Raw genomic sequence first — 115,343 nt, forward strand, 5'->3', positions numbered from 1 at the left:
CTAACGCGCTGCGCTGGTGTGTCGGAGAAATGGAGCGTCGTTATAAGCTGATGTCGGTACTTGGTGTACGTAATATCAAAGGCTTTAACGATAAACTGCGTATGGCTGCTGAAGCCGGACATCCTATCTACGATCCTCTTTGGAAAGACGGGGATAGCATGGAGAGTGAGCCGCCACTATTAGAAAAACTGCCTTATATTGTGGTCGTGGTCGATGAATTTGCCGACCTGATGATGGTGGTGGGTAAAAAAGTCGAAGAGTTGATTGCGCGTTTGGCACAAAAAGCGCGTGCGGCGGGTATTCACTTGATTTTGGCTACGCAGCGCCCATCTGTGGATGTGATTACGGGTCTGATTAAAGCCAACATCCCGACCCGTGTTGCTTTTACTGTCTCCACGAAAACCGACTCTCGGACGATTTTGGATCAGAGCGGCGCAGAGTCGTTGCTCGGTATGGGGGATATGCTCTATTTACCTGCCGGTTCCAGTCATACGATTCGTGTACATGGTGCATTTGCCTCGGATGATGATGTGCATGCTGTGGTCAATAACTGGAAGGCAAGGGGCAAGCCGAATTACATCAGTGAGATTATCCAAGGCGATCACGGCCCAGAAGCCTTATTGCCCGGAGAGCAGTCTGAATCAGACGAAGAACTTGACCCACTGTTTGATCAAGTGGTTGAGCACGTTGTCGAAACGCGCCGAGGCTCAGTTTCTGGGGTTCAACGCCGTTTTAAAATTGGTTATAACCGCGCAGCACGTATTGTCGAGCAGCTTGAGGCTCAAGGCATTGTGAGTGCGCCAGGGCATAACGGTAATCGTGATGTATTGGCTCCTGCACCTATACGAGATTAAACAGCAGAAACAACAAAAGTAAAAAAGGCGCTTTAAGCGCCTTTTTTATCAACCGGATTGAGCGATGCGATTGGCTTAGCGTGAGGTTTTAGCCAGTTGTGCGACGACAAAAATCGCTAATGCGAGTAAGTTTGCCGCGAAGATAACGACAAGCCACTGCGGCATAGAGAGCGTCAAAAACTGCCATACCACCTTGCTACAGTCACCATACGCTTCAAACAGATTGGGAGCCCATTGGTTGAGCGGAGCCCAAGCCGGGAAGGTGACAAACAGATCGCAAGTAGCAAAAGGCGAAGGGTTAAACTGGTAGTTCACATGCTCGATCGCGAGCATCAAACCTTTGTAGCTGCTGGCACCCCAAGCTGCAAAACCGAGCCAACGTACGACAGGGTTTTGTGGTGCAATTGCGCCAATCAAGGCGGCGACACCAATCCCCAGCATAGCGATACGTTCATAGATACACATGACACAAGGTGCAAGTAGCATCACATGTTGAAAGTACATGGCACACAAGGTAAAGAAAACCACAAATGCCAGCAGCAACAGCCAAGATAATCGCGACTGAGAAAAGGTTTTAAGGGAGGATAATATACGCACAGATAGATCCTTGTTAAAAAGAAAAGCTCTGAATACTCAGAGCTTTGTATCTTGGATTAGTTTCAGTTTCAATTGAAATTTAGTGGCCACTTTGCAGTAGTGCATCTGCAGCTGGCGCGACATGATGGCTGATCCAACCTAGGCTATAGAACACTTCAGTCATTGGCTCAAGTAAGAACATGATGCCAATAAAACCAACCAGTGAAAGCGCCAGCGTATAAGGAAACGCCATGATGACCATACGACCGTAAGAGAGACGGATTAGTGGCGCCAAAGCCGAAGTGAGCAAGAATAAGAAGGCCGCTTGACCGTTCGGTGTGGCTACTGAAGGTAAGTTGGTGCCGGTATTGATGGCGACGGCCAACAAATCAAATTGGTCACGTGAAATCATGCCTTCCATCAGTGCGGTTTTTACTTCAGTGATGTAAACCGTCCCCACAAACACGTTGTCTGAAACCATGGAAAGTAGACCATTCGCCACATAGAAGAGTGCGAGCTGAGTGCCATGGTCTTCGACATTTAATACTGCATCAATCACGGGTTTGAACAGCTCTTGGTCGATAATAACCGCAACAATCGAGAAGAAAACAGCCAGCAATGCAGTAAACGGCAGCGCTTCTTCAAACGCTTTACCAAGCGAATGTTCTTCAATCACACCAGTAAACGCCGTTGCGAGAATAATCACCGACAAACCAATCAGACCAACGGCGGCTAAGTGAAGAGCCAAACCCACAATCAACCAAACCGCGATAGCACCTTGCACCCAGAGTTTGGCAACGTCTTGGTTTGTGCGGTTTTTGCGCTCTTCTGAGTCAAAATCGAGCAGAATTTGACGAACATTGGCAGGAAGACGAGCGCCATAGCCAAAAATGCGGAATTTCTCAACCAACATACAGGTCAGCATACCTGCAATAAACACGGGTACGGTAACGGGGGCCATGCGGAGTAGGAACTCACCAAATTGCCAGCCTGCTTGGTCAGCAATGATCAGGTTTTGTGGTTCACCCACCATGGTGGTGACACCACCCAGTGCTGTACCCACACCTGCGTGCATCAGCAGTGAACGTAAAAATGCACGATAGTTTTCTAAGTCATCACGAGTTAATTCTGAAATACCTTCATCATGGGTGTGATCGTGAGAAGAGTGAACACTTTGACCCGAAGCAACCTTGTGATAAATCGAGTAGAAACCCACCGCCACACTGATGATGACCGCAATCACTGTCAGCGCATCTAGGAAGGCAGAGAGAAACGCTGCCGTAACACTAAAGGCTATCGAAAGGAGAACTTTGGAGCGAATGCCAAGCAGAATTTTAGTGAAAATAAACAGCAGCAGTTGCTTCATAAAATAGATGCCTGCCACCATAAACACCAACAGTAGCAATACCTCGATATTGGCAACCAGTTCATGCTTAACTTGCCCCGGACTTGTCATCCCAATCGCAATCGCTTCAATCGCAAGTAAACCACCGGGTTGTAGAGGGTAGCATTTCAGTGCCATGGCCAGAGTAAAAATAAACTCAACCACTAATAACCAACCCGCGAGGAAGGGATTAATAAAGAAGAACACTATTGGGTTAATAATAAGAAAAGCAATGATGGCAACTTTGTACCAATCAGGCGCTTTACCAAGGAAATTCTTGATAAACGCGTTTCCGAGGGACATCGGCATGATGATTACTCTTTAACTGTTGTTATAGATAGACTTTGTGTCGTACCTGCTTTCACCAAAGCATGAGACTCAGTGTGTAGACAAAATCTTTTCAACAGTGATTTAGCAGGAAAATAAGGTTGTTTACCGATTCAATTCCAGCTAAGTCACTCCCTGAGAAAAACAAGCACTCCGTACTTCGACCGCAACTCTACTTGTCGTTACACAATAGTCAACAACAAATATCATGATGATAAAAAGTTACTAAACTTTCGTTAAAAAACGCGATCTAAGTGGTGTAAGCATAACACAAAGTTGACGAAAAATTCATTTAGAAGCCGTGAGTTAGGTGAAATTGAATTTAATACATCTTTACTCCAAAGAAATACCTCTTTCGAGTAAGTTTATTTTGCTAATTAGAAATAGGAGAGTGTGAGCTGTGTCCATTTAATTTCAGGTGTTTTATGTAGTCGATGAAAAGAAAAGTGTTTACCAGTCATCTTATAAGCAAAATGTTCACAATGATTCGCTCAAGTTAAATTAGAGTAATTGCACTATGTCTGCTTTGTGACAAGTTTATCGATGCTTGGTTTTCGACGTACACCAACTAGTGGTATGATGAGTGCCATTCGACCCAAATAAAACAAGTATTGGATTAGTCATTAATGGTCATTAAGGCAAAAAGCCCAGCCGGTTTCGCTGAGAAGTATATTATTGAAAGTATTTGGAACGGCCGCTTTCCGCCAGGTTCCATCTTACCTGCAGAGCGTGAGCTTTCTGAATTGATCGGTGTTACGCGTACCACACTACGTGAGGTGTTACAGCGTTTAGCGCGTGATGGTTGGCTCACGATTCAACACGGTAAACCCACCAAAGTGAATCAGTTTATGGAAACATCAGGTTTGCATATTCTTGATACCTTGATGACTCTTGATGCAGAGAATGCCACCAGCATTGTTGAAGACTTACTAGCTGCAAGAACCAATATCAGCCCCATTTTCATGCGTTACGCTTTTAAGCTAAATAAAGAGAGCGCAGAGCGGATCATGATCAATGTGATTGAGTCTTGTGAAGCCTTGGTTAACGCCCCTTCTTGGGATGCGTTTATCGCAGCTTCTCCCTATGCGGAAAAAATCCAGCAGCACGTGAAAGAAGACAGCGAAAAAGATGAGCTCAAAAGGCAGGAAATCTTGATCGCGAAAACATTTAATTTCTACGATTACATGTTATTCCAACGTCTCGCTTTCCATTCTGGTAACCAGATTTACGGTTTGATCTTTAACGGGTTGAAAAAGCTGTATGACCGTGTGGGAAGTTACTATTTTTCCAATCCTCAAGCGCGTGAATTGGCCATGGAATTCTACCGTCAGCTGTTAGCTGTGTGCCAAAGCGGCGAGCGTGAGCATTTGCCTCAGGTTATTCGTCAGTATGGTATTGCTAGCGGACACATCTGGAATCAGATGAAAATGACGCTGCCGTCCAATTTTACTGAAGACGATTGCTAATCTAGCACTGTTCGTTTTCCTTAAAGAAGCCCGCATTGTCACGCGGGCTTTTTACTATTGAAATTAATCCCAATCCCTTGAGTTTAGTGATGATGATTATCCCCTTTCTACTTGAAGCTGCAGGGGTGTTGGCTACGTTCGTTCACCCCAATCACATAGTCTCTCTATGCTCATGGGGATGAGCTCACTTGCCGCCTACCTGCAACTCCAAGTTGTTTGGGTATAGAGATTGACTTAATTTCCCCCCGCGGCTTTGAACCATTGGGTTAAATGGGTTTTCAAATCTTTCAATTCATCTGGACCAATCAAAGCCAGCCCCAAATCTTCGGCACGCGTAATATCGTTATGGCGGAGAGGGCGGAAGCTGACCAACATAGCTCGAGCCTGTAGGCCGCCGAGAAGGTCACGCAGTGATTCGAGTTTGTACAAAGTATCATCACCGTCATCACGCATCCCTTTGGTTTTACACTCAATAATGTGCAGTTTGTTGTTCACCACGGTCGCCACATCCAACTCGTTACGCACTTCTCTCTCTCCAAGCTGGCGATAGACTTGCACGTTCAGCGAGCGATCTTGAATGGTTGGCATGTCATCTTGGATCTGTTTTACAGTGCTGTGAACTAGGGTTTCTAACCACTCACCATTGGCAAAGCGACGAGCCTCTTCGTTTATGAACGTGAGAATACCGTTTTCATAACTGGCGATCTTGGCCTCAACCAGATCGCTGAGTAGCAAGTTTAATTCGCGATAGCCTTGCTGTTTGTCAGATAATTCCACATCCAGCTTCTGCTCTTTTCGGCAAGTGGTGGCGAGGTAATTGAGGGTGGCGAGGCCTGGGCCTAATTCCAATGCATTACTCGCCCAGCGCTCGCCAAGCTGATACAACTGCTGATCTAATTGTGGAGAGAGTTGATGCTCATTGAATTCGCCACGCGCACCAAAAATGGTGAGATAGTCGGCAATGGTGATGCGGTCTTGAACTTGAGTATCGTTATTGCCTTCGGGATACAGCCAGCATAAGCAGTCACTATTGGGTTCTACGACAAAAATTGGCCAGTGGTAGCTGCGAAACACTTCGTAAGCCGACAGCAAGCGGTGGCGTAACCCACAACTGGCGTTGAATTTGACCTCTTCACCACGCGCTTTAAGTGTTTCGGCAAGTTCTCGAATCGCACTTTTGATGGCAGAGGTGTTTGAGCCAGCGGGAATTTCAAAGAAGTCTGTTGAGATATTACGCTTGTTTAAAACGTCGCTAAGGCGTTGATAAATTACCGTTTGGGTATGGTCGCCAATAAAAATAATGTGGCGGCTAACGGTTCGATGATCGAGCAGCGGTGTCACTAAGCGAACCGGGTCCTGATCGATAATCCCTACGTGAATAGCCATAAAGTGTCCTCATGATTTGCTTGCATGAGTGGAGGGGAAAGTGGCGCAAGCTTGTTACTCATATAACGATGAGGTGTTGAAAAAACAAGAGCGACTCTGATGAAAAGTCGCTCTTTGTGGAAAAATTGACAGTAAGAGTATCTAGCAAGAGTGCTAGCCGTTCATCGGATTAGAGTTTAAACCTATGGACTAACTCACTCTGTTGGTTGGCGAGTGCGGTCAAATTCGCACTGGTTTGCGCAATTTGTGACATCGCTTGGTAGCTTTCATCCGAGATATGGTTGATATCTTCGATGCTGCGAGCGATCGAGGTGGTGGTTTCGTTTTGCTCACCGGCCGCTTGAGAGATATGCGTACTCATATGGCTGATTTCGATGATCAATGCTTGAATTTCTTCCATGGCACTGTTGGCATGGGAAGCTTGTTCGACGGAGAGCTCCATATCTTGCATACAGCTCTCAATAACCTTACTGGCTAATGAAGAGCTGGATTGCAGATTGCTGATCATCGATTCGATTTCTGACGTCGATTGCGTTGTGCGCTGCGCAAGAACGCGAACTTCATCCGCCACCACCGCAAAGCCGCGGCCTTGTTCTCCTGCACGCGCCGCTTCAATCGCAGCATTGAGCGCCAAAAGGTTGGTCTGCTCAGCAATATTGCGGATGACATCCAAGATAGAGCCGATTTGGCTGCTCATCTTGCGTAAGTCGCCGACCGCCTCGACTGACTCGATTAAGCGTGTTTCAAGTTGACGGATTGTGCTGATGTTGGTGCTCATGATCTGGCGGCCTGACTCCGATGCGGTTTCGACTTGTTGCACCATCGCCAGTGAATTTTGCGCACTATTGGCGACTTCTTGCACCGAGTGAGCCATTTCCGTCATTGCGGCTGCGACGCTAGAGGTCTGTTCACGTTGACTGTTGAGCTTGTTTTGTGCACTCAGTGAGGTCGTTTGGTTTGTCGATGCTGTCGCGGTCAAATCATCGGAGGCACTGTTGAGTTTGACTAAAATGTCGTGCAGGTTATCGGCAAGACTATTGATGTGACGGCTCAGGCGGCTGAATTCGTTGTTGTAGCGAATCTCAATTCGTTGCGTCATATTGCCTTGGGTGAGGCTTTCTAAGGTTTTGAGGATCCGAGTTACGGGTTCACGCACACTGTGCGCAATGTGGTAACCAATCGCAGTTGCCAATAGAACGACGGCAATACCAATCACTACCGCTTTAATCGCACCTTGTTGGTAAACGGAGCCGGCTTCAGCAAGGGATTGGTTCAGGTCATCGGTCGCCGTTTGGTTAAACGCGCCTAAAATGGTCATCGCTTTGTCCACTTCATTGGCGAGGTTGGCAATATTGTTATAGAGCGCAGCGCGAGCTTGCAGATATTCATTGTGTTGATCCAGTACGCCGCCTTTTTGGCCGATGTCTTGGGTAAATTTCGCGACTGGCTCATCAAAGCGCTCTTTCAACTGTGGCATCTGCGTGGTGAGGCCACGGTACGCGTAGTTTAGGTGGGTAACCGCTTTTTTGTTTTGATTGACCGCTTTTTCCACAAAGGCGACATCTGAACTGGCTAAGGCATCAGAAGTGATCACTTCGGCATCTTTTAATTTGATGAAGTAGCTTTTGGCCATCACTTTGACCGAAATGCTGTCGTTGTCATCGACAAACTCTTTCATCCCGACACTCAGTTCTGAATGAAGACGTTGGAACTCACGAGTCGACTTTTGCACGGAAGCTTGAGCGGCAAACATGGCTTGATAGTTATCCATGGCGAGGTCAGCTTCACTAAAATAGCGGGTTTCGAGCTGCTTTAATTCCGTGATTGGCTGTGCCAGTTCGGGATGATTCACACTGGCTTGACTCAGTTCCGCCAAAACAGATTGAAAGCGCTGTTTAGACTGAGCAAACTCTTGACGCATACCGTCCATGAGCGAAGTATCTTGCGTAGTTAGAAAGTCTTTAAACGATTTATCGGCAGACAAGAGTTGAACACTCGTCTGATTAGAGAGAGAGACGAGAGGCAATGCAGCGGTTGAAACACTTTCAAAATTGCTGTGAATTTGATTCATGCCACGAAGCATGATGGCGACAGTCACCACAAACATGATGATGATCAGCGCAAAACCGGCATACATACGCCGAATAACGGAACCCTGCATAATTTCTCTCCCTCGAAAATCACTCATTGTTATTAGAATTCATCAAAGACAAATTTGTCTTAAAAAAGTAACAAAACAGTCATTATTGTATTGAGGTTGGGAAACGCGTTTTATGACCAATACAGCAAAAAAAACCTTTCACCAGTGAGCTTGCTCAGGTTCTTTTAACTGTACGGTGTTTTTTATTGAGCTTTACTATGCCTTGACGCATACTCAAGCCAGAAAAATTCTTAATCAAAACCTTTGTATGGAGTACGTCATGGCGGAAGAAACCATTTTCAGCAAAATCGTTCGTAGAGAGATTCCCGCTGATATTCTTTATCAAGATGAGTTGGTCACTGCATTTCGAGACATTCATCCGCGCGCGCCAAGCCATATTTTGATCATCCCCAATAAGCTCATCCCAACGGTCAATGATGTTGAAGTTGAAGATGAATTAGCACTCGGTCGGCTGTTTACTGTCGCCAAAAAAATCGCTGAGCAAGAAGGGATCGCCGAAAATGGCTACCGCTTGATCATGAACTGTAATTCACACGGGGGTCAGGAAGTCTATCACATCCATATGCATTTGGTGGGTGGTCGTCCGCTTGGACCGCTTTTGATGGGCTAACTTCATTCTCCGATGTTGATGGTGACGAATCACGTGGTTCAATACATTAAACGACCTATACGTAGCCTCACTCTTACTTCACTACTGCTCGCGGGGTGTGCCAATCTCACTGCGGGCAATCTTTTTAGCCATTACAGTGCGCAAAACAGTGATTTATATCAGTCTGTTGCGGCAGGGCAATACCAACAAGCTACGCAGTTATTGCCCGATTATGTCGCCGGTGAAGTGTTAGACAACCTTGAAAAAGGGCGGGTTTATTTTCTTAGCCAGCAATACGCAGAAAGCCAGCAAAGTTTGGCTGCTGCAGATTTGGCGGTTAAACAGCAGCAAGATCGAGCGATCATCTCTGTGAGTAGTACAGCGACCAGTGTGGGTTCGCTGGCGGTCAACGATAACTTGAATGAGTATGAGCCTGCCGATTATGAATTGGGCTTTTTGCACCTGTACTTAGGGCTAAATTATGTGCGCAATAATGATCTGGATGGTGCATTAGTTGAAATGCGCCGCGCTAACCAAGTTCAGGAAGCCGCTAAAAAACGCCGTGAACAAGAGTTGTCTAGTGCGGAGCAAGAGATGCGCTCACAAGGATTATCCCCGAACTTAGGCAGTGTGCTTGCACAATATCCAGATGCCGGAAAAACCTTACAAGCGGTACAAAATGGTTATCTGTTGTATCTTTCGGCGTTGCTTTATGAAGCGGATAATGATTTGAACTCGGCTTATGTTGACTATCGCAGAGCACTGGCGGTTGCCCCCAATAATCCATCGGTTATTGATGGAACACTTCGAGTCGCGTCTCGGCTTGGCATGCAACAAGATCTCAAGCTTCTTAAACAGCAATATGGTGAGCCTAAACGCTTAACCTCTGCGCAAGGCCGAGTCATCGTCATAGAAGAGCAGGGCATAGTACAACCTAAGCAAGCGTGGCGACTCTCTTTACCTTTGTCTGACAGTCGTGGCAATACGGCGCTGTATTCTTTGGCTCTGCCTTATTATCCATCGTCGGTGGCGCAGAGTCGTGTACCGATCAGTCTAAATGGCGCTAGTTTGGCCTCTATGCCAGTTACTGATGTGGATTTGATGGCTAAGCAGGCATTAACGGAGCAAATGCCTGCGCTGGTACTGCGCCAAGCGCTGCGTGTGGTCGCCAAAGACCAATTACGCAAAGAGACGACTCAGGAAGAGGATGTCGCCAATTTAGTGTTTAATATTTGGAATACGTTAACGGAGCAGCCTGATACACGCAGCTGGTTAACCTTGCCCGCCACAGTCAATACGGCCACCCAAGTGGTGAAAGCGGGTGATCAAGTGCTGGATATTGCAGGGACTCACTATACCTTTCATGTTCCAGAAAATGGCACAGCGTTAGTTTGGCTATCTCACCAAGGTAACAATGTGACAATTTGGCATAAACAACTAGGGATACGGTAATGAGAACGTGGCTATTAGCAGTATTAACCGCTTTACTCTTAGTGGGATGCAGTGCTAACACTGCGGGTTTGCGAGTGGATGGCGCATCACAGCAAGTCTTATTTAACGACAGCGCTTTAAGCAAAAGCTTAAGTATTGAGGACATTTCAACCACGGAAGTGGATGGACATACTCGAGGCGTGGTTCGTTTGCAGAGTAACCAAAAAAGCGATGTGCATGTGCAGTACCGTTTTTATTGGTATGACAATGATGGGCTTGAAGTGAATACCAAGTTAAGCCCATGGAAAACCATCATTTTGCGAGGTATGGAAACAGTGTCACTGACTGAGGTTTCGGTGAACCCAAACGGTAAGCAGTTTCGCGTCCAGATCCGCGAAAGCGATCAATAAAAAAGCGGTCGAATAAGCGATCGATAAAAATACGTATTTAAGAGGAATCACGATGAAAAAAAGTGTCATTGCCCTGCTAGGTTTGGCGGTTATCTTAGGGGGATGTTCGAATAAAGTGAGCTATGGTGATGTGCAAGCGGTAGAAACCGTCAATGTTGACTTTGGTTCGACCGACCTGCAAAAAATTGCTGCAGAAATGGTGGATAGCATGATGATGTCAGGCTCGGTTTCTGCCATCACTCGCGATGGTCGCCCGATTGTGTTTGTTGAACGTATTAAGAACAAAACCAGTGAACATATTGATACCGAATCGATCACAGACACCATCAGCACCAAGATGCTCAATTCAGGCAAGTTCCGTTTCGTCGATATGGATCGTGTTGAAGCGGTTCGCGATCAGTTGAACTTCCAGAATAATGACGAACTCGTCAACCAAAGCACAGCGATCCAGTTTGGTAAGATGGTCGGCGCGCAATACATGCTGTACGGCAATCTATCGAGCATTGTGAAAAACGCGGGTAGTGATAAAGATGTCTACTACAAGATGACCATGCGTTTGATGGATCTACAAACAGGTTTAATCGAGTGGGCTGACGAAACCGAAATCCGTAAGCAACAGTCAAAGAGCTTACTCGGTTTGTAATCCACTAGCACAGGGAAGGAGTTGGTTATGGCAAAGATTGCATGGCGAGAAGCAAGCGCACTGGATCCATCGTTGTTGTCATTAAATCACTTTTTCTCTGTGCCGCCAGAATATGCGCAGACCTTGACCGGAGGTCTCACTAATCGTTGCTGGAAAATCGTTGCGGGCGATCGTGCTTTCGTGTGGCGTCCAGCAACGCCTATTACCAAAGCCTTTTCTATTTCTCGATTTCAAGAGTATCAAATCCTCAAAGCGATTGAGCATGATCATATCGGCCCGAAAGCCGAACTGGTTAATGAACACGGCTTGCTTGTGGAATGGATCGATGGCGAATCACTGCGTGATGGTGTCGCTTTTGACGTGGTACTGAAAACGCAAACGCGCATTCATGAGTTGGATATCCATCGTATTCCAGTAGCGCCTTTTAACTATCTTGGTCGAGTTGACCACTACTGGCTACAGATCCGAGATGACCTGAAAACCGATGAGGTTAAAGCGCTCTATGAGCAGTGGCGGTCTGTGCCCAATCTCACCGATGTGGGGCAAGTGCTTTGTCACTTTGATCTGGCTGGCTATAACATGGTGAAAACCGAGCAAGGACAAAGAGTCATCGATTGGGAATACGCCGCCTTGGCCGATCCGCGCATTGATTTAGCGCTGAGTATTGATGTCGCGGGTGAAAACGTACTTGATGCGGTATTCCGTTACTGCCAACGGCGCGAATTATCCGATATCGATGCTTGGGTCTCTGGTGTTCAAGCTTGGCGACCGCGTACCACTATGATGGCAATGCTCTGGTATCTATTGGCTTATCAACTTTGGGCTGACGAACTTTATCGAGATCAGGCGCAGCAACTTGCACAGACTTTGCAGTCGAACCAAGGCTAGCCAAAAGCATAACCAAGCATTACGTGATGAGCGGATGCTGCCGTCAGCGGTAACCTTGTTTGGAGAAATGCGGTTCAAATTCTCTTTACGGTGAAATTCTCTTTACTGATAGTCTACTAGGCTGTTTAAAACCATACTCTTCGTGGTAGATTAAAACCTCAAGGAACGGGGGAGACATTATGATTATTTACTTACACGGATTCGATTCAAATAGCCCGGGTAACCATGAAAAAGTGCTGCAATTGCAATTCATTGATAGCGATGTGCGTTTCATTAATTACAGCACCTTACATCCCAAACATGATATGCAACATCTACTGAAAGAGGTGCATAAGGCGATCGAGCAGTCTGGCGATCCAAATCCACTGATTTGCGGTGTCGGGCTCGGTGGTTATTGGTCTGAGCGGATTGGTTTTTTGTGTGGAATAAAGCAGGTTATCTTTAACCCTAACTTGCATCCTGAATTGACGATGCAGGGGCGCATTGATCGCCCAGAAGAGTACGAAGACATCTCCACCAAATGCGTTGAAAAATTCCGAGCCAAGAATCAAGGTCGTTGTCTGGTGATCCTGTCCCGTCAGGATGAAATTCACGATAACCAGAAAACCGCGCAAGAGCTGCAAGACTATTACGACATTGTTTGGGATGACACTCAAACGCATAAATTCAAAAAAATCTCTCATCATTTGCAAGCGATGAAAGCCTTCAAAGCGGCTTAGTTTCCCTAAGCGATGCGATCTTGAACAGCCTCTTTTAGAGGCTGTTTTTACTTATCCAAACCCACAAAAAATCTAATGAGAATGACTGAATCTGTGGTTGCGTGATGAAATCAGCCCTATATAATGACCAGCACTAAGATTTGTTGATAAATATCAAAATAAATTGAGAGCGAGTGGAAAACTTGCCGATTATTTGTGTTAGCGCAGCTTTTTGCTGCCGAGTAACGTGCCACTGAGAGTAACCAAACCTCACCCAAGTCTGCTGGATGTTAAACGCATCATGGCGATAACAGATTCCCTCAGCACGAGCAATCGGGCTGGATAATAATTATTCATCTTTATTTGAGGATTGTTGTTGTGACACGAATTATCGTTGTAGGTGGTGGCGCTGGCGGTTTAGAGCTGGTGACCAAACTGGGTCGCACACTCGGGCGCAAAGGTCGAGCCAATGTAACCTTGGTGGATCGCAATTCAAGTCATCTCTGGAAACCTTTGTTGCATGAAGTGGCAACAGGTTCATTGGATGAAGGCGTAGATGCGCTGAGTTACCGCGCACATGCGAAAAATCATAGCTTCGATTTCCAGCTGGGTAGCTTAGCGTCGATTGATCGTGAAAGTAAAACGATCACGCTCAGTGAACTGAAAGATGAGCATGGTGAGCTGCTGATGCCAAAGCGTGATTTAGAATACGATATTCTGGTATTAGCGATTGGCTCGACGTCTAATGATTTCAATACACCGGGCGTGAAGGAGCACTGTATTTTCCTAGATAGCCCAGAGCAAGCGAACCGTTTCCGTACGGAAATGAACAACGAGTTTTTGAAGCTGCACGCGAAAAACGGTCAAGGTTCTGTGGATATCGCTATCGTTGGAGCGGGCGCAACAGGTGTTGAGCTATCGGCTGAATTACATAATGCGGTCAAAGAGTTACGCACTTATGGATTTGGTGACCTCGATTCAAGCAAGCTGAACGTGAACTTGATAGAAGCGGGTGAGCGTATTTTGCCAGCACTGCCACCACGCATTTCGGCGGCAGCACACCAAGAGCTGACCAAGTTAGGCGTCAATGTACGCACGATGACCATGGTGACCAAAGCGGAGAAAGATGGCCTGACGACCAAAGATGGCGAAAAGATTTCTGCGCACATCATGGTTTGGGCTGCTGGGATCAAAGCACCTGATTTCATGAAAGACATCGCAGGCCTTGAAACGAACCGGATTAACCAATTGGTCGTGAAAGGCACACTGCAAACCACACGTGATGATGACATCTTTGTCATTGGCGACTTAGCCCAGTGCACACAGGCGGATGGCAAATTTGTACCACCTCGCGCACAGGCGGCGCACCAAATGGCTTCACTGGCATTTCGTAATATTGTGGCCAAAATGTATGGCCGCGAGCTCAAAGCTTACGTTTATAAAGATCATGGCTCACTGGTTTCCCTCAGCCGTTTCTCAACGGTCGGTAGCCTAATGGGTAACTTAACTCGTGGCTCTATGATGGTCGAAGGGCGTATTGCTCGCGTGGTGTACATCTCTTTATACCGTATGCACCAAATGGCGCTGCACGGCATGATTAAAACCGGTTTGATGATGTTGGTGGGGCGTATTAACCGCGTTCTGCGTCCAAACCTCAAGCTACACTAATCATGTTAGATAGAATCAAGCGGCACTCGTAGCCGCTTGATTTTTATCTATCCCCAAACGAAGGGGGGCCGTTAGGCGGCCAGTCAGTGTATGTCTATCAACATAGACAGGCTATGGAATTAAAGAGAACACAATGCCGGCTTTCGGCTCGCCAGCATACAAAAAGCGGTTGGGTGCTAACTGCTCTCGATTGGCGCCACAGCGCAGCGCTAATGCCTGACTGGGTACATTTTCCGGGTCACAAACGATCTCCAAACGTGTTAATTCCAAACGTTCAAAACAGAACAAAATCAGCGCAGTGAGCGCTTCCTTACCATAGCCTTGTCTTTGATAACGATCCCCAATCCAATACCCCAGACTGGCCATATTGAAAGTATGGTAAAACTCATTAATCGCCACCATCCCGACTAAGGTTTGCGTTTGTCGTTCAAATACGCCAAATCCATAAGCTTCGGCTTTAACCCAATTAAGTCGTGTGGCTTGAATAAACTGCTCTGCTTCTTGCTGGCTAAACAACGCATGGCACCAATCCACCCATTGATGAAGCGTTTGTGACTGACGAATACACTGTACCAACTCTTCGGTTTCATCAGCAGTGATGAGGCGAAGCTGCAAGCGCTGAGTGACGATTTGAAAATCCGGAGTCATGGTTTATCCCTTTATCTTTTTATGTATACCCAAACGACTTGGAGTTAGGAGGCAAGTGGGAGCATCCCCATGAACATAGAAAGTTCTATTATTGGGGAAATGAACCTAGCCAATACCACAGCGCTTCAAGTAGGAAAGGTATCATCCGATGCACTCGTCTCTTGATTATAAGCAACGAAGTAAGATTTGTGGAAAATCAGTGGCTTTGTGGCGTAAGAGTGGAAGAAGATGTGAGCATAGCGATAAAAAAGCCGCTCCGGATGGAGCGGCTGGCAGAAGTATCTTTACTTCAGCGGAACGCGAATGGTCGCTGAACGGAAGCTGTTGTGGGTTAACCAGCTTGGTTGTGCATCCGTTGGGATAGTACCGTTGGCGTTAATATCTGAGAAATTAAACGCGTACTGGTTCCAGATACGAGTCGCATTTCGCCAAGGCTTGCTTGGATTGGCGGACTCATACACAAACACACCGTGGTTGACTTGGCTTTCGCGATCGTAGTCATTGGCAACCATGATCAGTGAAGCGTTATTGTTGCCTTCTAAGTCTGCCACGACTGGGTATTCCCACAAGGTGCCAGAAGAGTTCGCAATAATGCCCATCACACGGCCCGTTTTGCCATCGAGAATACGCATTCTCAAACGATCTTGAACCAACACTTCATCAATACCATCACCGGTAAAGTCGTAAGCGGAGACACCAATTTTGCCGCTGTTCAGGTCATCGTTAGCCACAGACCACACTTTGTTGCCTTGCGCATCGTACATGTCAACCGCGTAGTAACCCGCGTACACAATGCCCATGTGTGATTGGTCAGCAGTCACTTTACCAACTAGGAACTGCACCGCATTGACTTGCTGTTTGTGTTTAAAGAGGTGTTTCTCTTTACTCCATACATTCATACCCAAGAGCTGTGAGCCTTGTGGAATGTCATAGCGTACTGTGGTCGATTTCGACAGTGTCACAGGAACGGCATAAGGGATGGTTTTCTCTTTCCATACTGGCGCTAAATAAGCCACTTGTTTAGTATGCCAGCCAAAGAACCAGTAAGAGACGGTTTTGGTACGCCACTCAACACCTAGATAAGGAACCGTTTTAGTTTTCCACTCTAATCCTAGATAAGTAAACGCAGAATCTTTTGATCCCACAGTGACTTTTGCGCCGTTATCGAGAGTAAAACTCATCTCGAGGACACCATACTTCCAGGTGTATTTGTTTTTACCGTAAGTCACATCAATGGCACGGACTTTACTGGTATCAATTGTGCTCAGTGAGCCACCGCTGCCGCCGATCATGTTTTGGCTATTAGCACCAATTGCATCGACTACAGCACCAGAACGAATCGCTAACTGATGATTTTCTGCGAGAACACGTTGTTGATGTGCCCAGTCGGTGTAGCCATAAACGGCAGACTGAGCATCAACAGTGGTTGCACTGGAGCTTGGTTTACCCAGAAAACTGGAGACGGCTTGTACGCTACCACCTGGGTTAGAGAGGTTGTTGACTCGCCATTTCACTGAGCCATCATGCTCAAGCACAGCGATTTCACTGTTCTCGGGTGTGCTCAAAGACGCTGGAACCGACACGACCAGTTCAGGCTTATCATCGCCATCAAGGTTTGCAACGGAAGAGAACCAAACGGTGTCATTGGCTTGGTATTGCCATAGGTAAGCGCCGTTGTTTTGATAGAGTGTACCGTTGGCAAAGACTTCACGTTGGCCATCGCCATTGCTATCAAACGCAATCGAACTTGGTGCCCAATCATGACTAAAGAGCAAGCCTGATTCGTAACTATAAACACCATCGGCAGCCAGAATTTCAATGTTGCCATCGCCATTAATGTCTGCCAGTGCAATATCACCTACAGAACGCCAGCCTGAAGCAGATTTCAGCAGTTGCTTTTTGATGTTGCCTTGGTGGTCTAGAATATTGATATAAGGTGTCAACGCGCTGGTGGAGACGATTTCAATCAGTCCGTCACCATCGAGATCCGCGGCTGCTGGTGCATAGCGAGCATCGGCAATCACGCCTCCATTGCTATAACTCCACAATTCAGAGCCATCCACACCGCTCAGGGCGCGGATATAACCACCATTCGCGTACTTATTACCTTCAAAGGTGACCACAATAATGTCAGCCACATCTTTCTCATCAATTTTGCCATCGCCATTATCGTCGTTGAGTTGTACGACAATTGGCGCGGCCATCACCTGATTGGACTCAGGATGAAAAACGCTGGTAGACCAAGACCATTTCAATTTGGTCTGTATATCACTGCTGCTTGACGCGAATGCGGTGCTTTGAGTCATTAAATGGCTCAACGCGAGAACGCTTATCGCGGTCAACGTTTTTGTCTGTTTCATGGCTTGACCTTCATCTCTCTTGACAGTTCGAGTGGGTTGTATAATGAGTTTCCTTACTCTCTCGTTAGATTGATGCGCAAATACGTGGAAGAGATGGTGGCATCAATAACGATATGCTGAGAGCGATAAGATTATCAGTGGCAAATACTAGAGGGTTCAACCCACTCAAAGGCTTATAAAGGCGAGTTCTTGTTTGATAGACAAATCCACTCATTAAATGTGAGAGAGTGGATCATTTTTGAAACAGACGGGAGGTGGCACTAACAACTCTGCTCTCTAGAAGGGGGTGAGTTTGAATCCGCTTAAAGCGCGTATTCAAACTCACGATCGAGTCTTACTCAGCAACGCGGCGGACTTGAATGATCACGCCCATGAGAGGGTGATCCAGATAGTGGGTTTCACCACTGCGCATACGGCGTTTCTGATCGAGACGATAGCTTTTCAGGAAGGTTTCTTCCTGAACTTTAGGTGAGACCGATTCAAGCATGCCGGCTTGTACCGTTGCGCCTTGTTCTTCATTAGTGCCCAATTCTAAAGGCGAGTCTTGCAATACGACTTCGCGTACCGAGGGCTTTTTCAAATCCAGCACGGCTTCAGCAAACAAAAAGTGCTGAACGTAAATTTGTAAAGTGCCATCAAGTTCATACAGCGGGTTGGCGATGCTCATTTCACTGACACCATCTACGGGGGCGGTGACTGTGCTGCCAACTGGGCTTCCATTGGCTTGAAACTGCCCAGAAAAATCTCGACCTGCTTGAATATGGAATACAGGAGCGGATTGGCGACCCTGATCATTTTGACGCCAAGCGGTATGCAGTAACACATTGAAGCCTGCGTGGTTGCGTAATTTCTGCGCTTCACTATTGAGTTGATAAGCGGAGCTTGGCAATAGTGTTACGCCTTTACTTTGGCGAAAGCTAACATCGGCAAAACTGCCTGCGCGATCAACATTGATGGCAGGTAAGCTGTTAGGCCAAGACTCACTCACTTTTTCCGCATCTACTGCTCGTTTAAAAATGATCACTTCAATATCAAACTGCCGAGCCGCCATGCTGGGCATTGCAATCAGCAACAGCAGCAGTGGGATCAATCTTTTCATTGTCACTCCATCGTTCAGTGTTTCACACTGGGTCATTACTGGTGATTTGTGCTATATCCCTTGCGAATGAATCCCGCGAAGGGATTGGCTTAGTTCATTCGCCCTAATCTTAGTGTTATCTCGCGATTAGAGGCGTAATGATTTGCCGCTTACCTGTCCTATCAATTTGAGAATCTTACCGAGCAGGTAGTACATTTTGCTGGAAATTCTTCAACATGTCAGCGACAAATTGAATGCGCGCACTGCGTTCAACCAAAGGCAAGGTAAATTTCAATTTGGTTGGTCCATCCATCGCCAATAATTTTGGTTGCGATTGCAGCAGTTTAACCAAAAACACCGGGTTAATGTCAGCATTGGGATAGAATTCTACGTATCCGCCACGTTCATGCGCCTCAATTTTACGCACTTTTAGTCGCATAGCATTGAGTTTCAGTTCAGCAATGGCGAGTAAGTTTAACGCGGCGTCCGGTAATTTACCAAAGCGATCAATCAATTCGACTTTGAGTTCAGCCAATTCGTCTTCACTCGCTACGCTGGCGATCTGTTTGTACATGGATAACCGCGTATTGATATCGGGGATGTACTCTTCCGGCAGCAAGGCTGGTAGGCGCATTTCGACTTCGGTCTGCTCACGCAGTAAATCATCCAGCGCAGGTTCTTTGCCTGATTTTAGGGCTTCGACCGCTTGTTCGAGCATTTCCATATACAGAGTAAAACCGACCGACTGAATCTGGCCACTTTGCTCTTCGCCTAACAATTCACCAGCCCCGCGAATTTCCAAGTCGTGCGTGGCGAGAGTAAAGCCGGCCCCCAAATCTTCTAAAGAGGCAATTGCCTCTAGGCGTTTGACCGCATCTTTGGTAATCGCTTTAGGCGGTGGCGTTAACAGGTAAGCATAGGCTTGGTGATGCGAACGACCGACGCGGCCACGTAACTGGTGCAATTGGGCTAAACCTAAGCTGTCTGCGCGATCCATGATGATGGTATTCGCGGTCGGAACGTCGATACCGGTTTCGATGATCGTGGTACACACCAGCAAATTGAAACGCTGGTGGTAGAAATCGTTCATCACTTTTTCCAGCTCACGTTCACGCATCTGCCCGTGAGCGACGGTAATCCGCGCTTCAGGCACCAGTTTTTCTAAATCTGCGGCCACTTTATCGATGGTTTCAACCTGATTATGCAGAAAGTACACCTGACCACCGCGCATAATTTCACGCAGTACCGCTTCACGGATCACACTATCTTCACTTTGACGAACAAAGGTTTTGATGGCTAAACGGCGCGCTGGAGGGGTGGCAATAATCGACAGGTCACGCATACCACTCATGGCCATGTTGAGTGTACGTGGGATTGGCGTGGCAGTGAGAGTCAGAATATCCACATCGGCACGCATCGCTTTGACTTTTTCTTTTTGGCGCACCCCGAAACGGTGTTCTTCGTCAACAATCAGCAAGCCAAGATCCGCAAAACGAATTTCGCTAGAGAGCAACTTATGGGTACCGACCAGAATGTCGACTTTGCCGTCCGCTACGTCTTGTAGGATTTGTTTTTGCTCTTTGGCTGATTTAAAGCGGGAGAGCACTTCGACGCGGATCGGCAAGTTAGCAAAGCGGTCGCGGAAATTTTCAAAATGCTGCTGCGCCAGTAGAGTTGTAGGGACTAACACGGCGACTTGCTTGCCATTATCGGTCGCGACAAACGCGGCGCGCATTGCTACTTCGGTTTTACCAAAGCCTACGTCACCACACACCAAACGATCCATGGCTTTGGCTTGACACATGTCGGATAGCACGGCGTTGATCGCCATCGCTTGGTCATCGGTTTCTTCAAACGGGAAGGTGGCTTTGAAGGTCGCGTATTGTTCACGGTCGAGATGGAATTTAAAGCCCGGTTTGATTTCACGCTTGGCATACACATCCAAAAGTTCTGCCGCGACATCGCGCACTTTTTCCGCCGCTTTGCGGCGCGCTTTGACCCACGCTTCACCCCCTAATTTATGCAATTGGGCGGCTTCTTCTGCGCCACCGGAGTAGCGGCTGATCAGGTTCAGTGACGAAACCGGTACATACAGCTTGGCTTCGTTTTGGTACTCCAGCATCACGTATTCGCTGACCATGCCACCCGCTTCAAGAGTTTGTAAGCCTAAGTAGCGGCCGATACCATGATCAATATGGACAACGGGTTGCCCCGGTTTGAGTTCGGCAAGGTTGCGGATCACCGCATCACTGTTGGTAACGTTTTTGCGATCTTTTTTGCGGCGACGTTGAATCACCCGATCGCCCAGTAAATCGCTCTCACAAATCAAGGCAACTTGGTTATCACCATAGATAAATCCGCGCTCTGCTGAGCCGAGCACCAGTGAGTATTTTTCCGTTTGTTGGCACGCAAGGCTGAAATCATTTTGGCTTTGCGGGCGCAGCTTGATGCGCTGTAACAACTCCAGTAGCGCTTCACGGCGACCTTCCGACTCGACTGAGAAAATGATTTTGCCGGTAAATTGTTCGCTAAATTGGCGCAGTGCCGCCAAAGGCTCTTTGTTTTGATGTTCAACGGCTAATACGGGTAGTGGTTGAACTTGCGCATTCATTCGACCGGCACGCAGCTCGATAGGTGAGCTTGTCAGTTGGACTTGCGGCAGAGTTTTAAAGTGGGCAAATAGCTCATCTTTACGCAGCCACAACTCATTGGGCGGCAGCAGTGGGCGCAGTGGGTCGATATTGCGTTGGTCGTAGCGATAATCGACATCGGTCAAGAACTGGTCGATGGCTTTTTCCAGCTCGCCAACCACCAAAAGCTGGCTGTTGGCGGGCAGGTAATCAAACAGGGTCTCGCTGTGCTCAAAAAAGAGTGGCTGCCAATACTCAATCCCTGCGGGCCAAGTGCCTTTAGAGACTTGGCTGTAAACCGATTCCGGCTCGCGGCGCGCTTCAAAACGCTGTCGCCAGCGGTTACGAAACTCTTCGATCGCCGCGGCCGTCGTCGGAAACTCATGGGCGGGCAGCAGGCGAATTTCATCCATTTCAGCGATTGAACGCTGATTGTCTGGATCAAAGGTGCGAATGGTGTCGATTTCATCATCAAAGAAATCGATCCGGAATGGGTCGCTACTGCCCATCGGGAAGAGATCAAGAATCGAACCGCGACTGGCGTATTCACCGGGGCCAAAGACCTGATCGACATGGCGATAGCCGCTGTTTTCTAACTGCAAGCGCAGTTTATCCAGTGAAAAGTGATCGCCACGTTTAACGATTAAGGTGTGCTGCAACAAAAAGTCACGTGGTGACTGGCGCTGAAGCAAGGTACTGACCGGGACAATCGTGATACCGCGCGTTAAGCTTGGGAGCTGATACAAACGCGAAATACGATCAGAAATGATGTCCTGATGGGGTGAAAAATTATCGTAGGGAAGCGTTTCCCAATCGGGGAAGAGCGCCACTTCGCTGTGGCTAAACTGTTCCACTTCGTGTAGCAATTTGAGCGCGGTTTGTGGATCGGGCACGGCGAGCAACGTATGGCTCGTATGAGCATTGGCGAGTTCCGCAATGGCCAGCGCTAAACTTGCGCCGTGTAAATTACCGATGGCTTTTTTGTCTCCGGCACCTTGCGCCGAAAACAGAGAGAGTAAAGAGTGTGTAGTCATAGTCACGCTTGAGGTTTTTCTCGGTCTAGTGAGCGTTGACGCAGCAGGCGCTGCTGTTGGTAGAGAGCGGCTTTGATCAGCAAATCCTGATCCACATCGCGCAGCAGGTCATACTTGAGAGTCACTAAGGTGTGCTCAGGCTCTTGCTGGCATTGCATCACACTGGCGTAGCAATAAATCGCGGCGGCGGGGTATTCCAAAAACAGTTTTACCCGCACTTTTTGTCCAATCTGCAGTGGTGATTTGGCCAAATAGGTCAGTTGACTGGCACCAAAACGAGTGGTCGCACTGCGTGATTGAGGATCATCTTGTTGTGACAGCATAAAAGTCAGCAGTAGATTCAGTTTGGCATTTTGCGCTTCAAGCAGTTGCAATACGCTTTTAAAGTCGCTGTTTTTCAGCTCCATGCGTGCGCTATCACTGAGTTGTTCCAACTGGCTAAATTCGCTGGCGACCACAAATGGCGCGGGGATCTCCGCTTCAAAAATCTCATGAGAAGGTAGGGTGAAATGCTCCGCCAGCGGCTCCACATTGATGGTTAGCGCGTGGTGAACAGTAAAGAATTCTTGGTCATTCATAGAGGGTTCCTTCTCACATCTGTGTTGATTATCGTCATAAGCAGTAACTAATCAAGGTATGTCCTTGTTATCGGTGTGAAATAAACGTTCTCTTACACAGATTTGATAAAGAAAAACTACAACCGCGCAGGGATTCTCGCTACATTAACGCCATTCTCTTCCTATGGTTGGATTTATGTTTCATCCGATTTCGGCTTTTATTGGTTTGCGCTATTTGCGCGGCCGCTCAGGGGATCGTTTTAGCCGCTTTGTCTCTTATATGTCGACGGCGGGGATCACGATCGGTGTGATGTCGCTGGTTACTGTTTTATCGGTGATGAACGGTTTTGAGGCGCAGCTTAAGTCACGCATTCTTGGGGTGTTACCTCAAGCGGTCGTTAGTGAAGCTGCAGGCAAAACCACCCTCAGTGCAACGCCCCCAGATTTTGTCTCGGCATTATCGACTCAGCGCCCACCAGAGCCTTTAGTGCGCAGTGAAGCGGTGGTGCAAAGTGCCTCGCAACTGGCTGCGGGTTTGTTGATTGGTATCGAGCCACAACAAAATGATCCGATTGAGCAACACCTGATTGCAGGACGGTTAACGGCTTTGCAAGCGGGCGAGTATCAACTCTTTCTTGGGCATCTTCTTGCGCGCAGTTTGAATGTCACCGTGGGTGATAAAGTGCGTTTGATGGTCACAGAAGCGAGCCAATTTACGCCTTTGGGCCGTTTGCCCAGTCAGCGAAACTTTACGGTAGCGGGAATTTTTAATACCGGTTCGGATGTGGATGGGCAACTCATGGTGACTCATCTGCGCGATGCGGCCAAGCTATTGCGCTATGATGCACAGACCATTTCAGGTTGGCGGCTATTTTTTGATGACCCGTTTGTGGTCAGTCAGCTTGCCGAACAGCCATTGCCGCAAGATTGGCAATGGAGCGACTGGCGTGAGCAGCGCGGTGAACTGTTTCAAGCGGTACGTATGGAAAAGAACATGATGGGGCTGATGCTCGGACTTATCGTTGGGGTGGCTGCGTTTAATATTATTTCTGCGCTGATCATGGTGGTGATGGAGAAGCAGGCTGAGGTGGCGATTTTAAAAACCCAAGGCATGCAGTCACAACATGTGCTGGCGATTTTCATGGTACAAGGCGCCAGCAGCGGTGTGATTGGTGCGCTGGTTGGTGGTTTACTTGGCGTGCTGTTGGCGGCCAATTTAAATAGCCTGATGGAAGCCTTAGGTGTTGCCCTTTTTTCGGTGGGTGGCAGTTTGCCAGTGGCGATTGATCCGCTGCAGATTGTCCTCGTTATTGTTCTTGCGATTGTATTAAGTCTGTTGGCAACGCTGTTTCCAGCCTATCGCGCATCTTCTGTTCAACCCGCTGAGGCGTTACGTTATGAATAACCTTTTACGTTGTCATCAGGTTTGCAAAACCTATCAAGAAGGGGAGTTGCAAACTCAGGTTCTTAAAGGGGTGAGTTTTGAGCTAAAACGCGGTGAGTTGGTCTCAATCATCGGCTCTTCTGGCTCAGGCAAAAGTACCTTGCTGCATATTTTGGGTGCACTGGATGATGCCAGTGAAGGGCAAGTGGAGTTTCTTGGCCAGTCTTTGCATCAGTTAAGTTCGAATAAGCAAGCGAAGATCCGCAATCAGCACTTGGGATTTGTTTATCAGTTTCACCATTTGCTGGCGGATTTTTCTGCTTTAGAAAATGTGGCGATGCCGCTCTTGATTGGTGGCATGAATGTGGCGAAAGCCAAAGCGAAGGCGCAGAGCCTGCTTGAGCGCGTGGGCTTAGGCCATCGCGTGGCGCATCGTCCATCGGAATTATCTGGTGGCGAAAGACAACGCGTCGCGATTGCTCGCGCGTTAGTCAATAAGCCGGATTTAGTGCTGGCCGATGAACCGACGGGCAATCTGGACCATAAAACGGCGCTGTCTATTTACGATTTGATGCGTGAGTTGAACCGCGAATCCGGTACCGCCTTTTTGGTGGTCACTCACGATGGCGAGTTGGCGGCGAAAATGGATCGTCACATGCACATGAAAGATGGGCTGCTAACCGATATCACGGGGGCTTAAGTGTTTTCCTCTCTCGCTCTGTTTATTGGCGGACGCTTTAGTCGCGCTAAACAACGCAACAAAATGGTGTCGTTTATTTCGTTGTCGTCCACGATTGGGATTGCGGTTGGGGTGGCGGTGATCATCATCGGCCTTTCGGCGATGAATGGTTTTGAGCGTGAATTGCAAACCCGTGTTCTATCCGTTATCCCACATGGGGAATTTGAGGGCGTGCGCGGACCTGTCGAACGCTGGCCTGATTTAATGGCGCAAGCCGCGCGTCACCCACAAATTGTTGCGGCAGCGCCGTATGTGAAGATCACAGCACTTGCCGAAAGTGGCACTCAGCTTAAAGCGATTGAAGTGCGTGGTGTGGATCCGCAGCGTGAACAAGCCGTATCTCGCTTGTCGCAGTTTATTACTGCACAGGCGTGGCAAGAGTTTCGCCCCGGCCAGCAGCAGGTGATTTTAGGCCAAGGCGTTGCGGAGAAATTAGGCGTGCAGGTTGGTGATTTCATTACCTTGATGATCCCAAGTGCCACCAGTGGTGACAAGGTGCAAGCACCGAAGCGGGTCCGTGTGAAAGTCAGCGGCTTATTGGCACTGAACGGGCAGATTGATCACAGCTTAGCGCTACTGCCGCTAGAAGATGCCCAAGCTTACGCTCACTTAGGCAGTGGTGTTACCGGTATCTCTGTTAAGGTGGCTGATGTGCTGCAAGCCACGCAGATCGTACGTGATGTGGGCAATCAACTGAGCGAATACGTCTATCTGCACAGTTGGCAGCAAAAGTACGGTTTTTTGTATCGCGATATTCAGTTGGTGCGCACCATTATGTATTTAGTAATGGTTCTGGTGATTGGGGTCGCGAGCTTTAACATCGTCTCGACTCTGATGATGGCGGTAAAAGATCGCGCAGGCGAAATCGCTATATTGCGCACTATGGGCGCGACCGATGGCTTGATCAAACGTATTTTCGTCTGGCAAGGCGTGTTTTCTGGGGTTCTGGGTAGTGTGGTCGGCAGTGTATTGGGTGTGGTTGTCGCCTTTAATTTAACGCCTTTGATCAAAGGGTTAGAGCATCTGATCGGACATCAGTTTTTATCCGGTGATATCTATTTCGTTGATTTTCTTCCTTCACAGGTGGAGTGGGCAGATGTAGTGCTGGTTTCAGGGACGGCGATTGTGCTCAGTTTGCTGGCGACTTGGTACCCCGCGCGGCGCGCAAGCCGACTCAATCCTGCGCAAGTGTTGAGTAGTAAATAACACCAAACAAAAAAGGACCTTCGGGTCCTTTTGTCATTCTGAGTAAACAGAGTTTGCATTGTTTAAGCTGCGCTTGTTCGCAACTCTCTTGCAATCGTGAGTGCACAAGATGCGTTAAGGCAGATTCTCCGGCATTTTACTGGTGCGACGTTTTTGCCAACTGCGCACAACGGAGTAACGCCACAAACCGCGAATCCCAAAGTAACCAATTAACGATGCCAACACCGCGCAAACTGCGCAGCCGAGTAAGAACGGTGGTCCAATGGTGCTCATTTGATTGAGTAAAAATTCCCAAGTCAGCTCAAAATGGAAGGATTGAGCGGGAGTTCCCATCAACCATGCGCCGAGCTTGTATGTGAAATAGAAGATGACAGGCATAGTGATCGGGTTGGTGATCCACACTAAGGCGATGGAGAGTGGCAGATTGACCCCCAGTACGATGGCGAGACCGGCAGCCATGATCATTTGGCTGGGCAGTGGTACAAAGGCCATAAACAGCCCTACCGCAAACGCGCCAGCGGCAGAGCGGCGGTTTAAGCACCATAGGTTTGGGTTATACAGCACATTACCAAACACGCGCAGCGCTTTTTGGCGTTTGATCACATCGTGGTCAGGCATAAACCGTTTAATGAATTTTCTTGGCATACGGGATTATGACTCTCTTGTCGAATTACTGGTCTCTCATTTCTTTTTCGATCACCGTGCTGTCTGCCCCTTATTGGCCTTGGATGCCGAGTTGGGGTTGGGCTTGGTTATGCCTTATTGTTATGGTTTTACTCGGTTATCACCGAGTTGGCCGTCAATTCCTTGGCTTCGTGGCTGCCATACTAACCATTGTGCTACAGGGCAACCTTATACGAGATCAATCCAATGTGCTCTATCAAGCAGGGCCGGATATTATCATAAAAGGCCGTGTTGACAGCTTTTTTACGCAAACTCGTTACGCTTATGAGGGTTTTGTCCTCATTCATGAAGTGAATGGACAAACCTTAAACAAAATGACTCGCCCTCGCATACGTTTAAGTGCCCCTTTACTGTTACAACCCAATGACCGCGTTGAATTTTCGGTAACTCTCAAGCCGATAGTGGGTCGACTCAACCAAACCGGCTTTGATTTAGAAGCGCATTACATGGCGCAATCTGTCGTCGCACGGGCGGTCGTAAAACCTGACACCGCTTATCAAATTGTGCAAGAGAGTGGCATAAGGTCAAGTTTGTTTTTTGAGCTGGAACAATTAACGCATACCAGCCCATACCAAGGATTGATCTTAGCCCTGACGTTTGGCGAGCGAAAAGGTATTGATGAGCAAGAGTGGCAAGCCTTACGCAATAGTGGCTTAATTCATTTAGTGGCGATTTCGGGGCTGCACATTGGTATCGCTTTTAGCGTGGGTTATTTTCTCGGGCTCGGCATGATGCGTCTTCATGCTCAGTTATTGTGGTCCCCTTTTGTTTGTGGGGCTTTACTGGCGGTGCTCTACGCTTGGCTGGCCGGATTTACGTTGCCTACTCAGCGTGCATTGATTATGTGCTTACTCAATGTGGCGTTGATCATGTTGGCTTTTCCTCTTTCCGCGCTCAAGCGGATTCTACTCACCTTAGTCGCGGTCTTGCTTTGGTCGCCATTCGCCTCACTTTCAAACAGTTTCTGGATGTCGTTTTTGGCGGTCGCGATTGTTCTCTACCAATTAGCCAGTCAAAGCCAGCGTCAGGTGTGGTGGAAAGCTCTTCTTTGGGCGCAGGTGTTCCTCGTCTGTTTAATGGCACCGGTCACGGCCTATTTTTTCGGTGGCTTAAGCGTAACGGCAGTTCTGTACAATTTGGTGTTTATTCCTTGGTTTTCGTTGGTGATTGTCCCAGCTTTGTTTTTGGGTCTATTACTCATGGTGGTATGGCCTAGTGTGGCCGCCGCTTACTGGCCTTGGGTGGATTGGACGTTTTTACCGCTCGATTGGGCTTTGCAGTTTGCCGATGTAGGCTGGTGGGTGGTCCCCAGCAAAGTACAAGGTGTGGTCGCAGCGAGTGTGGCCATCCTCTTGCTTTATCGATTTATGAGCCTAAAAGCCTGCAGCTTATTATTGGGTATGATTGGCTTATGGTGGTGGTTTCCCTCTCTCACTCCACTTTGGCGAATGGATGTGCTGGATGTTGGACATGGCTTGGCGATTGTGATTGAGCAAGATGAGCGAGCAATTGTCTACGATACAGGCAGCAGTTGGCCGGGAGGCAGCTATGTGCAAAGCGTGATTGAGCCTATGCTCCAACAGCGGGGGCTACGCCAAGTGGATGGAGTGATTTTAAGTCATCTTGATAATGATCATGCGGGTGATTGGCAAGGTTTAGCTGAGCGCTGGCAACCCAATTGGATTCGTGCCAGCCAACTCGGGACAGAGTTTATGCCTTGTATCCGTGGTGAAAGCTGGCAGTGGCAATCTCTCCATTTTACGGTGTTATGGCCACCACAAGCGGTTAGCCGAGCGTACAACCAGCATTCGTGTGTGATTCGTATGACCGATACTCAGTCTAACCATTCTGTACTGCTCTCCGGGGATGTCACAGCCATGGGGGAGTGGCTGCTTGCTCGCGACGGAGCGCAACTGCAAAGTGAGGTGATGATCGTGCCGCACCACGGCAGTAAAACATCGTCCACCGCAGAGTTTATTGCCCAAGTGAATCCCAAACTTGCGATTGCTTCTGTGGCGAAAGATAACCGCTGGAATTTGCCTAATCCGCAAGTCGTGGCACGTTATCAAGCTCAGCAAGTTGAGTGGCTAGATACTGGACAAGCTGGGCAAATTAGCCTCTTTTTCTATCCAGATCAGCTGGATTGGTTTACCCAGCGTAGCCTTGGCTGGCAGCCTTGGTATAGGCAGATGCTGCGTAAAGGAGTAGAATGAGCGCAATTTTATAATCAGAAAAGCTTCTTTATGTCATTGCACTCTGACGAATCTAACTGGCAGACCTTTAAGCGTCTGTGGACTTATATCCGCTTATACAAAGCGGGCTTGGTGGTTTCAACTATAGCCTTAGTTATTAATGCCGCTGCTGATACTTATATGATTTCTTTACTAAAACCTTTATTGGATGAAGGTTTTGGTAATGCGGAATCCAACTTTCTGCGTATTCTGCCGTTTATGATTTTAGGGCTTATGTTTGTGCGTGGTTTAAGTGGATTTGCCTCTTCTTACTGTTTGAGCTGGGTGTCCGGCAATGTGGTGATGCAGATGCGTCGCCGTCTGTTTAACCATTTTATGCACATGCCAGTTCGTTTTTTCGACCAAGAGTCAACGGGCGGCTTATTATCGCGCATCACATACGACTCAGAACAAGTGGCTGGCGCAACCAGCCGCGCGTTAGTCAGTATTGTGCGTGAAGGGGCGAGCATTATTGGCTTGCTCACCTTGATGTTTTGGAATAGCTGGCAACTCTCTTTGGTACTGATTGTCGTCGCACCAGTGGTGGCCTTTGCGATTAGCTTTGTTTCTAAGCGTTTTCGTAAGATTTCGCGCAACATGCAGACGGCTATGGGGCATGTGACTTCATCGGCAGAGCAGATGCTCAAGGGCCATAAAGTGGTACTGAGCTACGGCGGTCAAGAGGTCGAACGCAAACGCTTTGACAAAGTCAGTAACAGCATGCGCCAGCAAACCATGAAGCTGGTATCGGCACAGTCGATTGCAGACCCAGTGATTCAAATGATTGCCTCACTTGCCCTGTTCGCGGTGCTCTTTTTAGCCAGTGTAGATTCGATTCGTGCTGAGTTGACTCCAGGTACATTTACTGTGGTGTTCTCAGCCATGTTTGGCCTAATGCGCCCACTTAAAGCCTTGACCAGTGTAACGTCGGAGTTTCAGCGTGGTATGGCCGCTTGCCAGACCTTGTTTGGTTTGATGGATCTCGAAACCGAGCGCGATAATGGCAAATATGAGGCAGAGCGTGTCAACGGTGAAGTGGAAGTGAAAGACGTAACTTTCACCTACCAAGGCAAAGAAAAACCAGCGTTATCCCATGTTTCGTTCTCGATTCCGCAAGGGAAAACGGTCGCTCTGGTTGGTCGTTCTGGCTCAGGTAAATCGACCATCGCTAATCTGTTTACTCGTTTCTATGATGTCGACAGTGGGTCGATCTGTCTTGATGGGCACGATGTGCGTGATTACAAGCTGACCAATCTGCGTCGTCACTTTGCCTTGGTTTCGCAAAACGTACATCTGTTTAACGACACCATCGCCAATAACATCGCTTACGCTGCCGAAGGTGAATACACCCGCGAGCAGATTGAGCAAGCCGCACGTCAAGCCCATGCGATGGAGTTTATTGAAAACATGCCGCAAGGTTTGGATACCGTGATCGGTGAGAATGGCACCAGTTTATCTGGCGGTCAGCGTCAGCGAGTGGCGATTGCTCGCGCATTGCTGCGTGATGCGCCTGTGCTGATCCTTGATGAAGCGACGTCGGCACTGGATACTGAATCGGAGCGTGCCATTCAAGCGGCGTTAGATGAGCTGCAGAAAAACAAAACCGTGCTGGTGATTGCGCACCGTTTATCTACTATCGAACAAGCAGATGAAATTCTTGTGGTTGATGAAGGTGAAATCATTGAACGTGGTCGCCATGCTGATCTGTTGGCGCAAGATGGCGCATACGCTCAGCTGCATCGCATCCAGTTTGGTGAATAGTGGTGATAGAAAAGATCTGGTTTCACCGCCATCCATTAGGTTATCTGTTATGGCCACTGTTGTGGCCATTCAGCGTACTGTTTGGTGTCATCAGCCGCTCACGGCGTAAAGCATATCAAACGGGCGACAAACCCTCCTATCGTGCACCCTTACCCGTGGTCGTGGTGGGTAACATTACAGCCGGTGGTAATGGCAAAACCCCAGTTGTGGTTTGGCTGGTGGAAACGCTGCAAAACCTTGGCTATCGTCCGGGGGTCGTTTCACGTGGTTATGGCGCTAAAGCGCCCAGCTATCCGCTCGTGGTGAATGAGCAAACCCCGGCTCAGCATTGCGGTGATGAGCCGAAACTCATTTTTCAGCGTACCAAAGCGCCTGTAGCGGTCGATCCTGTACGCAGCCAAGCGGTAAAAGCGCTCCTTGAACACGGGGTCAATATCATCGTTACGGATGATGGCTTGCAGCACTATGCGCTGCAGCGCGATATTGAAATTGCAGTAGTGGATGGCGTTCGCCGTTTCGGTAACCAGGAATTGCTCCCTTTAGGTCCTCTGCGTGAACCTGTCAGCCGACTCGATGAAGTCGATTTCATTATCACTAATGGTGGCGTGGCAAAGGCCAATGAAATCGCAATGCGTCTGCAACCGACGGATGCGGTGAATCTTAAGACGGGTGAACGCTGTGCAGTGAGTAAGCTCACTCGCTTGTGCGCCATGGCTGGGATTGGCCATCCTTCCCGATTTTTTAATACTTTGCGTGAACTCAATGCCGATTTAGTTCATTGCCAAGGTTTTGCCGATCATCAAGCCTTTGATGCTGCTCAGTTAAATCAACTGGCGCAGCAAGGCGTTCATCTGGTCATGACAGAAAAAGATGCCGTAAAATGCGCTGAGTTTGCCCAGCCAAATTGGTGGTATCTGCCCGTTTCGGCTCAGTTTGCTCCAGAAGCGGAGCAGCGTATTGTGGACAAAATTAAAGAGGTAATGGAACCGTATGGATCACCGTCTGCTTGAAATCGTCGCTTGCCCAGTATGTAAAGGTAAGCTGACTTACGATAAAGATCGCCAAGAGCTGATTTGTAAGCTGGATCGTCTGGCTTATCCCATCAAAGAAGGCATTCCTGTGCTTTTAGAGCCGGAAGCTCGCAGCATGAGCATGGATGAGGGACGCTAATGTCATTTACTGTCGTGATCCCTGCGCGTTACCAATCCACGCGCTTACCGGGTAAGCCTCTCGCCGACATTGGCGGCAAGCCAATGATTCAGTGGGTATATGAGCAAGCCATGCAAGCGGGAGCCGACCGCGTGATCATTGCAACCGACGATGAGCGTGTTGAACAAGCGGTTCAAGCTTTCGGTGGTGTGGTGTGTATGACTTCGCCGAATCATCAATCTGGCACCGAACGCCTGGCGGAAGTGGTGGCGAAAATGGCGATTCCCGCCGATCACATTGTGGTGAATGTGCAGGGTGATGAGCCTTTGATTCCACCGGCGATTATCCGCCAAGTCGCAGATAACTTAGCAGCATGCAGCGCGCCGATGGCTACGTTGACGGTGGAAATTGAAGATGAAGCGGAAGTGTTCAACCCGAATGCGGTGAAAGTGATCACCGATAAAAACGGTTATGCGCTGTACTTCAGTCGTGCCACGATTCCTTGGGATCGTGATAACTTCGCTAAAGCGGATAAAGCTATCGTTCAACCTTTGCTGCGCCATATCGGCATCTATGCCTACCGCGCAGGTTTTATCAATACCTATCTGGATTGGCAGCCAAGCCAGCTTGAAAAGATTGAATGTTTAGAGCAACTTCGTGTGTTGTGGCATGGTGAGAAAATCCATGTTGCGGTTGCGTTAGAAGCACCGCCAGCAGGGGTGGACACGCCGGAAGATTTGGAAGTGGTGCGACGCATCGTGGCTGAGCGTGCGCAGTAGTTATCAAGTAGAAAAAAGCAGCTAAGCAGAAAAAAGCTCCTTTGCAGGAGCTTTTTTATTAAGTGTTAGGGATGTTGTATTGCAGCCCCAGTACTTAGATTCGACTTTCCGAGTCGTTCTTTTTGGGGCAGGTTGCGAGGATCTCTCTTCTTCCTGTGTCTTTGACCTCCTCCAGTTTGACTTCAAAACCCCATAGACGGTGCAAGTGTTTCAGCACCTCCTCGTAGCTTGGATCTAACGGAATACGATCGTGTGGTACATACTGCAAGGTTAACGAACGGTCGCCTCGAACATCAACGCTATACACTTGAATGTTGGGTTCAAGATTACTGAGATTGTATTGCGCCGCGAGTTTCTCGCGGATTTGTTGATATCCGAGATCATCGTGAATAGCACTGATTTCAATGTGATTTTTTCTATCATCATCGCAAATCGCAAAGAACTTAAAGTCGCGGATCAGCTTAGGTGACAGATATTGGCTGATAAAGCTCTCATCTTTAAAGTTGCGCATCGCAAAATGAAGCGCATCCAACCAGTTTGCACCGGCCAACTCTGGGAACCACTCTTTATCTTCCTCGGTCGGCTCTTCGCAGATCCGCTTAATATCACGGAACATGGCAAAACCGAGTGCATAAGGGTTAATGCCACTGAAATAACGGCTGTTGTAGGGCGGCTGTGCCACAACGCTGGTGTGACTGTGCAAAAACTCCAGCATGAACTTGTCGCTGAGTAAGCCTTCATCATAAAGATGATTGAGTATGGTGTAGTGCCAAAACGTCGCCCATCCTTCGTTCATGACTTGCGTCTGCTTTTGTGGATAAAAATACTGACTGACTTTACGCACAATACGCACGATTTCACGTTGCCAAGGCTCCAGCAAAGGGGCGTGTTTCTCAATAAAATAGAGAATGTTTTCTTGTGGTTCACTCGGGAAGCGGCGCTGCTTCTCTTGCTCTACGGCCTTTTTCGGCACGGTTCGCCATAAGGCATTCACTTGTGATTGCAGATAAGCTTCGCGCTCTTCTTGACGCGCCTTTTCTTCGGCAATCGAGATTTTTTCGGGGCGTTTATAACGGTCAACCCCGTAATTCATTAGCGCATGGCAAGAGTCGAGTAACTTTTCCACTTCGTTCACGCCAAATTTCTGCTCACACTCAGCAATGTAGTTTTTGGCAAACAGCAGGTAATCGATGATCGAGCTGGCATCTGTCCAGGTTTGGAATAGATAGTTGCCTTTGAAGAAGGAATTGTGGCCGTAACAGGCATGCGCCATCACCAGGGCTTGCATGGTTACTGTGTTTTCTTCCATTAGATAGGCGATACAAGGATCGGAGTTAATCACAATTTCGTATGCCAACCCCATCTGACCATGTTTGTAGGTTTGCTCGGTTTGAATGAATTTTTTACCAAACGACCAATGGTTGTAGTTGATTGGCATGCCGATGCTGGAATAGGCATCCATCATCTGCTCTGAGGTGATGATCTCAATCTGGTTTGGGTAAGTGTCCAAACGATAAAGCTCTGCCACGCGACGGATTTCTTGATGGTAGCGCTCGATCAGTTCAAACGTCCAATCTGGGCCATCGGGCAGTCGCTTACTGTTCGTTGCTTTACGCTTAGGTGCGGCTTTGGCTTTGGTAGTCATCTCACAATCTCCCTACGCATTTTCCTTTTGGAACAGCTCCCTAAACACAGGGAAAATATCTTCAACACTGCGGATGTTCTTCATCGCGAAGTTATCGAAGGAGGCCTGTAATTTTTCATATTCGTGCCACAACGTTTGGTGTGAGCGACGCGTGATTTCGATATAGGCATAGTATTGGCAATAGGGCAGCAGCTTGTTAGAGAGTAACTCTTTGCAGCGCGGTGAATCGTCTGCCCAGTTATCCCCATCAGAAGCTTGTGCGCCATAGATGTTCCACTCACCCAGTGGGTAGCGAGCTTCAATGATTTCATGCATCAGCTTGAGTGCACTGGACACTATGGTGCCGCCGGTTTCTTGCGAGTAGAAGAAGTCGTGCTCATTCACTTCTTTAGCTTGGGTATGGTGGCGAATAAATACCACTTCCACGTTTTCATAAGTGCGAGTTAAGAACAGGTACAGCAGTACATAAAAGCGTTTTGCAATATCCTTGGTCGCTTGATCCATCGAGCCTGACACGTCCATCAGACAGAACATTACCGCCTGACTGGAGGGAATCGGGCGCTTTTCGTAGTTTTTGAAGCGCAAATCAAAGGTATCGATAAAGGGCACGCTATCGATTTTATTGCGTAGCTCTTCAATCTCTTGCTTGATGCGCATCTCTTCCATGATTTGTGGTGGTTCGCTACGCTGAATACGTTCGAGTTCCTCTTCCAACTCACTCATCAAACGGCGTTTACCAGCGGTCATCGCCGTACGGCGCGCTAAAGATTGCTGCAGTGAACGCACCACAGAAATATTGGAGGGCACACCTGAGGTTTGAAAACCCGCACGATGGGTTTTCCATTCGGTGATTTTGTTAACTTGGTTTTTCTTGAGATTCGGCAGCGCCAAATCTTCAAACAGAATATCGAGATATTCATCTTTGGAAATTTGGAATACGAAATCATCGCTGCCTTCACCATCGGCACTGGCATCACCTTCACCTGAGCCGCCGCTGCCTTGGCCACCTTTAGGGCGATCGATTTTATCGCCACGAATAAATTGGTCATTGCCCGGATGCACACGTTCACGCACGCCGCCTTTGCCTTGATGAAACATCGGCTCTTTAATGTCACGAGTTGGAATGGAAACATCTTCTCCAGACTCGGTATTAGTGATTGAGCGGCGGTTAACGGCATCCGCAACCGACTCTTTAATCTGCTCTTTGTAACGGCGTAAAAAGCGTTGTCGGTTGACGGTGCTTTTATTTTTGCCGTTTAGCCTTCTGTCGATAAATTGCGCCATGAGCCTCTCCCTAATGACATCACCTCAAACTCGAATCGAGTTTGTTGAGGGGGTGACCTACAGCCCAACAGCGATTCTGTGGGGTAGGTAACACCGTAGGTGGCGGTAGTTGCACTACCGCCGACCATTACACGGCATACACACTATGAGGATTTACGTACTCGCAAGTACCACTCAGACAGCAAGCGGACTTGTTTTTCGGTGTACCCTTTTTCCATCATACGAGCGACGAAGTCATCGTGTTTCTTCTGATCGTCGGATGAGGTCTTAGCGTTGAAGGAGATGACTGGAAGCAGATCTTCAGTATTGGAGAACATCTTTTTCTCAATCACAGTGCGCAATTTCTCGTAGCTGGTCCACACTGGGTTTTGCCCATTGTTGTTGGCACGGGCACGCAGTACGAAGTTAACGATTTCATTACGGAAATCTTTTGGATTGCTGATCCCCGCGGTTTTCTCAATTTTCTCCAGTTCACTGTTGAGTGCAGAGCGGTCAAACAGTTGGCCCGTTTCTGGATCGCGATATTCTTGATCTTGAATCCAGAAGTCGGCGTAGGTGACGTAGCGGTCAAAAATATTCTGACCGTACTCAGAGTAAGACTCTAAGTAAGCGGTTTGGATCTCTTTGCCAATGAATTCGACATAGCGCGGGATTAAATAGCCTTTGAGGAACTCATTGTAGCGATCCGCCGTTTCTTGTGGGAACTGCTCACGCTCGACTTGCTGTTCGATAACGTAGAACAGATGTACTGGGTTCGCGGCGACTTCGGAGTGATCGAAGTTGAACACGCGAGAGAGAATTTTGAACGCAAAACGGGTGGAAAGCCCAGACATGCCTTCGTCAACGCCTGCGTAATCACGGTACTCTTGATAGCTTTTGGCTTTTGGATCGGTATCTTTGAGCGTTTCACCATCATAGACGCGCATTTTTGAGAACAGGGAAGAGTTCTCTGGCACTTTCAGGCGTGACAATACGCTAAATTGCGCCAGCAGATCGAGTGTGCTTGGGGCACAAGGGGCCTTGGAGAGCTCACTGTGATCCAACAGTTTTTGGTAGATTTTGACTTCTTCTGAAACGCGCAGACAGTAAGGCACTTTGACAATATAAACCCGGTCTAGGAACGCTTCATTGTTCTTGTTGTTACGGAAAGTCTGCCACTCGGATTCGTTGGAGTGAGCGAGGATCATGCCATCAAATGGTAACGCAGAAAGTCCTTCGGTGCCGTTATAGTTACCCTCTTGGGTGGCCGTTAACAGTGGGTGTAGCACTTTAATCGGTGCTTTGAACATTTCCACGAATTCCATCAAACCTTGGTTGGCGCGGCATAGCGCACCGGAGTAGCTGTAGGCATCTGGGTCATCTTGTGAAAAGTGTTCGAGTTTACGAATATCGACTTTACCGACCAGAGACGAAATATCTTGGTTGTTTTCATCACCCGGCTCGGTTTTAGCGACCGCGATTTGATCCAAAATGGATGGACGTACTTTCACTACTTTGAATTTAGTGATGTCACCACCAAATTCATGCAGGCGTTTGGCAGCCCAAGGTGACATGATGGAACGCAAGTAACGACGATCAATGCCATATTCTTGTTTGAGCAGTTCACCATCCTCATTCACATCAAATAGACAGAAGGGGTGGTCGTTAACAGGACTGCGTTGGCCATTGGCTGATAACACATAAATCGGCATTTGTTGCATTAAGGCTTTGAGCTTTTCTGCCAGTGATGATTTACCGCCGCCCACAGGGCCAAGTAAATAGAGAATCTGTTTGCGCTCTTCCAAGCCTTGCGCAGCATGTTTGAGGTAAGCGACGATCTGTTCTATGGCTTCTTCCATGCCATAAAAATCTTCGAAAGTTTTATAACGAGCAATCACTCGGTTGGAAAAAATACGGCTAAGGCGCGAGTGTTTGGATGTATCAATCATCTCGGGTTCGCCGATAGCCAGCAACAAGCGCTCCGCGGCATTGGCATAAGCACTTTTGTTTTCTTTACACAGAGCCAGAAAGTCCTGAATGGACAGCTCTTCATCCTTGGCGGCTTCATAGCGTGCCTGAAAGTGTTCAAAAATACTCATAGTTGTTTCCCCTTTGAAAATGTCATGACGACATACAACCGCTGTATACAAATCCCTAACAATTTAAGCCTAGTCTGTAATCTACTCTTTTGCTTAAAAATTATGGTTTTATTTCAAAATCGTGATTTCGAGTAAGCCGATAAGTCAAAGCGGCGAAGAGGAATCGGTGTGATGGGAAAATCGCAAAACAAAAGCTGGCCTAGAGCCAGCTCAAGAGAATAAAGAGATGGAAAAGTGGAATTAGGCGTTCATGATTTGACGCAATTCATTACCTGACAGATGGTATTGGCGTGGGCAGTTGCGCCAAGTGGTCAGCATGCGGCGGTATTTTGCCAACATCGGCATTTGGCTGTTGAAATGGTGTTCGCCTTTATCAAACTGAGGATAGAGACCTTCAGAGTCCACTAAGAAACGGACGTAATTGACCAATTGTGCTTCGGTCGCCATATCAAAGCCTAGGAATGTCAAACGGCGTTGGTCTACATCTTTGCGTGCAGCATCGTCCAGCATTCGGTTGGATTCTTGCATCGCATGGTACATCTCCATGATGTCGATGATTTCACGACACTCGGTTTCAGGCAGGCAGCCAAACTCGCGGTTCAGTTCACGCATGTGTAGCTCATAGCCACGCTCAACAATCGTTTGTAAGCGCTTGTATTTGTTTGCGTTATTGGGGTCGAGTTGTGACATAAGGAAATATTGGTTCGATAGGATCAAACGCTGAGCGTTGGTCATTTCCATGTAAAGCCTCACTTCAAATCAGAGTTATTATTTTGCTGATTTAAGGTTAACAGCATTGGTGCAGAGTGAAACATGATCTCAACACGGTTTTAATAGTGAAAGCACAAAAAAACAGCATGCTTAATGATGATAGTGGTTGTACAAATAATCGCGATCGGAAAAAACGCGCAGCCACTCAGGGCGGAATACGGCCAAAATGGCGAGCGCCATGCCATTCAGCAGGCCTTCAGGGAAGGCGAGTAGCGGAACAAAAATCAAATAGTTGTCGGTGATTGTGAGCCAGTCATAAGCGCCTAACTGCCAGATATAAAGGGAGTTAAGCAACAGATGCAAACTGCCGGTAACGCCGGCATTAAAAAAGCCAGCCACAAAAATAAACACGAAGATGTTTCTCGGTAGGTAGTGATAGCTCAAGGCAAAAATCGAGTAACTGATCAAGATTGGCAGCAAACTCGACAGCAGTAGATATTCTGGTAAAGCGGCAAAACTTATTTTGCCAAACAGTGCGAGGGTGGCGCTGACCGGCAGGGTGAGAATAAAAGCGCTGCGCCAACCATACATCATGGTCAGTGTGGTTAAGGCGAGAAAATGAATGCTCAATCCTTCTTTGACACTGGCTTGTGCCGACCAAAGCAGAAAGAGACCCAGCATCACAAAGTAGGTGAGATGTTGGAAGGATTTGTCATCTCGAAACTTCGGCCACAGCGCGTGTTGGGTATCTTTTCTGACCCAAAACAACACGATGAAGAGAATGATGGTCGAAGCGATTTGTGCGAGTTCCAATTGCGTTACCTAAAAAAATACCAACCTGAGGTTGGTATTTTTTACGATAACGTCGAGAGGATGAATCAATATTTTACGTTTGAGTGATACTGCTCAAGGATCGCTACGATTTTATCCATGGTTTCTTTGCTTGGCGGATTCACACCTTCCAGTGGATATTCTTCGCCCATGGCTTCCCATTTGTGTGCGCCAAGTTTGTGGTAAGGCAGCAGCTCAATTTTCTCGATGTTTTCCATGTCTTTAATAAACTCACCCAGTTGATGAGCAGATGCTTCATCATCGGTGTAACCTGGAACCACCACGTAACGCAACCAAGTTTTTTGGCCAATTTGATGCAGGTAGCGCGCAAAATCTAAGGTGCGTTTGTTAGACACGCCAATCAAATCTTGGTGGATCTCATCATCCATCTGTTTGATATCGAGCATCACCAAATCAGTCACTTCTAACACTTCGTCAATCACAGGTGTGAATTTACGCACGTAGCCATTGGTGTCTAAACAGGTATGAATACCTTCGGCTTTCGCTGCGCGGAAAAAGTCACGCACAAATTCGGGTTGCAGCATGGCTTCCCCACCAGAGCACGTGATGCCGCCACCAGAAGCGTTCATAAAATGGCGATAAGATTTCGCTTCTTTGATGATTTCCTCAACCGTGACTTCACGACCCGTATGGGTATCCCAAGTGTCTCGATTATGACAATACTTGCAGCGGAACAGGCACCCTTGCAGGAAGACAATAAAGCGGATTCCTGGGCCATCAACAGTGCCACAAGATTCGAAAGAGTGAATTCGACCAATGGTAGACATGAGCGCTTCTCAGTTATGTAGTTTGGCCGTTATTTTATTACAAATAGCAGGGATTAAATAGGTTTATCTCCCTGATAATTGGTCGCATCACCAGTGACAGCAAGGGCTGGTGGGCATTTGGACTCTTTTCTCCCTTCTTCTCATCCTGCCTAGTGGCGCTCTTATGTACACGACTCTCTTGGAGACGAACAATCAATTTCAGTGAAAAATGGGTAAGTTCGGCATCCTAGGTCTAAACTTTTGCTATCCATAAGAAAGAGTATCTGTTGTCAGTGGGCAAGCTGGCAAACTGAACAGTGCAGTGATGCAGTATTTAAAAAGGAAGTGAAAAGATGGATGTCACGCAACTTTCACAAAAGCAAAAAATCACCTTATTTATCCTTGTACTTTGCTTGGGCTTCATCGGGTTAGCGGTTTTTACCGCGCAAAGTTTATCTAAGATGAACTTGCAGTATCAACAAAGTGGCGATGTGACAGCGGGCTCCGCGGCTTTATTTGCGACTCAAGCACAGCTGTTTGAGTTAGCCGCTGAGCGTGAACATCTCTCGTCAAACAAGGTGTCTGAGATTAAAACGCGCTTGGCTCAGCTAATGCAGAAAGTGGAAGGGGATAAGCGCTTTCTTGCCGAGAATAACTTTGCTAATGAAGGTAACGCTTTACAGCAAGCGGTGCAGGCTTTTAATGACGATATGCAGCCGTGGCTTGAGATTAAAGGCGAGCTTGGTTTTAACGTCGATGATGGTAAGTTGGCCGATCTGAAAAAACTGGCGGCGACTATAGAAAAGAAAATTGATGAAACCGGTATGGTAACCATCAATTCCGATTTTCAAGCCATGATCAAAGCCCAACAAAATTACCTACTACAACCGAATGAACAAAATTTGCGCTTATTTAATCGGGCGTTAGCGGGTTTTGTCAGCATGTCGCAATCCTACGCCATGCTCGATCTGTATAAAGCGGAAATTGAGCAATTTAAAACCACATTTTTGCGAGTCAGTGAGCTGTCGCAGCAAGTCAAAGATATCGAAAAAAACTTACTCAGTAGTGAAGCAACAGCGCAAGGTGTGATTGAATCAACCGCGCAGCGTCTAGAAGAGGTGAGTAGTCGTTATCAATCGTTAGCTGAGAAAGCGGGCGAGCAAACCTTGCTCTCCATTTTAGTCGCTTGTGTGATTCTGGCAGTGTTGACCATATTGCTGTTTATGATGGTGAGTTTCTCGCTATCTAAAGCGTTAACACAGATAGGCCGCGTATTAGAAAAGCTCTCTTCTGGCGATCTCTCTCAGCGCTTAGCTCTGACATCCAATAAAAAAGATGAGTTTAATCAGTTAGCGTTTGCGGTGAACAAGAGTTGTGAAAACCTCGGCGGATTAGTGCATGTCGTGCAAGATCGTAGTGTGGCATTGTCAGGGGATGCTGTGGCGCTCAATCAAGCGATTGATAATCTGGTACGCGGTCAGTCTGATGTGATGGATCAAACCCAAAGACTCGCGTCAGCAACCGAAGAGGTCAGTTTAACCACGCAGCAAGTCTCTCATTCTCTCGAAGTGGTCGCCAATGTGAGTAAAGCCTCGACTTTAGCGGCTGCGGAAGGCAGTAAAGTTATTAGTGCTGCGATTGGCTCTTTGCGTGAGGTCGGAAGTATTTTGCAGTCAGCCGCCAGCCATATTCAGCAGCTAGAACAAGCTTCCGCCAAAGTCGACTCAGTGATGGACATCATTAACGGTATCGCAGAGCAAACGAATTTATTGGCACTCAATGCGGCGATTGAAGCTGCTCGTGCGGGTGAGCAAGGACGTGGATTTGCGGTTGTCGCCGATGAGGTGCGTAGTTTAGCCGTCAGAACGGTGAATGCGGTGAGCGAAATTTCCGGCACGATAGAAACTATGAAAAAAGAGAGTGCGGAAGTGATTTTGTTTATGAACCAATCCGAGCAGACCATGGAAGAGGGGCAAAGCAAAGGCAATCAAGCCATGCAAGCGTTACAGCGAATTACCCAAGGGACGGATGAAGCCGCATCGCAAACGGAAAGAATTTTTTCGTCGATAAAAGAGCTGTCCGCAACCAGCCAAGCAATGGCCGAAAGCATGAGCCAAATTTCGAGTGCGATGCAAGCGTTGGAGTCGTATAACACTCAACTGCGCGTGACCAGCCGTGAAGTTGAGACACGCGCAGAGAGTTTAGAGCATGATTGCCGACGCTTTACGTTGTAGAGCCTCGATTGTCCGCGCTAGAAGAAGGCGTACAGCGCCACGTTACCGGTACCGCTAATCGACTCTTTATCTTCTTTAAATTCAGGAGTGTTAGCGGTAAAGGTTAAACTGGCCCCAAAACTACGAGCATACATAGCAAAACCGACTACAGCAGTGGCTTGCCATGGCTCAACATGCACTTGGTAATACTCGGCGGGTTGATCTAAGCCATTCAGCGGTCTGTCACCTTCAATCGTCACATCGTTAAATCGATAGCGACCCTCGATACCGGTGAACACAAACCAGCCTTGGTTGGATGCCCCAATCATGCCGGGGGTAAACGGATTCTCAACCGAAATTTGGGCGGCGCCAAAGTTGTTTTCTAAATCGGTTCCCCAGCGCAACATGAGCCCAGAGGAAAGGTCACTGCGAAAGTTGCCGATATTCACTTCAGAAATATTGGCCAGCTCTAACTCTGTACCGGCTAAAGCATGGTAGCGACCCCAGTTAAAATGGGAGCGATAACCTAGGCTACCCACCAATTGATCTTCCACTTGGTATGCCCAGCCATTGGGCTCATCGGATTTCGTAATGCTGTGCACCAATTTTTGCGCTTCTTCTGACAAAGCGCTTTCCCCTGTCATCCCTAAGGTGAGATTGAAGCGTTGTGCTTGTTGTGGATGTAGGCTTAAGTAATTGAACTCAGTGTGTAGATAACCTGCATAAGGGCGTTCGTTCGGCTGTGGTTTGGTCAATTCAATATCAGAAGGCGTCCACATCTTATGCCCGAGGGTGAATTCCCATTTGTCCAGACTGGGAGCGCCCCAAATGGATAAACTCAGCGGTTTTGCAAGCCAATAAGGGGTAATGGCGCCAGAGGTATAGCTTAGGAAAAGGCCATTAGTGTAGTTTTGATCTACCCCGAATACACCGTCGTTATCGATGCTCAGGGAGAAGGTTGAAGTCTGTGCAGCCGCCGCGTAAGTGCTGATGAACAGTAAAGGTAAATAGCGAATCGATTTCATGGTTAGCGAACAATGTCTCGGAGAAATAAAACAAAAGCTCATTAATCATGAGCTATTGTGGCGAATAAACCTAGTAGAGAAGAACACAAATGTGTCGTGAGATACAGAAATAAATCCTGTTGCGCGGAAAAACAAAAAGCCCCGTCGAAACGGGGCTTTGAAGAGGCTTACTAAATCTTATAGCGATTCAGTGAAAGTACGAGCGATAACGTCTTGTTGCTGTTCAGCAGTCAGAGAGTTAAAGCGCACTGCGTATCCAGATACACGGATAGTCAGTTGTGGGTACTTCTCTGGGTGCTTAACTGCATCAAGCAGAGTGTCACGGTTCAGAACGTTAACGTTCAGGTGTTGACCACCCTCAATGCCCGCTTCGTGGTGGAAGTAACCATCCATCAAGCCAGCTAGGTTCGCACGCTGTGAGTTCTCATCTTTACCCAGTGCATTTGGCACGATAGAGAAGGTATATGAGATACCGTCTTTCGCGTGAGCAAATGGCAGTTTACCGACTGAAGTCAGAGACGCTACCGCCCCTTTCTCGTCACGACCGTGCATTGGGTTTGCACCCGGTGCAAATGGCGCACCTGCACGACGACCGTCTGGTGTGTTACCTGTCTTCTTGCCGTATACCACGTTTGACGTGATAGTCAGGATAGACTGAGTTGGTACTGCGTTACGGTAAGTTTTCAGTGAACGAATTTTGTTCATGAAACGCTCAACCAGTTCACAGGCGATGTCATCAACGCGTGAATCGTTGTTACCGAATTTTGGATAGTCGCCTTCGATTTCAAAATCGATAGCTACACCATCTTCGTCACGAATTGGTTTTACTTTCGCGTACTTGATAGCAGACAGTGAGTCAGCCGCTACAGACAGACCTGCGATACCACACGCCATAGTACGACGTACATCACGGTCATGCAGCGCCATTAGAGCCGCTTCGTAGCTGTACTTGTCATGCATGTAGTGGATGGCATTCAGTGCAGTGACGTATTGTGTTGCCAGCCAACCCATGAAGTGATCCAGCTTGCCCCATACATCGTCGAAGTCGAGCACTTCGTCGGTGATCTTAGGCATTTTTGGACCCACTTGGATTTTCAGTTTCTCATCCACACCACCGTTGATAACGTATAGCAGTGTTTTAGCAAGGTTAGCGCGAGCACCGAAGAACTGCATGTGTTTACCAATAACCATTGGTGATACACAACATGCGATAGCGTAGTCATCATTGTTGAAGTCAGGACGCATCAAGTCATCGTTTTCGTACTGGATAGACGAGGTATCGATAGACACTTTCGCACAGAACTTCTTGAAGCCTTCAGGCAGTTGCTCTGACCACAGGACAGTGATGTTTGGCTCTGGAGATGGACCCATGGTGTACAGTGAATTCAGGAAGCGGAAGTTAGTACGTGTTACCAGCGTACGACCGTCCAGACCCATACCACCCATAGATTCGGTTGCCCAAATTGGGTCACCAGAGAATAGCTCATCGTACTCAGGAGTACGTAGGAAACGAACCATACGCAGCTTCATGACGAAGTGGTCGATCATTTCTTGCGCTTCAACTTCCGTGATCTTGCCGGCTTTCATGTCGCGCTCAATGTACACGTCCAAGAAAGTAGAGGTACGGCCAAGAGACATTGCAGCACCGTTTTGAGATTTCACTGCCGCTAGGTAGCCGAAGTAAGTCCATTGGATTGCTTCTTGTGCCGTTTCAGCTGGGCGAGAAATATCGTAACCGTATTTCGCAGCCATCTGTTTCATTTGGCCAAGCGCACGGTGTTGTTCTGCAATTTCTTCACGCAGTTGCATTGTCATTTGCAGATCTTCGCCGTTTTCAAATTTTTCCTGCAGAGACTTGAACTGAGCCAGTTTGTCTTTCATCAGGAAGTCGATACCGTACAGAGCTACACGACGGTAGTCACCGATGATACGACCACGGCCGTAAGCATCTGGAAGACCAGTCAGAACGCCAGATTTACGACAAGCCAGAATTTCTGGAGTGTAGATGTCGAATACACCTGCGTTGTGCGTTTTGCGGTATTCAGAGTAGATTTTTGAAACTTGTGGATCCAGTTCACGGCCGTATGCTTTGCATGAACCTTCCACCATACGGATACCACCGTTGGGTATGATTGCACGTTTCAGTGGAGCATCGGTTTGTAGACCAACGATCTTTTCAAGATCTTTGTTGATGTAGCCAGCGTCGTGAGCTGTGATGGTAGAGATAAGAGAAGTGTCGAAGTCAACAGGAGCGTGAGTTGAATTTTCCTGTCTGATACCTTCCATTACTTTAGCCCAAAGCTTGTTGGTCGCTTCAGTACCTTCTGAGACTAGGAAAGATTCGTCGCCTTCGTACGGTGTGTAGTTCTTTTGAATAAAATCACGAACGTTAACTTCGTTTTGCCAGTCACCTGCCGCAAAACCTTCCCAAGCTTTAGCAAATTGCTCTGCCATGACATACCTACCTTTATGAGTAGAAAAAAACACGTACTGTTTTCGCCGTTGAGCCAGCTATCCCCGAGGGGAGCAGTACACTCTTCAATAACGATATCCAAATTCACACTGTGACTATTTGAATATGGATATCGCTATTAGTTCCTTTAATGTAGCCACTCTACGCTAAAAATTTTTCGTAAACCTTAAACTAAATCAATAAAAGTTAAAAAATTAAAATAAAGTTTGGGTAGCGCGGTCAGCGCTACCCAAATCAAGAATGGTGATTACAACCAAGCTTGCAGACCGTATTGGCTTTCCAACATGCCAACAGCAAGCATAGCAATCAAACAGATGATTAGCACACCGCCCGGGATCACAACTTTATCGATGAAGGACAATTTTGCTGCGCGCTCTTTGTCACCAATCAGACCGTTGTTGTCCAGAAGCATAGTCAAAGCCCAAGCCAGTACAGGGTTTACTACCGCTGAACCGAAAATACAGATACCTGCTGCTTGTGAATCTTTGGTGTTTTTGATCATTTGCATACCCGCTTCCAGCAGAGGTAGGAATACACCGACTAACAGAGCACAGCGCATAACTGGTGGCCATACGGCTGCATCCATTGGGAAACCAAGAATTGCAATCGTCATCACCAAACAGCCAAGGATGATGGCACCACCTGGAATTGGGCGTTTCGCAATCGCCGCTGGGATCATGTAGGTACCCCAAGAAGAGGTGATGTTACCGCCACCCAGCGCTGTACCCACCATTTGACGGATAGAACACATAGTCATGGTGTCATCCACATCCATCAGTACTTTTTCAGTACGTTTTGGATAGTTCAGCTCTTGGAAGATACGGTGACCTAGGAAATCGGGTGACCACATGGCAACCGCCAAAATCGCAAATGGCAATGAAGCGATGAAGTGCTGTAGGGTTGGCATACCCAACATCCAACCTTGTTCAGTGCTGCCCCACCAGTAAACAGGGTTTAGGTTTGGCAAGCCCATTTGGGTTTCAAATTTCAGGTCAAAACCCGCACCCAAGGCAAGCGCAATCACAAGGCCAGTAAAGGCACACACTGGAATCGCCAACCAGCGCAAATTAAATTTAGCGAGCAGAGCATAAATCACGATATTCACGCCGAGCACGACAAGACCAATGTAGCCCATGCTACCTGCCGCAACGTCGGCAGATTGCAAGCCAACGGCCCATTCTTGTATCGATGTGATTTGACTCATCGTCCCGGTAAAACCGAGGAAGATCAGCAAACCGCCTGCTGTACCCTCAGAGGTGAGGTTGACCAGTTTGGATCCACCTTTGAAATAGCTGAGCAAAAGACCGAAAACGCCAAGGAGGATAGCAAGTGCGAGAGGGTGTGCGCCGGCCAGAGCGATAGAGCCAATCAGAGGAATCATTGGACCGTGGTTGCCAGCGAGGTTGGCACGAGGGTTTAAGAAACCTGAAGCAATCACACAGAAGAACAGCGCAGGGAAAAGCATTTCTACGCGAGCAACTTCGATAGCAAATTCTTTGCCCAAGTTAATATGGTCCCACGCTTGAGTCAGGCCGTCAGCCCAAGACATCATTACTGCGGAGTACATAGAGATAATGCCGATGGTGCCCGCTAGTGCAGGAACTAAGTCTTCCAGTTCAAAGCGGAAATCTCGCCCTGGTAAATTGAGACCAAAGCGGCGTGGCTTCATGATTTGCAGTTCATGATCCAGATATTCTGAGCGAGTTGCAAACTCAGACGCAGGACGGTGAAGCTCCCGGTAGCTTTTCGTCTCAATGTCTGAGCGCTCTTTGTTCATAACGTCTGACATATGATTCCTCATATTTGTAAAAGTAAGTAATTCAGTGGTGAATACTGTTTAATTGCATGAATAAAGAAAGTGTTGAAGCGTTTCTGACACGAGTCAAATGGGCTACTTCTAACACAAATACTGATCATTATGATGACCTTATATTTGTGGCGAGTTTAACGTGCTTATCAATAAGGGCGATTGATCTTGATCACTTTAAGAATAAATATGAAAGAAAACTACACATGCCTAGTGATATCAGACACATAGGGGGTATTTGCTTTGAAATATTTTTTCATCTTGCGAGTTTTATTACGCTTTAAAACGTTGAAAAAGGCTCAGAAAAATGCACGCTTTGCTAACAGTAGAAGTCAGAATGTGTACCGAATGTGACTTTGTTAAAAATTTATTAATAAAATTATTTGGCAAAAATGACTATTTATTAACCTATTTAGGTTCATGTTATTTATCGCTGCAGATAAACGGTAAATCAGCGAGTCCGCGTGAGTATCGATAAATTAAGCGATGGGAGTGCAAGGTCAGAGTCAATACTGGCATTGTTTTCAGTAAAAAGAGAACAAGACGAATTCACTTATATTTGCATTTGTGTGCAAATTAAATCGCTATTCAGTCATATTTGATGGGTTAATAATTTGTTGCGCGGCTCTGGGTTGAGTGTTAGCTTGTTTCAAAAATGAACAGTGAAGTTCATCGATATAGACAGGGAGCGTTAGCGCATGACGGATGTACCCGCGCTTGAAATTAAGAATTTACACAAAACTTTTGGTCAGAATGAAGTGCTGAAAGGCATCTCTCTTCAAGCACAAAAAGGCGATGTTATTTCCATCATTGGATCGTCAGGTTCTGGCAAAAGTACTTTTCTTCGTTGTATCAATTTATTAGAAACTCCCACTGCGGGTGAAATCTGGGTCAAGGGCGAACTGATCCAGATGAAAACCACGCGTCAAGGCACAGTGCAGCCCGCCAAAGAGAAACAAGTGCAGCGCATCCGTTCGCGTTTAGCCATGGTGTTTCAAAGTTTTAATCTTTGGTCACACATGACCGTGCTTGAAAATGTCATTGAGGCTCCGGTACACGTTCTCGGCGTGCCCAAAGCGCAAGCTATTGAGCAAGCGGAGCGTCTACTGCGCAAAGTCGGTTTATACGAACGTAAAGACTATTACCCTGGACACCTTTCGGGTGGTCAACAACAGCGTGCGGCGATCGCTCGGGCTCTTGCCGTAGAGCCTGAAGTCATGTTGTTTGATGAGCCGACTTCAGCACTCGATCCTGAACTCGTCGGTGAAGTACTGGGCGTGATGCGAGATCTGGCAGAAGAAGGTCGCACTATGTTGGTTGTGACCCATGAGATGGCGTTTGCTCGTGATGTCTCAAATCATGTGATGTTCTTGCATCAAGGCAAAGTAGAGGAGCAGGGTAAGCCTGAAAAACTGTTTAAAAACCCTGATTCTGAGCGGTTGAAGCAGTTTATTTCGTCTATTTATTAGATGGGCAAATAGAGGCATCTATGGTTTCGAAAGATGAGGTCGTCGGTTGCTATGGACACGGTGGTTACCGATAAGAATAGTGCGCAGTCGAAGCTGAGTCCCAAAGAGTGAATTTCAAGTAACACATTGATATTAAAACAATAGTAAACACAACATTAAGACAAACAATCACAGGAGTATGGATATGAAAAAGTGGTTAGTTGCGACAGCATTAATTGCCACAACAATCAGTGGGGTAACGCAAGCCAAAGAATGGAAAACGGTGCGTTTTGGTATTGAAGGCGCTTATCCTCCGTTTAGCTGGACAGAAGCCGATGGCTCTTTGAAAGGGTTTGACGTGGATATGGCCAATGCGTTGTGTGATGAGATGAAAGTGGAGTGCAAAATCGTGCCACAGGATTGGGATGGCATTATCCCTTCACTGTTAGCGCGTAAGTACGATGCCATTATTGCAGCGATGTCGATCACTGAAGAGCGTAAAAAGAAAGTGGATTTCACTGGTAAGTACGCTCAGATCCCGAACAAGTTTATTGCTAAGAAAGGCGCGGATTTAGCCTTCACTAAAGAAGGTTTGAAGGGCGTGAAAATTGGTGTGCAGCGTGCGACCACTCACGATAAATACATCACTGACAATTATGGTGACACGGTCGATATCGTGCGTTATGGCTCGTTTGATGAAGCGTATTTAGACCTTGCCAATGGCCGGATCGCCGCAGTATTAGGGGATGCCTCCGCATTAGAAGAGGGCATGCTCAACAAACCCGGTGGTGATGCTTATGAATTTGTTGGCCCTTCACTGACAGACCCCAAATGGTTTGGCGAAGGTATGGGCATAGCGGTGCGCAAGCAAGATAAAGAGCTAACCGAAAAACTCGATGCGGCGATTACGGCACTGCGTGAAAAAGGGATTTATCAACAAATACAAGCTAAATACTTCAAGTATGACGTTTACGGTGAATAAAAGCGCTTCTTATCACTTCGAGTTGCCGTCCACAGGACGGTAGCTTGAAATCATGGATTCGCGATTAAAGCTCACTGTATTTCGGGTTGTTGGCACTCGTTCCTGATGTCACCAACAACCCGTAATCCAACTCAGGGAACGAGTCATATGCTGGATTTACAAGGCTATGAAGCCTCTATTCTGAAAGGCGCGCTGCTGACTATTGAAGTTGCCGTGCTGTCACTTTTGCTAGCGATGCTGCTAGGCATGTTAGGCGCACTCGCTAAAATGGCACCCTACCGCTGGGCTCGAGCCATTGCGACACTCTATACCACCATCATTCGCGGTATTCCGGATTTAGTACTCATGATGCTGATTTTCTTTGGTGGGCAGATTTTACTCAACAATGGTCTCAGTTGGTTTAATGAGTTCATCAACCAATGGCTGACAGCCCGAGATCCGAATCATGAATGGGTCGCCTATCTGCCCGATTATGTAGATATCAGCCCTTTTGTCGCGGGCGTGTTAACCATCGGCTTCATTTTTGGGGCTTATATGGCGGAAACGTTTCGTGGCGCGATCCTTGCCGTGGATAAAGGTGAACTCGAGGCGGCGAAAGCTTACGGCATGAGTGCTGCCATGAGCTTTCGGCGAATTTTATTACCGCAGATGATTCGCCATGCTATTCCTGGTTTTGGCAATAACTGGCTGGTGCTGCTGAAAACGACCGCTCTTGTCTCAATCATCGGCCTTGAAGATATGGTACGCATCAGTTCGCTGGCGGCTGGCTCGACCAAGATGCCGTTTACCTTTTATATGGCGGTGGCCATCATCTTTCTATTTTTTACCAGTGTGTCGACCGGTTTGCTCAAGCTGCTAGAACGTAAATTCAGTATTCATACGAGGTAAAGATGGACTTTTCTCTGATTATCGACAGTTTGCCTATTTACCTAAGTGGACTTTGGACCACTGTCTGGCTAGTGAGCCTTTCACTCGTAATCGGCTTGCTGTGCGCCATTCCGCTGGCGATTGCCCGAAATAGCAAGCAAAAATGGTTTAGCCTTCCGGCATGGGGATACATCTATTTTCTGCGTGGAACGCCACTCTTAGTGCAGCTTTATCTGATTTATTACGGTATGGATCAGTGGTTTCCGGTCAAAGATACTTTATGGGAGCATGCTTGGTTCTGTGCTTTGGTGGCCTTTATCTTAAATACCTCGGCCTATACGGCGGAAATTATCCGTGGGGCGATCAACGGGCTTCCGAAAGGCGAGGTGGAAGCCGCCAAAGCTTATGGTATGAGCCGTTTTCAAACTTACCAAAGAATTATTTTACCTAGTGCGCTGCGTCGTTCCTTACCTGCTTACAGTAATGAAGTGATTTTTATGCTGCATGGCAGTGCCGTGGCAGGGATCGTCACCATCATGGATTTGACTGGCGCGGCACGATTAGTCAATTCTCGATACTATGCGCCATTTGAAGCTTTTTTGAGTGCAGGGCTGTTTTATATGGCGCTTACTTTCATCATTTTGTGGTGTTTTAAACAGGCGGAACAACGTTTTCTTGCCTACCTAAAACCTCGCAGCTAAATAAAAAATCCCCATCTATATCGATGGGGATTTTTAAGTAAGCCGTCAGAGCACTCGATTACTTGAATGTTGCCCAGATAGGCGCATGATCGGAAGGTTTATCGATCGCACGTAACTCATAATCGATGCCAGCCTCTTGACAAGTTTCAGCCAGTGTTGGTGTTGCCAAAATCACATCGATCCGAAGCCCACGGTTGTCTTCAAAGCCGCGTGAGCGGTAATCAAACCACGAAAATTGGTCACTGACGTCAGGATGCAATTGGCGGAAAGTATCGACCAATCCCCAATCTAAAAGCGTTTGTAACCACTCACGCTCTTCTGGTTGAAATGAACATTTACCTGTTTGTAACCAGCGTTTGCGGTTGGCTTCGCCGATACCAATATCCAGATCGAGTGGGCTGATATTGATGTCACCCATCACGACCAGACGCTCTGAATTACTGCGGTGTTCACGCAGATAGGTCATCAAATCACGATAAAACTGACGTTTGTAAGGAAACTTGGTTTCGTGTTCGACGTTATCACCTTGTGGGAAATAGCCATTGAGAATGGTGGTCTTTTGCCCATTTTGATCAGCGAATGTCGCCATGATCATGCGCTTTTGGTGTTCTTCATTGTCGGTTGGAAAGCCTTTGATCACTTCGACAGGCGTTTGTTTGCATAAAATGGCCACACCGTAGTGCGCTTTTTGACCGTGAAAATAGACTTGATAGCCCATGGCCTCGACTTCTTGACGAGGAAACGCCTCATCATGGACTTTGATCTCTTGTAGGCCAATCACATCAGGTTGATGCTTGTCGATCAACGCTTGCAGTTGATGCAATCTGGCTCTGAGTCCATTTATGTTGAAGCTGATAACTTTCATTGCGATTCCTTTTGGTTGACTTGGGACTGATGTTATCACCTAAGCTCGGGATCTCAAGTCCGGCGAATTATTGGTTCAATAGTGAACCAACGAAGTAAGCAAAAAGTAACAAAGTTGTTGTTTAAAAGAGTCAATAGACTTATTTTTAGCCTTATCACTCGATATACATGTCTAAAACGCAAACATAAGGATGTTGTATGCGCCAAATTTCTGTTCAGTGGAAAATCACACTACTTGCGGGGCTTTGTCTGGTTTTTACTTCTCTCGCTTTAATCGGTTTTTCAATCTACAACGCGCGTGCGAGCCAGCAAACCGCCAAGCTGCAAAGTTCGGAGTCTGTCATTGATAAATCACAGCAACTGCTGCAAACCGGTGCTTTATTGAACGCGACAGAGATTTCAGAGTACCTCAGTGAAGCGATATATCGTGCGGAAATGTTGGCCGCGAATGCTCTGTTTTTGAAAAATAATTCAGAAGAAAACTTCGGTGAAAGTGAGGTGTTACGCACGTCTCTTGATGAAATGGTGCGTAAATCCGTACTTGGTTTTGACACCATAGAAGGCGCTTATCTGGTATTTCGTCCCAATATGCTCGACAGTGAAGATTCCAATTATGTTAATGCAGATTATGTTGGCTCAAACGATATTGGTCAGTTTGCCGCCTACTGGACGAAGGCGGCGAATGGGCAAAACGTGATTTCCCGAGTATTAACTCAAGCGCAACTCACAGAAGAATCGAATAAGGAGCGTTTTGTCTGCCCGATTGAGCAAGCCTCGCCCTGTATTACATCGCCGCGCATGGTGGAGTTTGAAACGGGACGCTATCTGGCCACGTCGCTGTCTGTGCCGATTTTGATTGATGGTGTCGCCATCGGCTTTTATGGCATTGATCTGACGCTCGCGCCTTTGATTGGTATCACTCAAAAATCCGATAACAACCTGTTTGATGGACAAGGTAAAGTGTCGATTGTCAGTGAAAACAATGCGTTAGTGGCAAGTGATGCTGCTTTTTTAACCCTTGGCGAAACTTTTCAAAGCGAGAACCTCAGCCGCTCAACGGTGAGTTCATTGTTGCAGGCTGGGCAAGTCAACACTCAATGGAGTGAAGATGGACAATGGCTAGTGGTTTTTGCTCCTATCAAAGTGGCGAATCAAAACTGGGGTGTCATTTTTGAAATGCCACGTCAAAGTGTCATGCAAGATGCCGAACAACTGGACATTTTACTTACAGAACAACTTGAGCGAGGCATTCGTAGTGAATTGATGGTGGGTACGCTTATGGTCGTCGTGGGGCTATTGGTGGTCGCTCTTATGGCGATGCGTTTGGTGAGACCAATTCGAGCGGTTGCTGAACGATTACAAGATATTTCCTCTGGCGAAGGGGATTTAACTCAGCGTTTGCAGGTGAATTCTGCCGATGAAATCGGCCAACTGGCACAGGGCTTTAACCTTTTTATGGATAAGTTACAGCCGATCATCCGCCGAGTTGTGGATAATACGGGACAAGTCGTGAGTACCACCGAGCAGGTCAAAAGTACGGTTGAATCAACGCGCCGTAGCAGCGAAGCGCAATTTAAAGAAGTCGACAGTGTGGCAACCGCCGCAGAGGAGATGACTCAAACCTCAGCACATGTTGTCGAGAATGCTCAGCGTGCGGTCAATGCGGCGAGCGATGCTCAGCGAGCTGCCCAAACAGGGGATGAAGTGATCCGCCATTCACAGATGCAGATGAACCAGTTGGTGGACAGAATGAATCATGCCGTTCCTGTCGTGGAAGAGTTAGCACGCAACAACACTGGGATTATTGAAATCTTAAGTGTGATTGAAGGCATTTCAGAACAAACCAATTTGCTTGCATTAAATGCGGCGATTGAAGCGGCTCGAGCTGGAGAGCAAGGCCGCGGTTTTGCTGTTGTTGCCGATGAAGTGCGCAGCCTTGCTAGTCGTACTCAAGCTTCTGTTGGTGAAATTCGGTCCGTTATCAACAAAGTTGAATTGGGTACGCAAGATGTCGTGAAAGCGATTCAAGGCAGCAATGAAACCGCACAAGCTACGGCAGAGCAAGTCGCGGATGCAGTTACTCAGCTCAACCGAGTGTTTTCGGCGATTCATGCCATCAACGAGATGAGTCATCAAATCGTGCAAGCTGCGCAAGATCAGCAGACGGTATCGGCTCAAGTGACTCAAAGCGTGGTCAATATTCGCGATTTAAGTGCGCAAATTCTTTCAGAAACGGAAGCATCCGAAAAAGTGGGAGAGCAAATTGCGCGGCTGTCGTTTGAACAACAAACTCTCGTCGGGCAGTTTAAAGTGAACTGAGGCCAAGCGTTGTCAGACGAGAGTTACTCGTCTGACAGGGGGGCGATGGTTTGTGGTTGAATACTGGGTGATACTGCAGCGTCTGCCAGTTTTTGTTCAAAATCGCGTTTGACGATCTCAAGCGCAGCAAGCGCTATGTGGGGCTCAATTGCATGAGACTCTAATAAATAGATAAGATCGACCGCGAGTTTGATCTCATCAGAGGCTTCATTCAGTGGAATCGATGGAGTCGACATTTACGCTTTTCTCTCTTGAGTAGTAATTCGTTTCTCAATTTTTATTTTTGCTTCACGGCAGCGGTTGAGTCGCTGCTCGGATTGCAACAGAGCTTGCTGAGCCGCCGCTTTTTCTGTTGCCGAGGCTTGCTCAAGCAACAGGGCTTTATCACGCACCAAATCCATCAAACGCCGTTCCCAATCTTGATGTTGAGCCAGCTCCTGATAAAGCTCATTAATGGTTTTTTTAAAATAAGCGTGTGGTTTCGGTTCGTTACGGCGCACATTTTGAGTTGAAAGCTCACGAGTCAGTGCGGCGATTTGTGCAAGTAGCCGTTCAGATAAATATTCCGCGCGCAATGCCGTCAAACGTCCACTCTCTTTTTCACGGATTAAGGCTTGCAGTGTTGAATGAGCTTCTTCAACACAAGGTGTTAATAGCTTTCCGTGGCAATGGAATAACACCTCATCAAATAATGGGCGATGATGTTCACCACGTTGACGGTCGAGCTGGGCGGCAGAATGCTTGAGCTCGTTGAGAATCGTATGAAATTTGCTGTAGCTCTCCATCATCCCACCCACCATGCGTCATAAGCCAATTTCCCCGCCAAAATCGTGACCACTAAAATAAATAGGGGACGGATAAACGGAGCTCCAAAGCGAATGGCTGAGTGAGCTCCGACGTACGCTCCCGCCATCAAACAGACTCCCATGGTCAAACCCAGCAGCCAATCAATATGACCGAGTAGGGCAAAAGTCACCAGTGAGGTGAAATTACTGGTTAAATTCATGGCTTTGGCAAGTCCCGAAGCCAGCAGGATATTGAAGCGATACAGCGCCATTGAGCTGACCGTCCAGAACGCGCCAGTGCCAGGACCCGCTAAGCCATCATAAAATCCTAGCCCTATGCCTTGCAGGATCTGCTTGCGATGCAATTTAGGACATGGTTCAGGTGTGACACTTTGTTCCGTTTGATGGGGGCGATGCAAAACCGTATATAAAGCCGCAGCTAGAATAATCAGCGGGAGTACTTTACGTAGCCAATCCGTGCTGATCGCATCAACGGCCAAGGTTCCCAGTATGGCGCCAATCAAGGTTGCAATAAAAGCGCGTTTCCAACATGCAGGATCAAAGAGTTTTTGACGATAGTAAGTCCATGCCGCGGTTGATGAAGCAAACGTCGCAGCTAATTTATTGGTTCCCAAAGCCAAATGAGGCGGTAAACCTAGCGAAAGTAGTGCTGGTACGGTCAACATTCCGCCGCCGCCTGCGACCGCATCGATAAATCCGGCAATAAAAGCAACAAGAGCCAGCACCATTATCGTGGTGGGTTCTATCCATTCCATCAAAAGCGCAATCCTAATTGTGGTGAGTTAATCGTTATTATCAGTATTCAATCGTGCGCTTAAAGGGCGGTAAGGCATCCAACAACGCTTTTCCGTAACGCTTTGATACTACCCGCCGATCAAGGATGACCACTCTACCAGAATCCCGCTCTTTGCGCAGTAGACGCCCAACAGACTGGATGAGCTTTTTGCTGGCTTCAGGAACGGTAATTTGCATGAAAGGGTTACCGCCCAGCTCTTGAATATATTCGGCATGTGCTTGTTCTACCGGAGAAGTTGGAACGGCAAAGGGGATTTTGGTGATGATCAGATTTTCGAGGAGTTCACCGGGCAGATCTAGACCTTCCGAAAAACTTCCAGTGCCAAATAAAACACTGGTTTTCTGTTTTTCAATCAGCTTTTTATGTTTATTTAGAATTTCTGATCGAGATTTCTCACCTTGCACCTGCAGTGCCCAACCACGTTTTGTGAACTCGACTTTTAAAGACTCTGCCACTTCACGCATTTGCCAATAAGAAGCAAAGAGGACCAAATTGGCTTTGTCAGCTTGCAGATAACACAATACTTTTTTGGCTAAATAGGCGGTATAGCCCTCGGCTTGTGGCTCCATTTCCATTTTTGGGATCAGCAATTCACCTTGCTTAGGGTAATCAAATGGCGAGGCTAAAGCTAAAAATTGCACTCCATCTTCCGCTTTGTCACTGATCCCAGCTTGCCGACAGAAGAAGCTGAATGAATTTAATGCTCTTAAGGTTGCAGAAACTAATATCGCGCCCACACAGCGGCTCCAAAGCTGCTGATCCAGTTGCCAGCCGATTTCGAGTGGCGAAACACTGACTAAATAGTCACCTTCTCGTTCAGGACTGACTTCAAGCCAGCGTGCTAAAGGGGCCCCCTTATCTTTGTTGGGTTTTGCCATCAGTTGCCATACTTGGGTCAAGTTTTCTAAACGTTGTACGTAAAACCCCAATTCGCCCAACGCAGGTTCAGCGATGCGTGTTGCAAGTTCGCCTTCTTTTACTTTTTCAGCAATTAAATCAGCTACTTTACTCACAGATTGCATCGCTTTTTGTGATGACTTACTAAGTGCTTGTGACTCATCAGCCAGCCATTGTGGTAACTCGCCGTGCTCAAAACGGTAAATTCCCTCAACAAATTGTTCCGCCACAAACTGTTTGGGTAACTGATTCAAAGTCGGGATTAAGTACTGTATCGCCGTGCGCGCCTCTTCAGCGAATCGCTCGGCACGTTTTTCATCACCTAGAGCGGTGAACTTGGATAAGGATTGATTGAGCTTTTCTAGCCAGCTCGCGGCTCCTTTTAACGTCGCGGCTGCCGATGCATGCTCGCGCGCGACCGTAGGGAGATGGTGCGCTTCGTCAAAAACATAAATTGTTTCTTCGGGTGCTGGCAGGATAACGCCCCCGCCCAAATCCGCGTCGGCCATCACTAGGCTATGGTTAGCAATAATCACATCGGCCTTATCCAGTTCTGAACGTGCCTTCTGAAATGGACAGTGACGATGAGCACTAAAGCTGCCATTACAACTATGTTTATCGCTGACAATGACTGACCACAATTCATCACTAATCGGGCTTGGCCAGCCATCACGGTCACCATCCCATTTCCCTTGGCTTAGGGCAGTATGCAGCTCTGCAAGCAGCTCTGTCTCATGAGGTTTGGGTTTACTTTCAAATAGCGCGATTTGCCCATCATCAATCCCACAGGCTGCGGCTAAACGTTCGCTACAACAATAACGTTGACGGCCTTTCGCAAGAATAAATGAGAAGTTTTGATCACTGATCCTGCGATAAAGCGGTAAGTCTTTATTGAGCAGTTGCTCTTGAAGAGCCACTGTGGCTGTGGAGATCACGACTTTCCGCTTATTCACCACCGCCACAGGGATAACCGCCATTAAATAGGAGAGAGACTTTCCTATGCCTGTTCCTGCTTCGGCCACTAACATTCGAGTCGATTTGTGATAAGTCCCACAAAGGGTTTTGGCCATCTCGGCAACTAGGAAATTTTGAGCGCGACGAGGAATGAAATTTTCCAATTGATTTTGTAGATTTTGATAACTGTTGCGAATGGAATCTTGAATGTTTTTTGTCAGCATAGAGGTGTCCAAAGTGCGATGGCGCGATGGTAGCACAGATCACTGAGTGATACCTACTTCACGAAATCGTATGCTTTTAATAGAAATCTAGATCTTGTTCACAAATAAAAACTGAACCTTCAGAGACTTAAATTTATTTTGTTTTATAAAAAATATATAGCTCCAAATCCTAGGTTTGATTTTTATTAATATCCTAATTTCGCCATTTAAATGTTAATTTTTGGAGTTTTATTCTAGTTTTCTGTCGGGTTGTAATCCTGTGATTTCGTCTGTTTTTGTTAAGAACTAAGCCGAAAAAAACCATGAAATAAATGCAATTTATTGAATTTTAAGGTTTTATGTTTTTTTTCTTTGTTTTTTTTATGGTATTTGACATGCAGAATATTCTTTTGCAATCTTAACCACGAATCTAATGGCGGTGGTGACCAAACAAAGAGTTGGAAAACCACCTTCAAAAAACAGGGAACCGGACAAGGAATTCCCATATTAAGAAAAGGCAGTGGATTAACATGAAAAAAACTCTATTAGCACTCGCAGTGCTTGCAGCCGCAGGCTCTGTAAACGCAGCTGAAATTCTAAAATCAGATGCTGGCACAGTTGATTTTTACGGTCAGCTACGTACAGAATTGAAATTCTTAGAAGATAAAGATCCAACAATTGGTTCTGGTTCTTCGCGCGCTGGTGTTGATGCAAACTACACCGTTAACGATAGCTTAGCGTTACAAGGTAAAGTGGAATTCGCACTAAAAGACAGTGGCGATATGTATGTTCGTAACCACATTCTTGGTGTAAAAACTAATTTTGGTAAGTTTAGCTTTGGTAAACAATGGACTACATCTGACGATGTATACGGTGCTGACTACTCTTATTTCTTTGGTGGTACAGGTCTTCGTTACGGCACACTGTCTGATGCACTACACGATTCTCAAGTCAAGTATGTTTACGAAGCTGACAGCTTCTGGGTTAAAGCTGGTTACGGTTTTCCAGAAGATAATGCAAAGCAAGAGCTAGCAGAACTGTATGTAGGTGCAACATTTGGTGATTTGGCTGTGCACGCTGGTGGTGGTCAAAACCGTGATAAAGCATTCAAAGTTGGTAGTAATACGGTTGGCACAACAACCACAGATATTAAAGCTGACGTAACAAATAGTTACTTTGAAGTGACAGGTGAGTACACTATTGGTGATGCACTGATTGGTGTTACTTACTACAACGCAGAACTAGATGTAGAAAATAACCCACTAGTGATCGATGAAGACGCTATTTCTGTTGCTGGTACATACAAAGTTGCTGACAAGACAAAATTGTATGCTGGCTATGAGTATGTGATGCAAGAAGCGAACACTGGCGCAGATGAAGATGGTACTCTTGTTTACCTAGGTGTTGAATACAAATTTGCAAGCTGGGCTCGTGTATATGCTGAGTATGGCTACGGCGATGGTACAACTCTGGGTTACACCAACAAGGGTTCTGACGCAGAAGTTAAAGCAACGAAAGTCGACAGCGCTAATAACTTTGGTATCGGTGCTCGTATCTACTGGTAAGATCTCGAACACGTTTATTGAGAAAGCCCGGCTGCTGCCGGGCTTTTTTATTGTGATGTGCAAGATAAGTGATTATTGTTGTTGTGTTTATTTTTATACGAAACAAGGTAGTTAGATAATGAAACTTAACCCACTGATTTTAGGTCTTCTGTTGTCATTTTCAGCAGGTCACTCATTAGCCGATGTAGTATTAAAAGTGCCAGAAAATATTGATTTACTTTCTGTAAATATGCAAAAACCAAAATCTGAAGGCGGATTATTTGGTGATAAAACGATTATGCTTAAAGATGGCACGAACCAGATTGTGTTTCGTTATATTCCTACTTTCGATGATGGTGACGATGTTAAGAAGGTATATAGCGATACAATTATTGCAAAATTTGAGAGTGAAAATGCCACTCTTCACTTTAAGATTCCTAGTTATCGCAATATAAAAGAAGCAAATGAGAAAATTCAAACAATGGAGTGGCAACTTGTTGACGAAAAAGGGCAATCTGTCGCTCTAGTTGAAGACAAACTACTCAATCCAGGTGTTCAATGGGGCAGAAATTACAGCCAAGAAGCTACAGAATATAACCAAAATGGAGGGGTTGCTGCGATCGGATACCTGAAAGTAGTTACTAATGAGGCTCAGCTATCTGAAAATACGACACAAGTTATTATGAGCGAAGCTTCTCAACCATTAGAAGTAGTCGGATCATCAAATAACCTGACTCAACTTCAACTTTGGTATAGCAAAGCCTCAAAAGAAGAACGCAAAGCGTTTAAGAAATGGATGGTCGATCAAGAATAAGCGAAAGCCTGCGCATGCAGGCTTTACTCTATTTTCCACAGCACTTTTTATATTTCTTGCCACTACCGCAAGCACAAGGGTCGTTACGGCCTTGTTTGATGGCGGTGGGAAATTCACCGTCAATATAAAACCAACAGTTATTTTCTTTGAGAAATCGAGAGCGCTCTTCAAGGCAAAACGCTTTACCCTCTTGCTCAAAAAACGCTTTAAAGTGAACAAAACCTTCGTTAGGGGTTGCGCCCATTTGGGTCGAAATGATCTCAAGGCGAAGCCAATGGCTATGTACCGATTCGCTAATCGCATCACGCTCATTACTGGCTTGGCAAGAGGGATGGTATGTTTCAATCACAAACTCAACATTCTTTAAAATATGGGCACTAAAACGTGCTCGCATCAGCTGTTCAGGAACTTGAGCACTGTGAGGATTGAGATGAATAGGTTCGCAACACTGCGAGTAAGGTTGAGTATTTCCGCAATAACAGGACATAGAAAAGATAAACGTTGAGTAGGTAGATGGAGTTTATCGGCCCGTAAGCGTAATTACCAGTTTAGGTTTGTACACCAAGAAGATCGGCTGTCCATTTGACGGCTTCGATATAGCATTCTGTTGGTGCCTCGTTTGGAAGGTTAAGTGCTTGCCCAAGAGTCACAACTTGCCCCCAATCCGCCATTTCATAAGCTTTATTCAATGCCAATATTTGCCCTAAAGTGCCACTGCCTTGAGTTAAGGCCTGTTTGACTTCTTCCTCGATAGGCATTTCTTTCACAATGGAATCAAGGGATTGATCAAGTAGGCTGTCTAGCACAGAAAACATACCGGTTAGAAATCCGGTTCCGGGGGCAATGTTTGTCGGCACTCGTTCACTGAGCATTTCGCAAAAGCGGGCGCGTAGAATGGCAAGATTATAAAGATAGTCTGGTTTGGAATCTTGTGTTGAAGCAATCGCAACGAGCGAAATGAATTTACGGAGTTTCTGTTGCCCTAGATAGACCAGCGCTTGACGGAAAGATTGGATTTTTGAACTCACTGTTGCTGAAGAGTTTACGAACGTGAGTAGCTTATATGAAAGAGAAATGTCTTTGGCGACAATCGTTTCAATTTCACGAAAATCAACTTCGGGTTTCGCGACTTCTTTAAGTAGTTGCACAATGGTCAGAAAAGAGGGTTGCAGGGCTTTGCGCTGAATAATTTCAGGCTTACTAAAAAAGTAACCTTGAAAATAGTGGAAACCCGCTTGCTTGGCCTGTTCAAACTCTTCGTAGGTTTCAACTTTTTCGGCCAGAAACTCAATTTTCATGGAGCGCAGTTTATTGATAAAGAGCTTGGCTTTCGGGATAGGCACGAGACGAATATCAAATTTGATAATCGAGATATAAGGTAGAAATGCTTTCCAATCATTGCTTGGGATAAAATCATCCAGTGCAATTTTGTATCCGAGCTGAGCCATTTTTTTGATAGCATTGAGCAGTTCAGGGGTTGGTGGGCAATCTTCAAGAATTTCGACAACCAGACTTTTAACCGGAAACAGCGTGGGTACCATGTTGAGTAAACTTTGATAAGGGAAGTTTACGAATCCAAGAAGATCACCCAGAGTGCTGTAGTGTGCGGTCAAGAAATGATCGGAAAGGAGGCGGCTAGTGGCTTCCTCGGGATCGATGTCTGGAAACGTGTTTTTAGGCCCATCACGAAAGAGAAGTTCGTAACCGATGGTGCTTTTTTCACGATCCAATATGGGTTGTCTAGCGACATACGAGTACTTCAAAGATTTACCTATTTTCGGGTTGTTGTTTCTTTTGTCAGTATTTTAAGGGTTTACCGAGATAAGTATTGGTCAAGAACATGGTTATTACTAATTGATTGCTCAATATTTATGAGTGGTCTCGACAATAATGAGTAGCCAGTTAGTTTAGAATAGACCAAGATCGAGCTTTGGCTATACCAATCACCTAACACAATCCGTGTTTTGAGAGTCTGGTCATCGGTTTGAATGGAGTGAATTGCAGGGCGGTGTGTATGACCGTGAATCATTAAATCTACGTTATATCGATGCATAACCGCGATGACTTCGCTGGGTGTAACATCCATGAGCATCATGGACTTATGTTGTTTGTCATCTCGTATGTCTGACTGTATTTTGCGGACAAGCTTTTGCTTAAGTGCAAAAGGAAGAAGTCCAAATAATCGCTGTAACCAAGGCTGATGTACTTTGGCTCGAAAAGCAAGGTAGCGCGTATCTTGGGTGCAGAGTGTATCTCCATGCAGTACGACGGCTTTTTGCCCATATAAGTCGATCACGGCTTCATCCGGTAACAGCTGCACTCCTGTTTGTTGAGCAAACCGTTTCCCAACCAGAAAATCGCGATTTCCTTTAGTGAAATAGCATGGCACACCTTGTTGAGTCAGTTGGCGAAACTCGGATTTAATCTGCTCGGCAAAGGCGGTTGGGTCATCATCCCCAATCCAAAAATCAAAAAGGTCGCCAAGGACATAAAGTGCATCAGCTTTGATGGCTTCTTCGCGCATAAATTGAATGAAGGAAGCGGTGATATCAGGATGCTTGGGGGAGAGATGAAGATCGGAAATAAATAGTGTATGCATGTTTCACAGCAAAAGGAGCGCCTAAGCGCTCCGAGTAAAATTAAGCTTCGATAGTGGTGCCAGTGATCACCACTTCCTCTAGAGGGACATCTTGGTGCATGCCATAAGAACCGGTGCTCACGCCCTTGATCTTATTAACGATGTCCATGCCTTCAACCACTTCACCAAACACGCAGTAACCCCAACCATCACGACTTTCAGAACGAAAATCGAGGAAAGTGTTGTTATTCACGTTAATGAAGAATTGTGAGCTCGCTGAGTGAGGATCCATGGTGCGCGCCATGGCAATCGTACCCACTTTATTGCTCAGACCATTATTTGCTTCGTTACGAATAGGATCGCGAGTCTCTTTTTCACGCAGTCCCGAGGTCATACCGCCGCCTTGAATCATAAAGCCGTCAATCACACGGTGAAAGAGAGTGTTGTCATAGAAACCTTCACGGCAATATTGCTCAAAGTTTGCGCTGGTTACTGGCGCTTTTTCAAAGTTGAGCTGAATTTTGATGTCACCAAAATTGGTATGCAGGGTGATCATGAGTTTTACCTTCGCATTTATCCATTGAGAGCCAGAGTTTAGCCTAACTTTTTGTGCATTCAAAACATCAAATGGATGACCTAGTAATCTTTGAGTTGTTATACTGTCCGCCATTTATAATTTTGATGGTAATCAGATAGAGATCATGTTGAAGATTTATAACTCACTCACAAGACAGAAAGAGGAATTTAAACCAATCGTTGCCGGCAAAGTGGGCATGTATGTGTGTGGAGTCACTATTTATGATCTCTGTCATATCGGACATGGGCGGACATTTGTTTCATTTGACGTGGTAGCTCGTTATCTTCGTTACCTTGGCTACGATCTGACCTTTGTGCGTAACATCACCGACATCGATGACAAGATCATCAAGCGTGCTGCAGAAAACGCAGAAACGTGCGAATCATTGACAGAACGCTTGATTCAAGAAATGTATGCGGATTTCGATGCCCTGAATATCAAACGTCCCGATGTTGAACCACGTGCGACTGCTTATATCGAAGAGATCATTGCTCTGGTTGAGCGCCTGATTGAGCGTGGTTTTGCTTATGTTGCTGATAACGGTGATGTGATGTTTGAAGTGAGCCAATACAGCGAGTACGGTAAACTTTCCAAGCAAGATCTTGATCAACTCCAAGCGGGAGCACGTGTGGATATCGAAGCGGCAAAACGCAGTCCGCTGGATTTCGTGCTCTGGAAAATGTCGAAACCGGGTGAACCAACATGGGAATCCCCTTGGGGTCCTGGTCGTCCGGGCTGGCACATCGAGTGTTCAGCGATGAACTCATCAATTTTGGGTAACCATTTCGATATCCACGGTGGTGGTTCTGACTTGCAATTCCCACATCATGAAAACGAAATTGCGCAATCTTGCTGCGCCCATGATACCCAGTACGTCAACACTTGGATGCACAGTGGTATGGTAATGGTGGATAAAGAGAAGATGTCGAAATCACTCGGTAACTTCTTCACTATCCGCGATGTTTTGGGCCATTATGATGCAGAAACAGTGCGTTATTTCTTGATGTCAGGCCACTACAGAAGCCAATTAAACTACAGTGAAGAGAATCTCAATCAAGCGCGTGCTTCACTAGAGCGACTCTATAACGCACTGCGTGGTTTAGATCGTAGCGTGCCAGCCGCGGGGGGCGAAGAGTACGTGACGCGCTTTACTGCTGCTATGAACGATGATTTCAATACGCCAGAAGCGTATTCGGTGCTGTTTGATATGGCTCGTGAAATCAACCGACTCAAGAGTGAAGATATGACCAATGCGAGCGCTTTGGGCAGCTTAATGCGTGAGTTGGCAGATGTGATCGGTATTCTTTACCAAGAGCCTGAGGCTTTCTTCCAAGGTAGTGCGGAAGATGAAGATGCGGCGCAAATTGAAGCTTTAATCAAGCTACGTAATGATTCTCGTGCGACGAAAGATTGGGCTAATGCTGACTTGGCGCGTGATAAGTTAAACGAAATGGGAATTGTGCTTGAAGATGGACCTAATGGTACAACTTGGCGTCGTAAGTAACGAGCAACAAATGAAAGGGTGGGCGTAAGCCCACTCTCTTTTTCTGGCACGTGTAGCCCATCTTTAAACGAACAAGGCAAGTGAGTTATGTCTGTCATCTTAGGGATTGATCCTGGATCGCGCGTGACGGGGTATGGTGTGATTCGTCAACAAGGACGACACCTTATCTACCTCGGTAGCGGTTGTATCCGTACTTCCGATCTCGAGTTACCGTTACGCCTGAAACAAATCTATGCGGGCGTGAGTGAAATCATCACCCAATTTCAGCCGGATGCCTTTGCCATTGAGCAAGTCTTTATGGCTAAGAATGCAGACTCTGCGTTAAAACTTGGCCAAGCGCGGGGGAGTGCGATTGTCGCAGCGGTGAATGCGGATTTACCCGTTTATGAGTATGCTGCGCGTCTCATCAAACAGGCGGTGGTTGGAACGGGGGCTGCGGATAAAAGCCAAGTGCAGCATATGGTGCAACAAATGTTGAAGTTACCTGGTAAACCGCAAGCGGACGCTGCGGATGCATTAGGGGTGGCGATCTGTCACGCTAATACCAACAAAACCCTCATCGCGCTCGCTGGTCAAGCGACGAGTGCTCGAAAAGGTCGCTATCGGTAAACAGGTTCAATATGCTTTTTACTGGCTATCCATCCAGTTATTGATTATCATCTTGGGCATATTTTTGCTCCCTCATCAAGTAAGGAATCCCACGTGATTGGACGTCTTCGCGGTACGCTGATTGAAAAACTCCCGCCACAAATTTTGATTGAAATCGGCGGGATTGGCTATGAAGTACAAATGCCGATGAGTTGTATTTACGAACTTCCCAATATTGGTGAAGAAGCCATCATCTATACTCATTTTGTTGTGCGGGAAGATGCGCAGCTATTGTACGGATTTAACACGGTCAATGAGCGAGCACTCTTTCGCGAGGTGATCAAAGCTAATGGGGTGGGGCCCAAAATGGGGCTAGCAATACTTTCTGGCATGACAGCAAATCAGTTTGTTAGTTGTGTTGAAAAAGAAGATATCTCTACCCTCATTAAATTACCGGGAGTCGGGAAGAAGACGGCTGAGCGATTAGTTGTGGAAATGAAAGATCGCCTGAAAGGATGGGGAGCGGGTGATCTCTTTACACCTGCAACCGATGCGGCCCCTGTCGATTCTACGCCCGTGATTGCTCAAAATGCTCAGGAAGAAGCCATGAGCGCGCTATTGGCGCTAGGTTACAAGCCCCCTCAAGCTTCCAAAGCGGTATCGCAAGTGGCTAAAGCAGGAATGAGCAGTGAAGAGTTGATCCGTGAAGCGCTCAAATCTATGGTGTAACGATTCACGTTTTGCCGTCGTTAAAAACAGTCGCCATTAAGCCAATAGAGAAAATATGATAGAAGCCGATCGTTTAATCGCTCCAATCAGCAACCACTTCAAAGATGAGGAAGTGATTGATCGAGCGATTCGTCCCAAAAAGCTTGCCGATTACCAAGGTCAAGATCATGTTCGTGATCAGATGGAAATCTTCATTCAAGCGGCACAAATGCGCCAAGAAGCCTTAGACCATCTGCTGATTTTCGGGCCTCCGGGCTTGGGTAAAACCACCTTGGCCAACATAGTCGCTAACGAAATGGGCGTGAATATTCGTACTACTTCAGGTCCTGTATTGGAAAAAGCGGGAGATTTAGCGGCACTGCTAACCAATCTTGAAGAAAACGATGTGCTGTTTATTGATGAAATCCATCGTTTGAGCCCAATGGTTGAGGAAGTACTGTATCCCGCTATGGAAGATTACCAACTCGATATCATGATTGGTGAAGGTCCAGCAGCACGCTCAATCAAAATCGATCTCCCTCCTTTTACTTTAATTGGAGCCACCACACGTGCAGGCTCGCTGACTTCACCATTGCGTGATCGATTTGGGATTGTGCAACGATTGGAGTATTACAAAGTCGCCGATTTACAACACATAGTGCAACGTAGTGCGCAGTGTCTCGGTCTTTCGATGGATAGTGAGGGCGCTCTTGAAGTGGCTCGCCGAGCACGTGGAACCCCACGGATTGCCAATCGCCTGCTGCGCCGGGTACGAGATTATGCCGAAGTAAAAGGGGATGGACACATTTGTGCGCAAACCGCTGACAGGGCACTCAATATGCTTGATGTTGACCATCAAGGCTTTGATTACATGGATAGAAAGCTGCTGTTAGCAATAATGGAAAAGTTTTCAGGTGGCCCAGTCGGAATCGATAACCTTGCGGCAGCTATTGGCGAAGAGAAAGATACGATAGAAGATGTTCTTGAGCCATTTCTCATTCAGCAGGGTTATTTACAACGTACACCACGCGGTCGTATCGCGACAGATCGCGCTTATTTGCATTTCGGTATTGAAAAATAATGTTACAAATCTCGCTTGTTAAACCGAGCGAGATACTCTTTTTTGACAAAGTTCTCATTTCTTGTATTTCCTTTCCTCGCTCAATTGTTGGCTTTTTTGGGTGTGATGTTAATCCGTTGATTGTTTTCAAGCGAATTACATGGTTTTTTTCACGAGTAGGTAACACAAATTGCTTACCTCTTTTGATTTAGATCATTTTGTTTGTTTATTAACCACATGGCTGGTGCGAAACTTGATTTAGATCAAGGCGTAATTCTCCTATAAACCTTTTGAAACAAGCGGGTTTTGGCATTAGTATTAGCCATAGCTATATTAGCTACAACTTAACAATTAACTAACCATAGTGGTACATAGTTGCAACAACAAATTTTTTTTGTAGCAAAGTGTTATAGTTTTTTTAACATTGTAATTGTTGTTCTATGTCGAACGTGTCATTCAGCCGACACAAAGGAGTTACCATGATCGATGTCGTTGATTTATCGCGGTTGCAATTTGCACTTACTGCGATGTATCACTTCCTGTTTGTTCCCCTTACTCTAGGGATGGCATTTTTACTTGCTATCATGGAGTCACTCTACGTCATGACCGACAAGCAGATTTACAAGGACATGACCAAATTCTGGGGTAAGCTGTTCGGGATTAACTTTGCTCTAGGTGTGGCAACAGGCCTTACCATGGAGTTCCAGTTTGGTACCAACTGGTCTTACTATTCTCATTATGTAGGTGACATTTTTGGTGCTCCACTTGCGATTGAAGCGCTGGTAGCCTTCTTCCTAGAATCTACATTTGTTGGTTTATTCTTCTTTGGGTGGGACAGACTTTCCAAACGACAACACTTAGTCGTGACTTGGCTAGTCGCATTAGGCTCAAACTTCTCTGCTCTGTGGATTCTGGTTGCAAACGGCTGGATGCAAAACCCAGTAGGCTCAGAGTTTAATTTTGAAACCATGCGTATGGAAATGGTGAGCTTTGCTGATGTGGTACTAAACCCAGTTGCCCAAGTGAAGTTTGTTCACACCGTTGCGGCAGGCTATACCACAGGCGCAATGTTCATTTTGGGTATCAGTGCGTACTACCTATTGAAAGGTCGTGATGTTGCTTTTGCACGTCGTTCATTTGCGATTGCGGCATCATTCGGTATGGCTTCTGTACTGTCCGTTATCGTACTGGGTGATGAATCAGGCTATGAGCTTGGTGAAGTTCAGCGCGTGAAACTGGCGGCGATTGAGTCTGAATGGCACACCGAGCCAGCACCCGCAGCGTTCACCTTGTTTGGTATTCCAAATCAAGAAGAAATGCGCACCGACTACGCGATCAAAATTCCATTTGCACTAGGGATCATTGCAACACGTTCACTCGACGAACAAGTTGTAGGTCTGCGTGATCTGCGTGATGAACACGTTGAGCGAATTCGTACCGGTATTTACGCTTACGATCTGCTAGAGCGTCTGCGCGCTGGTGAAAAAACGCCGGAAAACATGGCCGCCTTTGATGAAGTAAAACATGATCTCGGTTATGGCCTACTTCTGAAGCGTTACACGGATAAAGTGACGGATGCGACAGAAGAGCAAATCCAAGCGGCAGCGGATGATTCTATCCCAACAGTATGGCCACTATTCTGGTCTTTCCGCATCATGGTGGCTTGTGGCTTTATTATGCTAGTGGTGTTTGGTGCCGCCTTTATCCAAACCTGTCGTCAGAAGATTGAACAGAAAAAATGGGTTCTCAAAGCCGCGCTATTCAGTATTCCATTGCCTTGGATTGCGGTCGAGACAGGTTGGTTTGTCGCTGAATATGGCCGTCAACCTTGGGCTGTCGGTGAAATTCTTCCCGTTAACGTTGCCGCTTCTGCATTGAGTGCAGGAGAGATCATCACTTCAATGCTGGCGATTTTGGCACTGTACACCATCTTCTTGATTGCAGAAGTGTACTTAATGGTTAAGTTCGCTCGTAAAGGCCCAAGCAGCCTGAAAACCGGACGGTACCATTTTGAACAAGGCGCAGAGTCTGTTCAGGATCAAGTCAACCGCCAAGTTGAAGCATAAGGCAAGGAGAAACAACCATGTTTGATTACGAGATCTTACGACTCATTTGGTGGGTACTGATTGGTGTGCTCCTCGTGGGTTTTGCCATCACAGATGGCTTTGATATGGGCGTTGGGGCGCTAGTCCCTATCATTGGTAAAAATGATAACGAACGCCGAGTGATGATTAACTCTATTGCCCCACACTGGGATGGAAACCAAGTTTGGCTCATCACAGCCGGTGGTGCTTTGTTTGCCGCATGGCCGCTGGTTTACGCCACTTCATTTTCAGGTTTCTATCTGGCTATGATTGTGACACTTGCTGCGCTGTGGTTACGCCCTGTCGGTCTAGACTATCGCTCAAAAATCGAGAGCACAAAATGGCGTAATAACTGGGATTTAGCGATTTCAGCATCAGGATTCATTCCACCGGTTATCTTTGGTGTGGCATTCGGAAACCTGCTACAAGGTGTTCCTTTCCAACTGAGTGATTTCTTGATGCCGACCTACCATGGTTCATTCTTTGGTCTGCTCAATCCATTTGCTCTGCTCTGTGGTCTTGTGAGCTTGTTCATGACTTTGCTACAAGGCTCTGCATGGCTGCAAATGAAAACGACATCGCATGTACATCAACGTGCTCGTAAAGTGGCACAACTGACCGGTTTGCTCACCGCCGTGTGTTTTGTGGGCGCAGGCTTTTGGGTTCAGCACATCGACGGTTATATGATTGTTGGTGCGATTGACGGTAATGCCGCATCGAATCCGCTCAACAAAGAAGTGATTCGTGAAGCGGGCGCTTGGTTACACAACTTTGAACAAGTACCAGTACTGTGGTTAGCTCCTGCACTGGGTGTGTTGATGCCTCTACTCTCGGTTTTGGCATCACGTCTAGATAAAGGTGGTTTGGCATTTTTGACCTCTAGTTTAGGTAACGCTGGCGTTATCTTCACCGCAGGTTTCGCCATGTTCCCATTCGTTATGCCTTCAAGTTTGAATCCGGCTCATAGCTTGACTATGTGGGATGCAACTTCAAGCAAGCTGACGCTAGAACTGATGACTGTGGTTGCGGTTGTCATGGTGCCTATCATTTTGGGTTACACCATCTGGAGTTACTACAAAATGTTTGGTCGTCTCGATGATAAATTCATCGAAGATAACAAGAATTCACTGTACTAAGGAGCGCTCATTATGTGGTATTTCGCATGGATCCTTGGCGTATTACTCGCCTGTGCATTCGGCATCATCAATGCTCTTTGGTTAGAGCACACTGAGATGATGGATAAAGATAGTGAGTGATTGGCAATTAAAGTGGTCTGAAAAGATCGCTCGCTGTCATGACATCACCGATAAGGCCTTGCTCAAGGCCTTATCGCTACTATTAGGCTTCTACAATGCCGCGATGGTGATGTGGGATCCGAATAGTTACGCAGATCGAATCGGCGGCTTCAACGCAGTTATTGCGCCGCTAATGATTTGGGCAATATGTGCCAGTATGGTCTTTGGGGTAGGGTTTAGGCCCCGCCACTGGGTATGGCAGATCGTGTTCAGCCCATATCTATCATTGACCATTCTGAGTTATTTGACGTTGGTGCAGCTAATAAGCTAGTTCAATTCGTATTGTTGGTGAGTTTTTACGCAGATTAGCGCTGTCATTTTGAGACAGCGCTAATTTTTTATCATTAGGTAAGAAAACATTGCACGGGCTTGTACTATCGTGAGCGAGTTGCGCTATAGTAGCAGCCATTCCTCGGTGTATGAGATTTTTATCAAAACCATGAACACTTTTCATTGGCCGGTCACAGTGTATTACGAAGATACTGACGCTGGTGGAGTGGTTTATCACGCAAATTATCTAAAATTCTTCGAAAGAGCCCGTACCGAAATGCTCCGTGCTGTTGGTGTTCATCAACAGAGTTTGTTGGAACAAGGTATTGGCTTTGTGGTCAGACACATGGAGATCGATTTTCTTAAAGGCGCTAAGTTAGATGACCATTTGGAAGTCGTGACCAGAGTGTCAGAATTAAAAAAAGCTTCTTTAACCTTCTGTCAGGAACTCGTTAATCCTGAAGGCACTGTGTTGTCTAAAGCCAAGGTTAAGGTAGCATGTATCGACAATGAGAGCATGAGGCCGAGAGCTTTGCCTCAATTAATCAGTTTGGAGTTAAACTGCAGTGACTGCTGATATTTCATTTCTTGACCTTTTTTTACAAGCTAGCTTCCTAGTAAAAATGGTAATGCTGACCCTTTTGGGAATGTCGGTTGCCTCGTGGGCGGCAATTATCAAACGTAGTAAAGTTATCTCTGCTGCCGAGCGTGAAGCGGATACCTTTGAAGACCGTTTTTGGTCTGGAATGGATCTCGGTGCGCTATACCAAGACGTCAAAAAACGTAAAGATGACATCTATGGCATTGAGGAAATTTTTTATGCTGGCTTTACTGAATTTGCTCGTTTACGTAAGACCAACCCAGGTGCACCTGATTTTGTGATGGAAGGCACAGGGCGAGCCATGCGCGTAGCTGTGGCTCGTGAAGTTGATTCACTCGAAACCAGCTTACCTTTCTTGGCAACTGTCGGTTCCATCAGCCCATATATCGGTCTATTTGGAACGGTGTGGGGTATCATGCATGCGTTTATTGCTCTTGGAGAGGTAAAACAAGCTACGTTAGCGATGGTGGCTCCGGGGATTGCAGAAGCTCTGATTGCAACGGCGATTGGTCTATTTGCTGCGATTCCAGCCGTTATGGCTTACAACCGTCTTAGCAATAAAGTGAGTAAGCTTGAACATACTTACGCTACCTTCTCGGAAGAGTTTCATACCATTCTCCACCGTCAAGCGATGGCTGGCAGGGAATAACTATGGCTGGCTATCAAACCAAAAAACGTGAGATGAAAGCAGAGATTAACGTGGTTCCTTACATCGACGTTATGCTGGTTCTCCTCATTATTTTTATGGTGACATCACCGTTTGTAACACAAGGTGTGGATGTGGAGTTGCCGAAAACTCATTCGGCTAAATCAGCACAAGATCTAGCGGGTGATAGCGATTCTAGCTTTATCATTGTTGAGATTGATAAAGAAGGTAATCTTGGCCTGAGTGTTAATGATGAAGAAGTTCAACGCGGTCTATCCATCGAAGATGTGATTGTTCGAGTGAAAGCAGAATTGTCTCTTAAACCTAATTCACCTGTGGCCGTGGGTGGCGATGCTGCTACACCTTACGCAGAGATTGTTTTGGTATTGGATGAGTTGGGTCAAGCTGGTATTCCTAAAGTAGGGCTACTCACGGACCTTAAATAATAGGTTTAATACTGAGCATGAAAGAGAATAAGTCCAGAAAAAGTAATGATGCTAAATCGATAACTATTTCGCTGGCGATGCACGGTGCTTTAGTCGCGATATTGCTCTGGGGAGCCGATTTCACCATGTCTGATCCTGAACCGACAGGACAGATGATTGAAGCGGTGGTCATTGATCCTCAGCTCGTTCGTCAGCAAGCTCAGCAAATTCGTAGTCAGCGTGAAGAGGCGGCGAAAAAAGAGCAAGAGCGACTGGATAAACTCCGTCGTGAAAGCGAACAGCTAGAGAAAAATCGACAAGCAGAAGAAGAGCGGATCCGCCAGTTGAAAGAGCAACAGGCTAAAGAAGCCAAAGCGGCTCGTGAAGCGGAAAAGTTGCGTGAGCAGAAAGAACAAGAGCGCTTAGCCGCTGAGCAGAAAGCTCGCGAAGAAAAAGAGCGTGCTGCAAAAGCAGAGGCTGAACGCAAAGTGAAAGAAGAAGCCGCAAAAAAAGCTGAGCAAGAACGCGTGGCGAAAGAAGCCGCAGCGGCAAAGGCAGAACAGCAACGTATTGAACGTGAAAAAGAAGCCAAGCTTGCGGAAGAAAAAGCCAAACGTGAAAAAGAAGTGGCAGCGAAAGCTGAGCAAGAACGTTTAGCAAAGGAAAAAGCGGCCAAAGAGGCGGCAGATAAAGCCAAGAAAGAAAAAGAACGCGCGGCAAAAGCAGAAGCTGAACGTAAAGCTCAAGAAGCGGCCTTGAATGATATTTTTGGCAGCTTGAGTGAAGAAAGTCAGCAAAATAATGCGGCACGTCAGCAGTTTGTTACTTCGGAAGTAGGGCGCTATGGAGCCATCTACACCCAGCTCATCCGGCAGAATCTGTTAGTGGAAGACAGTTTTCGAGGAAAGCAGTGTAGGGTAAACCTAAAGCTTATTCCTACTGGGACTGGCGCATTACTGGGTAGCTTAACCGTTTTGGATGGTGACAGTCGTTTATGTGCAGCAACCAAACGCGCTGTTGCCCAAGTGAATAGTTTTCCATTGCCGAAAGATCAGCCTGACGTTGTGGAAAAACTTAAGAATATTAATTTAACCGTAGCACCTGAATAAGGAAGGGAAGGCTTGTGTTTAAGCGATTAGTTTTTGTTTTGATGCTCATCGGTACCGGTTTTTCCAATATTGCGAATGCAGCATTGGAGCTAGTTATTACTGACGGTATTGATTCTGCACGTCCGATTGCGATAGTTCCTTTCAAATGGGAAGGCGCAACCAAGTTGCCTGAAGACGTTTCTGCGGTGATTGCCTCTGACTTACAGCGCAGTGGTAAATTTAGCCCAGTTCCGACCAGCAAAATGCCACAGACGCCTTATAGCGAAGAGCAGGTTAACTTTGGCAAATGGACATCTATGGGGGTCGATTCATTATTGACGGGTACGATCACGCAAAATGCGGAAGGTAGCTATGTAATTAGTTATCAACTGGTTGACATTGTGCGTGGACAACTGACTCAAGGCCAAAGCAAAGCTCTGTCTCAAGATGGTCAATTGGTGCTATCTAAAGATCATGTTTTGTTTAATAAAGTGGCGACCGTTCCTGCATCAAGAATGCGTGAATATGCCCACCGTATTGCGGACTTGGTTTATGAGGAATTGACTGGTGAACGCGGCGCCTTCTTAACGCGCATCGCTTACGTTGTGGTCAATGATAAGGATCCGTATCCTTATCAACTGAGAATTGCTGATTATGACGGCTATAACGAACGTCTTGTGCTTCGTTCTAAGCAGCCGCTTATGTCACCCGCTTGGTCACCTGATGGTCAGACTTTGGCTTACGTGAGTTTCCAAAACGGACAAGCCGAAATTTACATGATGAACATCTACAGTGGGAAGCGAGAGAAGCTGACGTCATTCCCACGTCATAATGGTGCGCCCAGATTCTCACCAGATGGTAAAACGCTAGCGCTGGTTTTATCAAAAACTGGTAATTTACAGGTCTACACTATGGACTTGGCTACACGTCGCTTGACAGAGGTGACTAGTGGCCGTTCCAACAACACCGAACCTTTCTGGCATCCAGATGGTAAATCTTTAATTTTCACTTCAGATCGGGGTGGTAAACCACAGATTTATCAAGTAAATTTATCCGGCGGTGAAACCAAGCGTTTAACTTGGCAAGGTAGCCAAAACTTGGGTGGCCAAATTACACCGGATGGAAAATTCTTGGTGATGGTGAATCGTAGTGATTCCGGCTTCAATCTCGCGAAGCAGGATTTAGAAACAGGGGCAATGCAGATTCTGACAAAAACCTTGTTAGATGAGTCCCCAAGTATTGCGCCGAATGGTGGTATGGTGATTTATAGCTCCATCTACAATAAGGCCAACGTCTTGTCGATGGTATCCATTGATGGACGCTTTAAAGCAAGATTACCGGCAACCAATGGGCGCGTTCGTGCTCCAGCATGGTCACCGTTTTTATAACAAGTAACTGTTTAATAGAAAGGAATAGGAAATGCAACTTAACAAAGTTCTTAAGAGTCTGCTGATTGCGCTACCAGTTTTAGCTGTTACCGCTTGTAGCTCAAGTGATGATGCTGCGAACTCAGGTTCTCAAACTAACCAATCAGCAGTGTCTACTGTTGACTCAAATGGTCTGAATGCACAAGGTCAACTGACTGAGCAAGAACTGAAAGAACAAGCTCTGCGTGAAAACCAAACTATCTACTTCGCATTCGACAACGCAACTATCGCGAGCGACTACGAAGCAATGCTAGCTGCACACGCTGCTTACCTAGTGAAAAACCCAAGCCTACGCGTAACTATCGAAGGTCACGCTGATGAGCGCGGTACTCCTGAGTACAACATCGCACTGGGTGAGCGTCGTGCTCAAGCAGTTGCTAAGTACCTAGAAGCTCTGGGTGTTCAAGCTGGCCAACTGTCTATCGTTAGCTACGGTGAAGAGAAGCCTTTAGTTCTAGGTCAATCAGAAGAAGCGTACGCGAAAAACCGTCGTGCAGTTCTGGTTTACTAATTGAGGTGATGCCTCATGTTCAGTAACTTAAAGCACGTTGTCATGCTGATGTTACTGGCAAGTGCAGCGAGCTATGCGCTCGCTGCACCCGCTCCAGTATCTGACTTAGGTAGCAACGTATCCGGTGGTTCGCGGAGTTCAGAAATTGAACGTCTCGAACGTCTCCTCGAAAGCCGTAATCTTGTGCAGTTGCAAATGCAAAAGCAACTCGATGATATGGCACTTGAAGTCAATGAATTACGGGGCCAGATTGAAAAAAACAACTATGACATGCAGCAAATGTTGCAGCGTCAAAGGGAGTTGTTTGTAGAACTTGACCGTGTGCGTGGCGAGATGAAGTCACCTTCCTCCGGAGCCGGCCAACTACCAACAAGCAGCAATGATGAGGCTGCACAAGGCACCTTCAGTAGCGACGCTAATGAACAGGCTGCTTATCAGAATGCTGTTGATCTGATCCTTAAAAAGCGTGACTACGCAGGTGCGATTGCCGCTTTCCAGAAGTTTCAGACTGACTACCCTAATTCGACCTTCTCTGCTAATGCTCACTACTGGCTAGGCCAGCTCTATTTTGCCAAGAAAGAAGACAAAGAAGCCGCGAAAAGTTTTGCAGCTGTTGTCTCGGATAAAGGCTCTAACAAACGGGCTGATGCATTAGTTAAGTTGGGCGATATTGCGAAACGCAATAATAACGCCGAGCAGGCACGTAAATTTTACCAGCAAGCGGTGGACGAATATCCCGATAGTGCTTCTGCTAAAATTGCCAAAGAAAACCTTAAATAAACACAAGAGCTGCGAATGCAGCTCTTGTTCGTTTCAGCTTTTCACTCTGTTATGGGCAGGGTTATTCATCGCTACACATTATTTCTCCCTCCTTGTTTAGGGCATTCAATTTTGCTTGCTGCTGGCTAGGGTGTACAATGCGCCGTCTATGGAAGTTGTGTAGAGCAAGAGCAATGAGCCACATACTCGATACTATAAATACAGTTTATCCCTTTCCCCCAAAACCTATCCCTCTTAGGGATGAGGAAAAGCAAGCTTATATCGCTGAGATCATACAACTCTTAATTGAGAAAGATGCGGTGTTGATTGCTCATTACTATACGGATCCTGAAATTCAAGCGCTTGCTGAAGCGACAGGTGGGTTTGTGGGTGACTCGCTAGAGATGGCAAAATTTGGCAACCGCCATCCAGCCACAACCTTAATTATTGCGGGCGTACGTTTCATGGGAGAGTCAGCAAAGATTTTGACCCCAGAAAAACGCATCTTAATGCCGACGCTCGAAGCGGAGTGCTCCCTCGATCTTGGTTGCCCAGCAGACAAGTTCACTGAGTTTTGCGATGCACACCCTGATCATACGGTAGTCGTGTATGCCAATACCTCAGCGGCGGTGAAAGCGCGTGCCGACTGGGTGGTGACATCAAGCATTGCTCTGGAAATTGTTGAGCACTTAGATTCTGAGGGTAAACCTATTATTTGGGGCCCAGATCGACACTTAGGTGCTTATATTGCTAAGAAAACGGGCGCAGACATGCTGTTATGGCAGGGCGAATGTGTCGTGCATGATGAGTTTTCTGCTGATGCTCTGCGTAAGATGAAGGCACTTTATCCTGATGCTGCGATTTTGGTTCATCCTGAATCGCCTGCGAGTGTTGTTGAATTGGCGGATGCGGTAGGCTCAACAAGCCAACTCATTAAAGCGGCTAAGACATTACCACAGCAGAAAATGATTGTTGCTACGGATAAAGGAATTTTCTTTAAAATGCAGCAAATGGTTCCCGAGAAGGAGCTGATTGAAGCTCCAACCGCAGGTGCGGGAGCGACTTGCCGTAGTTGTGCGCATTGTCCTTGGATGGCGATGAATGGCCTTCAGGCTATTGCACAAGCACTGCGTGAAGGTGGCAAACAGCATGAAATTTTTGTGGATGAAGCGCTGAGAGTGAAATCACTTATCCCGCTTAATCGTATGTTGGATTTCGCTGAACAACTGAATTTAAAAGTGAAAGGCAACGCGTAAGTAAGCTGTCTGTTGTGCTGAAAATAGACATGCCCATCGCCTTAAAAAATGGGCATGTCTAGCAAACATGATAGCTACTGAGCTTCAGCTAACGTGACACCACGTTGTGTGATTCCACACAACATCACTGGAATCGCATGATAAATTTCAGCAAATTGCTCTAAACCGGTGAAGCCTTGCTCATAAAGTGTGGCGATCGATGTTTCAGGATCGTAGAGCATACTTAATGAAAGAAGCACGCCACCAAGCAGGGTATTATCCGAACTATTTTCTGGCATCAACACCTCCCAATCATCACGCGCTAATTGCCAACCTTGTAGCATCCCCTCGCAAAAATCACGTACCTCTTGATTCACGATTTCTGCCTCATCCAACAAGTAGCCAGTTGGCCATTGCCAGTTGCCTTCAAGTAGCTGAGATCGTGTTTCATTCCAAAGTGCGATGATGTGCTCGAAATAGTTTTCTAATTGGATAGGATCCGAAAAAGGTGCAATCTCTTCTCCACCCCATAAGAAGGGAAGCCATTCTTCAGGGGGTAAGACATTAGGGCAGCAAGCCATAGCGGTAACAAAACCGACGGTTTTAGCTTGATTGAGGAGTTTGTTTTCTAATTCTGGCTGCTGCAGGATTTCTTGTAAGGTTTGCATGAGATGTGAGTGCTCAATAAATATCAGTGCGCCTATTTTATCTGGAAAGCGTGCTCAGGGCATCCGCTTGTTCTCTCTTTTCAGCGTTTAAGGCTCAAATTCCTGCCTAAGAATGTTAGTTTGTGCACAGCGCCATGGAAAATCGATGAGAAAAGAAAGCCTGACAGAATAATTTCGCTATAATTTTGTAAACAAAAAATAATTCAGTTGGTTATGGCTATTCGCTCCTCGCTTAAAAAGAAAAGTATTCTAGCGCTGACCATTTATTTGGCATTCTTCCTTGCGATTGTAGGAACGCTGAGTTATTGGGGGCTTGAAGTCCCATTTAGAAAAGAACTGAAAAATAATCTAGCCCTGAGAGCGGAGTTACTGGCTACCCAAATTCGTGAGCCATTGAATAACTCGATAGGGGTTCTGCAGAGTGTTACCAGCATTGGCAAAAGCGCAGCCGATAAGGAAGAGCAAGAGCGCATGCTGCGCTCACTATTTTCTGTTGTTGGCGGAGTGATCATTAGCGGAGGGTTGTGGCCGGAACCCAATCTATCGGCAACTGACCCCTCACTACGATATGACAGCTTGTTTTTTAATAAAGCAACCGATGGACAGGTTGACCAACTGAGCTCATGGAATAACCCCAAAGCGGGGGGGTATGACCGAGAAAGCTGGTACCTGGCTGCAGAACGTGAAGCCGAAGGGCTCTATTTCTGGTCACCTGTCTATGTCGACCCCTATACCCGTGTGGAAATGATCACGGTCTCGACCCCTTATTATCGTAACGGTCAGTTTGCGGGCGTTGCTACCGTTGATCTCTCACTTGAAAGCTTAATCCAATTCGTTGCTGCGACAGCAGAGCAGTACAACTTAGGTGTGAATCTTAAAGATGCCTTTGGGGTTGAGGTCGTCTCACATAACTTCCGCACTTATGATAATGCGTTGGTCAGTTACTATAGTTTTGGCGAGTTCAATTGGCAGATTGAAGTGGTGAATGCTAATCAGCATGTCGATGAAATCATCTTCGACTTAATTATCAACATCGAAAAAGGATTGATGCCGATCCTGCTGCTCTGTGTGATGGTGGGGTATTTTTTAATTAGCCATTATTGGATCCGCCCAATTGTCTTAATTGCGAAAAAGGTGAGTGAGTCGAGAGAAGGTGAAATCATCGATATTCGGTACAAATCTCAGGATGAGATCCGGCATCTTATTGATACGTTTAACCAAAAAACGATTTACTTAGAGGCAGAGAAAGTCAAAGCTCAGGCCTCGACCAAAGCGAAAAGTGCATTTTTAGCCACGCTCTCTCATGAAATTCGAACGCCGATGAATGGCGTGCTCGGTACCGCGCAAATCCTATTGAAAGATGAATTGACCCCTAAGCAGCGACAGCACTTAACCAGTCTCTACGAATCGGGCGAACATATGATGTCATTGCTCAATGAGATTTTAGATTATTCAAAAATAGAGCAAGGCAAATTCGAGTTAGATCACAGTGCATTTCCGCTCAAATCGATCATCGGCAGCATCAAAAGTATCTACTCCAGTCTTTGTGTTGAAAAAGGACTGAAATTCCAACTGAACTCAGAAATTACCGATGGACGATGGTACTACGGAGACAAGGCGCGTTTGCGGCAAATTATCTTCAATCTGCTTAGTAATGCGGTGAAATTTACCGAAGCAGGCTTTGTCGCAATAGGGTTAAGTGAAGAAAGCTGTGACGAAGAGAATTACTTGATCATCAAAGTGCAGGATACGGGAATCGGCATCGCGCAAGAGTCGTTAGGGCGTATCTTTCGACCCTTTGAACAGGCGGAATCACACACAACACGGCGTTTTGGTGGTACAGGCTTAGGCTTGGCTATTGTTAAACAGATTGCGGAATTAATGAATGGCACTGTTTTAGTGCAAAGTGAAGTTGGGCAGGGTTCTTGTTTTAAGGTGAGAGTTAAATTAGCGATTACCGAACCAGTAACCGAAGATGTGAAACCTACTAAAGCCAAAACGTATCCCGGTTTACGGGTGCTGATTGTCGAAGATAACCGTACGAACATCATGATTCTGGAAGCTTTTATGCGCAATAAAGGTTTTGAGTGCCATAGCGTGATGGATGGTGTACAAGCGATTACCGCGTTACAGGAAAGCTCATTTGATCTCGTTTTAATGGATAACCACATGCCGTTAAAAGATGGCATTCAAGCCACCAGCGAAATTCGTCAGTTGCCACTGCCGCAAGCCAAGATACTGCTGTTTGGTTGTACCGCAGATGTTTTCAAAGATACCCGAGATAAAATGCTCTCTGCAGGGGCAGATGACATCATCGCTAAACCCATTGCAGAGCATGAGCTAGATATGGCGCTTGAACAACACTCAGAGCGCTTGTACCAGTTTCATCGCGAACCATCTTTACCATCGGTAGAGTAAATCACTCTGTTTCTTCCTTCTTTCTTTCCTTTCTTATGCGTGTGGCCCCAAGTTCGGCTTGGCAAGAAACTATCTCACCGTACTCAGCGTGATGTAATAAAATTACCAAACGTAAACTGAGAAACCGATGTTTTGACTAAGAACGCGTAAAAGTAGCTGTAGATGCTATTTTAATTACTTTTTTTGGTTTTTTATTTACCGTGCGAGTTTAAAAACAAAGCCTAAAACTGAATTTTGTATGGTTTAATAGTTCCATAAACTGCCAATTTGGAATTATGGCAGTGACATGTTTGGTCATGGTTGCAAAATTGTAGTGATATATTTTATAGGGGATGTAAATGAAAGCTCGTGGTCCGTTTTGTATTCGTCATGCAGCGGCTGATACTTTTGCGATGGTCGTCTTTTGTTTTGTAACAGGCATGATTATTGAAATTTTTGTGTCAGGAATGACCTTTCAGCAATCACTCGCTTCCCGAACCCTTTCCATTCCCGTTAATATCGCGATTGCTTGGCCGTATGGTGTGTTTAGAGATTATGTTCTTCGCCAAGGGCGCAAAATTTCCCCAACCGGTTGGATGAAAAATCTCTCCGATCTCGTGGCTTACGTTCTCTTTCAATCGCCGGTTTATGCCGCCATTCTCTTCACCGTAGGCGCTTCTACCGATCAAATCATTACTGCTGTGGCCACCAATGCATTGGTGTCGTGTGGAATGGGTGTGTTGTACGGCTATTTCCTCGATATGTGTCGCCGTTGGTTTAAAGTTCCGGGATATACAGTCTCTGAGGGTTAATACTTCTCAGGTATCAGCAGTTATCCCTTGCTTAATGGATGCTGCAGCGCTGTTGGCTACGTTCGTTCACCCCAATCACATGCTCATGGGGATTAACTTACCGGTTGTTTCCCTACAACGCCAATTCGTAAAAAATTGGAATGGATCCAAAATGAAAAACCCAGCTTCGCTGAAACGAGGCTGGGTTCGGGCGATTAACTGAATACCAAGCTTTTAGAAGAAACCGAGAGGATTCACATCGTAGCTGATCAGTAAGTTTTTGGTGTTCTGGTAGTGGTTCAACATCATTTTGTGGGTTTCACGCCCAATCCCCGATTTTTTATAGCCACCAAAGGCCGCATGTGCGGGGTAAGCGTGGTAGCAGTTGATCCAGATCCTGCCTGCTTGAATATTTCTTCCCATACGGTAGGCGAGGTTTTGGTCACGGGTCCAAATACCTGCGCCGAGGCCGTATTCGGTATCGTTGGCCAATGCCAAGGCTTCGGCTTCGTCTTTAAAAGAGGTAATGGCAATCACAGGGCCAAAAATCTCTTCTTGGAAGACTCGCATCTTGTTGTGGCCTTGCAGTAGGGTCGGCTGAATATAGTAGCCTTGACCGAGTTCCCCTTCTTGTTTGGCAACGCCACCACCAAACAGCACTTTTGCGCCTTCTTGGCGGCCAATATCTAAGTAACTCAAGATCTTGTCAAACTGCTCTTGAGATGCTTGAGCGCCCACTTGAGTGTCGGTATCCAGTGGATTGCCTTGTTTGATGCCTTTCGCCCGCTCCGCGACTTTGGCCACAAAGCGATCGTAAATTGACTCATGAACCAGAACGCGAGAAGGGCAAGTACACACTTCGCCTTGATTGAAAAAGCCCAGCAAAGTACCTTCGATACATTTCTCTAAATAGGTGTCTTCGTGGTCAAAAATATCTGGGAAATAGATATTAGGAGACTTCCCACCGAGCTCTACGGTTGATGGAATTAAACTTTGCGCCGCACATTTGAGAATGTGCTGACCCACTTGGGTTGAGCCCGTAAACGCCAGTTTGGCAATACGTTGACTGGTGGCCAAGGCTTGGCCTGCTTCACTGCCAAAACCGTTGACCACGTTGATCACGCCTGCAGGGATGAGGTCGGCGATTTTCTCGATCAACACCAAGATCGAAGTGGGGGTTTGCTCGGCAGGTTTGAGTACCACACAGCAACCTGCTGCAAGGGCTGGCGCTAACTTCCACGCCGCCATCAGCATTGGGAAATTCCACGGAATGATTTGTCCCACCACTCCGATTGGCTCAGGGAAATGGTAACTGGCCGTATGGCTATCGAGCTCAGCGGCGCTGCCTTCTTGAGCACGAATGCAGCCTGCAAAATACCGGAAATGGTCAACCACCAGAGGGAGATCGGCCGCTAGAGTTTCACGCACCGGTTTACCATTCTCCCAGCATTCCGCAACCGCAAGCTGCTCGATGTTTGCTTCAATCCGATCAGCAATTTTCAGTAGCAGGTTAGAGCGCTCAGTCACACTGGTTTTTGCCCATGCTTCACGCGCTTGATGTGCGGCATCTAACGCCAAATCAATATCTGCTTGGGTTGAGCGCGCGACTTGGCAATAAACCTGTCCATTGACGGGTGAAATATTACCAAAGTATTCACCACTGACAGGTTTAACCCATTGGCCGCCAATGAAATTATCGTAATGGCTCTTGAAGGTGATAACGGCGTTGTCACTACCCGGTTGTGCATAAATCATAACTCGTCCTTTTGTTTTCGGTTTGGGTGTTACACAGTGTCGAAATGCACTGCTTTATCCCTTTCCTACTTGAAGTGGCAACTCCAAGTGGTTCGGGTATTCCAACGCTATAACGCAAATCACAGGCCAACATAAATGAACTTGTTGTTAATCTTGTGTAACGCTATGGTTAACAAAAGGATCGCAAGTAACAGACAAGGTTGCCGTACTCGATTGGATGATGTGTACGAGTGTTCAAGTGTTACAAAATGACACACCCAGAGTGTGAGGAAATGGAACAGTGATGCAACTTCAACAGCTTAGCCATGTTAATTGGCTTGTGAACTCTTGGCAGCGTAGTGAACAGGCGGGGTTGACCCAGCAGAGTCGTGCGCAAGATATTCGCTTGAGTGACAACAAACTTAAGGAGCGTCGCCAAGAGCTCGCGGGGCTGATTGACACGGTCAGCCGATTTGCACTACCGCTGTTCTACCAACTGTTTGCACACAGTGACAGCCGTTTAATTTTGACCGACCAACACGGCGTGATCATCGGCAGTTGGGGGCAGGCGAGATTTCGTGAAAAACTGAGCCAAATCGCGCTAAGCTCCGGCGCATGTTGGCAAGAGCCGATCAAAGGTACCAACGCTATTGGAACGGCTTTGATTGAGCAAAAACCCATTTCGGTGATTGGTGAGCAGCACTTTATTCAGCATCATCACTTTATCAGTTGTTCCGCGAGCCCGATTTTTGATTACACCGGACAGCTGATCGGAGTGTTAGACATCACCAGCGAGCAGCAGAAACACACGCTTTCAACCCAAGTTGTGGTGCAGAATATGGTACAACTGGTTGAAAATCAGCTCCTTAACCAGATACCACATGGCCATGTACGAATCGATCTCGCCTGTGAACCCTCGTTACTGAGCAGTGGCTGGCAAGGCGTAATTATTGCGGATGAATCGGGCCAGATATTGGCGCATAACCAAGTCGCAGGTCAGTTATTAGCGCAAGGCACAGTGATTGGTCAATCGGTGGAGCAGGTGCTGCCACGGCCACAGACGCATGCATCATTTATCTATACCACCACACCGCTTCACTCCAAGCTGCATCGTACCCGCGCGTTAACCCCCGCCAGTGATCTGCATTTTGGGGATGCGGAGGTGGAGCGCTGTTGGCAACAGGCTAATCGGGTAATTGATAAAGATATCCGCTTGCTGATCCTTGGCCAAACTGGGGTGGGTAAAAATGAATTTGTTAAAGCGCTGCATAGAAATAGCCAGCGTAAAAACGGCCCTTTAGTCGCGGTAAATTGTGGTGCGCTGGCAAAAGAGTTGGTGGAGGGTGAGCTGTTTGGCTATGTCGCTGGCGCCTTTACCGGAGCCAGTCATAAAGGATACCAAGGGAAAGTGCGTTTAGCAGACAAAGGCATTCTGTTTCTGGATGAAATCGCCGATTTACCTCTAGACGCACAAAGTCGCTTACTGCATGTGTTGCAAGATAAAACCGTGCTGCCGGTGGGTTCTAATCACGCCACCAAAGTCGATATTCAGATTATCGCTGCGACTCACAAAAACCTTGAACAATTGGTCACACAAGGGATGTTTCGCCAAGATCTCTACTACCGACTCAGTGATTTGGTTGTCGAGCTGCCCAGCTTCCAGCAGCGTCAAGATAGACAAGCCCTGATCCACCATATTCATCGCCGCTACAGTGATGCTGGCCAACAAATTTGTGGTGACTTAATGCAAAGGCTACTCGCTTATCACTGGCCCGGTAATTTACGCGAGCTAGATAGCCTAATCAAAGTCGCGAGTTTGATGGCCGAAGGCGAGGGGGTACTCACTTTCAATCATCTGCCGACACATCTTGCCCAAAAACTCAGCCACGCGGCGCCTATCGCTGCGGAGGATGATCAACAGAAAGATATCAAATCCACGGTAGAAGCATCCTTACTCAAAACCTACCAAGCAACGCAAGGCAACATTAGCCAAACCTCGCGTTTGCTCGGGCTGAGCAGAAATACCATCTATCGCAAATTGAAAGCGCTGGGGATACTGAAGTAAGATTGGCAGCTTCACGTTACCAAGGGTGGGCGCAGCTTCATCGCCTATTCCCATTTTCTGCCTGATGAAAGGCAGATTTTCACAGAGAACCCTCTAATGAACCAACAAGTTAATAACCCGCTGCACGGCCTAAGCCTAGAAAAAATCGTCACTCGCTTGGTGGAGCATTATGGCTGGAGTGGGTTACATCAGCGTATCAACATCAACTGCTTTGCAAATGACCCATCGATTAAATCATCGCTCAAGTTTTTGCGTAAAACTCAATGGGCGCGCGATAAGGTTGAGGCGCTGTATCTATCCACCTTTAGCTAATCCCTACGCTTTACCAAGGCAGCGCCTGACCATCGTAGGCATAAAATCCGCCGCTTTGTTCAGGCGTTGCCGCTGCAATCAAACCAATCAAATCGTGCGCAACACGGGCGGGGCTGAACAGTTTCTCTGGGGCGACATTGCTGTGAAATGGCGCAGAGAGTTTGGTGTCGGTCGTGCCGGGATGCAGTGCCAACACCACCCCTTTTTTCAGTGAGCGTTGCCATTCAATCGCTAACGTTTTCAGCAGCATATTGAGCGCCGCTTTCGAGGCACGATAGCTGTACCAACCGCCGAGTTGGTTATCACTAATACTGCCGACCTTGGCGGAAAGCGTGGCAAACTTGGCCGCCTCACTCTGCTTCAGTTTGGCGGTGAAATGCTTGGCAAGCAGTAGGCTAGGCAAGGCATTGTGGGTCAGGTTGTAGAGGAAAAAATCCGCATCTAAGGCATTGAGGTTCTTTTCTGGTCCTTTACTTGCTGTATGCAGTACGCCGACACAGTTGATAAGCCAATCGACTCGGCTAAATTGCTCACTCAGGGCTTGTACTTGCGCTTCTTGGGTGGCATCGAGTGCATGCCAAGTCAGCCGCGGGTGCTGCCACGTCGGCGTAGTACTATGGTAAGTCGCATGCACGTTGGCCTCACTAAAACGGTTCAGCGCTTCTTGCACCATCGCCAAACCAATACCGCCGCTGCCACCGATGATCACGATATTCATGATGAGCTTTCCTTATTTTGAGGATGATGCATAAGAAGAGGCGCGCTGGCGGCGATTGGCCAGTCAACCATATCGACACTGTCGAGCGCCAAATTTTCGAGAGCATTTAGCTTGTCACAAGCCGTTCCGCACCATTTGGCAACGAACTCGCCCTTTGGATCGTAAGTGTGCGCCTGTTTTTCGAGGTTGAATTGCCGCGAGCCGCGTGGGTCGGCTCCGACTCCCGCCAAATACTGCCAGTTGCCCCAGTTGGATCCGACATCGTAATCCACTAACTGGGTTTCAAAATAAGCGGCACCATAGCGCCAATCTAAGCCTAGTTCGTGGACTAGGTAGCTGGCGACTAACTGTCGACCACGGTTGGACATGTAACCTGTTTGATTCAGTTGCCGCATACAGGCATTCACAATGGGGAAAGGCGTTTCTCCGTGCTTCCACTGTAAAAAGCGCTGCGCATAGAAACTGGTGAGCGGTTTTTTCTCGCCAATCCCAGAGAAGCGAAAGAGTTTTGCGCCATAGCGCCGCGCGTACCAGTAAAAATATTCACGCCACAGTAACTCAAAGAAAATCCAGTAGGTGGAATCGTTCGCGCCATGTACAGCTTCATAACGCTGCAACATGGCATAAATGGTTTTTGGCGAAACCGCGCCGAGCGCGAGCCAAGGCGAAAACTTAGTGGAATAATCCATGCCGTCTAACCCATTGCGCGTCTCTTTATAGCGACTGGGGAGCATGGAGGAGAAATAGTTTTGGCAATGCGTCAGCCCTGCTTGCTCACCACCGACAAAGGCGCTGTGATTCGGCTCGGTAACAATATCCATCAAAGGCAACTGCCAGCCTTGCTCAATGGGTGGTAAAACACGCGGATAACCCATCGGCGCAGAGAGGGAGAGCGTTTCTACTTGCTTACGAAATTGGGTAAAGGTGCTCGGTAGCGCCTCAAGTGCAAACGGCAACTGCGGCTCACTCAATAAGCTGTGCAGAGCTTGCTGATGGATGTGCACACAAGAAAAGTCCTGATGAATGCGCGCGATAGCTTGGCGCTCATCTGAGCCCGCCATTGCATCCACATAAATATCCGTAATCTCGACTTGAGTCAGTAGATGGCGCAGCGCTTGATAGGGCAAAAGTGGCGTCACCCAAAGCTTTTGGCCTAGCGTACTGAGCGAATGATCTAAGTCAGCCAAGGTTTGGTTGAGAAACCTTTTTTTGGCTTCGCCCCATTGTGTTTGCTGGGCGTAGCGCGCCAAAAATGGCGTAATCGAGGGATAACAGTACAAACAGATCAAGCGATCCACTTGCTGCGAGGCTTGCTCAAGTAGCGGGTTATCGTTCACTCGTAAATCGTTGGTAAACCAGTACAGGCCAATTTTTTTACTCAAGTTCCACTCTCAATACCGATGATGGGGTTAATGAGCGTTTATACGGTCAAAGGGATTGAGCGATCATGCGGTAATGGGATTGATCCTCGAAAAGAGAGTGTGCGTAACAGATTGCAATGATGAATCTGAGGTCAATAGCCATGAATAAGCCAGATCTGGTGATCTTTTTTGATGGACAATGTCCGCTCTGTTGTAACGAGATGCGCGCATTAAAAACGGCGGATCACCAAGCGCGAATTTTGCTGGTGGATGTGCATGATACGGATACGATGTCCTGCTACCCATCGATCGATAAACAACGTGCATTGTCTATCTTGCACGGTATCGATCAGCAAGGACAACTTTTATATGGCTTAGACGTGACAGTGCTTGCATGGCGTTTGGTCAACCGACATCGCTGGCTTTTCATTACTCGTCTGCCGATTTTAAAGGGGATCAGTGATCGAATGTATCTCCTGTTTGCCAAACACAGAATGCGCCTCTCGCGCTGGTTTGGCCAAACCCAATGCCAAGAGGGGGTTTGTCAAAAGAAATAGATTTGGTGACTTTACCTCCTAACTACAGCCCCCCCTAATAGCTTATATATGAATTGATTTTTAAATAACGGTGTAGAATAAGTGCGGCGTTGAGCCTTGAATCAAGAATAACTAAGTAGGAATCAATGGAAAAAATTGCCATTTTGGTGGATGTACAAAACGTGTATTACACCTGCCGCGAGCAATATGGCCGGCACTTTGATTACAATCAGTTTTGGTCGCAAGTGACACAAAATCGTACGGTAGTGAAAGCCAATGCCTATGCGATTGCCAGTAAAGATCCGCAGCAGAGGCAATTTCATCATATTTTACGAGGGGTTGGCTTTGAGGTGATGCTAAAACCTTTTATCCAGCGCAGTGATGGTAGCGCGAAAGGGGATTGGGATGTCGGGATTGCCCTTGATGGCTATGAATTAGCTCAGGAGGTGGATACCGTGGTGCTCGTCTCTGGGGATGGTGATTTTGAGCCTTTGGTGACCAGAATTGCGCAACGCTTTCAGGTTAAGGTGGAAGTGTATGGCGTGCCGAAACTGACCGCGCAACATTTAATCGATGTTGCCAGTCAATTTCACCCGATTGAGCATCGTCTATTACTGTAATGCGCTATTGCTCAGCGAGGGCTCAGTAGGGTTTGCATCGCTGGTTCCAAGTTCGGGATTCGCTTCTTGTTCTGCCGCGAGTTTAGCCCGCTCCGCTTTAGAAATATAACGAGGCTTGTTGCTCGGGTGCAATTTCGCATGTTGCTTTTTAAGGCGTTTTTGTAATGTCTGATTAATTTTCTTTTTACGGTTCATCGGGTTGTGCTCGAAACAGGATGATTAGGGAGTTTCCCTGCGATTGGGCACTGCCGCTGTGTTGGTACAATGCTCAGTCGTTTGGGTATAGATAGCAAAAAAGACGCCCTAAGGCGTCTTTTTCTTGAATGTGGCGGGAGTGAGACCGCACACTTTCTAAGTTAACGCTTTGATTTATATTAATTTTAAATTTTACATTTGTGGCTAGTATTACCATAGGTATTACTTTGTGCATGACTTGACAATCATGCACAAAAATTTTTCCCCTTTGATGATTCTCATGCCGCTATTGCAATGCTCTTCTCACTCTTTCTAGAGATACCTGCATTTTCGGTGTCAGCTTTTCTACTCTACCGTCATCGCAGGATTAGCAACGATTCTAGCGCAGGAGTTTATCATTGTTTCAGTAGTTACCCTAGAGCTCTCCTTGCTTTAAGTGGTTGCGGTGTTAGCTATGCTTCATTTGTAACAACTACACCAATTATCTATCTTGATGGGAGAGTATGAGTACAACCTCTTGCTCTAACCGTATATACAACTCCAAGTGGTTGATAGGCAATTGCACCTAATAAAAAACTATTCAGACATATGTCATTTTCTTGCAACTAACCAACCTGATAGGTGTCAATATGTCAGAGAACAACATTCGTTTGATCCGCTTTCGAGAAGTGCTAACTATGACTGGTTTGTCTCGCTCTAGTTTGTACCGATTTATTGAAGAAAACCAGTTCCCGCCCCAAGTTCAACTGGGTGGTCGCGCTGTAGCTTGGGTAGAAGGCGAGGTGCAGGAGTGGATTGCTCAACGGATCACCAATCGTCGAGTGGATTAATAACATTTATTTTAATGATCCTTAAGCCTGCTTTCATTAATGAAAGCAGGCTTAACAATGGATAATCATAATTACTAGATTAATGCTTGGATTTATTTATTTTTTCAATAGCTAACTCAATGAGTTGGCTTTTTGTTAATTTTGAATCAGCGCATAACTTATTAATTTTTTTCTCTATTTCTTTATCTACTCGTAAATTTATTGATTTCTTATCTTTTACACTAAGCCTATATTTTTGTTGAGACCAAGATCTTTTCATTTTTTCTATGAAATAGTCTTTACTTCCAATTTTTGATATGTGCTCATTTTTTTGCCATAAATCTAGAATAGATATACATGTATGATATTTTGAATCTAGATCTTCATTGTTTATAAACCAGAGCTCAATATTACTTTTTCTATAATATTCAATTATCCAATCTATTTGATCTTCATTGCTTTTATCTATCCAGTTGTGATTGTTATTTTTTAACGCATTGCTCCATGCGGATTTTAAAAAATCCAATTGTGTTATGGCTTTATTTTTATCTAGTGATATGAAGTAAAGAATGATATGCTCATAGATAGTTTCCAAGTTATGAATCACAGTTGGATTAAAATGACTAAACATTAATTTATATTGCTCCGAGCATTTTTTATTTATTATTTTACCCTCGATTACATATTCATGATAGTTATATGCTTGATGTATAAGTGTGTTAATGTCATCGCAAAAAACGATCATAAATAGTATGTAGTAGCATTGTCTTTGATTGTCTTTTAATATCCATTCTATATCAGATTCGGTTATTTTTTCTTTCATTCTTTTGTTTTTTAATTGATTTTCTATTTCTTTTTTTAAAATGGCCTTTGTTTCTGGAGTGTTTTCTGTTAAATAAATTTGCTTAATGATAAGTGATTCATAAATTTCTTTTTCTATAAAATTATATTTTGATTGAATGGCGGTTGTGTCATTTTCTATATTGAATACCTTTTTATTTAAACTGAATTCTTGAGTATTGTTATTTTTTAATAGCAAATAGTATACGATTAACTCAAATTTGCTGTTTAAAATAGTCTTATATATGTCACGTTCTAAAATTCTCTTTGGCTGTATTTCCATTTTTTACCTACTATGTAGATTTTTAGTCTATAAATGATATTTTTTATGTCGATTTTATGTCGATTTTATGTCGATTTATTGTAGGTTGTTTTCTTGGCTAACCTTTGAGGTTATTAAATTTATGCGATGAAGTGAGCATTTTTTGTGTGGTGAAACTCTCTGCGTTGATTTTTGACGCTGCGGTAATGTTTTTCCAGAGTGGCAGAACGTGACATTGTCTCTAGATGTGCATTGGTACAGAAGGCGGGTAGCTAAGGTAATGAGTTCGATTATGTTGGTATAGTAATATAGGTCTAGTAAGCACATTAAAAATAACAAGGTGGTTATCTTCTATGAACAAGTTAACAATAGAGGTGACTAATGAAACGTTTAATTCAAAATCCAAACCTAACTCTTTTCTATGACGAGAGATTTTTATCTAATCCTGTCATTAAAGAACATGCTCCATTATGCAAGGAATATTTGATTGCTATTAAGGATGTTTTAGATATTTCTTTATCTGAATATAATCGAGTTTACGTGCAGAGAATTGATCTTAGATACCCTAGCTATTATACAGGACATAATTGTGGCGATATTTCTAGGTTTTTTTCTTCGTTAAAAGCAAAAATAAAACATGACTTAAAAACAAAGGGTAAGGTTGGTAAATGTACTTTAAGATACGTTTGGGTAAGGGAGCAATTAAGTTCAGGGAATCCTCATTACCATGTGGCATTATTTCTTAATAAAGATGTTTACTTTTGTTTGGGGGATATTACTAAGGATAGTGATAATTTTTCTTCAATGATAAAAGCAGCGTGGGCAAGTGCTTTAGGTATTGAATACTTTGAGGTGAAAAGTAGTGTGCATTTCCCAAGTAACTCTACTTATTACATTTATAAGGGGAAAGATCCTTATCAAGAGGAATACCGACAGTGTTTTTATCGCTTGAGCTACTTGGCTAAAATTGATACAAAAATCTATTCGAATGGATTAAAAAATCTCTCGACTAGTCGAAAATAAAAAAAAGAGGCGAGCCTCTTTTTAATGGTTACATTTAAAACCCAAATGTATATCGTAAACCACCGAAAAATAGACCAGCGACAGAGCCTACGACTTTACCTAGGATCTCGCCTGGTTTTCCGAAAATAGATCCGATATCGGAGCCAATAGATGCGCCTTGTAAAGTTGTTTCTACAATGGCTTCCCAAAGGCTTAAGGTGGTTTTTTTATTGTAATCGCTGGCATCGTTATCTTTCCAATTATCTGCATCATTGGAAATGGTACGATTTGCCAGCATTACTCGTTTATTGTTTGGTAGTATTTCGACAATGGTATAAAGCAATTTTGATAGGTTGTAAGGCCTCTGGCGATTGACTCCATCACTGTAGCCCGCCACAAAGTAAAGAGTCTTCACATTTATCTGTGTGGCTTTATGTATACGTCTTGCTATCGAGTTTTGTTGTTTCTCCAGAAATGCCTTAGCCTTGTCTGTTGGTAGATTGTCGCTGTAGTTCCATGATTCAGGTCCTTTTAATGCAACGTCCGCTTGATTCACCGCAACGATGAGCCGTTTTTCGGCTTCATCGCCTAATTGCGGAATAACAATGTCATTGATGAGTCTCAATGGTGTTCCCAGATCGCGAGAGCCGCCATCAAGTATCACGAGAACTAAATCAATGACCAACTGACCATGGTCATCTCGTTTGTTGAGAAGCTGTTTAATGGCCTGTACGTGTTTTTTATCCTCATCGATCCCATCTCCAAGCCCTGGAGTGTCCCATAGCACGAGATTATTTAGGTGGTAACACTGAACAGATTCCGTGTGCGGATCACTATCGATGCCGACTTGGGCAACCGTCATGTCAAATAGAGCGTTTATGGTGGAGCTTTTTCCAGAGCCTGTGGAACCAGTGATAAGAATATTCAGTGATGCTTTGCGAAGGAAAGATAAGTTACTCAGTAACTTATCTTTCGTGGTTGAATCTAACGAGTTGTGAAGAATGTTAGTTTCTAGAGTTGAGAATAAATCAGTGGTTTTCATTGTTGTGGATCCTCTTTCAATGTTGAGATGATGAACTTGGAGAGCGCGGAGCCCCAGAGCATGGTGATTATCTTTATGAACCTGTCGGTTTTTTTGATGGAACTAAGGAGCCGAGGTTAATGAAATGTCATCAAAAGCTTCTGTTGCGACATAGGCGAGAAAGTTACTCTCCCATAACTGGTAGAGCTCTCGAGCATCACGGTTACCTACGATAGGATGCCAACCGTGATAGGCGGTGAAGAAATCCCCACGCTGGAAATCAAAATCCAAACAGCGTTCTAGCTCAGGAAAGTGGTTACCGACATAAGCAAAATCCGTGATGTATTCAATGCTCCATTGGCCGTCACTAGACTGACTCAGTGCAATTTCTACCGGATGAAAACCGCCATCTTCGGCACTGTAAGAACTGTCTCGAAAGTTCATGACAACCTCTTTGCTGGTGGCCTGAACTTCACTTTTTGCTTGATGTTCAGAAAGTATGTTAGCGAGTAGGGCATGAAACGGTTTGGAAATGGGAAGGTGGGTGGGTTTGAACAAAATGTTAGACATGGTTATGCCTCCTACAAAAATAAGATTCGATTAAGAAGAATCGCCTTGGGTTAGCGAATCATGGTGAGTTGAATATCTTGCAACGCTTGTTTGGCAAGGTGGTGCTCAAATGCGGAGCACCAGCTATAAAACAGGTCTAGCACTGCTGGTTGAGCTAAATCAGCAGAACCGGCATCAGGCTGGTAACACCAACGGTTAGCAAGGTGAAAGTAGAGCTCGACATCCAACGAGTCATGCCTGTCATTCTGATAAGAAAAACTGGCGATAAACGCGATGAACCACAGGGACTCGTTGTTTTCTCGCTTGAACTGTATTTCGACCGGATGTAGGCCCTGTCGAGAGCGGTAATAGTTTGGATCTCGACAGTTGAGGACTATTCGTTCTGCCTCTTGTGGGATGTCAAAACGGCGAAGTATCGCGCTCAGCGCATGACAAAAGCTGTCTGCAAGCTGAATCTCTTGATAGCGTTTCACAATCATAGCCAGCCCCTTTCTGTAAATGACACACTGCTTTTGCCAACGACCACATGGTCCAGCACACGAATATCGACCAGTGATAAGGCGTCTTTTAAGCGCTGAGTAATACGCCTATCGGCTTGTGAAGGCTCCGGATCGCCAGAGGGGTGGTTATGGGCAAAGATCACCGCTGCTGCGTTAACGTTTAGTGCCTCCTTTAGCACCTCTCTTGGGTAGACACTGGCGGCATCGACCGTACCGCGAAATAGCTCCTTAAATTCAATTAGCCGATGCTGGTTATCCAAAAACAGTACGGCAAACATTTCGTGCTCATATCCAGCAAGTTTACAGCGCAAGTATTCCGTGGTGTTTTCCGTACGTGCAAAGGTTTCACCGCGCACATAACGCTGTTCAAGGATCTCTGCTGCTTCTTCCAGTACTCGATGCTCATAAGCTCGTTGCGAGAGTAGATAGCGGTGGCGAGGAAAATGAGTCATAGCCTGCTCCTTAACAATAGTGGGAAGGTTCACAGTGATGACATATATCTAAATTGGCTTTGAATATAGGTAAGGGGCTGATTTAACTATTTTTTACAAAGTCAGTTCATCCCATGGGACAACAAGACATAGGAGAACATCCCATGAGATTTCTGAAACTAAAAGAAGTAATGGAAAAGACCGCACTAAGCCGTTCAGCAATTTACCGCAAAATGAATGATGGCGAGTTTCCACAGTCGGTGAGCTTGGGAGAAAGGGCTATTGCCTGGGTGGAAAGCGAAGTGGATGAGTGGATGGACTTTTGTCTTAAACAGCGATGATGGCGTGATTATACATGCGTCATGTACTATAGCTGAGAGTGTAAGGTGCCTGATTTGTCAATTTGAGTACTGGTTTGAAACGGTTGACGAGAAATAAGCTGATAGCATCATTTGATGTGCTATCAGCTTTAAGATGTTAAGCTGCTCTTAGTTTTGCGATAAGGTCAGCTTCTGTTTTAGCAATATGATAGGCAGACGAAGAATTCGCATATTTGAATTATCCGTTTCAACAATGACAATCGCATTTTCCGAATCCAACTGATAAATATCTGAATACGCCGATGCACCATTGACGAGTTGAATTGGCCCTTTCCATGTCAAGCCTTCATCAAAGCTAAACCATAAGCCTAGATTCTGCCTGCCATTGGTTCCAGCAGGATTACCTTGTGGGTTGGTAAAGAGTAAGAAATGGCTACCGTCACGTTGCTCGAACCGAGTAATAGAGGCATCAACAGTACCGGTGCTGATATTGTTGAAGACGCTGGCGTTGTTACCCTCTAGCATGTTCCATGTGATCCCACCATCTTTACTCAAGAATTGCTGGCGTGGGCCATAGTTCACACCATTGACGGTCTGGTTGAAATCAAGGCGTGCAGTGAGCAGTAAATCACCGTTTTGGAGTTCCACCATATCAGATTCACTAGGTTCGAGAGTTTCTAGGATACTTGAACTCTTCCAGCGAAAGGGGATAGGAAGTGTTGAACCGGTTTGCCAGTTTGAACCGCCATCGTCACTGTAAATAGACATGACGTTCAGGAAGAAACGATCAAGCACAATCGCTGGGTAGATCAAGCGGCCGTTTTGGCTGCCACTGATATTTTGTTGTCGAGCAAGAGTGATACCATGACCCGGTCCCGGATTGACGCTGGCATTCCCATACAAACTCATGGTGTTGCCAGTTTTAATTTTTGTCCAACCAAGCTTTTCAAGATCTTTCTCTACTTCAGGGGTTTGCTGTGCCAAATAGAAAGCATCAAACTCCACGAGGTTATGGCCTTGCTGTGTGAGAACAATTTTTTGCACATGCAGTCTGCCGTCAATTTGGGCATCCGCATTACCAAACTGAATGTTGTTCTCCTGCGATACTTCGCCAGCCCAAGTTGTGATTGGCTGACCATCCACGAATAACGTTGTGGTGTGGTTTAACGCCGAATATTGAAGTTCGTAGTCATGGAAAGAGTGTACCTTTGCGTGTTCAGATTGCAGGATAATCGGAGCACTAACACCGTTTAGATTAGCGACTAGGCTACCTGATTCATCAATACTCAGTGTGACAACATATTTTCGGCTACCATCGGCAACTTGTATCTGGTTCGCTGCACCATCAACAATTCGGATCTTAGCGTTTGATTGCCAGTCTTGCTGGCTATTTAGGCTGGTATTTCGGCGATACAGCTCTGAGCCACCCCAACCAGCGATCTGGAAACTGCGTTCTTTCACCTGATCGGTAACATCGATAGGCGCTTGCCAGTTCCCTGACGCAACATCATAGACGCTGTAAAAAATACCGTTTGGCATCCATGGTTTTATTTGATCTCCATTTTGAGCGGCATCGGTCGGCCATCGAGCGTAAGAGACAAGAACCGTGTTGGTGGAAGGATCATAGATAGGCCGAGGATCCGAGAAATCAAACTCATCACTGACATTGATTTGCTCAGTGAGGTTGAGCTCTGTATCCCAAGTTATGCCGCCATCTCGTGAGGTACGAGTGATGATGTCATTGGTATTACTCAGAGCACCGGGGTCGCCACCGCCCACACGTTTCTCTGCAAACGCGGTTACAACCCCTGGAGTTACGCTACTTGCCACAATGGATGGTATACGGTCTGGGCCTCTGAAGATAACGTCGCCTTGAATTTCAAACTTAATATCACGATAGGCGGCGACACCATCCGTATTTGATGAGCCATTCCCCCATACGATCATATTTTGTTTTGATGCAGTCGGCTGGATGTTGTCACGAATGAGTTTGCCATCGAAGTAAAAGCTAGCGGATGGGTTACTTCCAGGAAGGAATACCAATTCAAATTTATGATATTCCGTTGCTGCTGTGCCGGTTGCCAAAATGGTGCGTCCAGTTTGCCCTTCAAACTCAACAACTAAGTTACCACTGCTGTCTAATGAAATGATGGGTAAGACACGCTGAGTGCCGTTGGCGTAGTAGTTTGTGATCATTCCACCACTGAGCACTTTCATTTCTGTCGTCATTCGCCAACCGAAACTTGATGCTTGGGCATGTTGATTAGTAGAGAGAGAATATGTCCATTGAGCTCTCCCTCCATTACCTTGCACCAACCAAGCGGGCATTCCATCTGCATTAGTTAAAACGCCACTGCCATTATTCGTGTTGTCTTGCATCCACCCCTGTTTGGCTGGGCTGTCAAACTCAGTATCACCCGTTGCGTTATAGTCAAAAAGTGCGGCGTTTGAGCTTGTCGCCATACCGAACATAGCAAGCATTAAAGCGGTTTTCTTTACGTTTTTGAAACGCATATCTACTCCCTTTATATTAGAATCTGTTTCCTTGTGAATCGATGCTCTTCTTCGTTGTGAAGTCATCTTGATTGACAAGTCTCCATCGAATGTAAGGCTTGGAAACGTTCACATTTCCAGCTGTAGATTCGCATTAAAAAATATTTTCTTCATGAACTGCGATCGCAAAAAAAATAATTTCCATAAATGTTTTTGTGTGTTGCTTAAGCAATGAGACATCAACATGTTGCGGTTCTGTTCGTACTTAGATGTGTGTAGTTGGGTTAGAGGAGGCTACTGAAGTAGGAATAGAAGTGACGGAAGTACAGTTAATGCCTAAAGGCATATAGATTTTTTGGGAAGAGCTATTCCAATGATCTCTACTGAACATTGGAATAGTAAACGATCTGGTCAATAACGGATTGGCATGTTTGATTGGTAGCTCAGTTGTAGAGCACGCCTTCACTGACTACAGCCAAACTTTCATATTTGGAGTTTAATACAGTGGCGGCGGCTCGATAATTGGGTTTTAGTTGCCCTAAATCATCACAATGGATTGCTTGAGCCGGATAAGACGAGGCCATTCTTAGTGCTTCATCTTCCGCGATTCCCCAACGAATAACATTGGCAACCGATTCATCCATCCCGATGTGTGCTCCCGCAAGGTTGCCTCGGCTATTAACCAGTTTATTATCGATGACGCGAATGGTTTCCCCATCCAATTCAAACCGGTTAGTCACACTGCCAAGGCTAGCCATGGCATCGGTAACAATAAGAAGTTTGTCTTCAGGTTTGATTCGCTTAGCGAGTAAAAAGCTTTGTGGATGGACATGAATTCCATCAGTAATGACCGAACACCAAGCATGATCAGTATTCAATGCTGTGCCGACAACTCCGGGTTCACGACTCTCAAAAGGCGACATGGCATTAAATAAGTGGGTAAATCCATCAATGAGAGCTAACTTCTCAGTGGTTAATTGGGCTGTAGTGGCATTACTGTGACCACACGAGAGAGTAACATGATGATCCTTTAACCACTTTAGAGAATCGATGGAGAGGTTTTCAGCCGCGACCGTTACAAGAACTTTGCCTTTGGTTGGCCAGTGAAACTGTGAAAGTTGCTCGGGTGTTGGGGAATAAAAAAGAGCTGAGTTATGAGCACCTTTCTTTTCTGGGTTTAACCAAGGCCCCTCTAAGTGAATACCCAATACCCCCGAGACTTTATTTTCGATTGCAGCTTGAATGGCATCAAGTGCATGGTTGATGTGTTCCGGTGTGGCACTGATTAAGGTTGGGAGCAGATAGGCGGTTCCGTGAGTTCTGTGTGCTCGGCAGATCGAATCAATACCCGCAAGAGTCATGTCATTATTGAACATGACATCGCTACCGCCATTAACTTGTAAGTCAATGAATCCCGGAGCGATCAATGCACCATCAAAGTGTTGATGTTCAATATCCGCCGTCAGAGACTCAACAGGAACAATGGAGTGAATGTGTGAACCCTCCCAAACCATTGCCGCATTCTCGTAATACTGAACTCCATCAAAAAGCCGTGTGGCTGAAATTGCCTTTAATGCCATTGTTTACTCCTTAAATTGAAATGCTGCTCCGAGTAGGCAAGCATCATAATCGCCATGAGCAGGAGTGACAGGGATATGAAATACGGATGGCCTAGATTGAATAGCTTTGTTGAGGCGCTCAAGGTAGCCTTCTGCGAGACCAACTCCACCACCCAAAACAATAATATCCAGATCTAAGCATGCTTTAAGATTACAGCATAATGTGGCTACTGCTTGCACACTTCGATTGATGATCGCTTCTGCTTTCGGGTTGAATGCTGCTTGTTTAAATAACTCAATATTACTTACAGCCTCGGTAAAAATGGCTTCGCTCTCTCTTTGAATCGCGTTACCTGAAGCCATGGATTCAACACAACCTCGCTGGCCACATCCGCATAATGGACCTTCAATGGCCACCGACATGTGACCTATGTGTCCCGCTAAACCTGTGTTTCCTTTGTGCAGCTTGCCATCAATGATGATTCCGCCACCAACCCCTGTTGAAACCGTAATAAAAGCCATATTTAAGCTAGGATTTTTTAACTGTACAAATTCAAACCATGCCGCGGCCTGAGCATCATTAAGAATGGAGACTGGTTTATTAGTGAGTTGTTCTAGCGTTTGAGCTAATGGAAAAGGCACTGGGAAATTAAGAGTCTCAGGATTTATAGATGTGACGCCTTCTGGCGTTACATAACCCGTCGTTGATACGCCTACATAATCGATAGAAGGGAGCCATTCAGTGACCTTTTCGAGAATCGCTTGAACAAACTTGGTGACGTCCTGCACCACAGGCGTTGCCATCTGGTAACGCTGTATGATCGTACCTTCTTTTACAATCGCTAATGCTATTTTTGTTCCGCCGATATCGATGGCTAGTGTGCGCATTTCCTTTCTCCCGCAGCTTGGGTTGCGTTATTGAACCATTGAGTAACCACTTCTAATCGAGTCAATGCAGAACCAACCGTTACGGCAACGGCACCAGACTCAATAGCTTTCGCTGCTAACTCAGGCGTATTGTATCGACCTTCCGCCATGGTAAAAAAGCCGGCTTCAGAAAACGCTTTCACAAGTTGGAAATCTGGAACCGTGGGCTCAATATCTCCGACATAACCTGACAGCGTTGATCCAACAATTTCAACACCTTGTGAATTAGCCCATAATCCATCCTCGAATGTGGAGCAATCGGCCATCGCAAAACATCCCGTGTTTTTGATTGCTTGCGCAATACGTTCTCGACTTTCAGGGCGTGTTCTATTGGTGGCATCAAAAGCAATGACCGTTGCGCCAGCATTCGCTAAGCCATCCACATCTGAAACAAAAGGGGTGATCCGAACTGGGCTATCAGGCAAGTCACGCTTAACGATACCTATAATCGGAATTGTTACTGCGGCGGATACGGCAGCCACGTTACTGACACCTTCAATGCGCAGCGCTTTTGCACCAGCTTGTTCGACGGCGATCGCCATCGCCACAATGAAATCTGTTTTATCGAGTGGGCTGCCTGTTACAGGTTGTATGGAAACGACAGTTTGGCCGTTTAAAAATCGCTTTAACTCTTCGATATTCAAAAAATTCTTTCTCACGACGGGCCTCATTTTTCTTTTCTAAAAACGTTTTTAATTCCTGACTTGATGAACAAAAGGACTCTTGTAACCAAATTTTGTTCGCCATCACACTTTGAAAAAAGGTGGTTTGAAAATAATCTCCACCGCAATGATAATTCATAACGAAGATTTTTTTCAAACGAAATAAAAGTTTTTTTTGAAAATGGTGAGACAAGGCGTAACAGGAAAGAACAAAGGGAAAAATATGAAAACCATTAATAAGATTACTATCGCAATACTTACTTTGAGTGCTGCTGCTTCTGTCAATGCTGCGACGACTTTAAAGATGGGGATGCAAGCTTCTGTGGGGTCTGTAGAGTATAACTCGGCAAAAATGCTTGCCGACACATTAGAAGAAATGAGTCAAGGAGAGATCAAACTCGCTTTGTACCCAAGCGCCCAGCTTGGTGATGATCGTGCCATGCTTCAGCAATTGACGCTGGGAGATCTCGATATAACTTATGCTGAGTTTGGTCGTATGGGGCTTTGGATACCGCGAGCAGAAGCGGTCATGCTCCCTTATGTCGCGAAAGATTTTGACCATTTACGCCGCATGTTTGAATCTGACTTTGGTCAAGGTGTTCGTGATGAAATGCTCCAGAAGTTCAACTGGCGTGCTTTGGACACTTGGTATAACGGTACCCGTGAAACCACTTCAAACCGTCCCCTCAATTCGATTGAAGATTTTAAAGGGTTAAAACTTCGAGTCCCGAATGCTAAGCAAAACCTCAACTATGCAAAGCTGTCTGGTGCCTCGCCAACCCCGATGTCATTCTCTGAAGTTTATTTAGCGCTGCAGACCAATGCCGTAGATGGGCAAGAAAACCCGTTACCAACAATTAAAACGATGAAGTTCTATGAAGTGCAAAAGAACTTAGCCATGACACATCATATCGTTAACGATCAAATGGTGATCATTTCTGAATCTACTTGGCAGAAGCTTTCTGATACGGATAAAGACATCATTCAGAAAGCCGTGCAGAAAGTGGGAGATGCTCATACACAGACCGTTAAAACCCAAGAGGAAGAATTGGTGTCCTTCTTCAAGAGTGAAGGCATCAACGTGACTTATCCGGATCTGGGGCCATTCCGAGAAGCGATGCAACCACTTTACAAGGAGTTTGACAGTAACATCGGTCAGCCGATTGTGTCGAAATTGGCAGCAATGTAAAGGGTAGGGTTCTCTGTCTCATTAAATTAGCTGGCCAGGACTGGTCAGCTATGGAGCTTAAGATGTTACGTAAGATAATTAATAATATTGAAGAAATCATTACTGTGCCTCTAATGGCGGCCTTGCTTGCTGTTTTGACTTGGCAAATTGGTACCCGTTGGCTTCTCAATGATCCTTCTTTGTGGAGTGAAGAACTTGCCCGATTACTCTTCATGTATATGTGTTTAGTGGGATGTGCTATCGCCATTAAACGAAGTTCTCACGTCAATATCACTTTTTTCTCCGACAAACTTCCTGAAAAGGCCCGCTTATCTTTAGTCCTATCGTTAGAGATTGCGGTGTTGATTTCTATCGGTGCAATCATTGTGCTCGGCTATCAACATGCCCAGCGTAATGCATTCTTTGAATTGATCACACTAGGGATCTCGAGTAGTTGGATGAATTACAGCTTACCTGTGGGTGGCGTGTTTATGGTGTTTAGACAACTCGAAAAAATCTTTAACCTTACGAAGCTACTGCTGGGTGTTCGCTCATCTGCTTCAGTGATTGATCAGCAAGTAACGGAGAGGTAATAGCACTATGGTTGGTTCAATTTTTGGTTGGTTAGGATTGTTATTTGCGGGCATGCCAGTAGGTTTTTCACTTATTTTTGTTGCATTAGCTTTCCTCATTCTCACCAATAGTACAGGGATTAATTTTGCGGCTCAGCAAATGCTGGGTGGGATCGACAACTTCACATTACTCGCTGTTCCATTTTTTGTGTTAACTGGCCATCTAATGAATAGTGCCGGTATTACAGAAAGAATCTTCAACTTCGCGAAATCTCTTGTTGGCCATATTACCGGTAGCTTAGGGCATGTAAATATCATGGCTAGCTTGTTGTTCTCTGGAATGTCTGGCTCAGCATTGGCAGATGCAGGTGGGTTAGGTCAGCTTGAAATCAAATCCATGCGTGATGCGAAGTATCACGATGATTTTGCTGGTGGATTGACAGCCGCATCTTGCATTATTGGTCCATTAGTGCCGCCATCAGTACCATTAGTGATATACGGCGTGGTTTCCAATACCTCTATTGGCGCACTATTTTTAGCGGGTGCGATACCTGGTTTACTGTGCTGTATTGCCTTGATGGTAATGAGTTATTTCATCTGCAAAAAGCGCGGATATATGACATTGCCTAAAGCGAGCCGACGTGAACAATTTAAATCACTTAAAGAAGCATTTTTATCGCTGCTGACGCCAGTCATTATCATTGGTGGGATCTTCTCTGGTAAATTTACTCCGACCGAAGCAGCTGCCGTTTCATCTCTCTACGCACTATTTTTAGGTACGGTTGTTTATAACACGCTCACGCTACAGGGTTTCATCGACATTCTGAAAGAAACGGTCAATACCACAGCCGTGGTTGCTCTGATGGTTATCGGCGTGACTGTTTTTGGGTGGATTGTGGCTCGCGAACAGTTACCACAGATGTTGGCTGATTATTTCTTAACAATCAGTGATAACCCACTCGTACTGCTTCTGTTGATCAACTTGTTGCTCCTCTTCTTGGGCACGTTTATTGAGTCATTGGCCTTGCTGTTGCTGCTCGTCCCATTCTTGGTGCCAGTGGCTTCAGCGGTGGGTATCGATCCTGTTCACTTCGGTGTCATGGCGATTCTTAACCTAATGATCGGCATTCTTACCCCACCAATGGGAATGGCTTTATACGTGGTTTCTCGAGTCGGAGATATCCCATTCCATACGCTTACGCGTGGTGTTTTACCACTACTGGTGCCGCTATTCATCGTATTGGCGCTGGTGGCGGTATTCCCTCAATTTACTCTGCTACTACCGGAATTATTCCTCGGATACGGACAGTAGTTGAACTAGCGAACTTATAGAATTTAAAGGTAAACAAAATGAAAAAATTAACAGGTTTGATTGCTGCTCCACATACGCCTTTCACAAAATATAACAAGGTTAATTTTGCGGCGATTGACCAAATTGCTGAGCTTCTGATTGAACAAGGAGTGAAAGGTGCTTATGTCTGCGGAACGACAGGTGAGGGGATCCATTGCTCTGTCGAAGAAAGAAAAGCCATTGCAGAACGTTGGGTGAAAGCCGTTGATGGGAAGTTAGATGTCATTTTACATACAGGCGCTTTAAGTATTGTTGATACCCTCAACTTGACAGAGCACGCTGAAACACTGGATATCTTTGCTACCTCCGCTATTGGCCCATGCTTTTTCAAACCGGGAAGTGTTGATGATTTAGTTGAGTATTGTGCTCAAGTTGCTGCCGCAGCTCCTTCAAAAGGTTTTTATTACTACCACTCAGGAATGTCGGGTGTGAATCTGGATTTAGAGCAGTTCTTGATTAAAGGCGAACAGCGCATTCCTAATCTTTATGGCGCAAAATTCAATCATGCTGATTTGTATGAATACCAGCGTTGCGTACGAGTATCGAATCGCAAATTTGATATTCCATTTGGTGTGGATGAGTTTTTACCTGCTGGTTTAGCCGTTGGTGCGGTAGGCGCAGTTGGTAGCACTTATAACTATGCTGCTCCATTGTATTTGAAAATCATTGAAGCATTTAACCATGGTAAACATGATGAAGTCGCAGCGTTGATGGATAAAGTGATTGCGATTATTCGAGTATTGGTCGAATACGGCGGTGTTGCGGCAGGTAAAGTTGCCATGCAGTTACATGGTATTGATACTGGGGATCCCCGCTTACCTATTCGTTCATTGAATGACAAGCAGAAAGCGGATGTGCTTGCGAAGATGCGTGATGCTGGGTTCCTGTCGATCTAAATAAAGGCTAGGGAGGAATATTCATCCTCCCTAAAAGAAGATTTAAGAACAAATTATCATGATGATGTATTAATAGATCTAGGTCTTTGGTACTTTTATGGTAGTCAAAAGAATATTAAGGACTCCAAGTGAATTTGCCTAAAAATCTGATGGTTCGATTGCGCTCGAATACCGAACCTTTGAGCAAAAAACTCAGAGTTGTTGCTGATTATGTGCTCGAAAATGCACATGAAGTTCAGTATCAGACGATCACCGATCTAGCGTTTAATACAAAGACAAGCGAAGCCACTGTAGTCAGGCTATGCCGTGATTTGGGCTACAAAGGTTATTCGGATTTTAGAATGGCATTGGCGGTTGATCTTAGTCAGTCTGCAAACCAATCTCAGCCCAAAATGGATGGCGATATTTGCGAAGTTTCTGCGCAAAGCGCGGTAGATAGTTTAATGGATACTGCAAAACTGATAGACAGAGCTGCCTTAAATAGAATATGTGAGTTGGTTCATGGCGCTAAGTTTATTGGGTGTGTTGGTGTGGGAGCATCCAGTATCGTCGGTCGCTATTTGGCGTACCGATTAGTGAGAATAGGTAAAAAAGCCATCATGTATGAAGATACACACTTGGCGGCAATGAGTGCTGGACAGAGTGTTGTCGGGGATGCATGGTTTGCAATATCGAGCTCAGGGTCTACAAAAGAGGTGGTTCATGCGGCCACCCAGGCTCATCAACGCGGTGTGCCAGTTGTATCTCTTACGAATATTAGCCATAGCCCACTTTCTTCGATTTCAGATGAAATGTTAGTGGCTGCAAGGCCTGAAGGCCCTCTCACTGGCGGTGCTTTTTCTTCTAAAGTTGGTGCTTTATTGCTTGTTGATGTATTGATTAACACACTTTTAGATGTATATCCTGAATATTCAGCCTCCGTATTTGGTACTGCGGAAGTGGTTTTACCTTTAATGGATAGTTAAGCAGTATTTAACAAGTTTGAAACCCATCAGGATATCGATGGGTTTTTTTAGCATATTTCATGAAGATAATTTTTACTTTTATTAACGGAAAAGAAATTAATCTTCAAAATGAGATGTTAAAGTTCAGTTTCTCATTGAACACCTGACCAAAGTATGGATATTAATAAGGACAAACCAATGAATATGAAAACTCTATTGACTTACGCTACGTTACTTTCTGTGACAGCATTTAGTCATGTGGTCTATGCCGATAATCAATGGCCTGATTTACCTACTGGATTTAAAGATGGGGTTGGTGCACAAGTTGGTTCAAAAGTGTATGTAGGACTTGGATCTCTGGGGAAAAGCTTTTATGTACTTGATTTGAATTCATTATCGAAAGGATGGCAAAAGATTGCTGATTTTTCCGGTGCAGAACGAAGTGGGGCGACGGCATCTGTAATAGGAAATGATATTTATCTCTTTGGTGGATCCGGCAAAGCAGAACCGTCTGATCCATCGCCTATTTTGTTTGATTCGGTATATCGCTACGACACCAAGAAAGATTCATGGGAGAAAATGAACACTACCTCGCCTGTAGGACTTCTTGGAGCTTCTTCTTATTCTCCGGACAATAGACAGATCCTCTTCTTTGGTGGTTATAACAAAGCCTATTTTGATCGCTATCTGCGAGATATATCGACCACTGACAAGCAAGTAAATCCTGAAGTATGGCAACGTATAGTTGATGATTATATGGGAATGAAGCCTACGGATTACAAATGGAACCGAAATGTGATCAGTTATTTGCCTGAAAAACAAGAGTGGCGTGATTTAGGCGTGTCTCCGTATCTCCCTAATTGTGGTAGCGCAACCGTTATTGAAGGGAACAAAGTAACTCTCATCAGTGGTGAGATAAAACCGGGTTTACGCACCGCTGAAGTTAAGCAATATGAATTTGGAATGGATCAACCGTGGAAAAGTTTGTTGCCCTTACCTGCACCCCAAACGAGCAATATCCAAGAGGGTGTTGCAGGTGCATTTTCTGGGAAGACAAATGGAGTTGTAGTTGTTGCTGGTGGAGCGAATTTCCATGGTGCGAAACAAGCATTTGAAAACGGAAAAATGTTCGCACATGAAGGGCTGCCTAAGGCGTTTAATTCCGAAATTTATGTAGAAAAAGAGGGCATTTGGTCAACGGTAAATTCGCTTCCAGAGGGCTTGGCATATGGGGCTTCATTTACTACATCAGAGGGTGTTTTAATTGTTGGTGGAGAAAAAAGTGGTAAAGAAATGAGTCATAAGGTTTATATGTTGGCTTGGAATGGCTCTACTGTTGAAGTGATAGACTAATTAAGGAGAGCATTATGGCAATCTCATTTCAATTACTCCCTGAGCTTCAAGTAGGAATTAAACACGGAGTGGGTGGAATAATAGGTCAAAAATTGTATGCAGGGCTTGGTAGTTCTGGAAATGCATTTTTTGTTTTAGACCTAAAAGATATGAATAGTGGTTGGAAGTCGGCTGCTGACTTTCCGGGAATTGCTCGAAATGATGCTGCCTATACAGTCTGTGGTAACAAGCTTTATGTTTTTTCAGGTGCAGGGATAGAGGGCAATAACAGCTTTCCAACAGTTTTAATGGATGGTTATGTATTTGATAGTCAAATCAATCAATGGACACGATTAGAGAGAACACTTCCTACCGGCTTTCTTGGCGCATCTTGATGTAGTCTATCATCGACGGACATCATTTTTTTCGGAGGGTATGATAAGGATACATTTAATAACTTCCTTTCTGAAATCTCAAAAATTGATGTAACAAAAGAGCCTAATAGATATAAAGAGCTTATTACTATATTTATGTCTCAACCAATAGATAACTATAATTGGAATAGAAATATTTTGTCATTTACACCATGCAATGAACACTGGTCAGTTGTTGGTGAAAACTCATTTAAACCTAATTGTGGTTCTGGAATAATTCATAAAGACAACGTTGTAACTTTGATTGAAGGGGAAGTGAAGCCAGGTCTGAGAAGCTTAGAGACTAAGCGCTACTTTTTTAAAAAAGGAAAACTGGAATATTCTGATAGTTGTGCGTCTATTATTGATATAAGTAAAAATCATGAGGGGCTAGCCGGGCATTTTTTCGGTGAAATTGACAATAAGATAATTGCTATTGGTGGGACATATTTTATTGGTAGTCAAGACGCATTCATAAATGGAAGCTTATATGCCCATAATGGCCTTATTAAACACTTTAGTTCGAATGTTTGGATTTTTGATGGTAAATCCTGGAAGAATAAATACCAATTAGATGCAGGTATTGCCTATGGTGTTTCCGCTTCAAACGGAAAAGCTATGTATATTTTAGGGGGTGAAAACTCTAATGGTGATGCAATGACAACATGCTTATCGTTAACAATAAATTAATTCTTAAATAAACTATAAGTTATTCTTACAGGTGGTTTGTGAAATAATTGAGCACTTAGCGATTATTCATTAATCTAGAAGATAAGTGAGCCAGGACTAATTAAGGTTTTGCTATTGCATTATAACTTAGTTATTTTTTTTGTGAATATTAAAAGTGATATTCTAGTGAAAGTTAATATAACAGATCAGATCGTAGAATCAAGACTGAGTTTCATAGGTTTCATAATGAAGTCCTGCAAAACCTAACATAACCACCTACTGTTCTGATGTTATTTATAAATATAATTTTACGTCTCTAAATAAATTTACCGTTATATAGGAATTGTAAAATGATTTATATGATGTGGCTAAAAATAAAGTCATATATTTTGGTTTATTTTCTGTAAATCCAATATCTCAAGGCTCATAGCTTTTGATTTTTTGTTTACAATTCCTATTATTTTGACTTGATTTCCAGACCTTGACAGATTTTTTAATTCACTTTCATCTTTTGGAGAAAGATAAACTAAACCTGTTTCGTCAATAAGTACATAATGATCGCTTTTTTTATCCCATGATATTTTACCAAACAATATAACCTCAGCACGGTTAGAGAAACTATTTTTCTCAACAAGACTATATGCATTAGTTATGCCTCTACTGAATATTGGGTTAGCATGTAGAATAGATGGTGTACATGATAAAATAACAAAAGTTAAAATATTTAATTTAGTAGTTAGTAATATAGATAAAATTCGACGGATCATAGGTGTATAACCTCGAAATTATTAATTAAAAGTTTAATTAATTTAATATTTAATTACTCTATAATATAAATTTGTTGAGATGTTGATGTGTATATTAAATGGGATCTGTGATTGAAATTACAAGGTGCGATTTATGATTAAGCTTGATAATTTTTGAAAAAACATTACGAAAATTAAATCCGTTTTGGGTGTTTTTATTTTGTGATAATAATTGGTTTTTTAAAGACTAATGTGGAATGAAACAAGGCTGCACAGAGTTTTCCTGCTGTGTTCTCATGATGCGATTTATAAGTAATTTATCCTAAAATCAGTGCTTTATCGGCTGGGCAGGCTTGGTTTTCATATTGTGTATTTTTTATTTACCATAGTGTGAGAGAGGACTCTCTGATTTTTAATAAGAACTTTAAGAGGGTAATATGAGACTTAAAAATTTTTTTCAATTATTAGCTACTGCATTAGTAACTAGTGTCCTTCTAATAGGGTGTAAGTCTGGTTTTAATGAAAAGCTTAATAGCAACAAGGAAAGTATCGCTAATCAAGATACGGTCCAACCTATAACATTAGATATGGTTAGCATTAATTCTAATAAAAGAGCGGTGGCACTAGGTGAATCACTTAAACTATATGCTACTGCCTATTTTAGTGATAATAAACATGAAACAGTCACTGAGCTTGTTGAATGGTCTATCGAAGGCGATAAGAATATTTCTATTGATAAAATGACAGGGGAGGTTACCACCCTCCGAGAAGGTGTTGCAGTAGTTTCAGCATATCTAGATGGTGTGGAGAGTAAAACTATTAGTATCGAAGTCACTGCTCCTGAGTTGACAGATATAGCAGTAACAGTTCAGCAAAAAAGCTTACCTGTAGGTATATCAACTCAATTATATACTTGGGGGTTGTTTACAGATGGTCAATGGCGAAGAGTTATGAATGGAATCAAATGGGAGAATAGCAAAGAAGACATTATTCAGATTGATGATGAAGGTAATGTATTTGCTATCAAAGAAGGAATCACTAATATTGTTGCAGATGTCGATGGCTTACTTAGTCCTCCGATTATGATTGAGGTTACGAAGGCAAAGTTAGCAGGAATTGATGTCATTCCTCAAAAATTATCATTACCACTGGGAACTACGCAATCTATCTTTGCAATGGGAACATTTACTGATGGAAAAACGATCGATATAACAGAGGATGTAGAGTGGTTAGGATCTAGAACTGATATTACTAGAATTGAAAATAAAAAAATAATTGCCACCAAATTAGGTGTGAACACAGTTGTTGCAAAGATGGGCAATATTCATAGTAACCCAGTTGAGATTGCAGTGACTGATGCCATAGTGTCTCATCTGCAACTTACACCGATAGATGTAACCTTAGCCAAAGGTACAACAGTTGAATTTCATGCAAAGTCTATTTATACAGATGGTAGTGAGGAAGATGTTACGAATAAGGTAACATGGCAGAGCGACAATTATGATGTAGTAACATTTGTAGATAATAAAGCTACGGGACATAAGCAAGCTAAAGTCCGTGTGTCTGCAAGTTTATCGAGTGGAGAAAGTGCGTCGGTAGATGTTACTGTAACCGATGCAGAATTATCTCAGATAGAAATTACTCCTGCTGCTCTCGAACTTGAATTAGCACAAGTTGGTCAATTGTATGTGATTGGTAAATATAGTGATGGTTCAGAAGCTAATATTACAGATCAGGTAAGTTGGGAAAGCAGTAATAGCAATTTTGTATCACTGATGCATAATGGTCTATTAAACGCTCTTGAAGTTGGAACTTCAACAGTTACTGCTCGACTACAAGGGACCACGCAATCTGTTAAGGTAATTGTTAAAGAAAAAATTAACATTCAAGACAAGATTACAATGTGTGGAGGAAAAATTGATGATGATAGTCTTACAACAGCGCAAGGAAAATGTTTAAAAGTTGCAAGTGATAAATATGGAAATCTATTCTCGGGAGCGCCAAGTATTAAGTTATTGAATGCATTGGGTTATAAGCTGGTAAAGTATAACCAAAAGCCACAGGCTAACACTAAGTCATATAATAATATAAAGGTAGAAAGAGTTGGTTATGGGCCAGCTGGTGAAGCATTTGGTTTATTCAATAACAACGGATTAACTGGTCAAAATGAACAATGGTGTAATGAGTTATCTGCCAAAAACTTTGCAGGTAGAAATAACTGGCGTCGAGCAACACGTGCCGAATTAATGGGGTTGTATAGTAAAGTCGGTGGTAGCCTATGGGATGGTTCTAATGATCATGGTGTTGATAGCAGGGGATTAGGTTGGCCTGTTACTACAGAGTATTGGAGTGCATTGAATATGGATCAGGTTTCTAGTGATGGTTATTATGATATAGTAAATATGCATGTTGGTAGATCGTTTCTGATCTCACGAGGTGACGAATTTGCTTATCCATCATGTATTGCTCCTATTGAAAGATAGATTATTAAATGCGATCAAAAAACAGCCAACGTATGTTGGCTGTTTTTTGATTATTTTGAATGATCAATACAGTTCTGACGGATAAGTTTTGGTCTAGGATGATCATTCTTAGATGAAGAAACGGTGATCTTATCGGATTTTTCTAGATCGACCTCTAATTCCGCACCAAAACCGGCAAAATTAGCTTCAATATTTACATTCCTTTCTTTTCCATCTTTCTTATATCCTAAGCCTGCACTTAAAAGAGGTGTATGTATTTTAATTTTGAATCCTTTTAATTTGAAACCATCAATTTCATCAAAATTTGGTAAATGGGTAATAGGAGTACTATGTTTTTCTACACACTTTACCATTAATATATTGGGTGAGCTTAATGAATGAGAAAGCGTTGGTATAGTTGGGATTTTTTGAATATCGGGCATTGAAAAGCTTCTACTAATCATGCTATCTCCAATTGGGTTTTTTGAGGTTCTAAATGATTTTGTACTTTTTTAAAATAAAATCATTAATATTGATATTACAATCATTATCAATGATTATTACTATTTTACAGTTAATTCCTATGACATTTTTTAGTCCTAGTTGTGAACTGAGCTCTTTTATATAATCTATGTCAACATTATTTGTGTTAAATGAACACTCATAGCGTATGTTATTTTTTTTATCTATATTAATGATAAATTTCTGTGATTCGCTGATAAATTTTCCAGCCAGTTCAGCACTTGAAAGATCTGGTATGTTTGAGTCTGAAATAAATATGTTTTTATTATGCTGTATAAAACTATTGTAGTTAAGAATAAAAGTGATGAGGTTTTGACATGCAATGGAAGATAGTACATTAAATTGTTCTTCAGACAAACATGAACGTAAGTCTCTGATTATTTTTTCCTTTTGTCTTTCCATCCCATATTCATTAAGTGATTTTTTTATTTGAGCATTAATCAATGTTCTATCTTTTAAACTGATAGAATAATCGGCTCTTAGAACATCCTTCTCTAGATTGCCTGAAAACAAAGAGTTTTTCTGACCAAATGCAATTTTTATATTGTCGATAAATGAAGTATATCGGTGATTATTATTGAATAATTTTGTCAGAAAGTTGGGTGCTTTTTTAGATGACTCGCCTCTAAGATTAAATATTCTTCTTATGTCAAGTTTAATTGTTGGTTTTTGCGTTACTTCACTATTATGCTGTATATAAAATGCTGATTGTACTTTCGATATTCCTAGCATAAATTTAAACTCATAGTTCATTAATGTCACCTCAATAATAATTAGAGGTGGCATGTGAATAATAATATTTAAAAGATTACTATATAGAAAAAGAAACAGTTTGAGCAGATCTATTATCCGTCATTTTTTGCTCTGAGAGCTCTCTATTATAAATTTCTATTAATAACTTATTTCTTGTTCTTATCTTTTCGTAAATGCGATCGGTTTTTAGGAACATCTCTTGTACATCACTGGCAAATTGCTCATTACATACGTAAGGGATTGGAGAGCTCTCTATCCTACTTATTTTTGCTCTATCGCGGGAATTCTTTATATTAACAATAAATTTTGCAAGTTCTCTATCCCCTACTTTTAATGCAGAGGTTGCAGACATGCAGTGCTTTGCTCTGAAATTGTGGAACATAAATGCTATTTTATTCATCTCTAGCTGACTCCTTTATAGTCTGACTCTGATAGAGTACAGATGAAATTAAAAGCTTGCCAACCGAATAATTGTTACAATTTACGGTGTGAGATTTCATGATTTTTCATAAGCAAAGAAAAAAGAGTGGTTGAATTTTTTCTAACGTCGGAGGCATAATTATAAGGCCATAAGAGGTATATGGTTTTTGAATACTGATATATATTGGAGTAATCATGAAAGTTTATCTTAATCAAGTAACAACTATTGATGGCACAAGTTTAAATGCTAATTATAACAGAGAGAATGAACAGCATTCAAATTCAGGATTGGGATTGGCTAAGTTCCCTGTCTAGGAGACACTCAATGATTGATAATATTTACTACTATGATAGTGATCCGGACAATTTTACGGGAAAACCGGTAATTTTATTTTTACACGGTTTTTTTATGAATCATAAAATGTTCGATCATCAGATTAAGTATTTTTCTGAGCGTTTCCGGATAATTGCGCCTGATTTTAAATGTTTTGGAAATTCCGCATCAAAACTTGAACAGAATAGATTCAATGAATGGGTTGATGATATAATAAGATTGCTCAATACATTGCAAGTCGAAAGCTACTATGTTGTCGGGATGTCTATGGGGGGATATGTTGCTCAAAGGCTTTGTGTAGAGGATAAACACAGGATACTAAAGGCTGTGTTTATATCTACACAAGCTGATAAAGATAATCCAGAAACCATTGAGCAATATCTTACCCTTGTTAATAATTGGGGGGATTTTTCATTAAGAGAAAATATTATATCCTCCTTAAAGGAAAGTTTTTTCGGTAAATGTTCAAAAGAAAGCGAATATTGGGAAGAGTTATGGATAGGTTATGATGATAGAATATTATCATCAGCGATGAAATCTATGATCTCTCGTGATGATTTTATATCACAACTTAAAAATATCAAATGCCCTGTGTTAATTTTACATGGAGATAAAGATCAAGGAATTCCAGTTAGTTCAGCGAGAAAAATGCATAAGGAGCTAATAAATTCAAAACTAAGGCTAATTATTGATGGAAGACATGCTATCAATATAACTCATCATGAGATAGTTAATGCGGAAATAGATTTATTCTTTAAATAATTTACAGATTTAAGAGCCCTATAGGGCTCTTATTTTTAACTTTGCTCAAGGCACTGAGATAGTGTTTTATTATTTGCGATACACATAGTAATCACATGACCGTTACCACTTTCATAGGATTCAGTTGTAACAAAATAATCTGGAGTTTCATCAACCATCCTAATATTAGGGATAATATTACTTTCATCCTCACCCACAAAGCTTTCAACACTAGAATAATCATGTGTTAATGTACCTGCAGAGACCTTTGAGTAAGTTGTCGCATATCCATTTCTATATCCAGAAAGTGTAGCCATAGTATACGGATTCCCATTGATAGAAACCGTAATAAAAGCTGTCATCCATTTATATCCAGAGGTGGAGAATATAGCTTGCTTATTCACTTCTCTACTTGGTAGTCTTTTAATATCACGATAGCTCCAATAGTCTTTTGTATAAACTTCAACGTCACTTGTTGTATTACGTACTACAAAAACAATTTCGTCGCTTCCAGGAGAAGGAAAAGGAATGGAAGGGAGCTCAATAGCATATGCATGGAAGGAAAGAGCAGCAGAAATTAAAAAAAGTTTTTTAATCATAAATAGTAGCCTATTAATTTATATGATTTTGATTGTTTATATAAGGATTTCTTTTTATCTTAGATATCGTCTTGTTCTATTTCTCCTGTTTAAGTAAAATTTTAGCTCTCATGTTAACTGTATTTTACAACTTTCGTGGGTGAATTTTTCTGAAATATTTTGTTATAGATTCGCTTAGGATCTTAGTCATACTTTGTGCCCTAGTGTGTTGTTCTTATAGTTTTTCACATTTTGTCATGTTATTTCAAATTGCTTCCTTTTGTTTCTATGTATTTGGTTTTCTTATATTGTTATCCTCGACAAGCATACCGAGTTATGCTGGATTTATCCCGAGCAAAATTGATTAAAAATGGGGCAGTTATATATTTTATTTTTAGGTGAATATAAAAATGAAAAAGACTTTTCTATCAACCTTGATTGCAAGTTCATTATTAGGCTGTAATCACGATAGCGTGAATATTCCAAATAATGTTATAGTGCCTGGCGTGCCAGAAGTTCCTCAGCTGCCTGAGCTACCATTGC

106 protein-coding genes and 1 pseudogene (2 of these 107 only partly in view) are annotated in these 115,343 nt (G+C 45.2%); 60 read left to right on the forward strand and 47 right to left on the reverse strand.

Annotated elements, in window-relative coordinates; all coding sequences use genetic code 11:
• Window positions 1-854: the 3' end of a DNA translocase FtsK gene (ftsK, locus tag F0316_RS04745; protein ID WP_057562758.1), read on the forward strand. It extends 2,023 nt beyond the left edge of the window; only the last 854 of its 2,877 coding nucleotides appear in the window; its start codon lies off the left edge, out of view; it ends in the stop codon at window positions 852-854.
• Between the two features lie 75 nt (window positions 855-929).
• Here the strand turns inward: ftsK and dsbB are convergent, their stop codons facing one another.
• Both dsbB and nhaB read right to left on the reverse strand, forming a co-directional pair.
• Window positions 930-1,451, reverse strand: a complete 522-nt coding sequence (gene dsbB, locus F0316_RS04750; RefSeq protein ID WP_001221803.1) for a disulfide bond formation protein DsbB — start codon at window positions 1,449-1,451, stop codon at window positions 930-932.
• A gap of 79 nt (window positions 1,452-1,530) precedes the next feature.
• Window positions 1,531-3,123: a Na(+)/H(+) antiporter NhaB gene (gene nhaB, locus F0316_RS04755; protein ID WP_001132255.1), complete on the reverse strand. Its 1,593-nt coding sequence runs from the start codon at window positions 3,121-3,123 to the stop codon at window positions 1,531-1,533.
• A 644-nt stretch (window positions 3,124-3,767) separates the two neighbouring features.
• Between nhaB and fadR the strand changes: the two genes are divergently transcribed.
• Window positions 3,768-4,607, forward strand: coding sequence for a fatty acid metabolism transcriptional regulator FadR (gene fadR / locus F0316_RS04760; protein ID WP_000234820.1), 840 nt, complete (start codon window positions 3,768-3,770; stop codon window positions 4,605-4,607).
• A gap of 234 nt (window positions 4,608-4,841) precedes the next feature.
• On the opposite strand, the gene F0316_RS04765 is transcribed toward fadR, so the two are convergent.
• Together F0316_RS04765 and F0316_RS04770 are read right to left on the reverse strand one after the other, a co-directional pair.
• Window positions 4,842-5,993 carry a DUF1887 family protein gene (locus F0316_RS04765; protein ID WP_000974439.1) on the reverse strand — a complete coding sequence of 384 codons (1,152 nt, stop codon included), beginning with the start codon at window positions 5,991-5,993 and terminating at the stop codon, window positions 4,842-4,844.
• A 169-nt stretch (window positions 5,994-6,162) separates the two neighbouring features.
• Complete coding sequence (locus tag F0316_RS04770; protein WP_001162066.1) at window positions 6,163-8,154, reverse strand: methyl-accepting chemotaxis protein; 1,992 nt, start codon at window positions 8,152-8,154, stop codon at window positions 6,163-6,165.
• Window positions 8,155-8,413: 259 nt separating this feature from the next.
• On the opposite strand from F0316_RS04770, the gene hinT reads away from it, so the two are divergent.
• From hinT to F0316_RS04805, 7 genes are all read left to right on the forward strand, one after another.
• Complete coding sequence (gene hinT, locus F0316_RS04775) at window positions 8,414-8,764, forward strand: purine nucleoside phosphoramidase (RefSeq protein WP_000807128.1); 351 nt, start codon at window positions 8,414-8,416, stop codon at window positions 8,762-8,764.
• Window positions 8,765-8,776: 12 nt separating this feature from the next.
• On the forward strand, window positions 8,777-10,195 hold the full coding sequence (locus F0316_RS04780; RefSeq protein ID WP_000930350.1) for a COG3014 family protein: 1,419 nt from the start codon (window positions 8,777-8,779) through the stop codon (window positions 10,193-10,195).
• The gene (locus F0316_RS04785; RefSeq protein WP_001261381.1) at window positions 10,195-10,584 is read left to right on the forward strand and encodes a YcfL family protein; all 390 of its coding nucleotides are present in this window, start codon (window positions 10,195-10,197) and stop codon (window positions 10,582-10,584) included. Before F0316_RS04780 ends, F0316_RS04785 begins: the two co-directional genes overlap by 1 nt.
• 52 nt (window positions 10,585-10,636) lie before the next feature.
• On the forward strand, window positions 10,637-11,227 hold the full coding sequence (gene lpoB, locus F0316_RS04790; RefSeq protein ID WP_149560249.1) for a penicillin-binding protein activator LpoB: 591 nt from the start codon (window positions 10,637-10,639) through the stop codon (window positions 11,225-11,227).
• Window positions 11,228-11,254: 27 nt separating this feature from the next.
• Entirely contained in the window at window positions 11,255-12,115 is an 861-nt protein-coding gene (locus F0316_RS04795) for a phosphotransferase (protein ID WP_001062357.1), read from the forward strand.
• A 179-nt stretch (window positions 12,116-12,294) separates the two neighbouring features.
• Window positions 12,295-12,834, forward strand: a complete 540-nt coding sequence (gene ycfP, locus F0316_RS04800) for an alpha/beta hydrolase YcfP (protein ID WP_000587948.1) — start codon at window positions 12,295-12,297, stop codon at window positions 12,832-12,834.
• Window positions 12,835-13,191: 357 nt separating this feature from the next.
• Window positions 13,192-14,481 (forward strand): NAD(P)/FAD-dependent oxidoreductase, encoded by a 1,290-nt coding sequence (locus F0316_RS04805; RefSeq protein ID WP_000196857.1) that lies wholly within the window; start codon window positions 13,192-13,194, stop codon window positions 14,479-14,481.
• A gap of 111 nt (window positions 14,482-14,592) precedes the next feature.
• Here F0316_RS04805 and F0316_RS04810 read toward each other — a convergent pair whose 3' ends face one another.
• The 5 genes from F0316_RS04810 to F0316_RS04830 all read right to left on the reverse strand — a co-directional run bounded on the left by F0316_RS04810 (window position 14,593) and on the right by F0316_RS04830 (window position 22,809).
• The gene (locus tag F0316_RS04810; RefSeq protein WP_000186701.1) at window positions 14,593-15,129 is read right to left on the reverse strand and encodes a GNAT family N-acetyltransferase; all 537 of its coding nucleotides are present in this window, start codon (window positions 15,127-15,129) and stop codon (window positions 14,593-14,595) included.
• Window positions 15,130-15,413: 284 nt separating this feature from the next.
• A complete protein-coding gene (locus F0316_RS04815) occupies window positions 15,414-17,489 on the reverse strand; it encodes a beta-prism lectin domain-containing protein (protein ID WP_001905430.1) in 2,076 nt (691 codons plus the stop codon).
• Between the two features lie 334 nt (window positions 17,490-17,823).
• Window positions 17,824-18,588, reverse strand: coding sequence for a peptidoglycan binding protein CsiV (locus tag F0316_RS04820; protein WP_000825630.1), 765 nt, complete (start codon window positions 18,586-18,588; stop codon window positions 17,824-17,826).
• Window positions 18,589-18,763: 175 nt separating this feature from the next.
• Window positions 18,764-22,231: a transcription-repair coupling factor gene (gene mfd, locus F0316_RS04825; protein WP_000207266.1), complete on the reverse strand. Its 3,468-nt coding sequence runs from the start codon at window positions 22,229-22,231 to the stop codon at window positions 18,764-18,766.
• A 2-nt stretch (window positions 22,232-22,233) separates the two neighbouring features.
• Entirely contained in the window at window positions 22,234-22,809 is a 576-nt protein-coding gene (locus tag F0316_RS04830; protein WP_000999601.1) for a PilZ domain-containing protein, read from the reverse strand.
• Window positions 22,810-22,984: 175 nt separating this feature from the next.
• On the opposite strand from F0316_RS04830, the gene lolC reads away from it, so the two are divergent.
• From lolC to lolE, 3 genes are read left to right on the forward strand one after another with little or no spacing between them, the layout of a single operon-like run.
• On the forward strand, window positions 22,985-24,193 hold the full coding sequence (lolC, locus tag F0316_RS04835; RefSeq protein WP_000468890.1) for a lipoprotein-releasing ABC transporter permease subunit LolC: 1,209 nt from the start codon (window positions 22,985-22,987) through the stop codon (window positions 24,191-24,193).
• On the forward strand, window positions 24,186-24,872 hold the full coding sequence (gene lolD, locus F0316_RS04840) for a lipoprotein-releasing ABC transporter ATP-binding protein LolD (RefSeq protein WP_001061290.1): 687 nt from the start codon (window positions 24,186-24,188) through the stop codon (window positions 24,870-24,872). Before lolC ends, lolD begins: the two co-directional genes overlap by 8 nt.
• Window positions 24,873-26,117 carry a lipoprotein-releasing ABC transporter permease subunit LolE gene (gene lolE, locus F0316_RS04845; RefSeq protein WP_000493013.1) on the forward strand — a complete coding sequence of 415 codons (1,245 nt, stop codon included), beginning with the start codon at window positions 24,873-24,875 and terminating at the stop codon, window positions 26,115-26,117.
• Between the two features lie 114 nt (window positions 26,118-26,231).
• Here lolE and F0316_RS04850 read toward each other — a convergent pair whose 3' ends face one another.
• Window positions 26,232-26,762, reverse strand: coding sequence for a DUF2062 domain-containing protein (locus tag F0316_RS04850; RefSeq protein WP_001881633.1), 531 nt, complete (start codon window positions 26,760-26,762; stop codon window positions 26,232-26,234).
• A gap of 8 nt (window positions 26,763-26,770) precedes the next feature.
• On the opposite strand from F0316_RS04850, the gene F0316_RS04855 reads away from it, so the two are divergent.
• From F0316_RS04855 to kdsB, 5 genes are read left to right on the forward strand one after another with little or no spacing between them, the layout of a single operon-like run.
• Complete coding sequence (locus tag F0316_RS04855; RefSeq protein WP_000173782.1) at window positions 26,771-29,014, forward strand: DNA internalization-related competence protein ComEC/Rec2; 2,244 nt, start codon at window positions 26,771-26,773, stop codon at window positions 29,012-29,014.
• A 30-nt stretch (window positions 29,015-29,044) separates the two neighbouring features.
• Window positions 29,045-30,793: a lipid A ABC transporter ATP-binding protein/permease MsbA gene (gene msbA, locus F0316_RS04860; RefSeq protein ID WP_000052155.1), complete on the forward strand. Its 1,749-nt coding sequence runs from the start codon at window positions 29,045-29,047 to the stop codon at window positions 30,791-30,793.
• Between the two features lie 2 nt (window positions 30,794-30,795).
• Window positions 30,796-31,803: a tetraacyldisaccharide 4'-kinase gene (gene lpxK, locus F0316_RS04865; RefSeq protein WP_053055813.1), complete on the forward strand. Its 1,008-nt coding sequence runs from the start codon at window positions 30,796-30,798 to the stop codon at window positions 31,801-31,803.
• Window positions 31,784-31,963, forward strand: coding sequence for a Trm112 family protein (locus F0316_RS04870; RefSeq protein ID WP_000350068.1), 180 nt, complete (start codon window positions 31,784-31,786; stop codon window positions 31,961-31,963). The genes lpxK and F0316_RS04870 overlap by 20 nt, the downstream gene beginning before the upstream one ends.
• Window positions 31,963-32,721, forward strand: a complete 759-nt coding sequence (gene kdsB, locus F0316_RS04875; RefSeq protein WP_000011334.1) for a 3-deoxy-manno-octulosonate cytidylyltransferase — start codon at window positions 31,963-31,965, stop codon at window positions 32,719-32,721. The genes F0316_RS04870 and kdsB overlap by 1 nt, the downstream gene beginning before the upstream one ends.
• A gap of 94 nt (window positions 32,722-32,815) precedes the next feature.
• On the opposite strand, the gene F0316_RS04880 is transcribed toward kdsB, so the two are convergent.
• From F0316_RS04880 to pflA, 6 genes are all read right to left on the reverse strand, one after another.
• Window positions 32,816-34,366, reverse strand: a complete 1,551-nt coding sequence (locus tag F0316_RS04880; RefSeq protein WP_000208355.1) for a SpoVR family protein — start codon at window positions 34,364-34,366, stop codon at window positions 32,816-32,818.
• Between the two features lie 12 nt (window positions 34,367-34,378).
• Window positions 34,379-35,650 carry a YeaH/YhbH family protein gene (locus F0316_RS04885; protein WP_053055773.1) on the reverse strand — a complete coding sequence of 424 codons (1,272 nt, stop codon included), beginning with the start codon at window positions 35,648-35,650 and terminating at the stop codon, window positions 34,379-34,381.
• 143 nt (window positions 35,651-35,793) lie between these two features.
• Window positions 35,794-37,728, reverse strand: coding sequence for a PrkA family serine protein kinase (locus F0316_RS04890; protein ID WP_000021516.1), 1,935 nt, complete (start codon window positions 37,726-37,728; stop codon window positions 35,794-35,796).
• Window positions 37,729-37,968: 240 nt separating this feature from the next.
• On the reverse strand, window positions 37,969-38,469 hold the full coding sequence (locus F0316_RS04895; protein WP_000426107.1) for a YfbU family protein: 501 nt from the start codon (window positions 38,467-38,469) through the stop codon (window positions 37,969-37,971).
• A gap of 120 nt (window positions 38,470-38,589) precedes the next feature.
• Entirely contained in the window at window positions 38,590-39,252 is a 663-nt protein-coding gene (locus F0316_RS04900) for an energy-coupling factor ABC transporter permease (protein WP_142609644.1), read from the reverse strand.
• Between the two features lie 65 nt (window positions 39,253-39,317).
• Window positions 39,318-40,058 carry a pyruvate formate lyase 1-activating protein gene (gene pflA / locus F0316_RS04905; RefSeq protein ID WP_000103941.1) on the reverse strand — a complete coding sequence of 247 codons (741 nt, stop codon included), beginning with the start codon at window positions 40,056-40,058 and terminating at the stop codon, window positions 39,318-39,320.
• Window positions 40,059-40,390: 332 nt separating this feature from the next.
• On the opposite strand from pflA, the gene F0316_RS04915 reads away from it, so the two are divergent.
• Window positions 40,391-42,271, forward strand: a complete 1,881-nt coding sequence (locus F0316_RS04915) for a methyl-accepting chemotaxis protein (RefSeq protein ID WP_149560250.1) — start codon at window positions 40,391-40,393, stop codon at window positions 42,269-42,271.
• A gap of 17 nt (window positions 42,272-42,288) precedes the next feature.
• On the opposite strand, the gene F0316_RS04920 is transcribed toward F0316_RS04915, so the two are convergent.
• The 3 genes from F0316_RS04920 to F0316_RS04930 all read right to left on the reverse strand — a co-directional run bounded on the left by F0316_RS04920 (window position 42,289) and on the right by F0316_RS04930 (window position 47,537).
• Complete coding sequence (locus tag F0316_RS04920; protein WP_000836384.1) at window positions 42,289-43,275, reverse strand: lipid A deacylase LpxR family protein; 987 nt, start codon at window positions 43,273-43,275, stop codon at window positions 42,289-42,291.
• 177 nt (window positions 43,276-43,452) lie between these two features.
• Complete coding sequence (gene pflB / locus F0316_RS04925) at window positions 43,453-45,729, reverse strand: formate C-acetyltransferase (protein ID WP_000840420.1); 2,277 nt, start codon at window positions 45,727-45,729, stop codon at window positions 43,453-43,455.
• A gap of 266 nt (window positions 45,730-45,995) precedes the next feature.
• Window positions 45,996-47,537, reverse strand: a complete 1,542-nt coding sequence (locus tag F0316_RS04930) for a DUF3360 family protein (protein WP_001286252.1) — start codon at window positions 47,535-47,537, stop codon at window positions 45,996-45,998.
• A 716-nt stretch (window positions 47,538-48,253) separates the two neighbouring features.
• Between F0316_RS04930 and F0316_RS04940 the strand changes: the two genes are divergently transcribed.
• From F0316_RS04940 to F0316_RS04955, 4 genes are all read left to right on the forward strand, one after another.
• Window positions 48,254-49,024, forward strand: a complete 771-nt coding sequence (locus tag F0316_RS04940; protein ID WP_000133012.1) for an ABC transporter ATP-binding protein — start codon at window positions 48,254-48,256, stop codon at window positions 49,022-49,024.
• A gap of 184 nt (window positions 49,025-49,208) precedes the next feature.
• On the forward strand, window positions 49,209-49,985 hold the full coding sequence (locus F0316_RS04945; RefSeq protein ID WP_000759079.1) for an ABC transporter substrate-binding protein: 777 nt from the start codon (window positions 49,209-49,211) through the stop codon (window positions 49,983-49,985).
• Window positions 49,986-50,132: 147 nt separating this feature from the next.
• Window positions 50,133-50,873, forward strand: a complete 741-nt coding sequence (locus F0316_RS04950; RefSeq protein WP_000886243.1) for an ABC transporter permease — start codon at window positions 50,133-50,135, stop codon at window positions 50,871-50,873.
• A 2-nt stretch (window positions 50,874-50,875) separates the two neighbouring features.
• On the forward strand, window positions 50,876-51,553 hold the full coding sequence (locus F0316_RS04955) for an ABC transporter permease (RefSeq protein ID WP_000347798.1): 678 nt from the start codon (window positions 50,876-50,878) through the stop codon (window positions 51,551-51,553).
• Window positions 51,554-51,611: 58 nt separating this feature from the next.
• On the opposite strand, the gene xthA is transcribed toward F0316_RS04955, so the two are convergent.
• Window positions 51,612-52,418, reverse strand: a complete 807-nt coding sequence (gene xthA / locus F0316_RS04960; protein WP_000864798.1) for an exodeoxyribonuclease III — start codon at window positions 52,416-52,418, stop codon at window positions 51,612-51,614.
• Window positions 52,419-52,615: 197 nt separating this feature from the next.
• Here xthA and F0316_RS04965 point away from each other — a divergent pair, with 197 nt between their 5' ends.
• On the forward strand, window positions 52,616-54,736 hold the full coding sequence (locus F0316_RS04965) for a methyl-accepting chemotaxis protein (protein WP_149560252.1): 2,121 nt from the start codon (window positions 52,616-52,618) through the stop codon (window positions 54,734-54,736).
• A 23-nt stretch (window positions 54,737-54,759) separates the two neighbouring features.
• Here the strand turns inward: F0316_RS04965 and rsmS are convergent, their stop codons facing one another.
• Genes rsmS through dinG form a run of 4 tightly spaced genes read right to left on the reverse strand, consistent with a single transcriptional unit; the run spans window position 54,760 to window position 58,413 of the window.
• The gene (rsmS, locus tag F0316_RS04970) at window positions 54,760-54,972 is read right to left on the reverse strand and encodes a pleiotropic regulatory protein RsmS (protein WP_000106921.1); all 213 of its coding nucleotides are present in this window, start codon (window positions 54,970-54,972) and stop codon (window positions 54,760-54,762) included.
• A complete protein-coding gene (locus tag F0316_RS04975; RefSeq protein ID WP_046127362.1) occupies window positions 54,973-55,521 on the reverse strand; it encodes a primosomal replication protein in 549 nt (182 codons plus the stop codon).
• Window positions 55,521-56,297, reverse strand: coding sequence for a sulfite exporter TauE/SafE family protein (locus tag F0316_RS04980; RefSeq protein ID WP_001881611.1), 777 nt, complete (start codon window positions 56,295-56,297; stop codon window positions 55,521-55,523). Before F0316_RS04980 ends, F0316_RS04975 begins: the two co-directional genes overlap by 1 nt.
• A 40-nt stretch (window positions 56,298-56,337) precedes the next feature.
• On the reverse strand, window positions 56,338-58,413 hold the full coding sequence (gene dinG / locus F0316_RS04985) for an ATP-dependent DNA helicase DinG (protein ID WP_149560253.1): 2,076 nt from the start codon (window positions 58,411-58,413) through the stop codon (window positions 56,338-56,340).
• A 509-nt stretch (window positions 58,414-58,922) separates the two neighbouring features.
• Here dinG and ompT point away from each other — a divergent pair.
• Together ompT and F0316_RS04995 are read left to right on the forward strand one after the other, a co-directional pair.
• Complete coding sequence (gene ompT / locus F0316_RS04990; RefSeq protein WP_000751972.1) at window positions 58,923-59,957, forward strand: porin OmpT; 1,035 nt, start codon at window positions 58,923-58,925, stop codon at window positions 59,955-59,957.
• Window positions 59,958-60,075: 118 nt separating this feature from the next.
• Complete coding sequence (locus F0316_RS04995; RefSeq protein WP_000773947.1) at window positions 60,076-60,750, forward strand: DUF2057 family protein; 675 nt, start codon at window positions 60,076-60,078, stop codon at window positions 60,748-60,750.
• A gap of 28 nt (window positions 60,751-60,778) precedes the next feature.
• Here F0316_RS04995 and F0316_RS05000 read toward each other — a convergent pair whose 3' ends face one another.
• The 4 genes from F0316_RS05000 to F0316_RS05015 all read right to left on the reverse strand — a co-directional run bounded on the left by F0316_RS05000 (window position 60,779) and on the right by F0316_RS05015 (window position 63,884).
• The gene (locus tag F0316_RS05000) at window positions 60,779-61,237 is read right to left on the reverse strand and encodes a YchJ family protein (protein WP_001910616.1); all 459 of its coding nucleotides are present in this window, start codon (window positions 61,235-61,237) and stop codon (window positions 60,779-60,781) included.
• A 61-nt stretch (window positions 61,238-61,298) separates the two neighbouring features.
• The gene (locus tag F0316_RS05005) at window positions 61,299-62,513 is read right to left on the reverse strand and encodes an EAL and HDOD domain-containing protein (RefSeq protein WP_032478446.1); all 1,215 of its coding nucleotides are present in this window, start codon (window positions 62,511-62,513) and stop codon (window positions 61,299-61,301) included.
• 50 nt (window positions 62,514-62,563) lie between these two features.
• Entirely contained in the window at window positions 62,564-63,349 is a 786-nt protein-coding gene (lpxH, locus tag F0316_RS05010) for a UDP-2,3-diacylglucosamine diphosphatase (protein WP_149560254.1), read from the reverse strand.
• A 40-nt stretch (window positions 63,350-63,389) separates the two neighbouring features.
• Window positions 63,390-63,884, reverse strand: a complete 495-nt coding sequence (locus tag F0316_RS05015) for a peptidylprolyl isomerase (protein ID WP_000631302.1) — start codon at window positions 63,882-63,884, stop codon at window positions 63,390-63,392.
• A gap of 145 nt (window positions 63,885-64,029) precedes the next feature.
• On the opposite strand from F0316_RS05015, the gene cysS reads away from it, so the two are divergent.
• From cysS to nadA, 16 genes are all read left to right on the forward strand, one after another.
• On the forward strand, window positions 64,030-65,409 hold the full coding sequence (gene cysS / locus F0316_RS05020; protein WP_000913178.1) for a cysteine--tRNA ligase: 1,380 nt from the start codon (window positions 64,030-64,032) through the stop codon (window positions 65,407-65,409).
• A gap of 87 nt (window positions 65,410-65,496) precedes the next feature.
• Window positions 65,497-66,018, forward strand: coding sequence for a crossover junction endodeoxyribonuclease RuvC (ruvC, locus tag F0316_RS05025; RefSeq protein ID WP_000111359.1), 522 nt, complete (start codon window positions 65,497-65,499; stop codon window positions 66,016-66,018).
• 93 nt (window positions 66,019-66,111) lie between these two features.
• Window positions 66,112-66,726 (forward strand): Holliday junction branch migration protein RuvA, encoded by a 615-nt coding sequence (gene ruvA / locus F0316_RS05030; RefSeq protein WP_033931178.1) that lies wholly within the window; start codon window positions 66,112-66,114, stop codon window positions 66,724-66,726.
• Between the two features lie 55 nt (window positions 66,727-66,781).
• Window positions 66,782-67,786, forward strand: a complete 1,005-nt coding sequence (ruvB, locus tag F0316_RS05035) for a Holliday junction branch migration DNA helicase RuvB (protein ID WP_000568491.1) — start codon at window positions 66,782-66,784, stop codon at window positions 67,784-67,786.
• Between the two features lie 458 nt (window positions 67,787-68,244).
• A complete protein-coding gene (gene cydA, locus F0316_RS05040) occupies window positions 68,245-69,831 on the forward strand; it encodes a cytochrome ubiquinol oxidase subunit I (RefSeq protein WP_000568053.1) in 1,587 nt (528 codons plus the stop codon).
• 17 nt (window positions 69,832-69,848) lie between these two features.
• Window positions 69,849-70,985 (forward strand): cytochrome d ubiquinol oxidase subunit II, encoded by a 1,137-nt coding sequence (cydB, locus tag F0316_RS05045; protein WP_000460764.1) that lies wholly within the window; start codon window positions 69,849-69,851, stop codon window positions 70,983-70,985.
• Window positions 70,986-70,997: 12 nt separating this feature from the next.
• On the forward strand, window positions 70,998-71,105 hold the full coding sequence (gene cydX / locus F0316_RS05050) for a cytochrome bd-I oxidase subunit CydX (RefSeq protein WP_000270285.1): 108 nt from the start codon (window positions 70,998-71,000) through the stop codon (window positions 71,103-71,105).
• Window positions 71,098-71,415, forward strand: coding sequence for a cyd operon protein YbgE (gene ybgE / locus F0316_RS05055; RefSeq protein WP_001286620.1), 318 nt, complete (start codon window positions 71,098-71,100; stop codon window positions 71,413-71,415). The genes cydX and ybgE overlap by 8 nt, the downstream gene beginning before the upstream one ends.
• A 168-nt stretch (window positions 71,416-71,583) precedes the next feature.
• Window positions 71,584-71,991 (forward strand): tol-pal system-associated acyl-CoA thioesterase, encoded by a 408-nt coding sequence (gene ybgC / locus F0316_RS05060; RefSeq protein ID WP_001091290.1) that lies wholly within the window; start codon window positions 71,584-71,586, stop codon window positions 71,989-71,991.
• Entirely contained in the window at window positions 71,981-72,664 is a 684-nt protein-coding gene (gene tolQ, locus F0316_RS05065; RefSeq protein WP_000123083.1) for a protein TolQ, read from the forward strand. The genes ybgC and tolQ overlap by 11 nt, the downstream gene beginning before the upstream one ends.
• A 2-nt stretch (window positions 72,665-72,666) precedes the next feature.
• Window positions 72,667-73,107, forward strand: a complete 441-nt coding sequence (locus tag F0316_RS05070; RefSeq protein WP_000929546.1) for an ExbD/TolR family protein — start codon at window positions 72,667-72,669, stop codon at window positions 73,105-73,107.
• Between the two features lie 17 nt (window positions 73,108-73,124).
• A complete protein-coding gene (gene tolA, locus F0316_RS05075) occupies window positions 73,125-74,195 on the forward strand; it encodes a cell envelope integrity protein TolA (RefSeq protein WP_000662244.1) in 1,071 nt (356 codons plus the stop codon).
• 41 nt (window positions 74,196-74,236) lie between these two features.
• A complete protein-coding gene (tolB, locus tag F0316_RS05080) occupies window positions 74,237-75,562 on the forward strand; it encodes a Tol-Pal system beta propeller repeat protein TolB (protein ID WP_001932512.1) in 1,326 nt (441 codons plus the stop codon).
• Between the two features lie 31 nt (window positions 75,563-75,593).
• Window positions 75,594-76,112 carry a peptidoglycan-associated lipoprotein Pal gene (pal, locus tag F0316_RS05085; RefSeq protein WP_001176628.1) on the forward strand — a complete coding sequence of 173 codons (519 nt, stop codon included), beginning with the start codon at window positions 75,594-75,596 and terminating at the stop codon, window positions 76,110-76,112.
• 15 nt (window positions 76,113-76,127) lie between these two features.
• Entirely contained in the window at window positions 76,128-76,892 is a 765-nt protein-coding gene (gene ybgF / locus F0316_RS05090) for a tol-pal system protein YbgF (protein WP_000492451.1), read from the forward strand.
• Window positions 76,893-77,065: 173 nt separating this feature from the next.
• A complete protein-coding gene (gene nadA / locus F0316_RS05095) occupies window positions 77,066-78,127 on the forward strand; it encodes a quinolinate synthase NadA (protein ID WP_032469434.1) in 1,062 nt (353 codons plus the stop codon).
• Between the two features lie 74 nt (window positions 78,128-78,201).
• Here nadA and F0316_RS05100 read toward each other — a convergent pair whose 3' ends face one another.
• Entirely contained in the window at window positions 78,202-78,774 is a 573-nt protein-coding gene (locus F0316_RS05100; RefSeq protein WP_001194133.1) for a UPF0149 family protein, read from the reverse strand.
• A 213-nt stretch (window positions 78,775-78,987) separates the two neighbouring features.
• Here F0316_RS05100 and cqsR point away from each other — a divergent pair, with 213 nt between their 5' ends.
• Both cqsR and F0316_RS05110 read left to right on the forward strand, forming a co-directional pair.
• Window positions 78,988-81,192, forward strand: a complete 2,205-nt coding sequence (gene cqsR, locus F0316_RS05105; RefSeq protein ID WP_033928639.1) for a hybrid sensor histidine kinase/response regulator CqsR — start codon at window positions 78,988-78,990, stop codon at window positions 81,190-81,192.
• Between the two features lie 338 nt (window positions 81,193-81,530).
• Complete coding sequence (locus F0316_RS05110) at window positions 81,531-81,983, forward strand: L-alanine exporter AlaE (protein WP_000647492.1); 453 nt, start codon at window positions 81,531-81,533, stop codon at window positions 81,981-81,983.
• A gap of 213 nt (window positions 81,984-82,196) precedes the next feature.
• Here the strand turns inward: F0316_RS05110 and exaC are convergent, their stop codons facing one another.
• Window positions 82,197-83,717, reverse strand: a complete 1,521-nt coding sequence (gene exaC / locus F0316_RS05115) for an acetaldehyde dehydrogenase ExaC (protein WP_000638577.1) — start codon at window positions 83,715-83,717, stop codon at window positions 82,197-82,199.
• A gap of 283 nt (window positions 83,718-84,000) precedes the next feature.
• Between exaC and F0316_RS05120 the strand changes: the two genes are divergently transcribed.
• Together F0316_RS05120 and F0316_RS05125 are read left to right on the forward strand one after the other, a co-directional pair.
• Window positions 84,001-85,761 (forward strand): sigma-54-dependent Fis family transcriptional regulator, encoded by a 1,761-nt coding sequence (locus tag F0316_RS05120; protein WP_172625962.1) that lies wholly within the window; start codon window positions 84,001-84,003, stop codon window positions 85,759-85,761.
• Window positions 85,762-85,857: 96 nt separating this feature from the next.
• Window positions 85,858-86,073: a VF530 family protein gene (locus F0316_RS05125; protein ID WP_001076091.1), complete on the forward strand. Its 216-nt coding sequence runs from the start codon at window positions 85,858-85,860 to the stop codon at window positions 86,071-86,073.
• 10 nt (window positions 86,074-86,083) lie between these two features.
• On the opposite strand, the gene F0316_RS05130 is transcribed toward F0316_RS05125, so the two are convergent.
• Window positions 86,084-86,791: an SDR family oxidoreductase gene (locus F0316_RS05130; RefSeq protein WP_055030634.1), complete on the reverse strand. Its 708-nt coding sequence runs from the start codon at window positions 86,789-86,791 to the stop codon at window positions 86,084-86,086.
• The gene (locus F0316_RS05135; RefSeq protein ID WP_149560256.1) at window positions 86,788-88,173 is read right to left on the reverse strand and encodes a DASH family cryptochrome; all 1,386 of its coding nucleotides are present in this window, start codon (window positions 88,171-88,173) and stop codon (window positions 86,788-86,790) included. The genes F0316_RS05130 and F0316_RS05135 overlap by 4 nt, the downstream gene beginning before the upstream one ends.
• Window positions 88,174-88,313: 140 nt before the next feature.
• On the opposite strand from F0316_RS05135, the gene F0316_RS05140 reads away from it, so the two are divergent.
• Both F0316_RS05140 and F0316_RS05145 read left to right on the forward strand, forming a co-directional pair.
• Window positions 88,314-88,709: a thiol-disulfide oxidoreductase DCC family protein gene (locus tag F0316_RS05140; RefSeq protein ID WP_001039501.1), complete on the forward strand. Its 396-nt coding sequence runs from the start codon at window positions 88,314-88,316 to the stop codon at window positions 88,707-88,709.
• A 125-nt stretch (window positions 88,710-88,834) separates the two neighbouring features.
• Window positions 88,835-89,308 carry a LabA-like NYN domain-containing protein gene (locus F0316_RS05145; protein ID WP_149560257.1) on the forward strand — a complete coding sequence of 158 codons (474 nt, stop codon included), beginning with the start codon at window positions 88,835-88,837 and terminating at the stop codon, window positions 89,306-89,308.
• On the opposite strand, the gene F0316_RS05150 is transcribed toward F0316_RS05145, so the two are convergent.
• On the reverse strand, window positions 89,300-89,503 hold the full coding sequence (locus tag F0316_RS05150; RefSeq protein ID WP_001080337.1) for a DUF2986 domain-containing protein: 204 nt from the start codon (window positions 89,501-89,503) through the stop codon (window positions 89,300-89,302). The genes F0316_RS05145 and F0316_RS05150 overlap by 9 nt on opposite strands.
• Window positions 89,504-90,132: 629 nt before the next feature.
• Between F0316_RS05150 and F0316_RS05155 the strand changes: the two genes are divergently transcribed.
• Window positions 90,133-90,333: a helix-turn-helix transcriptional regulator gene (locus tag F0316_RS05155; protein ID WP_001293720.1), complete on the forward strand. Its 201-nt coding sequence runs from the start codon at window positions 90,133-90,135 to the stop codon at window positions 90,331-90,333.
• 79 nt (window positions 90,334-90,412) lie between these two features.
• Here the strand turns inward: F0316_RS05155 and F0316_RS05160 are convergent, their stop codons facing one another.
• Entirely contained in the window at window positions 90,413-91,435 is a 1,023-nt protein-coding gene (locus F0316_RS05160) for a ribbon-helix-helix protein, CopG family (RefSeq protein WP_000405480.1), read from the reverse strand.
• Window positions 91,436-91,795: 360 nt separating this feature from the next.
• Here F0316_RS05160 and F0316_RS05165 point away from each other — a divergent pair, with 360 nt between their 5' ends.
• On the forward strand, window positions 91,796-92,437 hold the full coding sequence (locus F0316_RS05165) for an inovirus Gp2 family protein (RefSeq protein ID WP_071181131.1): 642 nt from the start codon (window positions 91,796-91,798) through the stop codon (window positions 92,435-92,437).
• A gap of 34 nt (window positions 92,438-92,471) precedes the next feature.
• Here F0316_RS05165 and F0316_RS05170 read toward each other — a convergent pair whose 3' ends face one another.
• The 4 genes from F0316_RS05170 to radC form a co-directional block, all read right to left on the reverse strand.
• A complete protein-coding gene (locus F0316_RS05170; protein ID WP_142614045.1) occupies window positions 92,472-93,458 on the reverse strand; it encodes a GTPase family protein in 987 nt (328 codons plus the stop codon).
• Window positions 93,459-93,560: 102 nt separating this feature from the next.
• Entirely contained in the window at window positions 93,561-94,007 is a 447-nt protein-coding gene (locus tag F0316_RS05175; RefSeq protein ID WP_000065403.1) for a DUF2787 domain-containing protein, read from the reverse strand.
• A 50-nt stretch (window positions 94,008-94,057) separates the two neighbouring features.
• Window positions 94,058-94,486 carry a DUF2787 family protein gene (locus F0316_RS05180; RefSeq protein ID WP_142608994.1) on the reverse strand — a complete coding sequence of 143 codons (429 nt, stop codon included), beginning with the start codon at window positions 94,484-94,486 and terminating at the stop codon, window positions 94,058-94,060.
• Window positions 94,483-94,959 (reverse strand): RadC family protein, encoded by a 477-nt coding sequence (gene radC, locus F0316_RS05185; protein ID WP_148532080.1) that lies wholly within the window; start codon window positions 94,957-94,959, stop codon window positions 94,483-94,485. Before radC ends, F0316_RS05180 begins: the two co-directional genes overlap by 4 nt.
• A 143-nt stretch (window positions 94,960-95,102) precedes the next feature.
• Between radC and F0316_RS05190 the strand changes: the two genes are divergently transcribed.
• Window positions 95,103-95,279: an AlpA family transcriptional regulator gene (locus tag F0316_RS05190; protein WP_001211490.1), complete on the forward strand. Its 177-nt coding sequence runs from the start codon at window positions 95,103-95,105 to the stop codon at window positions 95,277-95,279.
• A gap of 147 nt (window positions 95,280-95,426) precedes the next feature.
• On the opposite strand, the gene F0316_RS05195 is transcribed toward F0316_RS05190, so the two are convergent.
• From F0316_RS05195 to F0316_RS05210, 4 genes are all read right to left on the reverse strand, one after another.
• Window positions 95,427-97,772, reverse strand: coding sequence for a sialidase family protein (locus tag F0316_RS05195; protein WP_172625963.1), 2,346 nt, complete (start codon window positions 97,770-97,772; stop codon window positions 95,427-95,429).
• 422 nt (window positions 97,773-98,194) lie between these two features.
• Window positions 98,195-99,331, reverse strand: coding sequence for an N-acetylglucosamine-6-phosphate deacetylase (nagA, locus tag F0316_RS05200; protein ID WP_001185232.1), 1,137 nt, complete (start codon window positions 99,329-99,331; stop codon window positions 98,195-98,197).
• 3 nt (window positions 99,332-99,334) lie between these two features.
• Window positions 99,335-100,198: an N-acetylmannosamine kinase gene (locus F0316_RS05205; protein WP_149560259.1), complete on the reverse strand. Its 864-nt coding sequence runs from the start codon at window positions 100,196-100,198 to the stop codon at window positions 99,335-99,337.
• Entirely contained in the window at window positions 100,186-100,908 is a 723-nt protein-coding gene (locus F0316_RS05210; RefSeq protein WP_001891368.1) for a putative N-acetylmannosamine-6-phosphate 2-epimerase, read from the reverse strand. Before F0316_RS05210 ends, F0316_RS05205 begins: the two co-directional genes overlap by 13 nt.
• Window positions 100,909-101,122: 214 nt before the next feature.
• On the opposite strand from F0316_RS05210, the gene siaP reads away from it, so the two are divergent.
• The 7 genes and pseudogenes from siaP (at window position 101,123) to F0316_RS05250 (ending at window position 108,265) form a co-directional block, all read left to right on the forward strand.
• Window positions 101,123-102,088, forward strand: a complete 966-nt coding sequence (gene siaP, locus F0316_RS05220; RefSeq protein ID WP_000849286.1) for a sialic acid TRAP transporter solute-binding subunit SiaP — start codon at window positions 101,123-101,125, stop codon at window positions 102,086-102,088.
• 50 nt (window positions 102,089-102,138) lie between these two features.
• Complete coding sequence (gene siaQ, locus F0316_RS05225; RefSeq protein ID WP_149560260.1) at window positions 102,139-102,660, forward strand: sialic acid TRAP transporter small permease SiaQ; 522 nt, start codon at window positions 102,139-102,141, stop codon at window positions 102,658-102,660.
• 7 nt (window positions 102,661-102,667) lie between these two features.
• On the forward strand, window positions 102,668-103,951 hold the full coding sequence (gene siaM, locus F0316_RS05230) for a sialic acid TRAP transporter large permease SiaM (protein ID WP_149560261.1): 1,284 nt from the start codon (window positions 102,668-102,670) through the stop codon (window positions 103,949-103,951).
• Between the two features lie 38 nt (window positions 103,952-103,989).
• Entirely contained in the window at window positions 103,990-104,886 is an 897-nt protein-coding gene (locus tag F0316_RS05235; protein WP_149560262.1) for a dihydrodipicolinate synthase family protein, read from the forward strand.
• A 128-nt stretch (window positions 104,887-105,014) separates the two neighbouring features.
• The gene (locus F0316_RS05240) at window positions 105,015-105,851 is read left to right on the forward strand and encodes a MurR/RpiR family transcriptional regulator (protein WP_001052934.1); all 837 of its coding nucleotides are present in this window, start codon (window positions 105,015-105,017) and stop codon (window positions 105,849-105,851) included.
• A gap of 177 nt (window positions 105,852-106,028) precedes the next feature.
• Window positions 106,029-107,183 carry an N-acetylneuraminate epimerase gene (locus F0316_RS05245; protein ID WP_149560263.1) on the forward strand — a complete coding sequence of 385 codons (1,155 nt, stop codon included), beginning with the start codon at window positions 106,029-106,031 and terminating at the stop codon, window positions 107,181-107,183.
• A gap of 14 nt (window positions 107,184-107,197) precedes the next feature.
• Window positions 107,198-108,265: pseudogene (locus F0316_RS05250) on the forward strand (YjhT family mutarotase).
• A gap of 359 nt (window positions 108,266-108,624) precedes the next feature.
• Here F0316_RS05250 and F0316_RS05255 read toward each other — a convergent pair.
• The gene (locus F0316_RS05255) at window positions 108,625-109,011 is read right to left on the reverse strand and encodes a hypothetical protein (protein WP_000621179.1); all 387 of its coding nucleotides are present in this window, start codon (window positions 109,009-109,011) and stop codon (window positions 108,625-108,627) included.
• Window positions 109,012-109,427: 416 nt separating this feature from the next.
• On the opposite strand from F0316_RS05255, the gene F0316_RS05260 reads away from it, so the two are divergent.
• Window positions 109,428-111,473, forward strand: coding sequence for an Ig-like domain-containing protein (locus F0316_RS05260; RefSeq protein ID WP_088131821.1), 2,046 nt, complete (start codon window positions 109,428-109,430; stop codon window positions 111,471-111,473).
• A 50-nt stretch (window positions 111,474-111,523) separates the two neighbouring features.
• Here F0316_RS05260 and F0316_RS05265 read toward each other — a convergent pair whose 3' ends face one another.
• From F0316_RS05265 to F0316_RS05275, 3 genes are read right to left on the reverse strand one after another with little or no spacing between them, the layout of a single operon-like run.
• Entirely contained in the window at window positions 111,524-111,916 is a 393-nt protein-coding gene (locus F0316_RS05265; protein WP_000625644.1) for a hypothetical protein, read from the reverse strand.
• A 28-nt stretch (window positions 111,917-111,944) separates the two neighbouring features.
• A complete protein-coding gene (locus tag F0316_RS05270) occupies window positions 111,945-112,727 on the reverse strand; it encodes a hypothetical protein (RefSeq protein ID WP_148547987.1) in 783 nt (260 codons plus the stop codon).
• 58 nt (window positions 112,728-112,785) lie between these two features.
• The gene (locus F0316_RS05275) at window positions 112,786-113,127 is read right to left on the reverse strand and encodes a hypothetical protein (RefSeq protein ID WP_001033057.1); all 342 of its coding nucleotides are present in this window, start codon (window positions 113,125-113,127) and stop codon (window positions 112,786-112,788) included.
• A gap of 345 nt (window positions 113,128-113,472) precedes the next feature.
• Here F0316_RS05275 and F0316_RS05280 point away from each other — a divergent pair, with 345 nt between their 5' ends.
• Window positions 113,473-114,243: an alpha/beta fold hydrolase gene (locus tag F0316_RS05280; RefSeq protein WP_149560264.1), complete on the forward strand. Its 771-nt coding sequence runs from the start codon at window positions 113,473-113,475 to the stop codon at window positions 114,241-114,243.
• A 35-nt stretch (window positions 114,244-114,278) separates the two neighbouring features.
• On the opposite strand, the gene F0316_RS05285 is transcribed toward F0316_RS05280, so the two are convergent.
• The gene (locus tag F0316_RS05285; RefSeq protein ID WP_000592156.1) at window positions 114,279-114,821 is read right to left on the reverse strand and encodes a thermostable direct hemolysin-family toxin; all 543 of its coding nucleotides are present in this window, start codon (window positions 114,819-114,821) and stop codon (window positions 114,279-114,281) included.
• 389 nt (window positions 114,822-115,210) lie between these two features.
• Here F0316_RS05285 and F0316_RS05290 point away from each other — a divergent pair, with 389 nt between their 5' ends.
• A protein-coding gene (locus F0316_RS05290; protein WP_114808637.1) for an SslE/AcfD family lipoprotein zinc metalloprotease crosses the window boundary here: on the forward strand, window positions 115,211-115,343 show its 5' end (the start). 4,391 nt of this gene lie beyond the right edge of the window; the window shows 133 of its 4,524 coding nt (coding positions 1-133); the start codon lies at window positions 115,211-115,213; its stop codon lies beyond the right edge, outside the window.

Source organism: Vibrio cholerae (assembly GCF_008369605.1).
Taxonomy (GTDB): domain Bacteria; phylum Pseudomonadota; class Gammaproteobacteria; order Enterobacterales; family Vibrionaceae; genus Vibrio; species Vibrio cholerae.

What these genes read in the sequence shown, in the direction of transcription:
- nhaB (WP_001132255.1), bottom strand. Translation starts at nt 3,123, where the DNA reads ATGCCGATGTCCCTCGGAAACGCGTTTATCAAGAATTTCCTTGGTAAA.
- fadR (WP_000234820.1), top strand. Translation starts at nt 3,768, where the DNA reads ATGGTCATTAAGGCAAAAAGCCCAGCCGGTTTCGCTGAGAAGTATATT.
- F0316_RS04765 (WP_000974439.1), bottom strand. Translation starts at nt 5,993, where the DNA reads ATGGCTATTCACGTAGGGATTATCGATCAGGACCCGGTTCGCTTAGTG.
- F0316_RS04770 (WP_001162066.1), bottom strand. Translation starts at nt 8,154, where the DNA reads ATGCAGGGTTCCGTTATTCGGCGTATGTATGCCGGTTTTGCGCTGATC.
- hinT (WP_000807128.1), top strand. Translation starts at nt 8,414, where the DNA reads ATGGCGGAAGAAACCATTTTCAGCAAAATCGTTCGTAGAGAGATTCCC.
- F0316_RS04780 (WP_000930350.1), top strand. Translation starts at nt 8,777, where the DNA reads ATGTTGATGGTGACGAATCACGTGGTTCAATACATTAAACGACCTATA.
- F0316_RS04785 (WP_001261381.1), top strand. Translation starts at nt 10,195, where the DNA reads ATGAGAACGTGGCTATTAGCAGTATTAACCGCTTTACTCTTAGTGGGA.
- lpoB (WP_149560249.1), top strand. Translation starts at nt 10,637, where the DNA reads ATGAAAAAAAGTGTCATTGCCCTGCTAGGTTTGGCGGTTATCTTAGGG.
- F0316_RS04795 (WP_001062357.1), top strand. Translation starts at nt 11,255, where the DNA reads ATGGCAAAGATTGCATGGCGAGAAGCAAGCGCACTGGATCCATCGTTG.
- ycfP (WP_000587948.1), top strand. Translation starts at nt 12,295, where the DNA reads ATGATTATTTACTTACACGGATTCGATTCAAATAGCCCGGGTAACCAT.
- F0316_RS04810 (WP_000186701.1), bottom strand. Translation starts at nt 15,129, where the DNA reads ATGACTCCGGATTTTCAAATCGTCACTCAGCGCTTGCAGCTTCGCCTC.
- F0316_RS04815 (WP_001905430.1), bottom strand. Translation starts at nt 17,489, where the DNA reads ATGAAACAGACAAAAACGTTGACCGCGATAAGCGTTCTCGCGTTGAGC.
- F0316_RS04820 (WP_000825630.1), bottom strand. Translation starts at nt 18,588, where the DNA reads ATGAAAAGATTGATCCCACTGCTGCTGTTGCTGATTGCAATGCCCAGC.
- mfd (WP_000207266.1), bottom strand. Translation starts at nt 22,231, where the DNA reads ATGACTACACACTCTTTACTCTCTCTGTTTTCGGCGCAAGGTGCCGGA.
- F0316_RS04830 (WP_000999601.1), bottom strand. Translation starts at nt 22,809, where the DNA reads ATGAATGACCAAGAATTCTTTACTGTTCACCACGCGCTAACCATCAAT.
- lolC (WP_000468890.1), top strand. Translation starts at nt 22,985, where the DNA reads ATGTTTCATCCGATTTCGGCTTTTATTGGTTTGCGCTATTTGCGCGGC.
- lolD (WP_001061290.1), top strand. Translation starts at nt 24,186, where the DNA reads ATGAATAACCTTTTACGTTGTCATCAGGTTTGCAAAACCTATCAAGAA.
- F0316_RS04850 (WP_001881633.1), bottom strand. Translation starts at nt 26,762, where the DNA reads ATGCCAAGAAAATTCATTAAACGGTTTATGCCTGACCACGATGTGATC.
- F0316_RS04855 (WP_000173782.1), top strand. Translation starts at nt 26,771, where the DNA reads ATGACTCTCTTGTCGAATTACTGGTCTCTCATTTCTTTTTCGATCACC.
- msbA (WP_000052155.1), top strand. Translation starts at nt 29,045, where the DNA reads ATGTCATTGCACTCTGACGAATCTAACTGGCAGACCTTTAAGCGTCTG.
- F0316_RS04870 (WP_000350068.1), top strand. Translation starts at nt 31,784, where the DNA reads ATGGATCACCGTCTGCTTGAAATCGTCGCTTGCCCAGTATGTAAAGGT.
- kdsB (WP_000011334.1), top strand. Translation starts at nt 31,963, where the DNA reads ATGTCATTTACTGTCGTGATCCCTGCGCGTTACCAATCCACGCGCTTA.
- F0316_RS04880 (WP_000208355.1), bottom strand. Translation starts at nt 34,366, where the DNA reads ATGACTACCAAAGCCAAAGCCGCACCTAAGCGTAAAGCAACGAACAGT.
- F0316_RS04885 (WP_053055773.1), bottom strand. Translation starts at nt 35,650, where the DNA reads ATGGCGCAATTTATCGACAGAAGGCTAAACGGCAAAAATAAAAGCACC.
- F0316_RS04890 (WP_000021516.1), bottom strand. Translation starts at nt 37,728, where the DNA reads ATGAGTATTTTTGAACACTTTCAGGCACGCTATGAAGCCGCCAAGGAT.
- F0316_RS04895 (WP_000426107.1), bottom strand. Translation starts at nt 38,469, where the DNA reads ATGGAAATGACCAACGCTCAGCGTTTGATCCTATCGAACCAATATTTC.
- pflA (WP_000103941.1), bottom strand. Translation starts at nt 40,058, where the DNA reads ATGTCTACCATTGGTCGAATTCACTCTTTCGAATCTTGTGGCACTGTT.
- F0316_RS04915 (WP_149560250.1), top strand. Translation starts at nt 40,391, where the DNA reads ATGGATGTCACGCAACTTTCACAAAAGCAAAAAATCACCTTATTTATC.
- F0316_RS04920 (WP_000836384.1), bottom strand. Translation starts at nt 43,275, where the DNA reads ATGAAATCGATTCGCTATTTACCTTTACTGTTCATCAGCACTTACGCG.
- pflB (WP_000840420.1), bottom strand. Translation starts at nt 45,729, where the DNA reads ATGGCAGAGCAATTTGCTAAAGCTTGGGAAGGTTTTGCGGCAGGTGAC.
- F0316_RS04930 (WP_001286252.1), bottom strand. Translation starts at nt 47,537, where the DNA reads ATGTCAGACGTTATGAACAAAGAGCGCTCAGACATTGAGACGAAAAGC.
- F0316_RS04940 (WP_000133012.1), top strand. Translation starts at nt 48,254, where the DNA reads ATGACGGATGTACCCGCGCTTGAAATTAAGAATTTACACAAAACTTTT.
- F0316_RS04945 (WP_000759079.1), top strand. Translation starts at nt 49,209, where the DNA reads ATGAAAAAGTGGTTAGTTGCGACAGCATTAATTGCCACAACAATCAGT.
- F0316_RS04950 (WP_000886243.1), top strand. Translation starts at nt 50,133, where the DNA reads ATGCTGGATTTACAAGGCTATGAAGCCTCTATTCTGAAAGGCGCGCTG.
- F0316_RS04955 (WP_000347798.1), top strand. Translation starts at nt 50,876, where the DNA reads ATGGACTTTTCTCTGATTATCGACAGTTTGCCTATTTACCTAAGTGGA.
- xthA (WP_000864798.1), bottom strand. Translation starts at nt 52,418, where the DNA reads ATGAAAGTTATCAGCTTCAACATAAATGGACTCAGAGCCAGATTGCAT.
- F0316_RS04965 (WP_149560252.1), top strand. Translation starts at nt 52,616, where the DNA reads ATGCGCCAAATTTCTGTTCAGTGGAAAATCACACTACTTGCGGGGCTT.
- rsmS (WP_000106921.1), bottom strand. Translation starts at nt 54,972, where the DNA reads ATGTCGACTCCATCGATTCCACTGAATGAAGCCTCTGATGAGATCAAA.
- F0316_RS04975 (WP_046127362.1), bottom strand. Translation starts at nt 55,521, where the DNA reads ATGGAGAGCTACAGCAAATTTCATACGATTCTCAACGAGCTCAAGCAT.
- F0316_RS04980 (WP_001881611.1), bottom strand. Translation starts at nt 56,297, where the DNA reads ATGGAATGGATAGAACCCACCACGATAATGGTGCTGGCTCTTGTTGCT.
- dinG (WP_149560253.1), bottom strand. Translation starts at nt 58,413, where the DNA reads ATGCTGACAAAAAACATTCAAGATTCCATTCGCAACAGTTATCAAAAT.
- ompT (WP_000751972.1), top strand. Translation starts at nt 58,923, where the DNA reads ATGAAAAAAACTCTATTAGCACTCGCAGTGCTTGCAGCCGCAGGCTCT.
- F0316_RS04995 (WP_000773947.1), top strand. Translation starts at nt 60,076, where the DNA reads ATGAAACTTAACCCACTGATTTTAGGTCTTCTGTTGTCATTTTCAGCA.
- F0316_RS05000 (WP_001910616.1), bottom strand. Translation starts at nt 61,237, where the DNA reads ATGTCCTGTTATTGCGGAAATACTCAACCTTACTCGCAGTGTTGCGAA.
- lpxH (WP_149560254.1), bottom strand. Translation starts at nt 63,349, where the DNA reads ATGCATACACTATTTATTTCCGATCTTCATCTCTCCCCCAAGCATCCT.
- F0316_RS05015 (WP_000631302.1), bottom strand. Translation starts at nt 63,884, where the DNA reads ATGATCACCCTGCATACCAATTTTGGTGACATCAAAATTCAGCTCAAC.
- cysS (WP_000913178.1), top strand. Translation starts at nt 64,030, where the DNA reads ATGTTGAAGATTTATAACTCACTCACAAGACAGAAAGAGGAATTTAAA.
- ruvC (WP_000111359.1), top strand. Translation starts at nt 65,497, where the DNA reads ATGTCTGTCATCTTAGGGATTGATCCTGGATCGCGCGTGACGGGGTAT.
- ruvB (WP_000568491.1), top strand. Translation starts at nt 66,782, where the DNA reads ATGATAGAAGCCGATCGTTTAATCGCTCCAATCAGCAACCACTTCAAA.
- cydA (WP_000568053.1), top strand. Translation starts at nt 68,245, where the DNA reads ATGATCGATGTCGTTGATTTATCGCGGTTGCAATTTGCACTTACTGCG.
- cydB (WP_000460764.1), top strand. Translation starts at nt 69,849, where the DNA reads ATGTTTGATTACGAGATCTTACGACTCATTTGGTGGGTACTGATTGGT.
- cydX (WP_000270285.1), top strand. Translation starts at nt 70,998, where the DNA reads ATGTGGTATTTCGCATGGATCCTTGGCGTATTACTCGCCTGTGCATTC.
- ybgC (WP_001091290.1), top strand. Translation starts at nt 71,584, where the DNA reads ATGAACACTTTTCATTGGCCGGTCACAGTGTATTACGAAGATACTGAC.
- F0316_RS05070 (WP_000929546.1), top strand. Translation starts at nt 72,667, where the DNA reads ATGGCTGGCTATCAAACCAAAAAACGTGAGATGAAAGCAGAGATTAAC.
- tolA (WP_000662244.1), top strand. Translation starts at nt 73,125, where the DNA reads ATGAAAGAGAATAAGTCCAGAAAAAGTAATGATGCTAAATCGATAACT.
- tolB (WP_001932512.1), top strand. Translation starts at nt 74,237, where the DNA reads ATGCTCATCGGTACCGGTTTTTCCAATATTGCGAATGCAGCATTGGAG.
- pal (WP_001176628.1), top strand. Translation starts at nt 75,594, where the DNA reads ATGCAACTTAACAAAGTTCTTAAGAGTCTGCTGATTGCGCTACCAGTT.
- ybgF (WP_000492451.1), top strand. Translation starts at nt 76,128, where the DNA reads ATGTTCAGTAACTTAAAGCACGTTGTCATGCTGATGTTACTGGCAAGT.
- nadA (WP_032469434.1), top strand. Translation starts at nt 77,066, where the DNA reads ATGAGCCACATACTCGATACTATAAATACAGTTTATCCCTTTCCCCCA.
- F0316_RS05100 (WP_001194133.1), bottom strand. Translation starts at nt 78,774, where the DNA reads ATGCAAACCTTACAAGAAATCCTGCAGCAGCCAGAATTAGAAAACAAA.
- cqsR (WP_033928639.1), top strand. Translation starts at nt 78,988, where the DNA reads ATGGCTATTCGCTCCTCGCTTAAAAAGAAAAGTATTCTAGCGCTGACC.
- F0316_RS05110 (WP_000647492.1), top strand. Translation starts at nt 81,531, where the DNA reads ATGAAAGCTCGTGGTCCGTTTTGTATTCGTCATGCAGCGGCTGATACT.
- exaC (WP_000638577.1), bottom strand. Translation starts at nt 83,717, where the DNA reads ATGATTTATGCACAACCGGGTAGTGACAACGCCGTTATCACCTTCAAG.
- F0316_RS05120 (WP_172625962.1), top strand. Translation starts at nt 84,001, where the DNA reads ATGCAACTTCAACAGCTTAGCCATGTTAATTGGCTTGTGAACTCTTGG.
- F0316_RS05125 (WP_001076091.1), top strand. Translation starts at nt 85,858, where the DNA reads ATGAACCAACAAGTTAATAACCCGCTGCACGGCCTAAGCCTAGAAAAA.
- F0316_RS05130 (WP_055030634.1), bottom strand. Translation starts at nt 86,791, where the DNA reads ATGAATATCGTGATCATCGGTGGCAGCGGCGGTATTGGTTTGGCGATG.
- F0316_RS05140 (WP_001039501.1), top strand. Translation starts at nt 88,314, where the DNA reads ATGAATAAGCCAGATCTGGTGATCTTTTTTGATGGACAATGTCCGCTC.
- F0316_RS05145 (WP_149560257.1), top strand. Translation starts at nt 88,835, where the DNA reads ATGGAAAAAATTGCCATTTTGGTGGATGTACAAAACGTGTATTACACC.
- F0316_RS05150 (WP_001080337.1), bottom strand. Translation starts at nt 89,503, where the DNA reads ATGAACCGTAAAAAGAAAATTAATCAGACATTACAAAAACGCCTTAAA.
- F0316_RS05155 (WP_001293720.1), top strand. Translation starts at nt 90,133, where the DNA reads ATGTCAGAGAACAACATTCGTTTGATCCGCTTTCGAGAAGTGCTAACT.
- F0316_RS05160 (WP_000405480.1), bottom strand. Translation starts at nt 91,435, where the DNA reads ATGGAAATACAGCCAAAGAGAATTTTAGAACGTGACATATATAAGACT.
- F0316_RS05165 (WP_071181131.1), top strand. Translation starts at nt 91,796, where the DNA reads ATGAAACGTTTAATTCAAAATCCAAACCTAACTCTTTTCTATGACGAG.
- F0316_RS05170 (WP_142614045.1), bottom strand. Translation starts at nt 93,458, where the DNA reads ATGAAAACCACTGATTTATTCTCAACTCTAGAAACTAACATTCTTCAC.
- F0316_RS05175 (WP_000065403.1), bottom strand. Translation starts at nt 94,007, where the DNA reads ATGTCTAACATTTTGTTCAAACCCACCCACCTTCCCATTTCCAAACCG.
- F0316_RS05180 (WP_142608994.1), bottom strand. Translation starts at nt 94,486, where the DNA reads ATGATTGTGAAACGCTATCAAGAGATTCAGCTTGCAGACAGCTTTTGT.
- radC (WP_148532080.1), bottom strand. Translation starts at nt 94,959, where the DNA reads ATGACTCATTTTCCTCGCCACCGCTATCTACTCTCGCAACGAGCTTAT.
- F0316_RS05190 (WP_001211490.1), top strand. Translation starts at nt 95,103, where the DNA reads ATGAGATTTCTGAAACTAAAAGAAGTAATGGAAAAGACCGCACTAAGC.
- F0316_RS05195 (WP_172625963.1), bottom strand. Translation starts at nt 97,772, where the DNA reads ATGCGTTTCAAAAACGTAAAGAAAACCGCTTTAATGCTTGCTATGTTC.
- nagA (WP_001185232.1), bottom strand. Translation starts at nt 99,331, where the DNA reads ATGGCATTAAAGGCAATTTCAGCCACACGGCTTTTTGATGGAGTTCAG.
- F0316_RS05205 (WP_149560259.1), bottom strand. Translation starts at nt 100,198, where the DNA reads ATGCGCACACTAGCCATCGATATCGGCGGAACAAAAATAGCATTAGCG.
- F0316_RS05210 (WP_001891368.1), bottom strand. Translation starts at nt 100,908, where the DNA reads ATGAGGCCCGTCGTGAGAAAGAATTTTTTGAATATCGAAGAGTTAAAG.
- siaP (WP_000849286.1), top strand. Translation starts at nt 101,123, where the DNA reads ATGAAAACCATTAATAAGATTACTATCGCAATACTTACTTTGAGTGCT.
- siaQ (WP_149560260.1), top strand. Translation starts at nt 102,139, where the DNA reads ATGGAGCTTAAGATGTTACGTAAGATAATTAATAATATTGAAGAAATC.
- siaM (WP_149560261.1), top strand. Translation starts at nt 102,668, where the DNA reads ATGGTTGGTTCAATTTTTGGTTGGTTAGGATTGTTATTTGCGGGCATG.
- F0316_RS05235 (WP_149560262.1), top strand. Translation starts at nt 103,990, where the DNA reads ATGAAAAAATTAACAGGTTTGATTGCTGCTCCACATACGCCTTTCACA.
- F0316_RS05245 (WP_149560263.1), top strand. Translation starts at nt 106,029, where the DNA reads ATGAATATGAAAACTCTATTGACTTACGCTACGTTACTTTCTGTGACA.
- F0316_RS05255 (WP_000621179.1), bottom strand. Translation starts at nt 109,011, where the DNA reads ATGATCCGTCGAATTTTATCTATATTACTAACTACTAAATTAAATATT.
- F0316_RS05260 (WP_088131821.1), top strand. Translation starts at nt 109,428, where the DNA reads ATGAGACTTAAAAATTTTTTTCAATTATTAGCTACTGCATTAGTAACT.
- F0316_RS05265 (WP_000625644.1), bottom strand. Translation starts at nt 111,916, where the DNA reads ATGATTAGTAGAAGCTTTTCAATGCCCGATATTCAAAAAATCCCAACT.
- F0316_RS05270 (WP_148547987.1), bottom strand. Translation starts at nt 112,727, where the DNA reads ATGAACTATGAGTTTAAATTTATGCTAGGAATATCGAAAGTACAATCA.
- F0316_RS05275 (WP_001033057.1), bottom strand. Translation starts at nt 113,127, where the DNA reads ATGAATAAAATAGCATTTATGTTCCACAATTTCAGAGCAAAGCACTGC.
- F0316_RS05280 (WP_149560264.1), top strand. Translation starts at nt 113,473, where the DNA reads ATGATTGATAATATTTACTACTATGATAGTGATCCGGACAATTTTACG.
- F0316_RS05285 (WP_000592156.1), bottom strand. Translation starts at nt 114,821, where the DNA reads ATGATTAAAAAACTTTTTTTAATTTCTGCTGCTCTTTCCTTCCATGCA.